We start from the raw sequence: 101587 nt of genomic DNA on the forward strand, positions 1-101587 counted from the left end.
CACCAGTACCTGCCAACCAGCAGCAGTAAGGGAATGATAAATATGATAGCCGCAGCAGCAACATTCATAACAACACTGTACCTGGTGATGCGGGAAATGCCTTGTTACGTAGCCAATCAGTAGGTCAGCGTCTGCTTCGATAGTGAACCGTTTAAGTATGAGATGATCTTCCTGAATGGTTACTGCCCAAGTTTTTTTGTGGACGTCTAAACCAATAAAGAGTTGTTTCATAACTTACCTCCGAATTTTAGAAGGGTAAGCTACTCTTTTACATGAATGCTTGGCAAAATACCGGCAGAATACCTATATTTCAACAACAAAATAAACATCAACGCCAGGCAGTAAGTGAAACTGAAGGAACACTGAATACCGCTGCTTCACCAATGCTCTCTCCGTTAGCCGCAACTTCTTAACTCAATGCAATTCACAAAGTACATACGAGGCACCCTCCCAAGCGAAGTTGCTTTACGGCTCCATCCTTTGTTCAAACAGGCTGCTAAACTTTCGTCTAACAATGAGGAAGAGGCGTATTTGTTTGGAGTTATTATAAAAAAAGCAAAACAAGAAAACAGAATAGATGATTACACAGAGGAACTTGTTCGAAAAGCGGCGGAGCGGCATACAGCTTTCTCGTTTTATGCTTTAAAAAACAAGCCACACTTTGACAATTGGTATGAATTAGCAGTGTTTTCTGCGTTCTTTGGTTTGTTAGGCATCATCATAGGGGTAAGGTCAGTTTTTTCTGAATTTGGTGATTTCATTGTAAGTGGAAGTCCAAACTATTTGAAGCCACACATTACGGGTGGAGGTTATTGGATAATCCTCGGATTGGTAATGTTTATAGGAGGGACTTCAAAAACGATACAAGAACGTAAGAGAAAGAGATTACTGGCTTCTTTCCAATGCAATGGCGGTTAACACTGTATTTGTAAAATGACTGCTTCGGAGCTATCTTTCAGCAACAAAACGCAATCAATAAGGCAAAGTAAATGAAGCGGCAGGAACACAGAAAGCAGTCACTTCACATTATAAGGCGGATGATAAAATAAAACCACAACTGCTTTATCCTTCTATGAAATATATTCAGAAATATTGGATACTTATTGTTATCGTCTTTTTCTTTTCCATGTTCATCAATCCAGCTATTTGTATGCTAATAGTAGGTTCATTAGTTTTTTACATGGGCATTATGGCTGTTGGACTTCTGAAAAAGCTACAAGAGAAGGGCATCGAAAGCGTAGGCAGAATTTTATCTTATCAAGTTGGAAACAGGGGCTACAAAACACCAGTCATCGAATTTAAACCACTTACCGGCGAGCCTGTAACTGCAAAACCCTTTCTTTATGCTTCAACCGATTTGAGTAAAATCCGTTCTTATAGGAGCTTAATAAACACTGAGGTACTTGTGCGGTATGACCCAGACGACCCGAAGAAGTTTGTACTCGCCGGTGAAGAGATTTTCAACTATATTGTTTTTACAATTTTCATATTGGCTGGTTTGTTCTTTATTGTACTGAGTATTTGCAACTTTCTTGGTTATGTGAAGTTTGGACGACAATGACATGTCGGTAACGGCGGTTTGGTGTCAGTGGGGTTGGACAATAAATTCGCATCCGCAAATCGCTACAGCATTAGTTCTGGCAGACGAAAGTCTAATCATCATAAGTTCTTAATTTCATCATCAAAAATTCTCATCAGCTTCGCTTATCGGCTGGACGAATAACAATTCCCCACCGAACGCCAAGCCGATGGACGTTGGCCGAATCTAAATATGCATTTCCGATTAATTTTAGTGATAACAACTTGCATTTTCTTCTCATGTAAGGAGAGAAAAACTCCATTTCCAGAAAGTGAAGAGTTAACCGATGATAGCAGCTTTACATATAAAACGCTCATTGCTGACTCCTTTATTGACACCCTTAGTTCAAATGATCTACCAAAGTTGTTTGGCAATTGGAAAATAACAGCTATTGGTAAAACAGGAGGAAGTGGCCAGAAAGAGACCGTTATACAAAGTCAGATAGGAAAACATCTACGAATTGACAGCGACAAAGTGAAATTTGCATTATTCGATGATACTGCAGCCATTCTAAAGCCTTCGTTCAGTATTGATCATTTAATTAGGAATGAGAGTAGCAGCCGTCAATCGCTAGAAGGAACCACCTTGTTTTATGGCTACGGTGGTTCTTGTCGGAAAACAGCTCCGCAACTCATTGTTTCAGATAAGCTATTTTTCGAGGTTCTTAATTTTTCTGAAATGACCACCTATGCTGATGGTCGGATCTATTTTTTGACGAAACAGTGAAATACCAATTTGGCTAACATAGGCTTGCCAAAACAGGTGGCTTAGGAACATAAGCCAAGCTTATTATCTTTAATGAACATTAGAAATAAGGCCAAGAAGAAGGATCACAGACTGCCCCTGCTTCGGTAAGCCTCTCTCCGTTGGCTGCAATTGGTCAGACATAAAAACTGTATTATGAGAAAAGTTTACTTGGTTGCAAGTTTTGTTTTTTTATTTAATCTGTCTTTTGCACAAAGCTGGCAGGATACAATCATACAAATTGAAAAGGTAGTCAGCCAATACTATCAGCTGCAAAGCCCAGGGGTTCAGTTGTCCATTTCAAGAAACGGAGAAATCATTTTTTCGAAAGCATGGGGAATGGCAGATCTGGAACATGGGGTACCCCTCACAACTAACTCCATTTTGGAAGCGGGTTCAGTATCGAAACAATTTACAGCTGCAGCAATCCTTTTGCTGGAACAGCAAGGCAAACTTTCTGTAAACGATGATGTACGTAAATATGTCCCTGAACTACCTGATTATGGTCACACTATCCGACTGCGACATCTCTTGCATCATACCAGCGGGTTGAGAGACTGGGGAAGTGTTGCTGATCTTACCGGTTGGGGTAGAACGACAAAGTTTTACACCAATAACGATGCACTTGAAATTATTGCTCGCCAAAAGCGTTTAAATAATAAGCCGGGTGATGAATACATCTACAGTAACTCCAATTACAACTTGCAAGCCATCATTGTACAACGGGTCAGTGGATTGTCTTTAGCTGACTTTACCAGGAAGTACATTTTTGAACCGGCTCAGATGCTCCATACATCTTGGAGGGACAATCCTAATCGTATTGTACCCAACCGCGCCATAGCCTATTCCAGTACCGGGAATGATTTTCAAATCAACATGCCTAATGAATACGTATATGGCAATGGTGGCTTGCTCACCACGACAGAAGACCTTTTGAAGTGGAACTCGTTTTATTTAAATGGGAAATTGGCAGGTGCTTCCTTCCTTGAAAAACAACTGCAAACTGAACCATTTAATAATGGTGCAGCCGCTGAATATGCTGCTGGTTTGGTGGTGCAAAAGATGGGTGGCTGGAACACAATCAGTCATGGTGGAGCTACGGCAGGTTACCGGGCTCACATCATATTCTATCCTGAATTGAAGCTTTCAATTGCTATTCTAAGCAATACACCACAAAACTTTACAACAGTGACGGATGCCATTCGAAAACTGTTTGTAACCGACCGCTCAGAGCAGCAAAATGTACAGGTCGCTTCCTATAAACCCTCCGAAGCCTCTCTAAAGAACTACAAAGGGTGGTACAAAAATGAAAGGGATGGGACCGGATTTAAGTTGACAGTGAAAAAAGATAGCTTGTTTATTTATGAGACACCACTTCAGGCAGTGGCAGAAAATAAATTCCGCGTAGGAAGTCAAGAGTTTTTAATGAATAGAAACAAAGGGCTCTACTTTATTATTCCTGGTAGAGACACCATCAGTTATACAAGGACAGAAACAGCTTCACTGACCACCAATCGACTTCGTGAATATGAGGGAACTTTTTTTTCAGAAGAGACGATTTCATCCGTCATCATTTCAATTGTAAAAGATAGCCTCAGCATGCGATTGAAACCTGATGAGGTGTACTCGCTATTGCCTTTGTACAAAGATGGTTTTGCATCGCCTGAGGGAGACTTTAACCTCTACTTTATCAGAGATAGAAACGGCAAGGTTCAGAAATTAAAAATCAGTGTTGACCGAGCAAGAAATGTAGAATTCGAAAAGATGAAATAAAAATCAGGTTGTTCAAAGTACAGGCACAATCGTAATAGAAACAAGGAAGTAGTACTGTTTACCGTGCAGCCAACAACGGCTTTCCGCTATGCTGGCAGACGGAATAAACATCGGCAATAAATTGCATATCGGCTACATATCGGTCAGACGCAATACTATTTAACTGTTGAATAAAAGGTCTGCGTTGCGATTCTATTCGACTTCTGTATTCAAGCAATGGTGGCTACCGTGCATGTTATCAGCTTCCGATTTTCAATTCAGCTTTATATCTTTAAACAAAACTGACGCAACACAGAGGTTACCACTGCACAAATACCCGTTCCGTTAGCCGCTTTATGGAAACTTTCTTAAAATGAATCTTATTCAGATCATTTACGTTTTCCAATTTAATTCAACTTTGTTTGTATGGCTCCAAAAATTTTCCTGACCCTCTTTTTCTTCCCCTTATTTCTGCAGGCCCAAAAGCCTAAACCGTTTAAAATTACCGGGACGTCGGCTTATTACAAAGACTCCAACCTGATTATACAAGTCGGTGGTTTCCCTGTGACCTTTAACGATTACACCTTGTCCGGTATAAAAAAAGATTCGCTTCATTTACCCGGGAAAATGGTAAAAAACGGCGAAATTGACCTAAGGGGCACAATGCTTTATCCGCACCCGTTTTTTGCGTCCTATTATGATGTCCAAAACAATGTTGTCCATAATTCTTCTTTCTATTTTTTAAACGGCGGAGATGACGTGACCTTCACCGTTGACAACCTTTCAAAAAGCCACTCTCTGGGCAACAAGATCAACACCCAATCAAACCGGGAATACGAGCGGCTGAAACGATTTTACAGCAAAGCCGTGGATTCGGTGACGGGCCGGGTAATGGATATGCAAGCCAAACAAAAATTAATGAAAGCCTACATTGGCCTGCATCCCAATTCTTATGTAGCGTTGTGGGATTTGTTCTTTGATTTAGCTTACATCCAAAATAACGATGACAATCAAAGACTTCTGGCCAATACAAAATTATTTTCGCCACAGCTCAAACGGTCAAACACCTACCTACATTTGATTGAGATCGTGTCGAAAAGACTGATATTGTCGGCAGGAACAACCTTTCCCAATTTGGACATAAAGCCTACCCTGCCTGTACAGGAGGTAGTAAAGAAAAACAAGTTTACCCTCATTGATTTTTGGTATTCGCACTGTCAGCCGTGCCTTCAACAACTACCCGATTTAAAAAGAGTATATGCAAACCATAATGCAAATGGATTCTTTATTGTGGGCATATCGGTTGATAAAAAAGAACACCAAGGGGACTGGCAACGAGTGATTCAACGAACCGGACTTCCGTGGCCGCAGTACCTGGATTTAGCCGGCAAAGAAGCCAAAAACTTAGGCATTGACAGTTATCCAACGAACTTTCTTGTGGACGACAAAGGCGTCATTGTGAAAAAGGACATTTCACCGAAAGAACTCAATGATTTCTTGCAAAAGAATTTATGTAGATGAAAACAATTTAATTGCTGCTTCCAACGGGGTTCGGATTTTGCACGGCTAACACTGATTCATCTACGTATACAATGGGAGTTATTTGGGGAAGACGCTAAAGCGGCTAACAAGACCTTTGTAAAAGTTGGGCTGAATAACTATATTTCAACAGGCGAAACTAAACCAACGAAAAAGCCGAAATGAAAGCTGAAGCAAAAGCAAATTCCCAACCTTCGCAAAGCTTCGCTCCGTAGGCATCAAGCAGTAGTGACACCAAAACTTTGACAAATGAGTAAAGAGCAGACAAAAGACCTCTTAAAATTTCTCAAGCCATTTGGTAACGACACAATAGACTTAGTTATGTGGCTAAGGGACTTTGCTTGGGATTTATGTCCAAAAGCCAATGAATTAATATATGACAACTATAATGCTGTTGCTTTTGGCTGGAGCCCGACAGACAAAGTTGGACACACCATTTGTTCCATAGCAGTTGGAAGGTCAAGTAAAAACGTTCACTTCGGATTTTATTGGGGCAACGAAATTTCAGACCCAGACAAAATACTCTTGGGACAGGGCAACCAGTATCGCTACATCCTTGTGACAGCAAAAAAAACCTTTCCTAAAGCATATATGAAGAAACTTGTTAAAGAAGCATATGCAAACTCGCTATCGAAAGTTAAAGACCCAAAACAATTAATTAGCGGATAGACCATTGTCAAATCAATTTCAGACAGAAAACGACCTGACAAGGTGAAGAAAGCATCAAAACCAATAAAGAAATAGTTTGACAGTTGCAATGACAGAAGCCTGCTGCCAACAGTGCATTTGCAATAGCATGGCTGGATATTGAAGCATCGGCTCCAAATCATTTTTCACCTTCAGTTTCGGCAGACATTACGCTGTTGGTCATTAGTTCTTAACTTGAGCACCAGTTTTTCAATTTAGCATTTGTACCAGGCAGGCAGTTCGCTATAGCCATACCATCGCAAATGTTTCAACATTAGCGGCAATTTGATTGCTTACTACTGCCATTCTTGAAATGACTTCACTATCTAAATACTACAAGTTAACAGCATTACTGCCCTTCGGACTAACAACAGTTTCAGGAATATTACTTTCTATAGCTCATGACGGTAGTAAGTACAAGATTTAATGGTTTACAGACGATGGATTTGTATTGACAGTTTTTTTGACAATTCTACTATCTGGATTTATTGCAATTATGTCTTTAACCCTTTTTTTAAATAAGAACTCCGCAAAAAAGATTAATGCTTTTTTCTCCTTTCTCTCATGGATTATAGTGCCAGGGGCTGTATGTGTATTTGTCATTTATCAAGAGTTTCTAAACTTTGCAGGGCATTCGGATATAGATGGTGTTTATGAGGGCAATAGGCTGCTTGACGGGTACATAGTGTGTATGGCAACGTTACATCTGTTAGGACTTTTTGCGACCTATCTACATTTTAATTCTTCTAATAAAAACATTGACAAAATAGCCGCTAACACTGTATCGGTAAAATAGCGGCTGAAGAACTATCTTTCAACAACAAACAGTAATCAACGGAAGGAAGTAAATGAAATAGCAGTTTTCCATATACCGATACTTCAGAATACTCTATCCGTTGTGCTTCATGCTATTTAGATACCACGTTCTTAAATAATGATTTAATAAAACTAACTTGACATCAATCAGGGAAAGCCGAAAACCAATTAAAGTAGGCAATAAAATTAAATCATTATGAAATCAGTATTAATTACAGGAACAAGTAAAGGTATTGGATTTGAAACTGCCCTTTCATTTGCACGTGGAGGTTATAAAGTTTTTGCGACCATGAGAAACCCTGATGCTGCGGCATCCTTAAAAAAATATATTGCCGACGAATCATTGGCAGTCATTATTTATAAAATGGACGTTGATTCAGATGAATCAGTTAAACATTGCATTGAAACTATTATTAAAGAGCATGGAACCATAGATGTATTGATAAACAATGCTGGCATAGAGCGTCATGGTTCAATTGAAGAATTGCCATTGGCTGATTTCAAAGCAATAATGGAGACTAATTATTTTGGTGTCATCAGATGCACTCAGGCAGTGCTGCCTCAAATGAGAAAAAATAAAAATGGCTGTATTATAAACGTTGGCTCGGTTTCAGGAAAAATTGCCTGTACACCTTTAAGTGCATATAGCGCCAGCAAGTTTGCCCTGGAGGCTCTTACAGAATCTTTAGCACAAGAAGTGAAACCATTTAATATCAGAGTATCATTAATGCAACCAGGCATTATTGATACAAAAATGGCACATGATATTAGTGTGGATAGCCATTCTGAATATCCACAGGTACTTCGTTTTGGAGCTATGTTCGAAGAAACGCTCAAACAACCAACACCTCCTTCATTAGTAGCCGATGCAATGCTTGAAATTGCAAATGGTGAAGCTTGGCAATTGAAACATCCTGTGGGACCATCTGCAATTCCATTTTTAGGATGGCGGGCATCTATGACAGACGAACAATGGGTTGATTGGAATGCGCAAACTGATGAAGAATGGTACAATGCTGTTCAAACGACTTTTGGTATGAACGTAAGACGGGGAAAATAATTTGACAGAATGTTCTCATTAGAAGCACGAACGCACAACAAAGGGTTTCCCGCAATTGTGGATGGACGGAAGTACAATCGGCAGCGGTAAAAATCCAAGCAGCAGTTCAGGCTTGACAAGCAACCTTAATCATTTAATCATAACTTCAACAAACAATTTTATTCATCAGCGGTTACGGGCACACGAATTGCTAAATAGACGATTTATAACCAAAGCATACTTCCATCTAAAACAAGATATTTTCCCTGATTACATTTAATGGTTTGATACCAATAGGCTGTTTATAGAAGAGGAGCAGAACTACTGGAAATTAACCATCAAAAGTTAGAGCGTAACAGTGTACAACATGCGGCTTTTTGCAAGTGCGGTTAAGAAATAAAAATTATACTTTATATTGCTCATCGGTTAAGTGCTGAAATTTGGGAGACGAATTATTAAAACCGCACCTGACAAAAAGCCATTTCCGTTATAAGCCATTCTAAGAGCGAGAAACCGAAACTTACTATGAAAGCAACTTTATTGATAAGCCTTACTTTTTGCCTCTTATCGAATGCTCTTTCACAGAACAAGCAAGCGTGTCTTAATAAACAAGACACGATGAAACTTTTCTGTAAGCAGTGGGTATTGACTACTATGTCGGCTCAGGGGAAGGGTTCAGATGTACCTGCCAGTGAAGCAATATATGTGACCTATAAAACCGATGGCAGCTATACCGACTGTTCAGCAAGGTTTGGTATTTCACATGGCACTTGGAGGTATGAGAGTAAAACACAGGTTTTGTACATGGATGGAAGGAACGACAAGGTAAAAACAAAAGTTGTTAAGCTGGCTCCCGGTGAACTGGTGATGGAAATTGAGTACCCAGCAGTAACAATGACTTCCACATATAAACGAGTTGATTAAGATAAACGGTTTATAACATGGTTTAACTGCAATAGGTGCTGACGAGTATATTTCAACTTATTATCTTTATTAAGCAACGGAAAGAAAGTGAAGCTGCGTTTTTTAAATGCACCTACTGACAGCAACCCCTTCTCCGTTAGCGGCTATAGTATGAAACGTCTTATAATCATAGCAGTTTCATTTGGACTATTTTCCTGCAAAGATTGGCGGATTAGCAAATATGACCAGATAGTAGATAAGGCGGACAGGATCGTAATTAATGACAAAGAACATAATGATTCGATGGTTTTGACAAACCAGCCGATGTTGGACAATATGAAAAATGTGTTAAAACGTAACATTAAACCAGAATCTCCACGAAAGTTCCTGGCCAAGCGTACAATTACACTTTTCAGTAATGGTTTAAAAAATGGTGTTCTTTTAATTTCCTATGGGAGCAAACCTTATGTAAACTTTCGTTCGGACAGTTTAAATATTACTTTCCCTTTGAATTATGGTATTGGAATGTCATTGGATGAAATGCATAATGAGAATAACCGCTAACATAGGTTTCATTTTGATTGGGTGGCAAGCTGCTTTAAAACGGTACTAAAGTGAACTGCCCTATGTTCTGTGATCTTACCTTCATCATTGAATGTAAAAATATCAACGTCTCTAAACTTAAATGATTTTCCTGTTGTTTTCATACCCATAAAATCCTTTTTGAAAGTTCCACTCCATCCTGCATATACAAAAACATGATCTCCGTCGGAGACCGCTAATTCATTATCTGATGTATAATTTTTGACTGAAGAATTCCACAATTGCATAAATAATTTTACACTATCAATACCTCTGGCAGGTGGTGTACTTTCATCTCCCAAATCAACCGTATTGGGAGCAAGATGTTTTACAATTTCATCTATGTTGCCATTACTCCAGGCCCGAATACATAAAAGTGCAGTTTGCTTATTTTGTTCTTCTTTGGTTTCTAGTGTGTTTTCCGTTGGAGCAGGTTTGCTTTTATTGGCTAAGGTGTCAGAAGAAGTTTTAGCATCGTTACAACTTATAAGGTAAAGAAGTGCGGTTGCACTAATCAATAACATTTTCATACAATTTATTTTAATTATTATCAATAAAATTTGCATTCCTTTTGTGTTCGTTTTTGTCAGCTAATTTGTTAATACAATTAGCTTTGCGTTATGGGCGGCCCAACAATTGTAAGTCCAAATGTTTCGTGTAACCCTGCAAGCTCCTCAATTGATGGCATCTCATTATAGGAACTTAATTTTTCAAAAAGCTTCTCTATTGGCCCGGTTGGATTAACCATAAAAAGCATCTTGCCTGTATCACTAATTGTGACATAAGTATGTGGCATATTCCTGGGTACAAAAATTGTATCACCGGCAGCTACTGAAATTTTCGTGTCGCCTGTTTGAAATATGAACTCTCCTTCTAAAATGTAGAAAGTTTCATCCACATCATGTAAATGAAGCGGTGGTCCTTGATTTTTACAATACTCACCATAAAACAAACTCAATTGCCCTTGCGTGTCGCCTCCACCAACTTTGAGGCAGGCCGGATGTCCTAAAAGATTGTAGGGTTCTGCGAGCCTGCTTTCTTCCCCCTTAAGGATAAATGATTTTTGCATTGTAATGTTGTTTTTAATTGTACAATACAAATATCAATTGTTATAGAACTGGTTTGGTGGTAAAAAATCGTTGTTTTCAAACTCCCCTGAAATCATTCGAAATATTAAATCTGCGTTCGGGGTTATTCAAACTTTCCTGGATTAAAGCATTTGGAGTGGTACCTGCGAATTGTTTGAAATCTTTTACAAGATGTTGATAGTCATTGTATCCTGTTTGTATTGCTACACTTAACCAGTCAAGGTTTGGTTGATATTCTTTAAGTTCATATGCCTGATAAAAGCGGCATATCCGGGCATAATATTTTGGTGTAATGCCTATATGCTGAGAGAATCTTTTTTCAAATTGCCTATGGCTAAGGCATGCCTCTTTGGCTATTTTATTTAAACTAAATTCATTTGGATTTTTCAAAATCAATTGTCCTATTTTATCAATTGGCTGGCTAATGTTCTTAAGTTGTCTAACTTTCTTTTGGAAATAATTATTCAATATGATCAGCATGGCATAGTAACTTTCAGACTCAGTTAATCGCTCCTGCACTTCTTTTATCTCTTGACCCATTATGAGTTCTGCATCAAAATTCTGATGAACAAGTTCAGTCATTGGTATTCTCAATAATTTGAATAAGCCTCCAGGTTGAAATCTTATATGAATCATTAAATATTCATGCGATACATATAAATTCTGACGGCTAATCGGTTGCCCTAAAATGGTGATAGTTGGTCTTTTTTCATACGTTCCTAAATCAGGGCATTCAGCAAAAAGAGTTCCTCTTACCAGGAATCTTATTCCTTCCTCTGGATTGACAGGATATGCTTTTGCTGGCGGTGGTATAGAAGTGTCGTCAAAAACCAGGTGCATTGTCAAATACTCCCTGATGTAGTCCCTTAGTCCAGGATCTGGAAGTATTCGTTTACAAATCATTGGTTCAATATTATGTCAAATACATTTTTGAATTCTCTGAAGCCTGCCGCGCAACTAGCAATTTACACTTCTGGAACCAGGATTGCAATTAATTTCAAAACTCCCTGTTATTTGTAGTCTTCTCAGAAAACAATAAATAAGTAACTAAGCGCTGTCCTTAGTTTGTAACTAATGACAGTTTCTTTTAACTTAATGTCTCATGTCAGATACTGGCTATAAAATACGTAATGAAGAAAAAACTATCCGTAGTTGCAAACTACGGATAGGGTTTCTGAATATAGTATAGTCTATAGATAGCTGGAAAGCATATAAAAAGAATGTTATTACCGTATGTTACCGACAGAGTTTTTTGCCGTATCGTGTTTCGTTTTGAGTACATTGCTAATAGAATTATAGTGCTGTCCAAGCTTTCCTAAAGAGCCAAGCAAAACAACAAAATTTGTATCTGCATCATTTACCGCTTTTTCTACATCGCCAGAACTTTGTAGACTATTTTCCAGTTTTTGGTAAGAACTTCTTAATACGCGGCTATTTTCTTTTATTGACTGGATAGCGGAAAGGGATGTCGTTTTATCTGCGTTTAATAATTCATCCAGTTCATCCAACGATACCAGGAAATCTTTGGTATTACTTTTTGTAGTGTTAACTATTGATTTTGCTGTAGTTCCATCACCCGGGTTATTTTCTACAATGATTTCTGCTTTATTGGAACTCGATGAATTATGATCCTGTTCGGCAGATTGTTTTGCGGATGAATTATTGTCCTCAATTGCATTTATTTTCGATCCACCTTTTACCGTTCCATCCCATCCTTTTCTCGCTGCAATTCCATCATCAATTTTTACAACTGTTTTGGATCCCCCTTTTGCCGTTCCATCCCATCCTTTTCTTTCTGCTGTTTCTTCACCGTCAACATACTCCTCATCTCCAACAGTTACTATTGTTTCATCATCCAAATAATAGGTTACTTCCGCAGAAATGGAGTAGGTCCCTTTTTCCATTGCGGTAAATTCAAATTCACCGTGTTCATTCGTTTGTGTTGTACGTAAACTACCGCCAGGATTTTTACCACCTTTTACTATGATACCGCCAATAGGATTGCCAGGCATTGCAAAAGCAGAAATAACAGCCCCTCCGGGCAATGCTCCTCCAAGAAGGGAAGCGCCCTGGTTAATTGTGCGGTTTGAAGCAGCGAATGTATTGCCGGTTAAAATTTCTGAAATACCATCGCCATCAACATCACCAATAAAACTGAGTAATGTTTTTGTGTATGATCTGGAATTGTCATTGCCACCATTCGCAACATCAACCATGCGGTCATTAGATTGATTTGATTTTGTTTTGGTTTTAATAACGGCCGCATCAGCATTCGTATCATTAACAGGAATTATCCATTGAATTACATTGGGGTGATAACTTACTTTTGAAATAACCCGTGCTTCTTTTTTTGTTCCATTTTCGTATTGGCTGGTAATCGTTATTTCGTTATCGCTGTCAATGCTTATAGCATATTCTGTAGTTGGGTTGGTGTTGTTTGTTTTTTGTTCTTTTTTCTTAGGATCCCAACCACGTACCACTACTTTTTTATTGCCGAAAGCTGAAGTGATCTTTGAATTGCCCGTAACATCCATTGAAGAACCATCATCAAACTCCATTATTATTTTGGCTGGCTCAAATTCACCATTGCCATCTATGTCGGTTTCTATGATATTTATAGAGCGGGGCCTGTTGTTTGAACGGGATGTGCTTATACCGGCTTTTTGCATATTGTTATTTTCGGTATTGAGCTGCATAACCCAATGGTCACCAGATGCCGTTATTTCGCCGGCCATATCCACCTTCCCTTTGCCGTTGACAGTTGCCTCGTAAATTTTTGTTCTGCTAACACCACCCTTTACTCTTACCAGGTAGCTTGCAGAAGGTACATTGGCAAAAAAGAAATCGCCATAGGTAGTAGTTTTTGTATTGGCTACAACGGCACCGTTATTTATATCTATCAAATAAATGTTTAACCCCGCAACACCATCGCAATCGTTATCTGCGCCTTTTCTTAAATTGCCGTTGTCTTCATACAGCGGGTTTGTTCCCTGGTGGCCATTGTCATTATATAATGGGTTGTTTTGTGCCTGTGTTTGTTGCACCACATGTGTTGCTTCATGTGCAACAAGTTTTATGGCAACCACGCAGCCGGTGCATGTATTTGTTTCCCCTTCTTTATATACAGGCGTATATTGTCTTTTCCCGGTAGCCATGCCACTGCCATTTTCCCTGGCTGATCGTTTACCTGTTGCCATACCACTCCCTGCTTCCCTGGTATAAATAGTAGTTGCAATACCTGTTGGTGATGTTGAATATGACATCATTTTACCGGTTGCGGCATAGGAAGCTGATCCTGAACCACTACCACCGCCAGAAATACTGCCAACAGAGCTTACGGCATTTTGGTTGGTTATTATTCCAGCAGAATTGTTGGCACTCCAGCTCACTCTGCCAGATATAACCCCTCTTGAAGCTCCCTGCGATAGTGCACTACCCGCGGCATGTAATCCTGCATTTACTTTTTCTCCAAAAGTAGTTCCCTGTGTTTGTTTGGGTACGGTAACCGTCTTATTTGTCCGTTCATTATAGATTGCTGCATCACCCAGGCAAACAAATGATAATTCTTCTGACGTTCCATCGGGGTAGGTGATCTTTTGTGTAACTGGTCCACAATTTTCATTATTCGTAATGCGGCCATTAGCAGCTGCAGTTCCAATTGTATTGATGGCATATCGTTGTGTAGCTGATATTATTCTTTCACCGGTGGCCTCACTTTCTCTTATTATCCTGTTCCCATATTTTACATTGCCCACATGTTTTTTTTCTGCAGTCATTTCACTTCCAGCATCTCTTTTTGATCCAAATGATTTTGTAATTCCTATACCCATTGCAAATAATCTTAAAGGACGCTCCTGTTCAACAGGTATATCAATACCCTGTTGCGGATCATACACTCGGATAGAAGATTTTGAATGCAGGTATTCCGAATTAATAACGAAACGGGTAGAATGATTAATAGGATAAGCCAGGCTAATATTTCCTGAAAAACCCGGGAACAAATTTTTTGCCGCTCCCTCAAAACGATATAGTTGGCGAGCTGCACCTGCTTGTGCAACTGATACAGAACCGGGATTGTTTATAAACATACCGCCTTGTATATCAGCAATTACCATTACCCTGTTGCCAAAGCGAAATGAAGGACCAAACAGTAAATAACTATTGGAGGGGTTTGATTTATTAATTTGTGCCTGCTGCAATTTTCGGTCAACCATAAACTTATTCAATGCATCGCCACTGATGGCGCCGGTAATGTTTCCGCCTGAAAAGCCAAGACCGATATTCCCAAAATGATAACGGCTGAATATTTTGGCTGCCATACTATTGCCCCTGAACAGACTGCTTTCGTTGCTACGAACAGTAAAGGAGGCACCACCGTTTACACCAAAAGTCCAATCATCCAGTTTTGCCTTACTGGCAGTAAAATTACTCATTGATGCATTGTGATCCTGTGCACGATCCTGTGCCTGTGAATGTATAAGCAAGGAAAGAAGCAGTATCGTACCACACTGCTTTTTGATGATGGTGGTCATGGTATTGGATTTAAGGATTAGAAAAGTACAAATAAGTTTTTCTAAATCCAATGTGCCTTAAAATGGTACTGGTTTTGGCTTACAGAAATGGAGCCTCGGAAAGAATGCAAGCCTGGTAAATGATTTTAGAGATTATAAACATTCAAGTGCATCATTTATGAAAATGGAGTAGAGGGATATAATGTAATGCACATAAACGATGCTTTACTTGCAGTACTCCCGGGGTCTCCCATGGCGCAAATCCAGGAAGGGAAGAGCCCGGGTGGACTGCAAGCTTGGTAAATGATTTTATAGATAATAAACATTCAAGTGCATCATTTATGAAAATGGAGTAGAAGGATATAATGTAGTGCACATAAACGATGCTTTAACTGGAGTGCTCCCGGGGTCTCCCATGGCACAAATCCAGGAAGGGAAGACCCCGGATGGACCGTAAGCTTGTTAAATGATTTTAGAGATTATAAACATTCAAGTGTATCATTTATGAAAATGGAGTAGAAGGATTTAATGTAGTGCACTTAAACGATGCTTTGCCTGGAGTGCTCCCGGGGTCTCCCATGGCACAAATCCAGGAAGGGAAGACCCCGGGTGGACCGTAAGCTTGTTAAATGATTTTAGAGATTATAAACATTCAAGTGTATCATTTATGAAAATGGAGTAGAAGGATTTAATGTAGTGCACTTAAACGATGCTTTGCCTGGAGTGCTCCCGGGGTCTCCCATGGCACAAATCCAGGAAGGGAAGACCCCGGATGGACCGTAATTATTCTTCCCTGGAAATAAAGTTTTTGGTTGTGGTCCATGAAAGGCAATGCTATTGTAATAAGCAATTATATTCTGTAGATTTAATGATAACTTCTGAGCATGAAAACTGCCTTGAGAATTTTCATAACATTTTTTGCCTTTATTGCCTGTTATTATTTTATTTATTTAATGTCTTTTGCTTTGAATCGAAATGTTAGCGAATCTTCAATACTACGGATACTCTTTTCACTATTGATTGCTTCAGGTGTTGCCATCTTCGTATGGAAAAAATCCGGGTTTCAATCGTTGGGACTGGAATCATCCATATTATTGGGAGGTTTCATTGTTGGAACTTTCGGGTTTATTGCTGGATTTTTAGGTCCTATTATTTTTCATATTGGGGGAAACCAGGGCCGTTGGCTGGAATCTTTATTACCGGTCCTTTAGGCTTTATACTTGGATTAATAGGAGGGGGTATTTATTGGAAAGTAAAGGCCAATAAAAAAATGGCTAAGGTTTGAATCTGAAACCAGAGCCTTTAGGTAAAAACCAAAGTGAAATGACCTAAACTTTTATATGAGCGTACAAGAACAAATCCAGGAGTATATTACAAGTCAACCAGAACCAAAACGTAGTGACTTGCAAGAGCTGCACCGCATCATACCTGAAATAATGCCCGGAGCTAAATTATGGTTCCTGGATGGTAAAAACAGTGAAAATAAGGTTGTTTCTAATCCTAATATAGGGTATGGATTTCAAACCATTACAAATGCTGATGGGAAAACACGGGAGTTTTATCAAATTGGCATTAGTGCCAATAAAAGCGGGATCTCTGTCTATATCCTTGGCATCGATGATAAGACATTCTTAGCTACAACATATGGGGAAACAATTGGCAAGGCGAGTGTGACAGGCTATTGCATTAAGTTCAAAACCCTGAAAGATATAAATATTGAAATACTTAAAGCGGCAGTGCGATATGGTTTTGAAGCGCAGAATGAAAAGCCGGGTTAACCAAATAATCAAGCTATTGCATGCAGTTGGCTATCGCTGTGAATAGCCCAGGCAAGCCAGCAGATATTTTAGTTGATTTGAAGTTCACTTTTGCCCATACGGAACTAATACCTCAACTTAGTGCACACGTACATTTCAAATTGTAGAAATGATCAGGAAGCCATTCATTACCACAGTTCTTTTAGTCCAGTTTTTTTTATTACATACATTACCAGGATTTGCGCAGGAAGACTTTACTCCCCAGTGGAGCAAGGGGATTGTATGGTACCAGATCTTTCCCGAAAGATTTAACAATGGTGACCCGGGCAATGACCCGAAACTGAATGATCAAAATGGCGCATATCCATTTGATGACACATCAGCCTTCCAGATACACCCCTGGACCAGCGACTGGTACCAGTTGCAACCTTACGAACAGGAAAATGGTAAAGGGATTTACTTCAATATACAGCGAAGAAGGTATGGCGGTGATTTGCAAGGGATAATCAATAAACTGGATTACATACGATCATTGGGTGTTAATGCTATCTACCTGACGCCGATTTTTTGGTCTCCTTCCTCTCACAAATACGATGCACTATGTTATCATCATGTAGATCCAACTTTTGGACCAGACCCCGCAGGGGATAAAATAATGATGGAGCATGAGGATCCCTTGAAACCGGAAAGCTGGGTATGGACAAAGGCTGATTTGCTTGCATTGAAGCTGATAGAAGAAGTGCATAAACGAAAGATGTACATCATCTTTGATGGTGTATTCAACCACATGGGCGTAAAGAATTTTGCCTTCCAGGATGTAATTAAAAACCAGCAGGCATCTGTATATAAAGATTGGTTCGAGGTAGACAGCTGGCGGGATAGTGCCAAAGGCACCAGGTTCGAATACAAGGGATGGTTTGGGGTAAAGACTTTACCTGAATTAAAAGAAGATAGTAGTGGCATCGTTGCAGGTCCTAAGCAATACATTTTTAATTCCACCAGCCGCTGGATGAACCCTATGAACAAGGGCACTTCTTTTGGTATTGATGGCTGGCGACTTGATGTGGCTTATGATGTTGGTCATCCTTTCTGGAAAGACTGGCGCAAATGGGTACGTAGTATCAACCCCAATGCTTATTTAACTGCAGAATTGGTTTATCCTATTGATCAAACCAGGCCTTATTTAAAGGGCGATGAGTTTGACGCTACCATGAATTACAATTTTGCTTTTATCGTGCACGATTTCTTTGTGCAGGATACAAGCGCTTCAACTGTTACTGAATTCGATAGCAGGCTGAAAGAATTAAGAGAGGCTTTTGGAGAAAACGTGGCTTTGAATATGCAAAACCTTATGAACAGCCATGATGCCACCCGCCTGGCTAGCGCCGTGGCTAACCCGGATGGTAGAAAGTTTGGCGACTGGGGTAAGTATTTCAACTGGAGTCAAAAGAGTAATAATAAAAATTACAACGCCCGCAAACCTACCCCGGAGCAAAGAAAAAAGCAGAAACTGATCATAGCCTTCCAAATGCTATACTTAGGATCACCGATGTTTTTTTATGGCGATGAAGCCGGAATGTGGGGAGCCAATGACCCTGATTGCCGCAAACCTATGGTATGGCCGGAAAAGAAATATGATGCGGAAACTTTTAATCCTGATCAAACAAAGCATAGCCCCGATGAAGTGAGATTCGACCAGGATTTATTTAATTGGTACAGGAAATATATCGGGCTACGCCAACAATATAAATCTGTAAGGATTGGAAATTATACCACCCTGGCAACAAATGATCAACAGAAGGTATATGCATTTAGCCGGAAATTGGGAAACGAAGAAGTAATTGTTATTGTTAACCGAAGTAATAAACCTGTATTATTCAAACATCAGGCTTTGCAAACGGGTAAATTTAAAAATGTATTTACGAAAGGATCATTCGTTAAACAAGTTATGGTAAACCCAATGGACCTGGTGGTGTTGAGCAATAAATAATTCGAACGCTGAACCAGGATCCGGTAAAGCTTATGAGCATAAAAGCAATAAGTGTAAGTCCCAGTAATCCTTTCAAAATATTATCAACAAAAAGCCCCATTCCATTGGGAACAGGGCGATATTGGTTTTCTCATGTTCATACTATGGGAAGATACCTAACTCGGCGTAGCTGGTGCCCACTTTGTTGATGGCCACAACATACGCTGCTGTACGCATATCAGGTATTTGAGGATTCTTTTTCCACTCTTCCATGATCTCGCGGGTAGCAGTGATCATAGTCTCTTCCAGGCCGCTGTGAACCAGGTCCACTTCCTCCGGGCCATGCATGATAAATTGTCTTTCCCTTGCACTAACCTGCCTGTTGGTCAATTCCTCGATCTGGCCAAGAATGTGCTGGTTCATATTTTCTGTGAAACGCTTTTCCATACGTCCGTAACGAACGTGGCTAAGGTTCTTTAACCATTCGAAATAGGAGACCGTAACACCACCTGCATTCAGGTACATATCGGGTACAACCAATGTTCCTTTTGTAACAAATACTTCATCAGCTTCAGGCGTTAGAGGACCGTTGGCACCTTCACCAATGATCCTTGCTTTTACGCGTGGAGCATTTTCTCCATTGATCACGTTTTCCAAAGCTGCCGGTATCAGGATATCGCAATCGTATTCCAGCGCATCCGTGTTCTTGGCAAAATTAGATCCGCCGGGAAAGTTCAGGATAGATCCTGTTTTTTTGCGGTGCTCAAATACAGCGTCCACATCCAGGCCATTTTCACTATAAACCGCGCCTTCATATTCAGCAAGGGCAATGATCTTGGCACCTGCGTTATGGAAGAATTTGGCTGCATGGTATCCTACATTACCTAAACCCTGCACGATCACTCTCTTACCTTCCACACCTACAGGTAGTCCTAACTTCTCCATTACATCTGGCATCTGGCAAACTTCGCGGATACCGAAGAAGATTCCCATACCTGTTGCTTCCCTGCGGCCACGAACACCACCTTGTGTTACAGGCTTACCTGTTACACAACCTGCAGCATCAATCTCACCAGGACGTAAGCTGGCATAGGTATCCACGATCCAGGCCATTTCTCTTTCGCCTGTTCCATAGTCAGGAGCAGGAACATCAGTGCCCGGCCCGATGAAGTTTTTCTTTACCAGTTCGGCAGTATATCGACGGGTTACTTTTTCCAGTTCGTACACTGAATATTTTCTTGGATTGATCTTGATACCACCTTTACCACCACCAAAAGGCACATTTACGATGGCGCATTTATAGGTCATTAAGGCAGCGAGAGCCATTACTTCATCCTGGTTAACCTCCGCGGCAAAGCGAATACCACCTTTACAAGGCGTTTTGTGCTGGGAGTGCTGTACGCGGTATGCTTCGATAACCTCTATGCGGCCATCATCCATGCGTACAGGGAATTTCATACGGTACACAGCATTGCAAGCTTTTATCTGTTCCAGGATACCAGGATCCCAGTTGGTGAATTTTGCTGCTCTATCAAAGCTTTTTTCGACGGCGCCAAAAAAACTGTATTCTTCGTTAGCTGACATGAACTTCTATTTAAGATTAAGAATTATTGTTTTCCAATTTTGAGATCTTCCTGTCGAGGCGGATGAGGTAAAGTATGATACCAATGAATATGGTGATAATAACTGCTACCACAACATAGATCTTTCCGTTTTTACGCAGTTCATCTGCCATCGGGACCGTACTACTGTCCTGTGCAAAAAGTACCAGGCAAATAAAAATGGATAAAATAGAAAGAAAGGTTCGTTTTATCATTAGTGTAAGTATGTTTTTTCTTTCAGGGCCTTCAACCTTATTTTCAAACTGGTGATCCAGACACCCAATAAGGTCCAGCCAATGATAGCGGGATAAAAAACCAAACGCATTTGCGGCGAAAGCGCTTTGAAGTCAAGAGCCGGGTTATCGGTTCTGACACCTCCAGGTCCTTCACCTCCCGGGTGGAGGCTGGGTAATAACCTTGGAATGATCCAGATGGCCGGGAATAAAAATGCAAAAGCAAATATGTTATATACGGCACCAATCCTGGCCCGCTTGTCAAGGTCGCTGATGGAATCGCGTAGAACCAGGTAGGCAAAATATATAAGAAGGGCAATGGCAGCCCCGATCAGTTTTGGTTCTTTAGCGATCTGGCTGAAGGATTCATAGGCCGGGCGATTAGGATCCACCCAGGTATAGGACATCCAGATGGCGCCGGTGGCATAGCCTAGTATACCGAATATGATACCCACTGTAGCGTATTCCCTGGAACGGTTATCGTGGTGAAGGTCGTTGGTACGTAAATATTTTACTGCCTGCACAACGGAGATAATAAAGAGTATCATCATGGCAAACCACATACATACGTGGAAGTAAAGATTCCGGATCGTTTCGTTTAATTGCGGCAGCCTGGGAACATTATTCCATAATAATCCTGCTGTAAGCGTGTAGACAAGAAGGACAATACACAGTATTTTCCACCACCATTTTTTCATACACTGGGGTTATTAAAGCAGCAATCGCTTTTTAATTTGGGAGCAAAAATAAGGGAAGGATGTTAGTTGGCAAGTTGACTTTTGTGGTAAACCTTAAAAGATGACACATTCCTGAGCAATGTCATAATATAAATTAAGCCGTATTAGATTAGGAAATGGCCCGAAGCCAGCCGGTCAATCTTTCCATAGGAAAGGAAAAAGAATGATGGCAAGCAGTATGACCAAAATGTCGGAACCAAACAGTAACAATATATTGGCAGCGGGTACAGGAATATTGGTTACAAATACTGCGTTGGACACTTTCATTAAAACAAGGAGCTGGGGAACAATGATGGGAAATCCTAAAATAGCCATGATCGCAGCGTTTTGCTGTGCCTTGGCAGCAATAGCGGCCAAAAAAGTAAAAACCAGGCTCAGGCTCCAGCTGCCTAAAAAAGTGATCCCAATAAAGGGCATTGTTCTTTTAACCGGATAATTCATAAATAAAGAAAACAGCACCATGCTGAGGGCACTCATGGCCAGCATTAGCAGGGAATTGAAAAGCAGTTTAGCCAGGACAAAATTTTGCGGGCTGGCAATCGTGTGATAATAAAGCATCCGGCTGCGGTTTTCCTGCAAAAAACTTTTGGCCACTGCATTGATACTGATGAATAGCTGTATGATCCAGAAGAGTCCATTCCATGTGCTGGTCGCCGGGTTCTCGACAGCCATATATAGAACAAATATGGTAGCCCCTACGTAGAGCAACACTCCATAAAAAGCGTATTGCTGCCTTATCTCTAATAAAACATCTTTTTTAAATAAGGTCCATATTTGAGTAAATGCCCTGATAAAAGAATTTTTGCGAAAATAGCCTATTCATTTTTTTAGCTCATCCCTTAATTGGTAATTTGTCTTTAATCTATTGTATGAAAAAATTTCTCAGTCCTGGAATAGCTATGGTTTTTCTTTTAACTGCATGCGGTAATGCAGGGAGTGATACCAAAAAAGATTCAATTGTTACGGCCCGAAAGGATAGCACTATAATTTCTACTATCGATACAACCAGTGCAAGGGTTGAGGATTCTATTAATAATGCAGCAGTATTTGATCCTGGTAAGGAAGTGTTATTACGATTCAACCTGGAAAAGGGAAGGTCATATGCTTATGAGATAGCATTGGGCATTGCCCAGGAAATGCAGGAAAGGAAAATGAACACAGGAATGAACTGGAAGTATACCATCCAGGTAATAAATGATAAGGGTTCGTTGAAGACACTAAAGGTAATTTATGACCGTATTGGTATGTCTATGGATATGGGTGGGCAAAAGATGGAGTTTAGTTCTGATTCCCCTGCAGGAGATCCTTCCAATCCTTTAAATATGGTCACCAATCTTTTTTCCGCCATGAAAGGAAAAAGTTTCACCATGAAAGTTGATGCCAATGGCCAGATCAAAGAGGTTAACGGAATTGATCAATTGGGGGAAGAACTTGTGACAGGATTAAATTTACCGGCCGCATCCAAAGACAGGATGCTTCAAAGCTTCAGATCTAAATTCAATGAAAATGATGTGAAGGAGACTTTCTCCCAAACTTTTTCCATGTTACCCAATAAGAAGGTAAAACCGGGTGATAGCTGGGAAAGGGAATCTATGACAAGGGTTGGTCCGACAAAAGGTAAATTGCTAACAGTTTATACGGTGCGGTCTATCAAGGGAAATATTGTTAAGCTTTCGGGCAAAGGCAGGCTACAATCTGAAAATGGAAATGTTACAGGCACTCAAAATTCCAGCCTGGTCATAGATGCTGACAATGGACTGGTCTTAGAAAATGTGTTTGATATGAACACTGAAGGCCGGCAAAAATTGAGCACCCATGGCAAGATCACCGGTAAAAAATTATAAGCTTAGGCTGTAAAGAGACAACAAGCCTGGATGTGACCTCTTTACAGCTTCTTACTTAGAAGGATAAGTATGTAATGTTCAGTCCAATGCCCCGTCAAGGGTAAAACAGTTGCGGCAACGTGGCTCATATGCATTTTTGGCTCCCAGCATGATCTGTTCCTCGTTGGGGATGATCCGGTAAGAGTAATTGGCGATATTCCCGCATTTGACACAAATTGCATGGAGCTTGGTAATATAATCTGCCTTAGCCAGGAGAAATGGGATCTGTCCAAAGGGTTTGGCCATATAATCCATATCAAGGCCAGCTACAATGACCCTTACCCCACGAAGTGCCAGTTCATCGCAGACGTTTGCGATCTCATCATCAAAAAATTGAGCCTCGTCAATACCCACAACATCAGCCTCCTGCGCCAATAATAAAAGAGTTTGGGAGCTATCAATAGGAGTGGAGTGGATCGCATTCTCATCGTGGGAAACGATTTTGATCTCATCATACCGCACATCTATGGCTGGCTTGAAGATCTCCACTTTTAAATTGGCGATCTTGGCCCGTTTGAGTCTTCTGATCAATTCTTCAGTTTTTCCGGAGAACATTGAGCCGCAGATCACTTCAATCCACCCACGCCGTTCCCCTTTAATGTTTGGTTCGATGAACATCCAGGATAAATTATGGCTTGTTTATTAATCTATTTGCAATCTGTTAGTACTTTTAGGCACGTCTTTTCGTTTAAGACCTAAACATCCTATTGTTAAAAACAGCGAAAGTACCATAAACAATGGAAAGAATTAATGCTCTTATTGACAAGATATACCAACAAAAAGAACAAGGTTTATCTCCTGCTCAAATTTTACCAACCGTTCAATTGCTTCAGACAGAAATAGTAAAGCTGCAACAAAAAAATAGCATGCTTGGTACGTCGAAAGTTGCTGTTATCATGCCGGTTCAATCAAATTATCATGCAGAAATGGCTGAAACGCCAGTGGCTGATTTACCAAAGGTTGATAAAATGGAAAGTCCTGTTATTGAAATCAAAACAGAACAACCCAAACAAGAGTCCCGGGAAATAAAAGTTCCTGAAGTTCCGGTAGCCAAACCGGAACCTGAAAACAATAATGGTTATTTCTTACGTAAGCCTTCTTTTGAGCCCGTGCAATCACAGGAGTTATTATATAAAGAGGAACCTGTTAAAGAGGAATTTGCCAGGCCTGCAGTAACGCAAAGTAATTTTTACCATGCTTTTGATGCTGTGGAAGAGACACCTACGCTTATGCAGCACCAGCCCCGAAAGGAAGTGCATGAGTTGATTGGTGAGCAGGTAGAATCACTGAATGACCGGTTGAAGCAGGAAAAGAAAGAAGTAGTGCATGCCCTGAAGGATACTCCTATAAAGGATCTTCGGAAAGGCATAGGCATCAATGACCGTTTTACCTTCGTCAGTGAATTGTTTCGCGGTGATGATGCCATGTATGAAAGGAGCATTAAGACCATCAATGGATTTAATATTTTGTCCGAAGCTGAATACTGGATCAACAGGGAGCTGAAATTCAAATTAGGCTGGAATGATAATAAAGAAGAAGTTCAGCATTTTTATCACCTGGTAAGAAGGCGGTTTGCCTGAATGTAGTGAAGTATTTCGGCTGTTCCTCCTGTGTTTTTGGTAATGTAATGCAAGGCATGTAATCCTGCACTTTGCAGGTTGGTCTCATTTTCCACTAAACCATCAACTCTTTTTTGCCATTGTTCCTGGTCACGCACGCTAAATGCTCCCCCGGAAGCTATTAGTTCCTTTGCTTCCCTGTATTTCTGGTAGTTAGGTCCAAAAACAACAGCTTTCCCATATACAGCAGCTTCAAGGATGTTGTGAATGCCGTCCTTTGTAAAACCTCCACCTACATAGGCTAAAGTTGCATATTTGTATAACCTTGAAAGCATTCCAACATTATCAATTATCAGGACCTTTTCCTTTCCGGTTCTTTTTTCCCAATTGGAATAACGCACAGAATTGGGAAATTGCTGTTCTATCTGCGTAATGTGATCTTCATTGATCTCATGAGGTGCCAGTATCAGTTTGGCAGGCATATACTGGCTCAGCATTTTTTCGTCTTCTTTCCAGGTGCTTCCAGCCACGACCACCTTCTCTGTACCCACAAAATGTTCAATGACCGATAGTTCTGTGAAATTGGCAGCAATTTCCCTGACGCGGTCAAACCTTGTATCACCGCTGATGGAGCAATGTGTGATGCTATTTTCTTTTAGTAATTGAAATGAAGCCTTATCCTGGACAAAAAGATGGCGGAACAGCAATAAAACCTTCCTGTAAAATTGGCCATACCATTTAAAAAAGGCCTGGTCCTTTCTAAAAACAGCTGATACCAGCAGTATGGGAATATGCCTGAAGGCAGCTTCGGAAAGATGGTGAAACCAGAATTCATATTTGACAAAAATGATCAGCTCCGGGTGGAGGATTTGAATGAATCGCTTTGCATTTTCCCTGGTATCAAGGGGAAGGTAGGTTATATAGTCAACATCTGTCTTTTTTGCCAGATTGTAGCCGGAGGGAGAGAAAAAGCTTACGACGATCTTATGATCCGGATATTGTTTTTTTATTCCAGCTATGATTGGTTTACCCTGTTCGAATTCACCTGCCGAAGAACAATGCATCCAGATAATCTTATCGGCCTTACTAATATTTTGTTCTAAATCCCGGAAAAGATTTTTTCTTCCCTGGAGCCATTCTTTTGCTTTTTTACTGCGTAAAGAAGCAAACCGGATAGCCAAAACATAGAGGCGGATAAATGTATTGTACAATAATATCAATCTGGGGCTGAGTTTATGGTGGGCAAAAATAGAACTCTATCGGCGGCCACCCATATTTTCCTATTTTTGCGCGCCTGTTTCCTGGTACCCATTAATAATATTGTGTATGAATGGACAGGCTTTAAATTTTTAAGGATGCGCCCAATACAAATGGTTGATCTGAAGCTACAATACCAGAAGATCAAACCTCAAATTGATGAAGCCGTTTTACAAGTTGTGGAAAGTTGTGCATTTATCAATGGTCCACAGGTTCAAAGTTTTGCTAGCAAATTATCGAATTATACAGGCTCAAGGCATGTAATTCCCTGTGCCAATGGTACTGATGCCTTACAAATAGCCATGATGGCATTGGGTTTGCAAGAAGGGGACGAAGTGATCACACCCTCATTCACCTATATAGCCACTACGGAGGTCATAGCTTTGTTAAAGCTGACACCTGTGTTTGTAGATGTTGACCCGCAAACTTTTTGTATTGATCCATCTTCCATTGAAAAAGCTATTACTCCCAAAACAAAAGCGATAGTCCCGGTTCATTTATATGGCCAGGCTGCCAACATGGAGGAGATCATGAAAATAGCGGATGCACATAAATTATATGTCATTGAGGACAATGCCCAGGCTATAGGTTGTGAATATTATTATTCCGATGGCTCAGTAAAAAAGACGGGTTCTATAGGAACTATTGGCACCACTTCTTTTTTTCCTTCCAAAAACCTGGGATGCTTTGGTGATGGTGGAGCGATAATGACCGAAGACAATGTATTGGCAGATCAACTGAAAATGGTGGCCAACCATGGTCAAAGCAAGCGTTATTACCATGATGTGGTTGGATGTAACAGCCGGCTGGATACGATACAGGCTGCAGTGCTGGAAGTGAAGCTGGAACACCTTGATGAATACATTTATGCGCGCAGGGCAGTTGCGGATTATTATGATGCTGCTTTTTCAGGTCATCCTGCCATTACAACTCCTTACAGGTCAGGCAATTGCAAGCATGTTTTTCACCAGTACACCCTCATTTTAAATGGGGTTGATAGAAACAAATTACATGATTATCTTGCAGAGAATAAGATTCCTTCCATGATCTATTACCCTGTGCCTGCACATCGTCAGAAGATGTTCTCACATTTTAATTCTTCCAGTACAGAACTACCTGTGACAGATTGGTTGACTGAACGTGTTATCTCGCTTCCCATGCATACGGAAATGGACCAGGAGCAATTACAATATATAACCACTAAAGTTTTAGAATTTATAACCCTTAATCATACAGTATGAAAATTACAGTTGTTGGAACCGGATACGTTGGTTTAGTAACCGGAACCTGCCTAGCAGAAACCGGTAACCATGTTTGCTGCGTAGATATTGACGAGAGAAAAGTGAACAAATTAAGAAATGGCCAGATCACTATTTATGAGCCAGGACTGGAGAAATTGTTTGAAAGAAACCTAAAGGAAGAACGTTTAAGTTTTACTACAGACCTGAAAGAAGGGCTTGAAGATTCTGAGATCGTATTCCTGGCGCTACCTACACCTCCGGGAGAAGATGGATCGGCTGACCTGAAATATGTTTTGGGTGTAGCAGATCATATTGGGAAGCTTCTAACAGACTATAAGATCATCATTGATAAAAGTACCGTACCAGTTGGTACTGCTGAAAAAGTTCATGCAGCCATTGCAAAAAACTACAATGGTGAGTTTGACGTGGTTTCCAACCCTGAATTTTTAAGGGAAGGCGTAGCTGTTGAGGATTTTATGAAACCAGACAGGATCGTTATTGGAACTACATCAGATAGGGCAAAGGCTTTATTAACTGAATTATATGGTCCTTATGTTCGCCAGGGTAACCCGATCATATTCATGGATGAACGTTCTGCAGAATTGACCAAGTATGCGGCTAATGCATTTCTTGCCACCAAAATCTCTTTCATGAACGAGATTGCGCAAATGTGTGAGCGTCTTGGTGCAGATGTGGATATGGTACGTAAAGGAATAGGAAGTGATGAACGAATTGGAAAGCGTTTTCTTTTCCCGGGCATAGGATATGGAGGAAGTTGTTTTCCTAAAGACGTAAAAGCATTGGTGTATTCTGCCAAAGAAGTGGCTTATGATTTTGCTATACTGGATGCAGTTACTGAGGTAAATGAAAGGCAAAAAGTACACCTGGTATCTAAGATCAGGCGTTATTACAATAATGACCTGGCAGGTAAGAAGTTTGCTGTATGGGGACTGGCATTCAAACCAAATACCGATGATATCCGTGAAGCTCCGGCATTGGAGATCATTTCAGCCTTGTTGGATAGTGGGGCATCAGTATGTGCATTTGACCCTGAAGCCGTTAATAATGTAAAACAAATTTTTGGTGACAGGATCAATTTTGCAGAGACACAATATGAATGTATTGAGCATGCAGATGCGCTGATCGTAGCCACTGAATGGAATGAGTTCAGAACTCCGGATTTTGATAAAATATTATCTCTTTTAAAAGACCCGGTAATATTTGACGGTCGTAATGTATTTGATGTCCAGGTGATGGAGAAAAAAGGATTCCATTATGAAAGCATAGGCCGTTCTTCGGTAAACCAACCCAAATTCGTTTAATGAAAAAAAGAATATTGATCACCGGTGGCGCAGGTTTTCTCGGATCTCACCTGTGCGACCGGTTTATTGCTGAAGGTTATCACGTGATCGCCATGGACAACCTGATCACAGGCGATCTTAAAAATATAGAACACCTATTTAAACTGGAACACTTTGAGTTCTACCACCATGATGTAACCAAGTTCATTCATGTACCAGGTGAACTGGATTATATCCTTCATTTTGCTTCACCAGCTAGTCCCATCGATTATTTGAAGATACCAATTCAAACATTGAAGGTTGGTGCTATGGGCACACATAATTGCCTGGGTTTGGCAAAAGCTAAAAGCGCAAGGATACTGGTAGCTTCTACAAGCGAGGTATATGGTGATCCTCTTGTGCATCCTCAAACCGAGGAGTATTGGGGGAATGTCAATCCTGTTGGACCCAGGGGAGTATATGATGAGGCAAAAAGGTACATGGAATCTATTACCATGGCTTATCACACTTTCCATGGCGTTGATACCAGGATCATCCGCATCTTCAATACTTACGGTCCCCGTATGCGTCTCAATGACGGTCGGGCACTCCCTGCATTTATAGGACAGGCATTACGCGGTGAGGATATGACAGTATTTGGGGATGGCTCACAGACGAGGTCTTTCTGTTATGTCAGTGACCTTGTTGAAGGTATTTACCGATTGTTGTTAAGTGATTATTCCCTGCCGGTAAATATTGGTAACCCTGACGAGATCTCTTTAAAGGATTTTGCTGAGGAAGTATTGCATTTAACAGGGGGCAAGGTGAATATCATTTATAAACCATTGCCGGCTGATGATCCAAAACAGCGCAAGCCGGATATTACCAAAGCGAAAGAAATTTTGGGATGGGCTCCCCTGGTAGGGCGAAAGGAAGGTTTGGCTAAAACTTACGAGTATTTTAAAGCACTTCCTTCAGAGGAGTGGTCTAAGCTCCCAAAAGAATTCCAAAGCAGGCGATGATCTTCTAAAATTTATCCCTGATTACTTAAAGGAAAAGCCTGGAACCTGCCATTGACAAAACCGGCAGGTTCCAGGGTAATTCTGCATTAAAGTCCGGGTAACATTTCCTTATTGACTGATCACAGATATATTTGCACCCATTACAAGTAACCACCTATGTTCCAGGAACTCATTGACAAAAAGGAAAAGCTGGCGGTAATAGGCCTCGGCTATGTTGGCTTGCCTATCGCTTTGGAATTTGCACGCAAGGTATCTGTGATCGGTTTCGATATCAATGCGAAGCGTATTGATATGATGAAAGAGGGTATAGACCCAAGTAATGAACTGGACAAAAAAGCATTCGAGGGATGTGATATTGAATTCACCAATTCTCTTGATGTATTACGTGAAGCCCGGTTCTTTATTGTGGCTGTTCCAACTCCTGTTGATGAACATAATGTTCCGGATCTCACTCCCGTTAAGAAAGCATCAGAAACAATAGGCAGGGTGATAAAGAAGGGAGATTACGTGGTTTTCGAATCTACTGTTTATCCAGGTTGTACAGAGGAAGATTGCCTGCCGATAATAGAAAAGCTATCAGGACTGAAAGACAAACAAGATTTTAAATCAGGTTATTCCCCTGAAAGGATTAACCCGGGTGATAAGAAACATACTTTATCTTCTATAGTAAAAGTGGTTTCCGGATGTGATGAGGAATCTCTAGATACAATAGCCAGGGTTTATGAACTGGTAGTGAAAGCGGGTGTTCATAGAGCTTCCTCTATTAAGGTAGCAGAAGCTGCCAAGATCATAGAGAATACACAACGTGACCTGAATATTGCACTGATGAACGAGCTATCTATCATCTTTGACAAAATGGGTATCAATACTTATGAAGTGCTGGAAGCTGCAGGTACAAAGTGGAACTTTCTGAAGTTCAGCCCTGGGCTTGTGGGAGGCCATTGCATTGGTGTGGATCCTTATTACCTGACTTATAAAGCCAGTGAACTTGGTTATAACTCCAGGGTAATATTAGCAGGACGGTACATTAATGATAACATGTCACTGTACGTGGCAAAGAAAGTAGTCCGCCATATTATCAGCAACGTGAGTGATGTTAAGGCTGCCAGGGTGTTGGTAATGGGCGCTACATTTAAAGAGAATGTAAGTGATATCCGCAATTCCAAAGTGGCAGACGTGGTAAAAGAATTAAAGGAATTCTTTTTAAATGTTGATGTTGTTGACCCTCATGCAGACAGTGAAGAATTGAAACATGAATATGGCTTTGGCCTGGCAGATGGAGTAGCTAACGATTATGATGCAGTTATCATAACTGTATGTCATGATTCCTATGCCGATTTTGATGATGCTTACTTTGCATCTATTACCAAACCCAACGCCCTGGTTGCAGACCTTAAAGGAGCATACAGGGGTAAAGTAAAGAACAGAAATTACTGGAGTTTTTAATTATGCCTTTTATTCAAACACCTATACAAGATCTGCTGATTTTTGAACCCAGGGTTTTCGAAGATCATCGTGGCTATTTTTATGAGGCTTATAATGAGCAGGTCTTTACAGAAGGGGGCATTGATATACAATTCGTACAGGATAATCAGTCCAAATCTTCCTTTGGAGTTATAAGGGGTCTGCACTATCAGCAAGATCCGTTTGCACAGACCAAACTGGTTCGGGTGCTGGAAGGGAAGATCCTTGATGTGGCCATAGATATCAGAAAAGGTTCACCGCATTTTGGAAAGAGTTACTCCATTGAACTTTCGGGTGATAATAAAAAACAGCTTTTAATACCCGCTGGATTTGCCCATGGATTTTCAGTACTCTCTGAAACGGCGGTAGTGCTGTATAAATGTGACCGTTTTTATAATAAACAAAGTGAAGCAGGGATCCGGTATGATGATCCTTTCCTGGGAATAGACTGGGGCATTCCACCAGGGCAGGAAATTGTTTCTGAAAAAGACCTGCAATTGCCTTTATTCAAGGAATGCAATAACAATTTCCAATTTAGAAAATGAGTAGTGCTGTCAAAATAGTAGTTTCCGGAAGTAACGGGCAGTTGGGCAGTGAACTACAGGAATTAGCAAGCCAATACAAAGACCTTCAGTTTATATTTCTATCCAGGGCTGACCTCTCAATCACAGATAGCGCTGCATTGAATAATATATTTTCTATACATAAGCCTTCCTATTTCATCAATTGTGCGGCTTATACAGCTGTTGATAAGGCTGAGATAGAAACGGATCTTGCCGGGGAGATCAATGGTAAAGCAGTTGGTGCTATAGCTACATTATGCAGGGAAAATGGTTGCAGGTTGATTCATATTTCTACAGACTACGTATTTAATGGCGAGTCAGGCAGGCCGTTAAAAGAAGATGATCATGTAGATCCGGTAAATGCTTACGGTGAAACGAAGTTGATGGGTGAAAGGCTGGCATTGCAAAATACAGATGCCTTGATCATACGCACATCATGGGTTTATTCCAGGTATGGTAACAACTTCGTGAAAACCATGAAGCGACTAATGGCAGAGAAAGAAAGTATCAATGTTGTACATGACCAGGTAGGGTCTCCAACGTATGCTGCAGATCTTGCGGAAGCTATTCTTGTAATAATCAATTCAGGAAAATGGGTGCCTGGAATTTATCATTACAGTAACTCTGGAGTGATCAGTTGGTTTGAATTTGCAAGTGAAATAATAAAGCAGTTACATTCAAATTGCGTGGTAAGTCCCATAACTACTGAACAGTTTCCCACACCAGCCAAAAGGCCTGCTTATTCTGTACTCGACAAAACCAAAATTCAGACAGATTATCCTATCGTTATTAAGGACTGGAAAGACAGTCTAAAGGTTTGCATCAATAAATTGATGGCTAATTAAACTTCTTCAGTACTATTTCCATTTGGCTTTTAATGGCAGGGGTGGAAAGATTACCTATGCTGCCTTCATGCGTATGTTGCAATCCTTTTGACAAGTCAAATTTAAAGTTGCCTTTTTCAATATCGTTACCTACCTGTTGGTATGCTTCACGGAATGGAATACCCTGGTTCACTAATTCATTGACTGCCTCGACACTGAACAGGTATTTGTATTTTGGATCTTCAAGAATATGATCCTTTATTTCAATGTTGGACAACATGAGCCTTGTCATTTGAAAGCAGGCTTTTAGTTCCTCTATGGCGGGAAACAGGATCTCTTTAGTCAATTGCAGATCACGGTGGTAACCTGATGGCAGGTTATTCAATAATAGAATTAATTCATTGGGGATTGACTGGATGCGATTGCATTTGGCCCTGATCAATTCAAAAACGTCCGGGTTCTTTTTATGCGGCATAATACTGCTGCCTGTAGTTAATTCAGGGGGAAATGAAATGAAAGCAAAATTCTGGTTCAGGTAAAGGCAGCAATCCATGGAAAATTTGCTGAGGGTAGCCGCCAGGCAGGCAAGACCCATTGAGACGATCTTCTCAGTTTTACCCCGGCTCATTTGGGCATATACAGAATTATGATTCAGTGAAGCAAACTGCAACAGATCTGTAGTTCTCTGCCTGTTCAGCGGAAAAGAAGAACCATAACCTGCTCCACTACCCAGTGGGTTTTTGTTGGTCACCTGGTAAGAAGCAGCAAGGACCTCCAAATCATCAACGAGACTTTCAGCGTAAGCTCCTAACCATAAACCGAATGATGAGGGCATAGCAATCTGTAAATGGGTGTAGCCAGGCAATAATTTATCTTTAAACTTTTCGCTTTGAGATACTAAAAGTTCAAATAATTCTTTGACCTCTTGCTTAATGTTTAATACCTCGGCGCGCAGGTATAATTTAATATCTACTGCAACCTGGTCATTGCGGCTTCTGCCACTATGTATCTTTTTGCCAATATCACCAATACGTTTGGTTAACAGGAATTCAACCTGCGAATGGACGTCTTCCGCATCATCTTCTATAACAAAATGGCCATCAATGATTTCTTTTTGAATATCCTTTAGTGCTTCAACAGCCTTTGCCGCTTCCTCTTTGCCCATTAATCCAACTTCGCCCAGCATGGTAACATGAGCAATAGAGCCTTGTACATCATAAGCAGCTAAGGCCATATCAAATTCCTTATCCCGACCAACCGTAAACTTTTCCACTAATTCAGAAACAGATGTCGATTCTTTTTGCCAGAGCTTCATATAATTTCTTTTTTGAACGTAGACTACGTTGTAAAATAATGCCTTCTTAAGCCTGTAAAATTACTAAGCAATGGATGAACTTCATTACACTGCATCTTACAATCTATTTTTGAAAATATATTCAAATATGCTCATCAATTCAAAGTAGTTATTAATACGTTTTGTAGCTGTCTTACAAAACAATACATTGCTCTTTGCAACAAGGTATTGATTTATGCATCTTTTTCCTGATACGTACACTTATGCTCCAGCCATCTATTGAGTGAAAAGAGTCCTGTATGTTTCCAGCAAAGTCCACTATGTTTACCATAGGTTTACATTGGCGGACAATTTTTATAATAAGAAATTATTGCTATTATCCATTGTTTATAACGAATCAAGTAGTTTATGAAAGTGAGGAACCCCAAGGGCAGGGAGGATTTAACAATTCAAAGAAAATTCAAAGTACTTGAAGTAGGGGGAGGACAAAATCCTTGCCCCAGGTCGAATGTAATAGTCGATAAGTATATGTATGATAATTACCATAGAAGCGGTGATTTAAAAATATATAACAACCAGGAATTTGTTTGTGCAGATGGAGAGTGTTTGCCTTTTGGAGAGAAATCTTTTGATTATGTTATTTGTTGCCAGGTATTAGAACATGTAAATGATCCCATAAAGTTTGTTGGTGAACAACAACGTGTTGCCCGGGCAGGGTATATGGAAACACCTTCTTTAATAGGAGAATATCTAATGCCCAAGGAATCTCATAAATGGGTGTCACTTGAAATAGATGGCAAAATAGTTTTGTATGAGAAGGAGAAAGTACAATTTAAAGCAGTGCGGGATTTTGGGTATATTTTTTTGGATTTTTTACCAAAACAATCCATTGGCTATAAAGTAATGCAAAAAACACATTTCAATTTGTTCAGCATTAATTATGAATGGAAAGATACTATTGAGATAATTGTTAACCCGGAAAGTTCCTATTATTTTGATTTTTTTACAAAACCGTGGGATGAAAAAGTATGCAATAAACTACTTAGATACAAAAGTAGTAATGAAGAATTTTTTTCTTCCTTTAGTGCATTTATGGAAGTCTGTAAAAATGTGTTCAGGAATAAAATATTAAAGGCCTGAGGACTATGATTCAATAACTATAATATTCCTCCCAAAAGGTGGATGTAAGTGTCTATACCTTTTTTAATTTCATCAACAAAAATATATTCATCAGCCATATGGCTTCTTGCCGAATCTCCGGGTCCTATTTTTAACGCTGGAAAGGCCATCAAAGCTTTATCTGATGTTGTTGGAGATCCATAATACGTCAACCCTAAAGAAAGGCCAGATTTAACCAACGGATGTTGAAGGGAAATAGAAGAAGACCTTATCCGGAGACTCCTTGGGGTTACTTCACTATTGATATTTTTTTTAATGGTTTCAACAATTGCTTCCAAAGTATATAGTTCATTAACCCGTACATCGATAACAAATTTGCATTGGGCAGGAACTACATTGTGTGCTTTATTATCTGTTTCAATTACGGTTACACTCATCTTTACAGGTCCTAAGAGATCTGAAACATTTTCAAAACGGAAGCTGTTGATCCATTCAATATCTTTTATCGCATTGTAAATGGCATTTTCACCTTCATTGCGGGCTGCATGACCAGCTTTGCCCTTTGCTATGCAATCCAAAACGATCAAACCTTTCTCTGCTACAGCCATTTGCATCAGGGTGGGTTCACCTACCAAAGCACAGTCAATGGGAGGAAGAAATGCAAGTGCATTTTCTATTCCTCCAGTTCCGGATATCTCTTCTTCTGCAGTTGCCGCGTAAGCTACATTATATGAAAGACCTTCCATTTCATGGAAGTATAGAAATGTCATCATTAGAGCCACAAGGCAACCTCCTGCATCATTACTACCAAGGCCATATAATTTGTCATCAACTAATGCAGGATCAAATGGGTCGCGGGTATAATTGCTATTGGGTTTTACAGTATCATGATGTGAATTGAGAAGGATAGTTGGCTTTGAACTATCAAAATTTTTGTTCAATGCAAGGACATTGTTTCCCACCCTGGTTACCTGGACGCCCTTAGCTGCAAGGAACCTGGTTATTTCACTTGCTGTTTGCCATTCTTCTTTACTGAAAGAAGGTAATCTTATAAGCTCCTGGAGAAGATATATAGCTTCCTGTTTTAGTATTTCAGTATCCTTATTCATTGACTATCGTTGTTCCGGAGTTTCCAGAGACTAATTGGTCTAAATTCTCAGCCTGGCCTATGATCACCTTTTTGACGCCATTATTCAATGCTGCAAAAGCATTGTCAAGTTTCGGGAGCATGCCTGCAAAAACAAGGTTTTTATGTTTCAGCTCACTGTAATAGCCAGGGTTTAAAGATTTGATAACCGTTTCATCGTTGCTGGCATCTAAAAGTACACCTGGTTTTTCGAAAGAATAGATCAGTGATACTTGGTAGTGGCCAGCCAGGCCTTTTGCTATTTCCTGGGCTATTGTATCTGCATTTGTATTTAGTAATTGACCATTTTTGTCATGTGTAATAGGGGCTACTACAATGGTAAGATCCTGGCCCAGCAAATTTTTAAATAAAGAGACATTAATAGCATCAATCTGACCAACAAAGCCATAGTCTATCTGGGGATGATTTCTTTTATGTGCCTGGATGGCATTACCATCAGCCCCGCTTATACCTATTGCATTGCAGTTTTGTGATTGTAATTGAGCGACGATATTTTTATTAATATACCCCGCATAGACCATTGTCACCACCTTTAGTGTTTCGGCATCTGTTATTCTCCGGCCATCAACCAATTGTTGCGGAATTTCTAATTGTGAAGCCAATTTTGTAGCTAGTTTACCACCACCATGCACTAATATTTTCTGGCCTTTTATGGATGCAAAAGTTTTTATAAAAGAGGATAATTTAGTTTCATCATCAATGATGTTTCCCCCAATCTTTATTATAATTAAGGTTTCCAATGCTATTAATTTGATCTGAGGATCTCGTTTAAAACTGCCTGCGCTGCCCAAACCCTGTTTGAAGCTTCCCTTGTGATGATACTGTTAGGGCCATCAAGTATTTCATCACTTAATTCCACATTTCGCCTTACCGGCAAACAATGCATCACCCTGGCATTATTTGTCTGCCTGAGTTTATCATTGGTAAGCATCCAGGAAGTATCTGTTGACAAGATCTGGCCATAGGCTTCGTAAGAGCTCCAATTCTTTACATAAATATAATCGGCATCTTTTAAAGCTTCATCCTGGTTATAAACAATATTAGCTCCTTTGCTAAATTGTTCGGCCAGTTCATATCCTTTGGGATGTGTGATAACAAATTCAGCTTCACCCCATGCATTGATCCATTGAGCAAAACTATTGGCTACGCACTGGGGCAAAGGCTTTACATGAGGTGCCCAGGATAGAACAACCTTTGGCTTCCTGTTTTCCTGGAGAGTTTCTTTGATCGTAATGACATCTGTCAGGCTTTGTAATGGATGCAGGGTGGCGCTTTCCAAACTAACTATTGGTATGCCAGCATATTTTATAAACTGCTGGATGTATTGTTCACTGTAATCTTCCTCCCGGCTCTTAAGGGTAGGGAAGGTGCGGATGGCAAGAATATCAAAATAATTCCCCATGATGGGAGCTGCATCTTTTACGTGTTCAACAGAACTGCCATTCATGATAGCGCCTTCTTCAAATTCAAGAGACCAGCCTTCTGACCCTACGTTAAAAACTATAGCTTCCATTCCCAGGTTTTGTGCAGCTATCTGGGTGCTAAGCCGCGTGCGCATGCTTGGATTTAAAAACAGGCAACCAATCCTTTTATTAATGCCCAGCGTTTTATCCTTAAATGGGTCAGCTTTATAGACCAATGCTTTTTCTACAAGCGCATTAATATCATTTACATCATGTGCGGAAATGAACTGTTTCAATTTTGATTAAGATTAATATTTGTAGTCTTAAATTCTTCCTTATTTCTATTCTATTCTTCAGGCCGACACTTCATCAACCGGTATATTTTGTTCACTCCGTAATTCATTGATCGCTTCCTGGAGTGCGTCCAAAAATTCATCCATTTGCTTACGCGTTATTGTCAGTGCTGGTAATAACCGGATGACATTTGGTTTAGCCTCACCTGTAAAAACATTATGGTGTAATAATAAGTTCTTTCGGAGATCTTTTAAATCAGTTGGTACGTCAAAACCTATCATGAGCCCCAGGCCCCGGATATTTTCTATACCATCTATTTTTTTCAATTTATTGATAAGGTACTGACCACGTTGTTTTGATTTCTCTACCAAATCCTCTTCTTCCATTACTTCCAGTACAGCCAGGCCAGCTGCACATGCAAGATGATTTCCGCCGAAGGTTGTTCCTAACATGCCGTGTTTAGGCTTTATATGAGGCGCGATCAATATGCCGCCGATAGGAAATCCATTGCCCATTCCTTTTGCCATAGTGTATATGTCAGCATTAATCCCGGCATGATCAAAAGCGAAAAACTTTCCACTTCTGCCATATCCACACTGAACTTCATCAGCAATGAGCACCGCACCATTTTCATCGCATAAGCGGCGGAGAAGTTGTAGAAAAGCCGGTGAGGCTAAAGTGATTCCACCTACACCCTGTATTGCTTCAATGATTACTGCTGCAACTTCTGATCCGTTAGTTTGAAAATATTCATTTACTGCGGCTTCATCATTGAATGGCAGAAAAACTACATTATCCGTTTCATTGACAGGGGCAACAATTGATGGATTATCTGTTGCAGCCACTGCTAAAGATGTTCTGCCATGAAAAGCTTTTTTAAAAGCAACGATCTTTTTACGTCCTGTGTGGAATGAAGCCAATTTCAATGCATTTTCATTTGCCTCAGCGCCACTATTAACAAGGAAAAGCTGGTAATCATGCTTTCCGCTAAGCCTGGCCAGTTTTTCAGCGAGTTCTTTTTGAATGGGAATTTGTACTGAATTGGAATAAAAGGCAATTTTATTGAGTTGGTCTTCAATTCTTTTTACCCAATGGGTATTAGTATGTCCAATACTGATGACGGCATGACCACCATACATATCTAAATATTGCACCCCATTTTCATCCCATACATAAGAATCTTTTGCTCTTTCTATGGTAATATTATTTATTGGGTAAACGTCGAAAAGTTTCATGATTGTTTGTATAAATTATTGGCAATATTGGAAGAAAGTTTAATTCCCTTGATAAATGCTGAACTTAACCCCTGGTGCTCCATTTCATTTAATCCGGCAATAGTACAGCCCTTGGGTGAAGTAACTTTATCAATTTCTTCTTCGGGATGTGTTTTGTTGGCTATCAGGAGCTTTGCTGCTCCATAGGCTGTCTGAGCGGCTATTTTAAGCGCATCATGAGCATGAAATCCAATTTCTACACCTCCCTGGGAAGCTGCACGTATGGTGCGCAGGAAAAATGCTATTCCACATGCGCACAGCGCTGTGGCTGCACTCATAAGGTCCTCATTAATGATTATACACTGACCCATGGTGTTAAACAGATCCTGCACAAGCGATATATCTTTTTCAGTAGCATTCACGGCTGAAAGACAGGTCATGCTTTCACGAACCTTCATAGCAGTATTGGGCATGGCCCTGACAATGCGAAGGGTATCACCGAGTTTATCCCGAAATACCTGCGTATGCGCACCGGTAACTACTGAAACAACTAATTGCTTCTCTAAATTAATGGCAGGTTGAATTTGTAATAAAGCTTCATCTAGTTGCTGTGGCAAAACGCAAATGAATATGGCATCAGCATTCCGAATCGCTAAGGCATTGTCAGATCCGGCATTAAAGCCTTTGTCAGCAATATTCCCCAAAGCAGTAATGTTTCTGCGGGTTATGGTAATATCGGAGGGCTTACAAGCCGAAGAACTGATTAATCCTTCTGCAAGTGCCATTCCTATATTACCGCCTCCAATGATGGTTGCTTTCATATAATAGTATTAAAATGCTGTAGCTTTTAATGATAGCCCTTCTTTCTCATCGAGCCCAAACATGAGGTTGAGATTCTGAATGGCCTGTCCGGATGCTCCCTTCAATAAATTATCAATTGCCGAATGCACAACTAATTTAGTCCCCACTTTTTCTAATTGGAGCACACATTTATTGGTATTAACAACCTGCTTCAAAAAGATCTCCTGCTGGCTCACAATCGTAAAAGGGTGATCTTTATAAAAGGCATTGTAAAGTTCCAAAAGTTGTTGGTAATCCCATTTGCAGGTAATCGTTGAGCTGATGAAAATACCTCTTGTAAAATCACCACGCCATGGCACAAAATTGACTTCTTGATTTTGAGAGCCTAATTGGGATAAGGATTGATTAATCTCTTTTAAATGCTGATGTGTCAGTGTTTTATAAGCCTGGACATTATTAGCTCTCCAGCTAAAATGAGACGTAGGCGCAAAACCCTGCCCGGCACCCGTGGACCCTGTTATGCCGGTAGTATGTACCTCATTGAGTAATCCTGCCTGGGCTAAAGGAAGTAGTCCCAACTGAATGGCTGTTGCGAAACAACCAGGATTGGCGATGTTATTTGCCAACCTGATTTTATCTCTGTTGATCTCTGGCAGGCCGTACATAAAGTTCCTGGATTGGAAATTGGAATTTGATTCAAGGCGGAAATCTTGCGACAGGTCGATTATTTTTATTTGGTCGGATATATCATTGGCCTCAAGAAACTTCCTGGCTTCACCATGGCCGACGCATAAAAAAATCACATCCACATCATTTGATAACTGGCTGGAAAAAACAAGATCTGTATCACCTATGAGGTCATGATGAACTGATGCAACAGGCTTACCGGCATTACTGCGACTATGTATGTAAGAAACAGCAACACCAGGATGATTTATAAGTAGGCGAATTAGTTCACCACCTGTGTAACCTGCTCCTCCTATTATACCTACGTTTATTTTTTTCATCTTCAAATGCAATTTATCCTATCCATAGTTGTTGAGGGGTTGGAACAAAGTAAAAACTCAACATCTTCAGTCCCATTATTTTTTATGAAATGTTTTTTGCCTGGTTCAATGTGTATCCCTTCTCCAATAGTTACATCGACTATATGATCCTCAAAATGAAATTGAGCCTGGCCCTTCAGGATATAAAAAAATTGTTGTGCCTGCACATGATAATGCAACTGTTCAGAAGCCCCTGGAGGCATGCGCTCCTGCTTTATGGATAGATCATTATTATCTACTAAATTCCAGCCATCACAATCAATCCCCCATTTATAATGTTTTAAAGGATGGTATTTAGAAATGGGCGGCATCATTGATTAGCTTCCTGGACCTGGTGGTAAATGGAAGTTTGATTTCCGAAAATTTTACTAAAACCTCTCACATCTTCTCCCGTGAAGCCGGTATTCATTTCTCCGTATTTACCGAATTTGCTGCTCATCAGGTCATACTTTGATTCAATACCTATAACCTGGAACCTATAGGGTAGAAGCTGTACAAATACATCACCGGTGACATTTTCCTGGGAGCTTTGGAAAAAGGCTTCTATATCCCGCATCACAGGGTCAAGTATCTGTCCCTCGTGTAACCAATTACCATAAAATAATGCTAACTGGTCTTTCCAATTCAATTGCCATTTGGTCAATACATGCTTTTCAAGCGCATGATGTGATTTTAAAATGATCATAGGTGCAGCAGCTTCAAAACCAACCCGACCTTTGATCCCTATAATAGTGTCACCCACATGAATATCTCTTCCAATACCATAAGCACCGGCCATGGATTGAAGGTGTTGAATCGCGGCTGCAGGGTGATCAAATGCCTGTTCATTAACTGCTGTTAATTCTCCTTTTTCAAAATGCAATTTGATCTCATCGCTGCCCGTTTTCGAAACCTGTGTTGGCCAGGCTTCTTCAGGCAATATCCCTTTAGATGAAAGGGTTTCTTTTCCTCCGACACTGGTGCCCCACAGTCCTTTATTAATAGAATAAACTGCTTTGGCAAAATTCATTTCAACGCCTTTGCGCTTCAGATAATCTATCTCCTGTTCGCGGCTTAATTTAAGATCACGAATGGGTGTTATGATCTCTACACCTGGGATCATGATATGAAAGATCATATCAAAACGCACCTGGTCGTTCCCTGCACCGGTACTTCCATGTGCAACAGCTTTAGCGCCCATGGCTTTTGCATGTTCTGCTATATGCAGTGCCTGAACCAATCTTTCAGCACTTACGCTTAAAGGGTAAGTGTTATTCTTAAGAACATTACCAAAAACAAGGTATTTAATGATCCTGTCATAATAACTTTTAACAGCATCAATGGTAGTATGTGATGTAACACCTAATGCATAAGCATGGCTCTCTATGTCCTTTAATTCATTTGCTGTAAATCCACCTGTATTGACAATGATACTATGAACTTCGTATCCTTTTTCATCGGTTAAATACTTAACACAAAACGAAGTATCCAGTCCTCCGCTGAAACCAAGTATTATCTTTTCACCTTTTTTTTCCTGGGAACCTGTTAAAGAATCATATTCTGAAGCCATTGCTAATGAAAGAATTTTAGAAGTTGAAGAAGTGAAACAGGCTCATTTTGAGCTTTCTGTTCGTATTACGATCATTATTGTTCTTTTCTATTCCTCTTAATCTTTTGAGGAATTTGCTTTGTTTGATTTTTAGCAGGCGCTCATAAACCTTGCTCTTTTTTTCAAAATGCTCGCTTGTCTCCTGTGGCTGGTAATGATCTTTCGGATCATATAGCATAGCTGTGCAAAGACAGTTCTTTCGTTCCTTGCTCATTAAAATGTCATAATTGACACAGCTTTTACATCCTGCCCAAAATTTTTCATCCTGAGTGAGCTCTGAATAAGTAACAGGTTCGTAACCAAGGTCACTATTGATCTTCATAACTGCCAGGCCGGTTGTCAATCCGAAGATCTTAGCTTCAGGATATTTTTCACGGCTGAGTTTGAAGATGCATTCCTTAATAGCTTTGGCTACACCGCTTTTGCGAAATGCCGGTGAAACTATCAACCCTGAATTAGCAACATATTCGCCCTCCCAGGTTTCTATATAACAAAAACCCACCCAAGTGCCATCTTGAGATACAGCTATGACAGCCTTACCTTCCTCAATTTTCTGGGAGATGTATTCGGGCGATCTTTTAGCTATACCAGTGCCACGGGCTTTTGCCGAAGATTCCATTTCATTTGTAATGGTTTCAGCATATTTTTTATCTTCCGGTGTTGCCACCCTAATGACAATATTCTGTTCCAATTTGTAAAAAGAATTGTTGTAAGTAGTTGGATAACCAATCCTGTACCAATAAACTTGGGAGAGTTCACTGATAGGGGCCATGGTTAAGGGCTCGTCCTATCAGCAACCAGGTCGTCGTCTAGAGAGATAGCGAAAAATATCAAAACAAACATCATACATGCGGGTAGATATTTGCGCATGAAAGATATAATGCTTGTTATGTGTGTTGTTGCTCATTTCCTTTGGAATTGCAAATTTATATTTAATTCAGGTTTAATTCCAATAAATAATCATTAAATAAAGCACATTTTTCAGTTAGAAATTGTACCTGATCCTCTTTGGTGAATTATCTAAAAATCACCTAAACCCGTGATGCACCTATAAAAGCCATATTATTTTTCGGTTTTAAAGATAACCGGGCATGATATTTTCAATTAAGATTTTATGAATCTTTTATTATAATTCCCCATTTTATGATCAATTACCAGGAATATTTGTCCTTACATGAAGATTTGCAGACACAACTTTTATCCGTAGATGGAGTATGCCTGGACCTGGTTAGAAATTGCCGGAATATTAGCGTGGAATTGTATTCGCTTTACCAGTTTTATGTAGAAATCTTTTTTGATAAAACAACGGAAGAACCATTGTATTTAAAAGCATTCAATAAATTGGAATTACTTGATCCCTACCTGGAGCAGGTGGATATTGCCGAACTTAAGGAAATAAGGGAAGGGGGTTATTGATAAAATAGAAAAAACCGGTCTAAGACCGGTTTTTTGTTGAGCTACTAGGATTCGAACCTAGACAGACAGAACCAAAATCTGTAGTGCTACCGTTACACCATAGCTCAAACTCAACCTGTATTGATCCTGCGATCAAAAAGGAGTGCAAAAATAAAGGCACAGGCAAGATGAACCAAATTTTTTAAGAGATTCCTGTAATTTACCCTGGATTTGATTCAAAAACTCAAATAGATAATCACCTCTGCTAACCAACACCTTTACAGAAGAGAAAATACCTACATTTATAAAAAACCTTTATGCCTTTTGACCGCCGCAATTTTTTACAAAAAGCTGGTATGGCATCTGCCACCGCTTTTTTCAGTAGCCTGGTACAGCCATCATGGAGTAGAAACCTGGAAAGAGCATTGAAAGACAGTGAGCATTTATCTGCAGACGAACTGGCTGATGAGGAGGAGTTCTGGTATTATATACAGCAATCCTTTACAGTTTCTCCCTCCATAATTAATTTAAACAATGGGGGCGTATCTCCCGCACCAAAGACAGTGCAGGATGCTATGAAGAGGTATTATGATTACTGTAATGAAGCTCCAAGTTATTATATGTGGCGCGTGCTGGACCAGGGAAGAGAAACTTTACGAGGTAACCTGGCAAAGATGGCCGGATGTTCGCCCGATGAAATTGCTATTAACCGTAATTCCTCAGAAGGTTTGGAAACAGTAATATTCGGGTTACCCTTAAAGCAGGGAGATGAAGTAGTGGTGGCTAAACAGGATTATCCAAACGTAGTAAATGCATGGAAACAAAGGGAATTAAGGGATGGTATTAAGATCAATTGGATCAACCTGGAATTACCTACTGAGGATAAGAATTACCTGATCCGGCAATATGTTTCGGCTTTTACACCAAGAACCAGGGTTGTGAATGTTACACATATCATTAATTGGAACGGACAAATTATTCCGGTTAAGGAAATAGCTGAAGAAGCTCACAAAAGAAATATTGAAGTTTTGGTGGATGGAGCTCACAGCTTTGCTCATTTTGATTTTAAGATTCCTGATCTCAATGCAGATTATTTTGCAACAAGCTTGCATAAATGGCTATATGCTCCAATAGGAAGTGGCATGTTGTACGTAAAAAAAGAAAAGATCAGGAACATTTATCCCATGTTTGCGGGTGATAATCCATTAAAGGAGGATATAAGAAAATTTGAAAACCTTGGTACCCGTCCATTTTATATTGAGCAAGCTATTGGAAAAGCTCTTGAGTTTCATGATATGATAGGTAGCGAGCGGAAAGAAAAAAGATTACACTTTCTTAAAAACTATTGGATGGAAAAGGCGAAGGATATTCCTAAAGTGAAAATTCATACTTCTCTCAATTCTAAATGGGGCTGTGCCATAGGGCTGGTTTCAGTAGAGGGTAAAAAACCTTCCGAGCTGGATAATTTTCTATTTAACAATTATAAAATTCATACAACGTCAATTGAATGGGAAAACATTAAGGGAGTTCGAATAACCCCTAATGTTTATACAACCACCAAAAACCTGGATGTCCTGGTTAATGGTATAGCCAATTTTGCAAAGGCTTAGGTGATAAAATATACATGTCCCATAATTTAAAAAGAAGGATTACACTATTGCAGGCCACTTCAATCAATATGATTGACATGGTGGGTATAGGGCCATTTGTTGTAATCCCTTTGGTAATTGGTTATTTCAACAGCCCTTTATTTTTATGGGCCTGGATATTTGGGGCTTTAATAGCATACCTGGATGGAATGATTTGGAGTGAATTAGGCGCTTCTTATCCATTAGCCGGAGGGAGTTACAATTTTTTAAGAGAGGCTTATGGTAAGAGAGGGGGGAAGCTAATGAGCTTTTTATTTGTCTGGCAAACTTCAATCCAGGCACCCCTGGTGGTAGCTTCGGGTTCCATAGGTTTTGCACAATATGTAAAATATTTAGTACCTCTGAATTTCTACGAGGAAAAGCTAGTTTCAGTAGGAGTCATTGTTTGCCTTGTTTTACTATTATACAGGAAAATTGAAACTATTGGAAAGCTATCAGTTTTACTTTGGGCAGGAGTAATGATTACTATAATTTGGATCATTGCAGGTGGGTTTACACATAAACATATCCCATATAATTTCTGGCCTGCTGATTCAAGCCAGTTTTTTAAAGCAGCTTTCTGGGTCGCGCTTGGGCAGGGGAGTGTGAAAACTATTTATAGTTACCTAGGATACTATAATGTTTGCCATTTGGGCGGTGAGATATTAAAACCGGAAAGGAATATCCCGAAAAGTATATTTATTTCCATTACAGGCATTGCTATATTATATCTTTCAATGAACATTAGCATTGCTGGTGTAATTCCATGGCAGGAAGCACAACAATATTCTTTTATAGTTAGTGTTTTTATTGAAAGGATCTATGGAATGGGAGCGGCCAGAATTGCTACAGGCCTGGTATTATGGGTTGCCTTTGCCTCTCTGTTTGCCGTATTGTTAGGATACTCCAGGGTGCCATATGCAGCGGCCCTGGATAATAATTTTTTTAAACCTTTCGCCAGGCTACACCCTACAAAGGAATTTCCATACATTTCCTTATTATATATAGCAGGATTGGGAATCATTTTTTCTCTAAGCTTTTCCCTGAAAGGAGTGATCAGTGCAATCCTGGCAATGAGAATCCTGGTGCAGTTTATTGCCCAATCAGTAGGAGTGGTTCTTCTTAGAAAGAGAAACAAAGGCAAGGTCTTACCTTTCAGCATGTGGTTTTATCCCCTTCCAGTGATCACCTCGATTTTGATATGGCTGTTCGTATTTTTTTCAACCGGTTGGCTTGCTGTCTGGGGGGTCTTTATAGCCATTGCGGGAGTGATTGCTTTTTTTATAAAGGAACATTTTGAAAAAAAGGCCATTTTATTAAAAACAATGGAAGAGAAAAGTCCCACTACTTTTTACTGAACTACCAGCAGGTAATAATTCTTTTTCCCCTTTTGGATCAACAGGTATTTATCATGAAGTAACTGTGATGCATTAATCATATCTGTAACACCGGAAACTTTGAGGCGATTTATACTAACTCCCCCATTCTGGATCATTTTCCTGGCTTCGCCTTTACTCGGAAATACATTTGTCTCTGATAAAAGGGAAATTACATCTATACCATTACCTAATTTCTCTTTGCCATATGAAATATGGACTATGCCCTCCATTCCTTCAAGATCTTCTGCACTTAGTGATTCGGCAGATGCATTTTGTTGGGTAAATAGTTTTTGTGTTGTTTCAACAGCTTTTTTATATTCATCATTACCATGTACCAATATGGTAAGTTCCTCAGCGAGTTTTCTCTGCAAAACCCTGGCAGAAGGGTTCGATTGATGTTCGTTTATGAGAGCATCTATTTCTTCCTTTGGCAAAAATGTAAATATTTTAATCCATTTTTCTGCATCACTATCTGCTGCATTTAACCAAAACTGATAGAATTGGTAGGGGGAGGTTTTGTTGCCATCCAGCCAGATATTGCCCTGTTCAGTCTTTCCAAATTTTCCGCCATCTGCTTTTGTAATAAGCGGGCAGGTAAAGGCAAATGCTTCGCCACCAGTCTTGCGACGTATCAATTCAGTACCCGTCGTAATATTACCCCATTGATCGCTGCCACCCATCTGAAGCTTACAGTTTTTATTAGTATAAAGCCAGTAAAAATCATAACCCTGTATCAACTGATAAGTGAATTCTGTAAAACTGATGCCTGATTCATTTTCTATTCTTTTTCTAACACTATCCTTACTCATCATATAATTTACTGTAATGTGTTTTCCCACATCCCTGATAAACTGTAGAAAATTCATTTCCCTGAACCAATCATAATTATTAACCATTTCCGCAGCATTGGGCCTGCCAGGGGTAAAATCCAGAAACTTCATTAACTGGTTTTTTACACCCTCCTGGTTTCTTTGCAATTCTTCTTCACTTAAAAGGTTTCTTTCCTGGCTTTTTCCACTAGGATCACCCACCATGCCAGTGGCGCCACCTACTAATGCAAATGGTTTATGCCCAGACCTTTGCATATGCACTAATATTAAAATGGGAACAAGGCTTCCAATATGGAGGGAATCGGCCGTGGGGTCGAAGCCAATATATCCAGAAGTCATTTCCTTATTTAGTTGTTCTTCAGTTCCCGGGACAATATCCTGTATGAGGCCGCGCCAGCGCAATTCCTGGATCAAATTCATTTTTCTATGGCTTTGAGGGACAAAAGTAGGTACCAAAAGGCAATTTCGTCTTAAGTGCCTCGTTTTCAGTAAGTATTTCTACCTGCCATATTATGAATTTGGTGATTTGTAGTTTACATTTGTTTTGCAACCAGACTAGTTAAAATCCAATACTAATCCATTGCTTATTGAAAATTGACGAAATGAAAATCAACCACCTGGTTTTAATGCTGGTTTTCCTTGCCAGTATAGCCACTGCTTCTGCTCAATTCAGAAAGTATTCCAATGAATTTTTAAATATCGGTGCAGGTGCACGCGGATTAGCTATGGGAAGTGCCCAGGTAGCTTCAGTAATGGATGGCACTGCAGGTTATTGGAACCCGGCAGGACTTGTAGGTGTAAAAGATCATCCAAATGTGAATATCATGCATGCGGAATATTTTGCGGGCATAGGTAAGTATGATTTTGCCAGTATAGCCTTACCTGTTTCCGGAAATAAAAGAACCATAGGCTTTTCAGCATTACGCTTTGCCGTGGATGATATCATGAACACACTTTTTTTGGTTGAACCTGATGGTTCTGTCAATTACAATAATATCCAGGCTTTTTCCTCAGCTGATTATGCATTTCTTTTCTCTTTTGCTCAAAAATTAAAAGAAACCACTAATAAGAATGTCAATTTTGGTTTGAATGCCAAAGTAATTCATAGGAGTGTGGGAAAGTTTGCAAAAGCCTGGGGATTTGGTTTAGACGCAGGATTGCAAATAAAGGCTGATAAATGGCGTTTTGGATTTGCAGGGCGGGATATCACCACTACATTCAATGCCTGGTCCTTCAGTTTTACAGAAAAAGAAAAGGAAGCATTATACCTTACTAATAACGAAATACCTGTAAAATCAACTGAAATGACAGCTCCAAGGCTTGTACTGGGAGTTGCAAGAGATTTCAGGTTAGGAAAGAAATCATCTCTCATGGCAGAAGCCAATTTTGATCTCACTTTTGATGGTAAAAGAAATACCCTGATCAGTGCCGATCCTGTGAGTGCTGATCCTAAACTGGGACTGGAGTTTAATGTGAATAACGTTTTCTTTCTGCGGGGAGGGATCAATAATTTCCAAAAAGGTTTAGCAGACGGAGACACCTTAAACATAAAAAAGGTGTGGATCTACCAGCCGAGTGCCGGTGCAGGTTTCAAAATACAAAATGTAAAGATCGACTACGCCTTTACAAATCTTGCCAACCAATCAAATCCCTTGTTCACCCATGTCTTTTCTCTCCAGGTTGACCTTGTGAATGATAAAAAGAAAAAGAATAAATAATCCTACTCTTCAAAACTATATTTCATGAAAAAATTTCTATTTGGTTTATTGGTAATCTGCAGCTTTATGGCTAAGGCTCAGGTATACAATAACGAATGGATTCAAGACTTTTCAAAGTCTTACTATAAATTTAAAGTTGGAAAAGACGGCCTTTTTCGAATATCCAAAACCTTGTTGGATAGTGCGGGTTTGGGTGCAGTTCCTGCCGAGCAATTTCAGCTATGGCGAAATGGTGTCCAGGTACCCATATATACTTCTGTTGCTTCAGGGGCATTTCCTGTAGGTGCATACATTGAGTTTTGGGGACAAATGAACGATGGAATACCAGATAAGCAATTATACAGGCGACCGGAATACCAGGTTGATGATAAGTGGAGCTTATCCACTGACACTTCTACCTATTTTTTAACATCAAATACATCAATAACCAATAACCGTAGAATAGTTAATGATAATAATGATGTATCCGGAACAACATTACCTGTAGAACCCTACTTTATTTACACAGCTGCCAAACATTTTAAGGATAAAATCAATAATGGAAAGGCCGTTAATGTAGGCGAAAACTTATATTCATCTTCCTATGATAAAGGTGAAGGCTGGTCATCTGCAGATATAGTGACCTCTGCTTCTACAAGCGGCATATCTTATGGTAGCAATGCTTCAACTTTAAACAATTTATTTGTTTATACAGGTGCTGGTGCACCATCACCTTCATTCAAAATAGCAATCTCTGGAAATGCTAATTATTTAAGACGTTATACAGCATCTATAAATGGCGATTCCATAGTGGGAAATCAATTTATTGAATATAACTCTGTAATTGATTCGGCTACTTTTAATTTATCAAGTATATCATCTAGTTCAGCTACTATAAGCATTAAAAACATTGCTTATGTTGAGTGCCCTACAGATCTGCCATGTCAAACAGATAGAATTGTAATTCATAAATATGAATTGAATTATCCAAGGATGTTTAATTTCGGCGGAAGCAGCAATTTTGAGTTTATTCTTCCTGCAAACAGTACTGGTTATAATCTTGAAATTTCTAATTTCCTTTTTGGAAATACTGCACCCATTCTCTATGATCTTTCAAATGATAAAAGGTATGTAGCGGATATATCAGCTGCACCGTTATTAAAATTTGTTTTGCCCTCTTCAGATATTATACACAGATTAATATTAGTAAGTGAGGATGCGTCAAATATCAACACCGTTTCCCGACTTCAAAATATTTTATTTAAGGATTATAGTAAGCCAGACCAGGTGGGAGATTACCTGATTATTTCACACCCATATTTATTTAATGGACCTAATGGGAATCCTGTTGAAGATTATAGGGCTTACAGAAGTTCAGCAGCAGGAGGATCATTTGATGCTAAAATATACCTGTCCGATGAATTGATAGACCAGTTTGCATTTGGAATAAAAAAACATCCTTTAGGTATCAGGAACTTTATTCGATTTGCCAGGAAGACCTATACAGTATTACCTAAGCACGTATTTATTATTGGCAGTGGCGTTTATTATCTGCATCAAAAGGCATTTGAAAACAGTACAGACCCAACTGTAAAGTCCAACCTGGACCGGTTAAATCTTGTACCCACATTTGGATGGCCTGCATCGGATATTTTATTGACAGCGGAGCCGGGAAGTTCTATTCCTGAAATACCTATAGGTCGAATATCTGTTGTTTATCCCCAGGAAGTATCTGTATACCTGAATAAAGTAAAGGAATACGAACAGGCTCAAGCCAATCAATCGCCTTCTTCAGATAGAAAATGGATGAAGAATGTGATCCATATTGTTGGTGCCAGTGACGATAACCTTGGAAATATATTATCCCAGTCAATGGAAGGGTTCCGAAAAATTATTATTGACACGCTCTATGGTGCTAACGTTTCAACTTTTTCCAAAAGTTCTGCAGATGCCGTGCAACAATTAAATAGCCAGGATCTCACAGATTTAATAAATAATGGAACAAGTTTAATAACCTATTTTGGGCATTCATCTGCCAGTACTTTGGAGTTTAACTTGGACAATCCAGAAAACTATTCCAACCAGGGTAAATATCCATTATTTATAGGTTTAGGATGTAATGCCGGTAATTTCTTCAGTTATAATCCTACTCGTTTTATAACGAAAGAAACTCTATCAGAAAAGTATGTATTATATCCAAATCGTGGAACTATCGGGTTTATTTCCAGTACGCATTTTGGCATTGTTCAATACCTGGACATATGGAATTCCCGGGCATATAAAAGGATCAGTAATACCAGCTACGGAAAAAGTATCGGGGAGATCATGAAGAAAACAGCTGAAGATGTATTTAGTGCTCAATCCCAGGAAGATTTTTATGCCAGGGCTAATGTTGAAGAAAGCGAGCTTCATGGTGATCCAGCGATAACTATAAATTCTCCTTCTAAGGCTGATTATGTAATCGAAGATCAAATGGTAAAAGTCACACCAGGATTTGTATCGGTGGCAGATGCCTCTTTCAAAGTAGATATAAAATCTTTAAACCTGGGGAAGGCTGTAAAGGATAATATAATTGTTGAAGTAAAACGCCAATATCCAGATCAATCTATAGTAGAAATTAAAAGGGATACAATTTTTAAAACTTCGGAAAGGACATTTTCAAACTTTTCCAGGTTTCAGGATTCTGTATCTCTAACGATTCCAATCGATCCAATCCATGATAAAGGATTGAATAAAATTATAGTAACAGTAGATCCGGATAATGAAGTGGACGAATTATTTGAAACAAATAATAGTGTTACAAAGGATATAATGATTTATGAGGATGAAGCCCGACCCATTTATCCTTATAACTATGCCATCCTTAATAAGAACAATATCAAAATGTTCGCTTCTACAGCTAATGCATTCAGTCCAAGTAAGGAATACAAAATGGAAATGGATACAACAGAGCTGTTTAATTCGCCTTTTAAAATAACAAAATCCATTACGCAGGCTGGCGGCGTTATGGAGTTTGATCCGGGAATTAGCTTTACTGACAGCACCGTATATTACTGGAGGGTAGCACCAGTCCCCACATCAGGGCCTTTTGCCTGGAATACAGCCTCTTTTATTTATTTACCTAACAGTGGACCAGGGTTCAATCAATCTCATTTTTACCAGCATTTAAAATCCGGCACAGAAAATATTAGCCTGGATTCCAGTTCTAGAAGCTGGAGTTATAATAATAGTACAAGTGATGTATTTGTCAGGAATGGAGTATTCCCGACTGCTGCAAATTTTGCTGTAGACTTTTCGGTAGCTATAAACGGGGATGCATATATGAGAAGTGTTTGTGGGATAGGAAATATTATTGTGAATGTAATAGATTCCCGCACCTTTCAGCCCTGGTTAAATTCAACTGCAGGTTCAAGCAGGTATGGAAGTGACCCTGTTTGTGCAGACGATAGGAAATATAATTTTCAATTTAATATTCTTGATACAAATAAACGAAGGAAGCTTGTTGAGTTTTTAGATTTAATTCCCAAAGGATTTTTTGTGATAGTTAGAAACACTTCTGGTACAGAAATGTCAAGTAATACCTATCCTGCAACCTGGAGGAATGATACCAGTTATTTAGGTGCAGGAAATAGTATTTATCATAGGTTATATAACCAGGGATTTACCGATATTGATTCATTTAACAGGCCAAGAGCATGGATATTTATCTATAAGAAAGATAATGGTACAGAATTTCAATCCAAGTATTCATTTAGCCAGGGTTTATATGATAAAATCACATTGGCTGCTACATGCAATACAAAGGATACAATCGGATTTATCACATCTCCGCAATTTGGCCCCGCTAAAGCATGGAAGCAATTAATTTGGGCAGGAAAGACAACAGATTCAACTGCAGGTGATGATCCTGTTATTAACATTATAGGACTTACATTAAGCGGGAAGTCAGAAACATTATTCAAGGATATACATTTAAATCAGCAAACATTTGATATTTCTACAATCAATGCCAGGCAATATCCTTTCCTGGAATTGCACATGCGCAATATAGATACGACCAATTATACTCCTTTTCAATTGGGTTATTGGAGAATATTAAATGACCCTGCTCCTGAGGGGGCAGTTGCACCAAATATTTATTATAGCATGTCTGATACTTTGGATATTGCTGAACCTTTAAATTTTAAAATAGCTTTTAAAAATGTGAGTGATGTTGATTTTTCTGATAGTATCAAAATAAAAGCTACAATAACTGATAAAAATAATGTCATACATACGATGCCTGTCTGGAAACAGAAGGCATTAATTAAAAATGACACATTACTTATTAATAATCCACTGGATACCAGAAAATTAGCAGGTAACAACTCTGTTTTGGTTGAGGTAAACCCCAATAATGATCAGCCGGAACAATATCATTTCAATAATGTATTTTATAAAGCATTCTATGTGCGCCCGGATACAATAAATCCGGTTATGGATGTAACATTTGATAATGTTCATATTTTAAATCATGACATTGTATCTGCACGTCCTGATATAATAATCAAATTAAAGGATGAGGCTAAATGGTTTCTTTTGAATGATACATCAACCATGAAGGTTCAGGTGCGTTTCCCTGATGGTCATTTACAAGACTACAGTTTTGATGGAACAACGATGCAATATACCCCGGCGCAACAAGCTCCAAGTTTTAATAATACAGCCACACTAACTGTAAAACCATTCTTTGACCAGGATGGAGATTACGAGCTTCTGGTAACAGGTAAAGATATGAGCCAAAACCAGGCAGGTGCCTTGCAATACAGAGTATCGTTCCAGGTTTTTAATAAGGCGATGATATCAAATATGTTGAATTACCCAAATCCATTTACCACATCAACGGCATTTGTATTTACGATAACTGGAAGTGAAGTACCTCAGAATATAAAAATTCAAATATTAACTGTTACGGGTAAAATTGTCAGGGAGATCACAAAAGACGAATTAGGTCCGCTTCGGGTTGGTCGAAACATTACAGAATTCAAATGGGATGGAACGGATCAATATGGGCAGAAATTGGGCAATGGAATTTATTTGTACAGAGTGGTAACTAATTTAAATGGTAAATCATTAGATAAGTTCAATCAATTGGATACTAATGGAAAGGCTTATGACCTGGATAAATACTTCAATAAGGGATATGGCAAAATGTACCTAATGAGATAATTATTATTGAAACTTTTGTATAGTTAGTACAATAGCTTTCCTTCTTAAAGGAAAGCTATTGTTTTTTAAGTTTGAAGGTAATTAGTAAGATGGCGATTAATTCTTACATGGTATTTTCATTGATACATTACTGGACATCAATAAAAAAAATGGTAGTAAACTTAAGATAAATCTGTTATGCCATTCATCACAAGAAAGTATGACTGTAACCGTAACGAGAAAGATAAGACAAATAAAGTAGATTGTTTGAGGTAGAAAATATCTTATTTGATTTTTTAAATTCAAAATACCTAAAACGTAGGTTGTATAAAATAAGATTGCTATAAAAATGTTGTGGGGTAAGGCATAGTAATTTCGAATTACACCATAAAAAGTTATTAGTCTTTTAAATGCCAAACTTATAAATAGTGTTGTATGGTTTGTTATGATGAACCATAGCTTCCCGATTTCATTATTACCAATATTATTTGCAATGTTATTAGGGATTTTTATTGTTGGAATGCCACAAATAATCATTTCATAATTGTAAGGCTTCAGAAAATCTAATTCTCCGCCTGAGTTTAGTGTTATATTAATTAAAAAAAAGAACAATAAAATTCCTATGACTAAGAAAAGAGATAAAAGATAAAATGCTTTTTTTTTATAAAATTGGAAAACAATATAAATGAGTGTGGCTGGTAAAAAAAATACCCCTGTTGGTCTGGTAAAATATAATAAGCTAAGTCCAATAAATAACACACAGATATTTTTTAAGGATAGCTTAGTAATGGTGAAAAGTATATAAGTGTAAATGATCCCAAGGCTAAAATACAATGACTCTGTAAAAAGATATAGATTATATACCTGGTAATAGATCATGCATAATAATATGGCAGTTATGAGAAAGGATCTAAAGTGATTTTTAGTAAAAAATACACTTAGTTTATAGAACAATAACATGGACAGGCCATTTAGCACCAATTGTATTAGTACTACCAACCAGGGGAAAGTATTTGTTGATTTGCTTATGACAATAAGCAGGATTTGAATCGAATAGAAGATAAAATTTTTAGATGTAAAACCTCCGTTCTCTAATAATGAGTTTGCCTGTTCGATATATTTTGTTGCTTCGAATTGAGTTTCAATCCCAAAACGCCAGAATAAAAATAAATGAATTAGTAACCATAATATTCCAAGTAATATTAAACTCTTTTTTAAATTAAACCACCTGGAGATGTATAAAAGTTCCATTATGAAATGCGTAATGTGAATTATTACTAATAATTTTTTACTAAATATTTTTTAAGATCTAACACAGGTTTTTCCAATAGATAAAAACTGGCGAGGCTTAAGACAAAAGTTGCCAATAGGCTTAATATAGAGATTGATAATGATGATTTTAATATTAATGGCAAGAATGTGATCGAATAATGTGAAAGTAAATAGGCAATAACTAGATAAACAGGTAAATGGAAAACATAAAGGCCATAAGATATTTTCCCTAAGTAATTCAATATATAGAGATTTTTGATCCAAAAGTTTAATTTGGATTCATTGGTTATAAGTAGATAAATAATACATCCAAAAAAAGCAGCAGTTATACTATAGCCAATGGTGGGAAAGAGAAAATTGTCTTGTTTAACATTTCCATAGATGGAAACGCTGCATATTATTAATGTAAAAAAGCTTGAAAAAATTAATTTGATTATTGATTTTGGAATTACTTTTTCCTGCCATAATTGAATTGATATTAAACTTCCTATTAGCAAATTATCCATTCTTGTAAAAGTATTATAATAATATGCTTCCACTGCGTGAGGATTTATCATCCAAATACAAACCCGAAACAATATTGCTAGTCCAATTAATACTCCAATAATTTTTTTTAGTGTTTTAATTTTGTTGATAATCAATATTATAATTGGCCATATAATATAGAATTGTTCTTCAATGGCAAGAGACCATAAATGGGTTAAATAGGGTTCAGGTGGAGAACCTTTAAAAATCATTAACCAGTTTTGCATAAATAGCCAAAACCAACTCTGATTCTGACTGTAATAAGTAAATGTAGAATCGAGTGATTTGTTTAAAAAAAATATAGGTGAAAGGGTGAAAAATATTAATAACGTTAGATAGTAGAGAGGTAAAATTCTTAAAATCCTTTTTATATAAAAATCAGAAAAATAAAATTTATTTTCTCTTGTACGCAAGAGGATGTCTGTAATGAGATAACCTGAAAGCACGAAAAATAAATCTACTCCTATCCAACCAAATCGAAAAAAGCTGGAATACCAAAATAAGTGATATAAAAGGACAATAGAAATAGCGAAACCCCTTGCGATATTGAGTGTAGGGTAATACACCCTTGAAGCAGTTTGTATTTGCATGGAGTAAATTCTGGTGGAATGAGGAAAACTTAAATTCTAAAGTATAATGTTATTTTAATTTTTCAGTATCATTTTTCTAAGAATATACTTCCCAATCATATCAAATTCCAGGTTGACTTTACCTTTTTCCTTTAAATTCCGAAGATTGGTATGTTCGTAAGTATATGGTATAATGGCAACTTTAAATGAACCTTTTTTCACCTCAAAAGCGGTCAAGCTAATACCATTTATACAAATGGATCCTTTTTCAATAATCAATGGAGCAAACTTTTTTGGAAAGGCAAATTCAAATTCAAAGCTCCCTGATTTGTCTTTAATATTTTTGCAGGTACCCGTTGTGTCCACATGACCCTGGACGAAATGACCATCCATCCTGCCCGAAAGTAACAGGCTTCTTTCCAGGTTAATAATGCTTCCGGGAGCCCAGTAATTTAATTCTGTTTTATTTAATGTTTCAGCAACAGCTGTTACTTTATGACGGTCGGATTCAATTTCCTCCACAGTAAGGCAGACTCCATTGTGTGCAACACTTTGATCGACCCTAAGTTCTGACGAAATAGTAGATTTTATCCAAAAACTCTTATTGGTGCCTGAAATAGTAATATCTGTAATTATGCCTGTACTTTCAATAATGCCTGTAAACATGAGGTAAAATTCGGTAGTTTTTACATTTTATTTTGGATTAAAACCTTTTAGAACCTTATCTTTGCCCACCCTAAAACAATTTAAAGGAGGTATATAGCATGCTTATTATTGATTCAAAGGACTGCGAAAACATAGATAAAGCTTTAAAGAAATATAAAAAGAAATTCGAAAAAGCTAAGATCTTATTGCAGTTGCGTGAAAGGCAATCATTCACCAAGCCTTCTGTTCAGCGCAGAAACCAAGTGTTGAAGGCTGTTTACAAGCAAAAAATAGCAAGCGGTAAGATCGAAGCTTAAAATAAGCTTTTACCTCTTCAATATATAGTATAGCTGCAAGGTATTTTGTACTTTGCAGCTATTGTTTTATGCAGATACCTCATCCAATTATCCAACCTTTTATTGATTACCTGAAATTTGAAAAACGGTACTCGCAGCATACTATAATTTCTTACCAGGGAGATCTGATTTCTTTTTTTGATTATATACTCCATCAATATGGAGATACTCCGTTGAACTCTTTATCACATTTGTATATAAGGAGCTGGCTGGCTTCTTTAAAAGATGAAGGATTAACGGCAAGGTCAATAAACAGGAAAATTTCAAGTTTAAAGTCTTTTTTTAAATATAATCTCAAAAGAGGGGAGATTAGCCAGAGTCCAATGGGGAAGGTAATTGCCCCTAAAAACCAACAGCGGTTACCTGAATTTATTAAGCAAAAGGATCTTGAAACTTTAATCAAACATGTTGAATTTTCTGATGACTGGGCAGGAAAAACGGACAAACTCCTTATTATTTTATTTTACAATACCGGGATGCGGTTAAGTGAGCTGATCAACCTTAAAAGAAACCAGGTCAATTTTGCTAACCAGTCCATTAAAGTTTTAGGAAAGGGGAATAAGGAACGTATTATTCCAATAAGTCCGGATTTGAAAAGTTCTTTGCAAGAATACATACTTGGTTCAGACCAGGAATTTCCAAATTTCGAAAAGGAATATGTGCTGCACACAGATACCGGACGACAACTGGGTGCCCGGAAAGTTTATACAATTGTAACCAGGTATTTAAGCCTGGTTACTACAGCAGAGAAACGTAGCCCACACGTATTGAGACATAGTTTTGCCACCCACCTGATGAATAACGGTGCTGATCTGAATGCCGTAAAGGAACTATTAGGACATAGCAGTTTAGCCGCTACCCAGGTTTATACCCACAACACTATTGAGAAATTGAAAGAGATATATAAAAAATCACATCCTAAAGCATAAAATTGACCAGGATCCTTAAATAAATGCTTAATCTTCTTGGTAAAAAATGGGTTATGGTTTAACTTCATATCGGACACAAAACCCAAATGAAGTAGTTCTTTGAATCATTTTTTCACAGCTTAAATCAATTTCTATGATTGTTCATGTTCAAGCAATTCATTTTGATGCAGACAGCAAACTGATAGATTATGTAACTAAGAAAATTGAGAAGTTACAGCAATACCATGACCGGATCATCAAAGTGGATGTCTTTCTGATCTTAGATAATGTAGTTCATACAATTAAAGATAAGATTGCAGAAATCAGGGTACATGTTCCGAAATCAGATTTTTTTGTAAAAACAACAAGCAAGTCATTTGAGGCTTCTTTTGATGAAGCACTGGAAGCCATTGTACAACAAATAAAAAAGAAAAAAGAAAAGCAAGCAGCTTAGTTAATTATAGACCCCGGCACCCCGGGGTCTTTTTATTTTCAGGATAATAGAATTTTTTTCTCATCAATATTTTTTCAATTGTCATTTTCCTTTACCTTTGCCTTCCCAAAAAAAGGGGTAGTTCTTTGTTGATTATTAAAAACTTGCCACTTTAGCTCAGCTGGTAGAGCAACTGATTTGTAATCAGTAGGTCGTTGGTTCGATTCCGACAAGTGGCTCAGGAATAATTTCTCAGAGGGGCAGGTTCCAGAGCGGCCAAATGGGGCGGACTGTAAATCCGCTGTCTTTCGACTTCAGTGGTTCGAATCCACTCCTGCCCACCGAATCAAAAATGCAATCAGTCATTTTATTATGTACTTATTGTTTTTTTGAATTAAGTTCTTTTAAATCGCGTGCATTTTTGCATTACAGTTGATTGTTGCATCTTGACGCATTTGCATTTTGATAAGCGGAAGTAGCTCATTTGGTAGAGCGATAGCCTTCCAAGCTATAGGTGGCCGGTTCGAGCCCGGTCTTCCGCTCCAGGTAAGATGACAGACTTGCTACATGCAAGCGGTGATAGTGACAGTTGATGATTGCTCTTCACTGATTGCTAACAATGGTCAACTGTCAACCGACAAAAGCCGTTGTAGCTCAGGGGCAGAGCACTTCCTTGGTAAGGAAGAGGTCGTGAGTTCAATTCTCATCAACGGCTCTTCTTTTCGTATTTGAAATGCTTGCATTCAGATGCGTAATGAAAACATAAATGTAATAAGTGATGGAAGGTTTGGAGTTTCCATTGCTGAAAACATAAAGTATCCTTCGATTCATTGAAAAATGATAGGAGGTTTTTCAATTTAATAAATTTGTAACTCCACAACTAAAAACCGATAAAAATGTCTAAAGAGACCTTTAAGAGGGAGAAACCTCACGTTAACGTTGGTACCATCGGTCACGTAGACCACGGTAAAACAACATTGACTGCCGCTATTACTGAGATCCTTTCTAAAAAGGGATTAGCGACAGCAAAAAAATATGATGAAATTGACGGTGCACCTGAAGAAAAAGAAAGGGGTATCACCATCAATACCGCTCACGTTGAATATCAAACAGCAAACCGTCACTATGCGCACGTTGACTGTCCTGGTCACGCTGACTATGTGAAGAACATGATTACAGGTGCTGCCCAGATGGATGGTGCTATTTTAGTTGTGGCTGCCACAGACGGTCCTATGCCTCAAACAAAGGAACACATCCTTCTTGCCCGCCAGGTAGGTGTACCTCGTATTGTGGTATTTATGAATAAAGTTGACCTTGTTGATGATCCTGAATTATTGGAGCTTGTGGAAATGGAAATCCGTGAATTATTGAGCTCTTATGGTTTTGATGGAGATAATACTCCAATTATCAAAGGTTCTGCAACCGGTGCTTTAGCTGGTGAAGAAAAATGGGTTAAAGGTGTTGAAGAATTGATGGATGCTGTAGATAGCTACATTCCATTGCCTCCACGCCCGGTTGATCAACCATTCCTGATGTCAGTTGAAGACGTATTCTCCATTACTGGTCGTGGTACTGTTGCTACTGGTCGTATTGAGAGAGGTCGCATCAAAGTTGGTGAAAGTGTTGAGATCGTTGGTTTACAGGAAACTCCACTTACCTCCACTTGTACAGGTGTTGAAATGTTCCGCAAGTTATTGGATGAAGGTGAAGCTGGTGATAATGCAGGTTTATTGTTACGTGGAATTGAGAAAACTCAGATCCGCCGTGGTATGGTTATCTGTAAGCCAGGTTCTATCACTCCTCACACTGAGTTCAAAGGTGAAGTTTACGTATTAAGCAAAGAAGAAGGTGGACGTCATACTCCATTCTTCCAAAAATATCGTCCTCAGTTCTATTTCAGAACTACAGACGTTACGGGTGAAGTAGAATTGCCAGCAGGTACGGAAATGATCATGCCTGGTGATAATACCTCATTAACTGTTAGACTGATCCAGCCTATCGCGATGGAGAAAGGTTTGAAGTTTGCGATTCGTGAAGGTGGTCGTACAGTTGGTGCCGGTCAGGTTACCGAAATCTTAAAATAAGCTTTAAGCCACAAGCTTTTAGCTTTATCCGCCAAGGCGGATTGCAAATGATCACTATATTTGCAATATAATTCTAAAAGCTGTTAGCCTTTGCTAATAGCTTTTAGCTTTCTACGGGCATAGTTCAATGGCAGAATAGCGGTCTCCAAAACCGTTGATGGGAGTTCGAATCTCTCTGCCCGTGCTAATTTTGATTTGAAAATGAATGATTTGGTTCGTAAGATGCCAGGTTGATCATTTCAGATTTCCAAATTGCAACCATGAATAAAGTATCTAATTATTTCCGTGATTCTTATAAAGAATTAATGGAAAAGGTAACCTGGCCTAACTGGACACAGTTACAGCAGTCCACTATGATCGTTTTAGCGGCAACTTTGCTGATAACAGCAGTGGTAGGAGCTATGGACTTTGTAGCCGCAGGCGGGTTGAATCTTATCTATAAAATGTTCAAATAAATGGAAGCTACAGCACAAAATACGCAACAGCCGCAACAACAGGAAACCAAGTGGTATGTTCTGCGTGTTGTAAGTGGCAAGGAGCGAAAAGTAAAAGAATACCTTGACAAGGAAGTATCAAGAGGTGGATGGAGCGACGTGGTTAAGCAGGTTTTTTTACCGGTTGAGAAAGTATATAAGGTTCAGAATGGAAAGAAAGTAATGCGGGAGCGTAACTATTATCCCGGTTATGTAATGATTGAAATTGCTGATGGTAAATTAAGCGATGACCTTAGAGATGTAATCAAAAATACTTCTAATGTTATCCATTTTCTAGGCAAGGAAAATCCAATTGCTTTACGCAAAGCCGAGGTAAATAAAATGCTCGGTAAAATGGATGAAATGGCCGAAGCGGGTGGTGTAAGCATGAGCGAGCCATTTATTGTTGGTGAGACAATTAAGATTATAGAAGGTCCTTTCAATGATTTTAATGGTGTGATTGAAGAGGTAAATGATGAAAAGAAAAAATTAAAAGTAACAGTAAAGATCTTCGGGCGTTCTACACCTGTCGAATTGAATTATATGCAGGTAGAAAAGATCAGCTAATAAAATAAGCTTATAATATAAAGCCATCCTCATTCAGGATGGCTTTTCTTTTTATTGCTCTTTATCTATTCTGTTTTAAGCCTCTTTAACAAAAAAAGTCACACAGATTGCTGCTTTTTAAAGCTAAATAATCTACTTTTGCGTCCCCAATTAGTTCTTTTTTGTCCCGCAAGACGGGTTATGAGGAATTTGGGAGACCTGGTAGTCGCTGAGATGAAGGGTCGCTTGAACCAATAAATCGAAGAAAATGGCAAAAGAAATCACTGGCTATGTAAAGCTTCAGTGCAAAGGTGGCCAGGCTAATCCTGCACCTCCAATTGGTCCGGCATTAGGTTCCAAAGGTGTTAACATCATGGAATTCTGTAAGCAATTCAATGCAAGGACTCAAGACAAAATGGGAAAAGTTCTCCCTGTATTACTTACTGTTTATTCTGATAAGTCTTTTGACTTCGTCATTAAAACTCCACCAGCAGCAGTTCAACTGAAGGATGCCGCAAAAATTCAAAGTGGTTCAAAAGAGCCTAATCGTCAAAAAGTAGGAAAGGTAACCTGGTCACAGGTTGAAGAGATCGCAAAAGATAAAATGGCCGATCTTAACGCCTTTACATTGGAAAGCGCCATGAGCATGGTAGCTGGTACTGCCCGCAGTATGGGTTTGACGGTTGAAGGAACTGCTCCATGGCAAAAATAATTTTGAACTAATTAAAAAGAATTAAAATGGCATTCATTCCTAAAAAAAGAAAAGCAATCAACTCCAAGGTTGATGCAAATAAAGCTTATTCTTTGAAAGATGCTTCTGCATTGGTTAAAGAGGTGAATACAACGAAGTTTGATGCTTCTGTTGACTTACATATACGTTTAGGTGTAGATCCTAAAAAAGCTGACCAGGCTATCCGCGGAACGGTTACTTTACCTCACGGTACTGGTAAAACAAAAAAAGTACTGGTGCTTTGTGGTCCTGACCAGGAAGCTGCAGCAAAAGGTGCTGGTGCTGATTTCGTTGGTTTAGATGAATTTGTACAAAAAATTGAAGGTGGATGGACAGATGTAGATGTTATTGTGGCTACACCTGCTGTAATGCCTAAAATAGGTAGGTTAGGTAAAATTTTAGGTCCTCGTAACCTGATGCCAAACCCTAAAACAGGTACTGTTACAAATGATGTTGCTGCTGCAGTAAATGAAGTTAAAGGTGGTAAAATTGCCTTTAAAGTTGATAAGGCAGGTATAATCCATGCTTCAATTGGACGTGTGTCTTTCAGTCCTGATAAAATTGCTGCCAACAGCCAGGAATTAATTAATGCAATCATCAAGGCTAAGCCTGCAACAGCTAAGGGAACTTATCTAAAGGGTTTAACTATGGCCAGTACAATGAGCCCTGGTATTGCTATAGACACTAAAACTTTTGTTCACTAATCCTAACCACGGATAAAACGTATTATAATGACTAAAGAACAAAAAAATGAAGTAATAGAAGCGTTGAAAGAGAAATTTTCTCAATACAACAACTTCTATGTTACAAATACTGAATCTTTAAGCGTAGAACAGGTATCTAAGCTTCGCCGCGTATGTTTCAACAAGAATGTTGAAATGAAAGTGGCTAAAAATACACTGATCAGGAAAGCCCTGGAATCATTAGGCAATGAGAACTATGCTGGTATGTTTGATTCATTGAACAACGTAACAGCCTTAATGTTTTCAGAGAACCCAAAAGAGCCTGCTTTGATCATTTCTTCTTTCCGTTCCGAAAGTAAAGGAGAAAAACCAGAGTTGAAAGCAGCTTTTATTAATGGAGACATTTATAGCGGTGACAGTAACCTGAAAACTCTGACACAGATCAAGACCAAGAATGAATTGATCGGTGAAGTGATCGGTTTGTTGCAATCTCCTGCAAAAAGAGTGTTGGCTGCTTTATTGCACCACCACGAAAAACAAGCAGAAGGTGTTTCTACTGAAGCTCCTGCAGCTGAATAATCTAAACCAGAAATGGTGGAACTATTCAGGATAAAGCAAAATTAGATTTGGCATTCCTGAATAGCTAACATACAACCCAGGCCTGAGGGTCAATAAAGGCAAATTTTTTTAAACCCTCCGTCGGAGCAATAGCTGTGAAGTCGGAAAAAATTTAAATCAAATGGCAGACGTTAAAAATCTTGCAGAACAATTAGTAGGCCTTACTGTTAAAGAAGTACAGGAATTGGCTGATTTCTTAAAATCAGAATATGGCATCGAGCCAGCTGCCGCTACAGTTGTAGCAGGTCCTGCTGCAGGTGGTGCTGCTCCTGCTGCTGAAGAAAAAACTACTTTCAATGTAATTCTGAAAAGCGCAGGTGCTTCTAAACTGAATGTGGTTAAAATCGTTAAAGATTTAACCGGATTAGGTTTGAAAGAGGCAAAAGACCTGGTAGATGGCGCTCCAAAACCAATCAAAGAAGGTGTGGACAAAGCTACCGCTGAAGAATTGGCTGCTAAGCTTAAAGAAGCTGGCGCTGATGTTGAAATTGCATAATATCTTTTTATTATGATAAAAAGGCTCCCAATTGGGAGCCTTTTTCATAATAGATTGAATCTGAATAGTATAAAAGCCTTTGTCATTTAGGTCATCAGATAATTTCTTACTATCTGTATTTTGAAGTAAAAAGCGGCTTTTATAATCATGCTTGGTATGGTAATTTTATTGTGAAAAGTTATACTGAGCCCTATATTTGCTAGTAACCTTATGTAAAATGTTATCACCCCTTACACCCAAACCAAGAGTTTCTGTTATTACACTTAATTGGAATAACCAGGAGATTACTTGCGATCTTCTTCGTTCTATAAAACAATTTTGCACCTATCCAAATCTGGAAGTCATAGTTGTAGATAATGCTTCCACAGAGGACCCGACAAAAGCATTTTTATCAGTTTTACCTGCTGCTAAAGTAATACGCAATAATAGCAATCTTGGTTTTAGTGCTGGTAATAATGTAGGCATACGTCAGGCTAGCGGCGATTATTTATTCCTGGTAAACAACGATACTGAATTTACTCCTGACCTCATTGAAGGCCTGGTAGATACTTTTAATCGTTTTCCTGATGCCGGTGTTGTCTGCCCAAAGTTTCATTATTTTTTTGCCAAAGGAACCATTGAATATGCAGGTTATAACCCGGTAAATATTTTTACTGGCAGAAATTCAATGGTTGGCTGCAGGGAAAAGGATGAGGGACAATATAATGCAGTAAAAGAAACTAATTATGCACATGGTGGAGGAATGATGGTAAGTAGAAAAGTCATTGAAGAAGTTGGACTGATGCCGGAAGACTTTTTTCTGTATTATGAAGAACTTGACTGGTCTGTAAAGATCAAAAAAAGGGGATTCAAAATTTACTACCAACCCGCCGCACTTATTTACCATAAGGAATCAATGACCACTGGGAAAATGAGTCCTCTGAAAACATTCTATCTTACCAGGAATCGAATATTATTTATGAGGAGAAATATTCCCATTCCTGGATTAAGTGTGTTCGTTCTATATTTTATATTTTTTACTATACCAAAGAATACGTTTAGCTACCTGGTAAAAAGACAGGGAGAACATTTAAAATGGTTCTGGAAGGGAATTCTTTGGCATTTCAACTCGAAAATTAAATTTAACTGAAGCCATGTGTGGGATCGCCGGATTTATAGATTTTCAAAAGACATCTGATATTGAGATAGTAAGAAGAATGACTGACGCAATGGATCATAGAGGTCCTGACGATGCGGGTTATGAAGTCTACGAAGCAAAGGAGGCGTTGATTGGTTTTGGTCAACGACGTCTTTCAATACTTGACCTTTCGCCTCTTGGCCATCAGCCAATGCACTTTGATGACTTCATTGTAAATTTCAATGGTGAGATATATAATTTTAAAGAGGTAAGACAGGAACTGATTGATAAAGGCTATAATTTCAATTCATGGTCTGATACGGAGGTCATTTTAAAAGGATATCATTGTTGGGGTCTTGATGTAGTACATAAATTTATTGGAATGTTTGCCATAGCCTTATATGACAAACAAAAAGAGCAGGTCATTTTTATAAGGGACAGGGCGGGAGTGAAACCATTATATTATTATTGGAAGAATAACGTTCTGCTTTTTGGTTCAGAATTAAAAGGGCTTTTTGAACATCCCCGCTTTGAAAAAAGCATAGACACCAATAGCCTGGCCTTATTTCTTCAATTTAGTTACATCCCTGCTCCTCACTGTATTTTTAATAGTACGTATAAATTACTCCCGGGGCATTTCTTGATAGTTGATCTTAGAACAAAAGAAATGCAGCTTAAAAAATACTGGGATGTGTTTGATCAGTATAATAAGCCAGAGATCAATATCTCTGATGCAGAAGCCATTGAGGAGACTGATAAGCTTCTGAAAAATGCCTATGAATATCGTATGGTTGCAGATGTTCCTGTGGGTATATTTTTAAGTGGAGGTTATGATAGCAGCAGTGTTGCTGCATTATTACAAACTGGTCGGACAGAAAGATTAAAAACGTTTACAATCGGGTTTCATGAAGCTGAATTCAATGAGGCTCCTGAAGCAAAAAAAATAGCTAATTACCTGGGAACAGATCATACTGAATGGTATTTATCTGCAAAGGAAGCTGGGGCAGTATTAAGTAAGCTTCCCGAAATTTATGATGAACCATTTGCAGATAACAGCACGGTTCCTACAGTTCTGGTTAGCCAGTTGGCAAGAGAGCAAGTAACTGTAGCATTAAGTGCTGATGGGGGAGATGAAATATTTGGTGGATATCACAAATTCAGCCAGGCTGAAAAATATACATCCCGCATACCATTGCCCCTGCAGACTTTTTTAAGCGGGACCATGTCTTTAATAAATCCTGAAAGCATTTATTATTTCAATAAGAAATATAATTTCCCTACACGCTATGAAAAAATGAAGTTGATCTGGCAAAAGAAGGACCCGGTTTCCGCTATGAAGTATATTGGCCAGTACATTACCGAGACTGAGGTGGAAACTTTCCTTGGAAAGCCTTTTGAGAGATATAACACCTTTTTTGAAGAAGGGGATAAACTTCAAAAAAATGCCGGCATTACCAATAAATTGTTGGCAGTTGATTATAAGACTTTTTTAGTTGATAATAACCTTGTTAAGGTAGACAGGGCCACAATGTCTGTAAGCCTTGAAGGCAGGGAACCAATGCTTGATCACAGGATCATTGAATACCTTGCTCAATTGCCTTCCAACTTTAAGATACGTAATGGTGTTACCAAGTGGTTATTAAAAGAAGTAGTACATAAATATATTCCTAAAGAATTGATGGAAAGGCCAAAGCGTCCTTTTATTGCGCCTTTGACTATATGGTTTAAGGAAGATCTCCAGGAACAATTGAAATATTTCTTAAGTGAAAGCAGCCTTTCTAAAACAGGAGTATTTGATCCAAAGCCTATAGTACATTTAAGAGATGAATACCTTGCTGGCAGGAAGGTCAACTATCAAAAGCTATGGCAGGTGTTGATGTTCCAGTTATGGTACAACAGATGGGTAAATAAATTATAACGCTTTAAATTATTATAAAAACAAAAAAGGGTACTGATTATTCAGTACCCTGGTTGTATAATGTATTACTTACTTCAGTTTTAGTATGCACCGTATGAATAAATGTTTTATTGGCATTTTTCATTTGGAACGCTGTCATAATCATCGCTACAACAGCTTCAGGCATTTTTAATATAGCATTAAACAATCTTTTATTCACTAACTCGGAAGGCAGAGCAACCGCAAGTGTAACAAAATATAAAAGACCGGCAATGAGAAAATAAATAAACCAGCCAGAATTTAAAAATAATGTTACAAGTGTCAGTAGCGGTAAAAGTAATATGAGGTAGGCTCTTGGAAGCACCAGGTTATTAGCAATTGCAAGGTTGAAGTAACTTACATTTCCTTTTAATAGTTGTTTGAAGCCAGGGAAAAAGAATTGCTTCAAATACACAAACTGGCTGGATAACCATCTCTTTCTTTGTTGTTGGAAGGCATGTAAAGAATCAACTTTTTCATCAAAAACAAGAGCGTCTTCCAGGTACTCAATTTTTATTTTTTGTTCTACAATTTTAATTTGCAGGGGCCTGTCAAATCCTCCAACTGCATGGATTTCGCTTAATACCTTTTTAACTATGTTGTATTCAAATGCCATTCCAGAACCAATTACTGCAGACGAGAGACCAACAGCATTAGTGCCCTTACGGAAAATATGGTTATTTATGCCCTCACTGCATGAATCCAAAATGGCATAGGATGTATCCATATTCTTTGCTACCCTTTGGCCCTGAACCGCCCTGGCATTTGCATTAAATGCATTGTTTACTTTCTTAAGGAAGTTTTTTGCAAGCACATTATCAGCATCACAAATAAGTGCGATGTCATAGTCCTTGCTGATCTTGTTAAAGCCTACATTCAATGCTTTAGCCTTTGTACTTTTTTCAAACTTCACCTCGATGATTTCTATTGGGAGTTTCCTCAATTCAATTAATGTTTTTTCTTGAAAAGAATCAGCCAGGATATAAACATCATATAATTCTTTTGGATAATCCAGCCTTAGCATACTTTGGACTGTTGATACTATAATACCATCCTCTTTATAAGCAGGAACAAAAACAGCAATTCTTTTTGATGGTGCAGTTGCAGGAAACTTGTTTTTTTTATAAAAAAATTTCCCTGAGATAGAAAGAATGAACAAATAAAGTACAGATAGAAAAAAATACACAAAAATGATCCCGAAAATAATATTCAATAAGGTACTCAACATGATTAGGTTGTTTATGGAAAGGGGGCTTTTAAATGACAGAATTCAATTTAATTATAAAAAATTAATGCCAACTATTTACAATACCTGCCAATTATTTTTGATACTTTATATTTCTGCAGACTTGCATGGATAATTGCATGCCTTCCGAAATTATAAACTAAGATAAGGTGCTATTTTAGAAAAGGTAGAATCATTTATCAGGACAATATTTTTAAGTTCTTCCACTTTTTTGTAGGGTCCATGACGATCCCTGTATTCAATAATTGCATTTGCCAGGTTCCACCTTATATAGGGATGAACTTTTAATTGTTCTTTAGTACATTCATTAAGTGGAATTTTTTTTACACCTGTTTCATATTTCAGGTAGTTTCTTATTTTTTTGAAAGTAGAATCCGGAAGACCATAGGTTTCCGCTATTTGATCTATTGAATAAAAGCCTCCAAGTTTATTTCGGAAATTAATAATACGTTGTGCGAGTCGGGTACCAATTCCAGGCAATTGAATATAGGCAGTAGAGTCAGCCTGGTTAATTTCTACTACAGATATCTCTTTTTTCCAGGCTGTATTAACCCTTACAAAATTAGCCTGATCATATTTTGCCCTTACAGATTCACAATTCATAAAATCCTTAACCCGTTCATAAAAACCCTGGGGCAGTGACCATATACGGGTAAGATCTTCAGGCCTGTAAAATTTGCCGCCTTTACTTCTGTATTTGATAATTGTTTTAGCGGTTTTTTCATTCAAGCCTAACTTTTTCCATCCTTCAAGACTTATGGTATTTGGATCAAATTGGAAAAGTTCAGCTTCGATGAATCCTGGTTGCTTCTCAAATTTTCGATTAATAACATAGCCTTTATTGGATTCAGGAGCATTCTCCTCATTTTTTTCCAGGCTGTCGATTCCTTTTACCATCACAGGTAATACTTTGACAAAGTTTGGGTCAGGTTTAGGTTTAAAAATTCGTGGAAGAGCATAAATTACTGCGACAATAACTAAAACTGCAATTGCACCAACCCGGTCTTTTTTTCCAAAAATGAGGTAATCTTTTACAAAATCTTTCCAAAACATGCCAAAAAGTTACAATGTATTAAAGCTATCCCAAAATACAAAATGGCTTAATCTTTGAGAGGAAAAAAACCTTGTTGGTGTAGCTTAAATCCTTACTTTTGCAGTCCTTTAGTTTTGGCCAAAAACATTTTGACGTCGCAATTCATGCTTAAATAGTTCAGTTTCAAAGCGTTTACATCTTAGGAAGTAAAGGCCTGAAATCGATTTGCCCGTCAATAAACATTAAACCGGTTTTTAATCATATGCCTACAACATTGAATCAAAGGGTCAACTTCGGTAAAATTGGAAATATAGCCGATACACCTGACCTTCTTGCTGTTCAGATCCAGTCTTTCAAAGAGTTCTTCCAGTTAGAAACCACTCCCGACAAAAGAAACGTTGAAGGTTTGTTCCGTGTATTTAAGGAAAACTTTCCTATCACTGACACCCGAAACATCTTTGTTCTTGAGTTCCTGGATTACTTTATTGATCCTCCCCGTTACACGATTGAAGAGTGTATGGAGCGTGGATTAACGTACGCTGTACCTCTGAAGGCTAAGCTTCGCCTGAGCTGTAACGACGAAGAGCATATTGACTTCCAGACAATCGTTCAGGATGTTTTCCTTGGAAACATCCCTTACATGACACCTCGTGGTACATTCGTTATCAATGGTGCCGAGCGTGTAGTTGTTTCACAACTTCACCGTTCTCCTGGAGTATTCTTTGGTCAGTCAGTTCACCCGAACGGTACAAAGATCTATTCCGCAAGGGTTATTCCTTTCAAAGGTGCCTGGATGGAATTTGCTACCGATATCAACAATGTAATGTATGCCTACATTGACCGTAAGAAAAAGTTCCCTGTAACAACATTGTTACGTTCAATTGGATATGAAACAGATAAAGATATTCTTGAGCTTTTCGGAATGGCCGATGAGGTGAAAGGAGACAAGAAATCTCTTCAGAAATATGAAGGCCGCCGTCTGGCTGCCCGTGTTTTAAGAAGCTGGGTTGAAGATTTCGTTGATGAAGATACCGGTGAGGTTGTTTCTATCGAAAGAAACGAAGTGATCCTCGAGCGTGATTCTATTCTTGATGAAGAAGCAATTGATACCATTTCTGAAATGGATATCAAATCTGTATTTGTTCAGAAAGAAGACGTTGGTGGAGATTATGCTATTATATATAACACCTTAAATAAAGATACCTCTAACTCTGAACTGGAAGCGGTTCAGGTTATCTATCGCCAGTTACGTGGTGCTGACGCTCCCGATAATGAAACGGCAAGAGGTATAATCGATAAATTATTCTTCTCAGACAAGCGTTATGACCTGGGCGAAGTGGGTCGTTATAAGATCAACCGCAAATTAGGCCTCAATGCTTCTATTGAGCAAAAGACCCTAACCAAGGAAGATATCATTCTGATCATCAAATACCTGGTACGCCTCACCAATGGTAAGGCTGAAATAGACGATATTGATCACCTGTCCAACCGTCGTGTTCGTACTGTGGGTGAGCAATTATATGCTCAGTTCGGTGTTGGTTTGGCTCGTATGGCTCGTACCATCCGTGAAAGAATGAACGTAAGGGACAACGAGGTGTTTACGCCGGTTGACCTTATCAATGCAAGAACGCTTTCATCAGTTATTAATTCATTTTTTGGTACATCCCAGTTGTCACAGTTTCTTGATCAGACCAACCCGTTGTCAGAGATCACGCATAAGCGTCGTATCTCAGCTCTCGGGCCAGGTGGTTTAAGTCGTGAAAGAGCTGGTTTCGAGGTTCGTGACGTACACTACAGCCACTATGGCCGTTTGTGTACTATTGAAACTCCGGAAGGTCCAAACATCGGTTTGATCTCTACTTTATGCGTTCACGCCAAGATCAACGAGATGGGCTTTATTGAAACACCTTACCGTAAAGTTGAAAACGGAAAGGTGAACATGAAGCAGCTTACTTTCCTTAGCGCAGAAGAAGAAGACCTGGCTAAGATCGCACAGGCAAACGTTCCGCTCGATGACAAAGGAAACTTTGTTGAAGACAGGATCGTAAGCCGTGAAACAGGTGATTTCCCAATTTTAGATAAAGGCGAAGTTCAGTATATGGACGTTGCACCCAACCAGATCGTAGGTTTGAGTGCTTCATTAATTCCATTCCTTGAGCATGATGATGCCAACCGTGCGCTGATGGGATCAAACATGCAACGCCAGGCAGTTCCATTGTTACGTCCAGATGTACCTATTGTAGGTACTGGTCTGGAAGGCAAAGCTGCACGTGATGCGCGTATCCAGATCCACTCAGAAGGTAATGGTGTGGTTGAGTTTGTAGATGCCAACGAAATTCATGTTCGTTACAATCGTAATGAAGAACAGCGACTGGTATCTTTTGAAGATGATCTGAAGGTGTATAAACTAACCAAGTTCATTAAAACCAACCAGGAAACCTCTATCAACCTGAAGCCTGCTGTAAAGAAAGGCCAGGTAGTAAAAGAAGGTGATTTCTTAACGGAAGGTTACGCTACTAAAGATGGTGAACTGGCGTTGGGTAAAAACCTGAAAGTGGCCTTCATGCCATGGAAAGGGTACAACTTCGAGGATGCTATCGTTATCTCTGAAAGAGTAGTAAAAGAAGATATGTTTACTTTTGTTCATATCTCTGAATATGAACTGGAGGTACGTGATACTAAACTGGGAGAAGAGGAATTAACTCCGGATATTCCAAACGTTTCTGAGGAAGCAACGAAGGACTTAGATGAAAATGGTATCATCCGCATTGGTGCACAGATTAAGGAAGGTGATATCCTTATTGGTAAGATCACTCCTAAAGGTGAATCTGATCCAACTCCGGAAGAGAAGTTATTGCGTGCCATCTTTGGTGACAAGGCTGGTGATGCAAAGGATGCATCTCTGAAAGCTCCAAATGGTGTAGAAGGTGTGGTGATCTCTAAGAAGTTATTCCAGAGAGCCAAGAAAGATAAGAACGCCAAGGTTCGTGAAAAAGCAGCATTGGAGAAACTGGATAAGATCCATGAGAAGAATGTATCTGACCTGATGGAAGTTTTGCTTGATAAACTGCAAATGCTTTTAAGAGAAAAGGCTTCTGCAGGTGTTAGCAACAACTTTGGTGAAGTATTGATTGGCAAGGGAGCCAAATTCACACAAAAGAATTTAGCCCAGATCGACTATATGAATGTCAACCCATTGGGTTGGACCAGCGATGCTAAGGTTGATGACCAGATCAATATTTTATTGCACAATTATAGCATCAAATACAACGAAGAATTAGGTAGATATAAAAGAGAGAAGTTCAATATCTCAATTGGTGATGAATTACCAGCAGGTGTATTGAAACTGGCTAAGGTTTATATCGCAGTTAAGCGTAAGCTGAAAGTGGGTGATAAGATGGCAGGACGTCACGGAAACAAAGGTATTGTTGCCAAGATCGTTCGCCAGGAAGACATGCCATTCCTTGAAGACGGAACTCCGGTTGATATTGTATTGAACCCACTTGGGGTACCAAGCCGTATGAACCTTGGACAGATCTATGAAACTGTTCTTGGATGGGCAGGAGAGAAATTAGGTCTTCGCTTTGCTACACCAATCTTCGATGGTGCTTCTGTTGAAGACATAGCTAAAAACATTGAAGAGGCAGGATTACCAACCTTCGGTCATACCTACCTGTATGATGGTGAAACGGGTGATCGTTTCCACCAGAAAGCTACGGTTGGTATCATCTATATCATCAAGCTGCACCACATGGTGGATGATAAGATGCACGCAAGGAGTATCGGGCCATACAGCTTGATCACTCAGCAGCCTTTAGGTGGTAAAGCACAATTTGGTGGTCAGCGTTTTGGTGAGATGGAAGTATGGGCATTGGAAGCATATGGTGCGTCCAACATCCTGCAGGAACTGTTAACCATCAAATCAGATGATATCATCGGTCGTGCCAAAACATACGAGGCAATTGTAAAAGGTGAGAACGTGCCTCGTGCCGGTATCCCTGAGTCATTCAATGTATTGGTGCATGAGTTGAGAGGATTAGGATTAGATCTTAAGTTCCACGATTAATATAATAAAGACATTCCGTACCATGGGGTCGGAATGTCTTTCTTCTTATATCGGTCACAACCTTGTTCAAAATTTTAAACATTACATCTTAAATATTAAATAAAGATGGCTTTTAATAAAAGAGATAATCGTCCGAGACCACAATTTTCAAAAATTACCATCGGATTAGCTTCTCCTGATAGTATTTTGGAAAAAAGCTTTGGTGAAGTGCTAAAGCCTGAAACCATTAACTATCGTACTTACAAACCTGAAAGAGATGGTTTGTTTTGCGAAAGGATTTTTGGACCAGTAAAAGATTACGAATGTGCTTGTGGAAAATATAAGCGTATTCGTTACAAAGGCATTGTTTGCGACCGTTGCGGAGTAGAGGTTACTGAAAAGAAAGTTCGTCGTGAGCGTATGGGACACATCAAACTGGTGGTTCCCGTAGTGCACATCTGGTATTTCAAATCCCTGCCTAATAAAATTGGTTACCTGCTCGGAATGAGCTCCAAGAAATTGGAGACCATCGTCTATTACGAGCGTTTCGTGGTCATTCAATCAGGTATTCGTGCTGACAAAGGCCAGAATTATGGTGATCTTTTAACGGAAGAAGAGTACCTGGATATCCTGGACACACTTCCAAAAGATAACCAATACCTGCCTGATGAAGATCCAAATAAGTTCATTGCTAAAATGGGTGCTGAAGCAGTTCATGACCTGTTGGCAAGAATCGATCTTGACCAGTTATCATTTGACCTGCGTAATGCAGCTGCCACTGAAACATCTCAGCAACGTAAGGCCGACGCGTTAAAGCGTTTGTCAGTAGTTGAATCTTTCCGTGATGCACAAACAAGAATTTCTAACCGTCCTGAGTGGATGGTTATGCAATACATACCGGTTATTCCACCGGAATTACGTCCATTAGTTCCGCTTGATGGCGGTCGTTTTGCATCTTCTGACCTGAACGATTTGTACCGTCGTGTGATCATCCGTAACAACCGTTTGAAACGTTTGCTGGAGATCAAAGCTCCTGAGGTGATCCTGCGAAATGAAAAGCGTATGTTACAGGAAGCTGTTGACAGCTTGTTTGATAACAGCCGTAAATCAAACGCTGTGAAAGCTGAAGGTGGACGTGCACTGAAGTCTCTTTCCGATGTTTTAAAAGGAAAGCAAGGCCGTTTCCGTCAGAACTTGTTAGGTAAACGTGTTGACTACTCTGGTCGTTCCGTAATTGTGGTAGGACCTGAGCTGAAATTGTATGAGTGTGGTTTGCCAAAGGATATGGCTGCAGAATTATTCAAGCCATTTATCATTCGTAAATTAATTGAAAGAGGTATCGTAAAAACAGTGAAATCTGCCCGTAAACTGGTAGATAAGAAGGAAGCTGTTGTTTGGGATATCCTTGAAAATATTCTGAAAGGACACCCTGTAATGTTAAACCGTGCTCCAACACTGCACCGTTTATCTATTCAGGCCTTCCAGCCTAAACTGGTAGAAGGTAAAGCTATCCAGCTTCACCCTTTAGTTACCACGGCCTTCAACGCCGACTTTGATGGTGACCAGATGGCGGTTCACGTTCCCTTGAGCCACGCTGCTATCCTGGAAGCCCAATTGTTGATGTTGGCTTCTCATAACATTCTAAATCCTCAGAATGGTACGCCAATCACGCTTCCTTCTCAGGACATGGTATTGGGTCTGTATTACATTTCAAAAGGTAAAAAGACCACTGAGACAGAAAAGGTTCGCGGAGAAGGAAAGGCATTTTACAGTGAGGAAGAAGTGATCATTGCCTACAATGAAAAAACCATTGACCTGCATGCATGGATCAAGGTGAAAACAAATGTTCGTTCTGATGATGGCGTTCTTTCCCATAAACTGATCGATACTACCGTTGGTCGTGTGTTGTTCAACCAGTTTGTTCCAAAAGAGGTTGGATTTGTAAATGCACTCTTAACAAAGAAGAATCTCCGTGAGATCATCGGTGACATCATTACTATTACAAATATTCCAAAGACTGCTAAGTTTTTGGATGATATCAAACAATTAGGATTCCGCACAGCCTTCCAGGGTGGTTTGTCATTCTCTATCAATGACCTGATCATCCCCGAGATCAAGCAGGAACTTTTGGATAATGCCAAAGGAGAAGTTGAAGAAGTGTGGGAGAACTATAACATGGGTCTTATTACCAACAACGAACGTTACAACCAGATCGTTGACATTTGGTCCCGTGTTGATACACGTATCACGGAAACATTGATCCGTGAGCTGGCATCAGACAAGCAGGGCTTCAACTCTGTGTTCATGATGCTGGATTCTGGAGCCCGTGGTTCCAAACAGCAGATCAAGCAGTTGGCTGGTATGAGAGGATTGATGGCTAAGCCGAGAAAATCCGGATCTACTGGTTCTGAGATCATTGAAAACCCAATCCTTTCCAACTTTAAAGGTGGATTGAATGTATTGGATTACTTTATCTCTACACACGGTGCCCGTAAAGGTCTTGCCGATACGGCTCTTAAAACAGCCGATGCCGGTTACCTTACCCGTCGTCTGGTTGACGTTTCACAAGACGTAGTAATTACAGAAGAAGATTGTGGTACACTGCGAGGTATTGCTACTTCAGCATTAAAAGATAATGAGGATGTCATAGAACCATTGTCAGACCGTATTGAAGGACGTATGTCCCTTCATGATGTGTATGATCCTATTACCGATCAATTACTGGTTGGTGCTGGTGAAGAAATTACCAACAACATTGCTAACCGAATTGAGGAAGCTGGAATTGAAACTGTTGAGATCCGCTCCGTTCTTACTTGCGAAAGCAAGCGTGGAACCTGTGTGAAATGCTACGGTAAGAACCTGGCAACAGGTTACCTGGCACAGCGTGGTGATGCCGTTGGTATCATTGCAGCCCAGTCCATTGGTGAGCCGGGTACACAGTTGACACTTCGTACCTTCCACGTGGGTGGTGTGGCTGGTTCAGCAGCAGTTGAATCTACCATGACAGCGAAGTTTGATGGTACTATCCAGTTTGATGGTGTGCGTTCTGTTACTACTACCAACAATGATGGAGATAAGATCCAGGTTGTTATTGGTCGTACAGGTGAAGCACGTATCATGGATACAAAGAATGACCGTTTATTAATTACCAATAACATTCCTTACGGTGCTACACTATCTGTAAAAGATGGTCAGCAGGTGAAGAAAGGTGAGATCATTTGCACATGGGATCCATTCAACAATGTGATCATTGCCGAGATCAATGGTACATTGAAGTTTGAAAACGTGTTGGAAGGTATCACCTTCCGTGAAGAAGCCGATGAGCAAACAGGTCACCGTGAGAAAGTGGTTATTGAAACCCGTGATAAAACAAAGATCCCTTCCATTATCGTAGAAGGTAAAGAAAGGAAATCATACAACCTGCCAACCGGTTCTCATATCATCCCTGAAGATGGTGAAGAGGTAAGAGCCGGCCAGGTGTTAGTGAAGATCCCACGTGTCCTGGGTAAATTAAGAGATATCACCGGTGGTCTTCCACGTGTAACAGAATTGTTTGAAGCACGTAATCCATCTAACCCTGCCATCGTTTCTGAAATTGATGGTGTTGTTACAATGGGTGCAGTTAAACGTGGTAACCGTGAGATCATTATTGAAGCGAAAGATGGTGTGACCAAAAAATACCTGGTTCCATTAACGCGCCAGATCCTGGCTCAGGATGGTGACTTCGTTAAAGCTGGTTCTCCATTATCAGACGGACAGATATCTCCACAGGATATCCTGGCCATCCAGGGACCATTCGCAGTACAACAGTATGTTGTGAATGAGATCCAGGAAGTATATCGTTTACAGGGTGTGCGTATCAATGATAAGCACATTGAAGTGATTGTACGTCAAATGATGCGTAAAGTATCTATCGTCGATCCGGGTGATACTAAATTCCTTGAAGAAGATCTAACAGATAAGTTTGAGTTCTTAGAGGAAAACGATTACATCTTTGATAAGAAAGTTGTTACTGAACCAGGTGATTCAACTAAGTTGAGAGCAGGCCAGATCGTTAGCCTTCGTGAATTGCGTGAAGAAAACTCCATCCTTCGTCGTAACGACAAGAAACTGGTAGAATACCGTGACGCATCACCGGCAACATCTGCTCCAACACTGTTAGGTATTACCAAGGCTTCCCTGGGTGTTCAAAGCTGGATATCTGCAGCATCATTCCAGGAAACAACCAAAGTATTGTCTTCTGCCGCTATTCAAGGTAAGACAGATGATATGCTTGGATTGAAGGAAAATGTGATCACAGGTCACCTGATACCTGCAGGTACTGGTCTTCGTGAATTTGAAAATATCATAGTAGGTAGCAAGGAAGAATATGAATTGCTGCAAACCGCTAAGGAAGCTATGGCATTTGACGAAGAAGAATAACTTATACCTCTTAGTAAAATAGACTAAGGAGTGAGATTTTCTCACTCCTTTTTTTTATTCATTACCTATTGTACTTTTTAGTTTGCTTGTATGTAATCATGGCACTTCATCAGTATCTGTTGCCTGATAAATTAAGGTTGCAACAACGATGCTTGCATTGGTTAATTATCTGAAAACCACATTAGTTAAGTGTTTCACAAATCACCTTCCTTTTTCTGCGTTCACATCGTATCATATGTTATTTTGCAAAAAAATAAGCATGAAGAACGGTTTACTCATTTTCAATGTTATTCTTTTGGTCCTGGTGGGTGTTCTTTTTTATCTGCATTTCTCTTCAAATGGTAAATCGGAAAAAAGAGTATTGAGCCAGTCCACAGTTAAGGGTGACCCTGCTGGAAATGATTTTCGTATTGCTTATTTTGAACTGGATTCTATTACCAATTCTTTTTCCATGGTCAAGGATATTAAATCTGACTTAAACCGCGAGGAAGAAAAAATGAATGGAGAAATGAACCAGTGGCAGAAAAGATATAATGATAAGTTGCAACAGTACCAGAGCCAGGCGCAACAAATGAACCAGGTGCAGTCTGAAAATGCTAACCGGGATATGTTGCAGATGCAGGAAACGATCCGCAATAAAAAGCAGGAGCTGGATCAGAAATATCAGAATCTGTACATGCAGAAAATGCAGGATGTAAAGGTGAAAATTGAAAACTTTCTGAAAGAATACAATAAATCCAAAGGTTACTCTTACATCTTCGCTTACGAACCTGGATTTATATACTACCGGGATACTATGTTTAATATAACCGCAGACCTGGTAAAAGGTTTGAACGAGCAATATTCAAAGAAGAAATAATTCCCTATTAATTTATAAAAAGCCCCGGAATTCCGGGGCTTTTGCATTAAAGACACAAGGGGCTGATCCCACCAGTGCAGTGCATTAAATGGAGAGGTGGTATTTTCATTTCCAATCTGATTTCAAATACTTATCTTGGAAAAAATTGCTGTTAATGGAAGTACAATTGGAGACTGCTAAAAACATTGTTGTTGAAGAGAAGTCTTTTAAAAGATCATTGGGATTGCTGGATGCTACAATGATCGTGGCAGGTTCTATGATAGGTTCCGGGATATTCATTGTAAGTGCTGATATTACACGGAATGTGGGAAGTGCAGGCTGGTTAGTAGCTGTATGGCTGATAACGGGCTTCATGACCATCACGGCAGCCTTGAGTTATGGTGAGTTAAGTGGAATGTTCCCTAAGGCTGGAGGTCAATATGTGTACCTTAAAGAAGCTTATAATCCACTTGTGGGATTTTTATATGGATGGAGTTTCTTTGCTGTCATTCAAACGGCTACTATTGCGGCTGTAGGAGTGGCCTTTGCCAAGTTTACTGCCTATTTGATTCCTCAATTAAGCGAGAACCTTGTAGCCATTGACCTCGGCTTCCGAACTATTTCTCCTGCCCAATTACTTTCAATTGTAGTTATTGTTTTACTGACTTTTATTAATACAAAAGGCGTCAGGAATGGTAAGCTCATTCAAACAACTTTTACGCTCACCAAGCTATTGAGCCTTTTTGGTTTGATCGCCTTTGGACTTATCATGGCAAAAGGTGATATCTGGAAGGCCAACTGGACTGATGCCTGGAATCTTCATAAGCTGGGCACTGATGGGGCCATAGGATCATATACCACTGCTGCAGCGTTGGGTGCCATTGCTGCTGCCATGGTTGGCTCTATATTCAGTAGTGATGCCTGGAACAATGTAACCTTTATTGCCGGTGAAATAAAGAAGCCTTCAAGAAATATTGGCTTGAGCCTGTTCCTGGGAACTCTCGTAGTTACCATTATTTATGTAACAGCAAATATTATGTACACAGCTGTTTTGCCTTTGCAGGAAATTGCTTCTGCGGATAAAGACAGGGTAGCTGTGGCTGCTTCTCATGCCATATTTGGAAATGCCGGGACAATTGTGATCGCACTGATGATCATGATCTCCACTTTTGGTTGCAATAACGGACTTATTCTCGCAGGTGCCCGGGTATATTATACAATGGCACAGGATGGACTTTTCTTTAAACAGGCAGGGCATCTAAACAGGAATTCAGTTCCGGCTATCGGCTTGTGGATTCAATGTATTGCAGCCTGTTTGTGGAGCCTGAGTGGAAGTTATGGCCAGTTACTTGATATGATCTCTTTCGTGGTAGTGGTATTTTATATGCTTACTATCCTTGGTATTTTTATACTGCGTAAAAAAAGACCTGATATTGAACGGCCATATAAGGCATTTGGATATCCTGTGATGCCAATACTTTACATAATCATGGGGTTGGCGTTTTGCATCCTCCTGATCATTTATAAACCTGAGTTCACCTGGCCAGGTTTAATCATAGTGCTTCTCGGAATTCCTATTTATTTCGTTGCTTTGGCACGCCAAAATAAGGCCGTATAAAAAGTACATGGAAAACTTCAAGGAACTATTTCAGCAATTTGCTTCGCTTAAGATCGGTGTAATTGGAGATGTTATGCTTGACACCTATATGTGGGGTGAAGTGGATCGTATCTCTCCTGAAGCTCCTGTTCCTATAGTTGCCATGAAAAAAAAGGAATACAGGATCGGGGGTGCAGGTAACGTAGCGCTGAATATCCAGTCCCTGGGAGCTACTCCTTTTGTACTGTCTGTAACAGGTGATGATGAAGATGCACAAATGTTAAACAGGTTATTTGATGAGCACCACATCAGCACACGATATTGCATCAAAAGCAGTGACCGGATTACTACTAATAAGACACGTGTAATAAGTCGTAATCAGCAAATGATGCGATTAGATGCCGAGATCACACGGGATCTGTGCAGGGAAGATGAAATTAAGCTGGTTGAGTTATTCGAGGCTTTTGTCAGTGACGAAAAGCCTCATGTTGTCATATTGGAAGATTATAATAAGGGTGTGCTGTCTGAGGCTGTTATAAAGGTTATCATATCAATATGTAAAAAGGAAGGTATAATCACGGCTGTTGATCCTAAGAGGAAGAACTTTTTCGATTACAAGGGCGTTACCATTTTCAAACCCAATCTCAAAGAAGCTAAAGAAGCGCTCAATTTTTTATTTACAGATGTCAACTTTGAATTGTTGAAGGATATACATGCTGAATTATTTCACCTGCTGCATCATAAAATTTCCTTTATCACACTTTCCGAAAAAGGTGTGTTTTATAGCGATGAAATAATCTCAGAGATTATCCCATCTCATATCAGGGCTGTCGCTGATGTTTCAGGAGCTGGTGATACCGTCATTGCTGTTGCTGCTCTCGTATATGCTGCTACAGGCAATGTGCGTTTGATGGCCGAGGTGGCTAACATTGCCGGTGGCCTGGTTTGCGAGGAAGTGGGTACTGTTGCCATCAATAAGGATCGGCTAATGCATGAATGCGAACTGCTGTTAACCAATTAAATCTTCTCTCTTCCAAATTCTACAGAAAGGTCTGAAATTTGTTGATGCTCTCTTGCCTTTTATAAAACTGATCTCATATGCCTAAATATGCTATTGCGCTTCATGGTGGTGCCGGTACTATTATAAGGGAGCATATGATTGAGGAACTGGAGCAGGCCTATCTCCGTGGCCTGGAAGAGGCATTGAATGCCGGTTATGCTATTCTTGATAAAGGCGGTTCAGCAATTGATGCCGTTGCAGAAGGGTGTGAACTGCTGGAAAACAACCTGCTTTTCAATGCCGGTCGTGGATCTGTATTTACAAGATCTGGTTCTCATGAAATGGATGCCTGCATCATGGATGGAAGCACATTACGGGCAGGTGCAGTGACCTGTGTGCGCAGCATCAAAAACCCCATACGACTGGCAGCAGAGATCATGAGCCACAGTGAGCATGTTTTTTTAAGTGGGGAAGGTGCTGTAGATTTTGCATTGAGCCGCGGACTTGAGATAGAACCCGAAGATTATTTTTTTTCCCAGTTTCGATATGATCAATGGAAGCTGGCAAGGGACCAGGAAGTAACCTCCCTGGATCACAATGACCCGCGTATAGAAAAACTGATGAAGGATAAAAAGTTTGGAACCGTAGGTGTTGTAGCGCGTGATGCCTCAGGAAATGTAGCTGCGGCAACAAGTACCGGGGGCATGACCAATAAAAATTATAACAGGATAGGAGATACACCTGTTATTGGTAGTGGCAACTATGCCAACAATAAAACCTGTGCTATTAGCTGTACCGGCCATGGCGAGATCTTTTTGCTGGCCGTGGCAGCATACGATGTGAGTTGTTTAATGGAATACAGGAATTGTTCCCTTCAGCAAGCCATGGATATAGTTGTAAATGATAAACTGGTGAAAATGAGAGGAGAGGGAGGAATGATAGGTGTGGATGCTTTTGGTAATATAAGCATGCAGTTTAATTCATTGGGAATGTACCGGGCAGCCCGCAATAATGAAGGATATAAAGAACTGGCTATTTACAGGTAAGTAAAGAGTTGATTGACAGGAAGTAAATCTTTAATAACTGCCGCCGAATTCGTTTTTCCCGGGAATTGGACATCTTAAACCAAAAAATGCAAATTTTTCCTGTTTACCTATTTTCTTTCAAAATGTCGCTCCCTTTTCCTTCTTTTGCGGGTAGAACAGGGGCCATTTGTGAATAGAAATCGTGGCCTCTTATAAAGAAAGCTCATGAAAAAATATGCCGTTATCGTTGCTGGTGGAACAGGGAAAAGAATGGGCAGTTCAGTTCCAAAACAATTTTTATTACTTAATGATAAACCAGTTCTCTATTATACAATCAAGACCTTCCTTGAAACTTATGATGATCTCCGGATAATCCTTGTATTACCCGAAGAATATGCAGATATGGGTAAAGAGATCATTGATGCCTATTTTGATTATGACAGGATATTGATCGGGTTGGGTGGCGAAACACGTTTTCATTCCGTTCAGAATGGTTTAAGAATGGTGGAGGGCGAAGCAATAGTTTTTGTGCATGACGCAGTGCGTTGCCTTGTTAGCCCGGATCTTATCCAACGTTGTTATGAACATGCTTTAAAAATGGGTAGTGCCGTGCCTGTAATTCATGCCCGTGACAGTATCCGCATTTTAAATGAAGAAAAAAATGATAATGAAGTGTTGGACCGCAATCGTATAGTTATGGTTCAGACACCGCAGACCTTTCATAGCAAAATTTTGCTGCCAGCCTTTGGTATAGACTATAAGGAAAGATTTACAGATGAGGCCACGGTGGTTGAAGCTTATGGGTTAAAAATATCACTGGTGGAAGGAGAAGAAAATAATATTAAGATCACCCGGCCGGTAGACCTGCTTATTGCTGAAAGGATCATAGAAGAAGAAGCTCCGTTATAAGTTATACTGCTGAACTCCGGGTGCATTCCTCACCTGGCAGATCCATCAACAGGTTTGCAATAGCTTAGCATCCATAATACGCAGGTTGATCACAGCCTGTAATTTTAGTACACTTAACGGTTACATGTTAGCGTCTCCGGGATCTGCAGAATATTGTATTCTTTATAAGAATTCATTTTCGCATGCTACGGCTATCTTTGCCTGAATGAATCATTTTGATAAAATTGTAGAAGCCGCCAGCTTTCTACAACAATACAATACAAATAAGCCCACGTCAGCCGTAATTCTGGGTAGTGGCCTTGGAGATTTCGTTCAGGAATTAAAAGTAGATAAGGAAATAGAATACAAGGACATACCGCATTTTCCGGTATCCACTGTAAAGGGTCACCATGGGAAATTAATTTTTGGATCTATTGCAGGCAAACCGGTTATTGCAATGGCCGGAAGATTTCATTTTTATGAAGGTTATGATGCTTTGGATGTAGTATTCCCAATCCGTGTATTAAAACAATTGGGGGTACAGACGCTTTTTATATCCAATGCAGCCGGGGGTGTAAATCCATCTTTTAAAGTGGGTGACCTGATGATCATTACGGATCATATAAGTTTTGCCGCCAGGAATCCATTGATAGGTGAAAATGACGATAGGCTGGGACCCCGTTTCCCGGATATGAGTGAACCCTATAAAAGATCCCTTGTTTCAAAAGCTAAGCAACTGGCTGAGCAACTGAACATCAAAGTGCAGGAAGGTGTGTACTTTGGGGTGACCGGCCCTACCTTTGAAACACGTTCTGAATATAAAATGATCCATGTATTGGGTGGCGATGCTGTAGGTATGAGCACGGTCCAGGAAGTGATCGCAGCTGTACATGCTGGTATGGATGTATTTGCCATGAGTGTTATAACGGACATAGGTATCCGGGAAGAAGACAATGTCATAACGCATGAGGAAGTACTGCATGCTGCCAAAGAGGCTGAACCAAAGTTTTCTGCGCTGTTTAAAGCATTGATCACTTCTATAGCATAATAATACAACTTGAAAAAAGCTGTCGCTTATAAAGGTTTCTTCTTTTTCATGATTTCCCTGTCATGTACTTTTTTACATGCACAAAGGCCAGGTGCCCTGGAAGGTATCACCAGGCGCATAGGAAACCTTGGAGGAACCGGGTCTTCCGGTGGTCCCGGTGGTGACAGTCTTCGCAGCAGGAGTAAAGATGAAGAGCATCTTACACTTAGTTATTATTATCTCGATTCCAGCCGTGCACACCGCCTCGATTCTTCCATCCTTGATTACAGTAATTATTATCCTGTGCCGGCCACCCATATTTATCTGGGTAATACCGGTACCGCTACACGTTCCATTTTATATGCGCCGAATTTGCGGGCAGGGTGGGACCCCGGCTTTCATGCATTCGATGTTTATAAATACAAGGTGGAAACAGCCAGTTTGTTTAATACAACGAAACCTTATACCCAGCTTTCCTATAATATCGCCACAAGGGCAGAACAGATCATTGAACTGCTACTCGCTCAAAACCTGAAGCCTTACTGGAGTGCCAGCTTTCAATACCGGATGATCGGTGCACCGGGCACATTTCGTAATCAAAAGACCAGCCATAACAGTTACCAGTTCACCTCCTGGTACCAGGCGCCATCCAAGAGATACAATAACTATTTCGTTATAGTATCTAATAAATTACAATCCCAGGAAAGCGGGGGTATTCAACGCACCAGTGATCTGCATGATCCTGTGTATTCTGCTGACAGGTACACCATCCCAACATTCCTTGGTGGAGATCCACGCTTTGCCACCAATTTTTTTAATACAACTATTTATACTGGCAACAGGTATAACGAAACCAACTTCTTATTAAGACAACAATACGATTTTGGAAAGAAGGATTCACTGGTCACCGATTCCACGGTTATTCCATTGTTCTTCCCCCGTGTGCGTTTTGAACACACCATAAACTATGGTAAGTACCGGTATATCTTCCAGGACCTCCCTGTGTCTTCAGCCGATCAGCGGAATAGCCCAGACTCCGCCTATTATGCAAGCAGGTATAATATCATTTTTCCTACCACCGACAGTTTTATTAAGTTCCAGGATCAGTGGCGGGAAATAACCAATGATTTTTCCATTTACCAATTCCCGGATGTCAAAAATCTGCAGCAATTCATTAAGGTCGGCGCAGAATTACAACTATTGAATGGGGAGCTTAAAAGATCAAGATCGCTTTATAATGTGATGGGCCATGGTGAATACCGCAACACCACAAAAAACCTGAAATGGGATATTGCCGCCTTTGGCAAGCTATGGTTCAATGGTTATAATGCCGGTGATTACCATGCTTACATTAGCCTGCAGCGGTTAATCAGTCCCAACGTAGGAAGTTTGCAGGTGGGCTTTGAAAACGTTAACCGTACGCCACCCTTTATCTACAATGGCTCCAGTAATTTTTACCTCGATGATCCTGCAAAATCATTTACAAAGGAAAATACGCTGCATTTCTTTGGCTCCGTATTTCAGCCCAGGCTTCGCATCCAGTTGAGTGCTGATTATTACCTTATCAGTAATTACCTGTACATCACTGATTTTTATAAGCTGCAACAGGAAGCCACGCTTTTCAACGTGCTTCGCATCAATGCACTTAAAACTTTTAATATAGGCCGTCGCTGGAAATGGCATACACAAGTGTATGTTCAACAAAAAACCGGTGCTGCTGATATTCATTTCCCAACTGTTTACACCCGTAACTTGTTTGGTTATGAAGGTAACCTCGGTTTTCCACACCTTAATATTGCTTTTGGTACAGAGGTGCGGTACCATACCCCGTATAAGGCGGATAATTATTCACCCATACTGGGCCAGTTCTTTTACCAGGATTCCATTACCATAGATAATAACCCCAGGATTGATCTATATCTCAATTTCCGCATCAGGAGCTTTAAAGCTTTTTTGCGTTTTGAGAACCTGAATACAGCATCCACAGTCAATGGCTTTGGTTTTACCAATAATGATTTTGCCGCTCCTGGCTATCCCACACCTGGAATGATCACCCGCTTTGGCATTTACTGGAGCTTTATTAACTGATTACCAGTTGATTATTATTTTGATAAAGTAGTATAGCCTAAACCCAGATTTAACCTTTCCGGGTTTCGGGTTTTCAAAAGGCTAATTATCTTTACTACAGTAATGAAAAACTTGCTGGCCACCATAATGCTTGTTGTATATGCTGTAATGAGTACTGGCTTTGTTGTAAGCCTTCATTACTGTATGGACCAGTTGAATTCAGCGCAGCTCGGAGAAACCACATCAGATACATGTGACCGGTGTGGTATGCATAAAGAAGGTCATTGCTGTTGGGATGATGTCAAAATTGTGAAAATTCAAACATCACATGTAACTCCAAACACCACCATTGAAATTCCTTCTCTGCCACCAGCCATTGTAACGCTATTTACTTATGTAATGGTCCCTGTAAGTAAAACAGGTCAAACCAATTATCCCATTGCTCATAGTCCTCCTATAAATAAACAGGATACTTATCTTACCAATTGCGTTTTCCGTATTTAAGACGGACTTGTTTGAACCCCAGGCTAAATTATCTATCACAAAACAAAACTTATTACACTATCAAAATCAATCAAAATGAAAACGCATAAATTCCTATTACTTTCTTTCCTTTTCCTTTGTTTTTCTTTTATGGCTGTAGCCCAAACCAAATCAGAGAAATTTTCTGTTTCGGGTGAATGTGGCACTTGCAAAAAGAAAATTGAAAAAGCTGCAAAAGCTGCCGGTGCCAGCTATGCTATGTGGGACGTTGATTCCAAAGTGTTGACTGTAAAATATAACAGTTCATCTTCCAATACAGCTAAGATCCAGCAGGCTGTGGCTAAAGCCGGGTATGATACCCCAAACTTCAAAGCAACTGAGGAAGATTATAATAAACTTGATGGATGTTGCCAGTATGAAAGAACAGCTGCTACTGCTGCTACTTCTTGTTGTGATGATAAAAAATGCGAGGATGCCAAATGCATGAAAGATGGCAAGTGCGAAAAAGATATGAGCTGTTGCAAGGACAGCAGTTGCGACACAAAAGCTTGTTGTAAAAAATCCTGATAAATTTAAAAGCCCCGCAGTTGCGGGGTTTTTTATTTAATGGCTCAATATTCATTTCTTTTCTGATCGGCCAACAGGCAACCGGAAGGAAAAACCAATGGCGATATAGTTTTTAAGTGAAGTGTTTTTTGTTATCCCAAAGCCACCGGATATGTCCGCCTTAACATTATTTGAAAAATTGTACGCAATGCCTCCATCGGCGCTATGCTGCGGATGATTGTCCGCATTAAGAAAGCCAAATAATTCTATATAAGCATACCATTTTTCACCCAGGTTGAAACCTGGAGCCAGTGTATAAATATAACTGGGTGAGCCATCTTCTTCACCATCCCATTCCATACCGATATTATAACCCAATGAAACATTATCAGATAAACTGTTCTGCATGGTAAACCTGAAGTTGGGCCCCCATTTAGGTTGCCTGAACTCTTTATAAGCTGCTTTGGGAATGGAAGTATGGGCTATTAGGGAGGTTTTTGGTATCAAACCTTTTTCTTCCCAAAGAGCGATCTTGCCACCCACCTGTATCGGTTGCAAGCCGGTTACAGTGCGGTTGCCAAAAGGAATGATAAGGGGAGATTGCTCGGTTACATATTCTGTGATCAGCCGGAGTTCAATCCTGTTACTGATGCCATACTTATTCAGCATGGTAGGATGGATAAAGGTCTTGCTGCCATCCTTTTCATTCTCTATATTAAACCCGGTTTCAGATTGAAACCATCTTTTGGGAACCAGGTAGGGACTTTCTGTCTGGTCTGGCCGGTCCGTTTCTATCTTTTTGGTTAACTGTGCATGCGCAGCAGTGTAAAACAGTAAACATCCAACTAACAATATTTTTCTCATTGTCTGCAGCTATTTGATCTGGTTAACCAATAATATGGACCCACTTATAGTAACCTGTTACTTTTCAAACAGGCAAAAACTTCCGCCCACCCAATTCTTATCCTGGTTATACCTTACACCTACCATCTTGCCCTTGCTCAGTCGCGCCAGGTTACTGGCAGCAACGGGTCTATCAGCTCCAGGCTCCCAAAAGTAAAAAAGGCGGATCTCTGCTTTCGCGTTTTCACCGGGTGTTTCTATAACCGGGGCATAATTTACCTTTCGCTGAATGATCCAGTTTCCAGGGTCTTTGATGTTTTGAATATCTTGTTCTGTCACATCAATGATCACACCCTGTCCCGCAAAGGAGAACAGCGGCTTCACCACATAGTTTTCAAGGTCAACAGGCAGGTCTGAAAGCTTATCCAGGAACTGGGTATGTGGAACGTAGGGATGATCAATAAAGGGTAAGGTGTACTTACTTAGCCTGTAAAACCAGTTGGGATGCGGCACCCATGTTACATCAAGTTCTTCCTGGAATATTTTCCCTTTATCCTGTATTTCGGCAGACTGTTGAAAAAGGTCATCAAAGATCACCCGGTTATAGATTCGTTTGACAGGTGTTTTTTCACCATTGCGTAAATAAAATAATTGTCTTCCTTCTTTGATCAGCTCTGTAATGCACACCGTTTCTATTCCCAACAATTCTTTCGTTGCGTAAAAATCAACACGGGTTTTCTGTTGGTGCGGTAAGATCTCCAGCAGTATCACATTTTCCACCGGGGTATCTTCTATGATGATCTTTTGTAACAGGGCCAAATAACTTTCCCTGTCCAGTCCATTGAGATAGGGACTGAAATCCTTTGGCCATTCGAAATGTTTTTGGTGTGTGTCCGCAACAAATACCTGCCAGGCAAACAGGGAAGGGAAACCCTGCATTTCTATGAGTTGCGGTTCCAGTTCCCCTTGTTCATTATAACAAATACCAAAATCAAATGCGATGAATTGCGGGTGAGAATCCTCGTTAGGAACATACAGACTTGCAGGTATGGCATTTTCGCTTTGGTCCCGGTAAGAAGGCTTTGATATAATATCGATGATGCTTTCACAGGCTGAATGCATTTTTTGGGTAAATTCCTTTGGTATGAATACAGGGGTTTCAGCAATTCTGAATTCCAGGTGGCCGGGGTAGATATTTGAAAGATCTTCTATAAAGGCTTCATACTTTTCGTTGGTGAACCGTTCATTATACTCTTTTCTTAAACCCGGTATCATGTGGTTAATTTGCGATCAAGTTAAGCAATACTGTCCAATAGAAATGTATCGCTGACCTGGAACAATTTCTTTTAATGCAGGTAGGCCCGTCACATGACCAGGTGCTATAATTTACCGGTAAATACATTTTGTTACCGAATTTTAAGAGGTATAACCGGCCCGGCATTTTACCGTTAAAACAAAAAAGCCAACTTTGCACCTGTTTAAGCCAACTGTATGAACCAACCCCGTAAGGCCGCAATGAGTTTTATTTTTATAACGTTACTGATCGATGTAACGGGCCTTGGATTGATCATTCCCGTTTTGCCCAAGCTGATTGAACAACTTACAGGCGGCACCATCAGCCAGGCATCACAATGGGGTGGTTGGCTCACCTTCGCTTATGCCATCATGCAATTTGTTTGTGCCCCTATCATTGGTAACCTGAGTGATAAATATGGCCGCAGGCCTGTGTTGCTGCTGTCACTTATGGGATTTGGTATAGACTACCTTTTCCTTGCCTTTGCACCCACTATCTGGTGGCTCTTCCTGGGCCGCATCATTGCCGGGATAACTGGCGCCAGCTTTACTACAGCCTCTGCTTACATTGCAGATGTGAGCACCCCTGAAAACAGGGCGCAAAACTTTGGACTGTTAGGCGCCGCCTTTGGTTTGGGCTTTATCATCGGCCCTTCCATGGGTGGATTACTGGCGCATTATGGTATCCGTGTTCCATTTTTTGTAGCTGCCGGTTTCTCCCTGCTCAATGCCGCCTATGGTTATTTCGTTCTTCCTGAATCGCTTTCCAAAGAGAACCGGCGGGGCTTTGACTGGAAGCGGGCAAACCCTTTAGGTTCCTTATTGCATCTAAAAAAATATCCCTCGGTAATAGGACTGATATGGTCCATGGTATTGGTATATATCGCTGCACATGCGCTTCAAAGCACATGGACCTTTATTAACCTGGAGCGTTTTAACTGGTCGGAGCAAATGTTGGGTTTGTCACTGGGAGTGGTGGGTATCATGACCATGATTGTGCAGGGAGGATTGATTCGTTATATCAATCCAAAATTGGGTAATGAAAAAAGTGTGTACATAGGCCTTGCCATTTATTCCATTGGGATGCTGGCATTTGCTTTTGCCGATAAAAGCTGGATGATGTTTGTCTTTATGGTGCCCTATTGCCTGGGTGGCATTGCCGGACCGGCATTGCAGGCCATCCTGGCGGGGCATGTGCCTCCTACGGAACAGGGCGAGCTCCAGGGTGCCCTTACCAGTATGATCAGCGCAACATCTATTGTAGGACCCCTGGTGATGACCAACCTGTTTGCCTACTTTACTAAACCCGGCGCCCCCATACATTTTTCAGGTGCTCCATTTTTATTGGGCTCTATATTGTTGATGGGAAGTGCTATAGTTGCTTATAGTGTACTTAGAAAAGAAAAGGTAGTTGAGGTATCATAAGTTTTAAATCTTGAAGGATTAGTATTGTGGAAAGTTGTATTTGCGCTATAAAGGATAATCCGCGTTTATTATTCTATCTGACTCATTTACAAGAGATATCGCATATTGTCGTGGGTAAAAAAACAGCGTATATTAGCGCAAATACTAACTGTTGTACGTAACCTTCTTGACATCTACACAATTTGAACTTCCTTGAAAAAGAAACATCTGAAAAAACATCTCAGCCCTGAATATCAAGTTGACTTTCCATTATTATCAATCATTGCTTATGAGGTTTGGCCGAAGGACAAATTCAATACTCTTGAAACTACGGAAGATTGCAAACACTTTTATAATCTTGCTTATAACAGACTACATGAAGAGCTAATACAGACACTTAACAAATATCATCCTGCAGCTTGGGTAAGGGTAGCATATATTGAACTCGAAATATGGTCGTTAGTACTTTTTAATAATGAAACTAAAAGAAACGTTGGCAATGTAAAAGGACCAGAAATATTTGCACCAATCGGAAGGTACGGCTGGAGATACGTAATAGAGATTTCTTTAGAAAAATCAAAGAACACTTCTGTAAACCATTCGTCCAGACCCGACCGAAAAGAAGTTGCCAAAGTTTTTACTATATTGTTAGCCCTCAGTCATTGTTCAGAATATTCAAACTACTTACACTATTTCAAATCAAACCTTTCATCTGCGAGAGTAAAATTAAACCCTTATGTTTTCACAAAGGGGTTACAGTTTAACAGCAAAGAAACTGCATTCTACAAGGGCATAATAAATTACATGAAGGAAAAGCCAAATTGGGAAAAGTACAAAGACTTTGCTGTCGATAACGATGAAAGGTTAATGGGAATGATTAATGCTACGCTTGAAAAGTATTTTGGATTCAATTTAAAACAAGTTCGCACCCTTGCAGAAGTGTTTATAAGTAAAATAAGCCCTAGAATTGGAGCATCTATTTTAGTGACTACGTATGATGAAGCAATAAGCATATTTTCAAAGTTTTCGGAGTTTCCACCTCATCTTAGTAAATCAATTATAGATTTCATACTATTGGATAATCAGTCAGCGACGTATCATAATAGGGATTTTTTAAGCAGGAGTCAACAAGAAAGAATGCTTAATTTTTCAGGAGCTATTATTTACTTGGAAGAGCATTTAGAGACTATTTATGATCCTAGAGCTGCTAGGTTTGATTTTGTAATGGCTTCAAAAAAGCATATAATTCTGACAGGCACTCTTATTGCGGAGTGGTTAGACGTTTTTGTTTCAAGACTAGTATATGGCCAAAGACAGGATTTAAAAAATCTAAACATCGATATAAATCAGGCAATCTCCCATATCGAAGAATATTTTCACAAAAATCTTTTTGAAACAAAACTAAAACAGTTAATTACCAATAAAGGTTACTACTGTATTTCAATAGACAAGATTAATGGAACAACAATTCCTTGCGGAGAGATTGATATAATTGCATATCAGCCAACTAGTAATACCTTACTGGTTATCGAAGCCAAATATCATGCACCTGCTAAAGACGCAAGGTCTATGGGCAAGGTTATTAGTGACCATTTTAAACAGAAAAAGTATCATCAGAAGTTCCTTACTAAGATTAATTGGGTAAGTGGCAACTTAGATATTATAAAAGACATTTACAATAAGCAGTTTAATATTCAAACGGATTCGTCATGTAGAATAGAACCTTATTTTATTACTGGCAGCTCAAATGCTGTTAAGTTTCTTGTTGATAATTACAAAGTGTATACATTTTATGAATTTGATAAAGTGCTAGATGAAAAAAGGTAACCCCAACCCAAAGAAATATGGAATGATGATTTTGAGTATTTCCAGGAAGGAAATCGAAACCTTTGACCATATTGGCGTTCTAAACTATCTTGATGGAGTAAAAATGAAAGCCAGAAAGTATGAGGGTAAGTTCAATATTTTAGTTACGGGTTTCGATAATGACGAACGAGAATTACATGAAATTGAAGAAGTGAGGAGGTACTTTGACTTTTTAGACCGTTGTTTCCCCTATTGGTTTTATTTCCTTATAAAAACACTACCGCCAAAATATTCCCCAATTAACATGTTAATCAGCCTATTAGTTCCGATAGAAAGCGTTATCAGCAAAGACTCACAATTACAAACTATACAACTTAATATTCCAAGATTGCAACAGTTCATTAAAATACATTTCGATTTTTTAAATGAACTTACCGACGAATTGGGACTACCGGACTCAGAGAATTTAAGGATTTCCCAAGAGGTAATGAGCAATATATCTGTGATTTAACGGTCAATAGTCTAAATGACATTGAAAGGCTACGTACAACATTGCATCCTATGTAAAGAGATAGCTGGTTGGTCTCATGAAGTTACGTTGACTTTCAAGGGTTTTCCAAATATTCTGGTGTTGCTGGCTTTCGTTGCTGCACAGTAGTTTTCCTTGCAGCTGATAATACCTTTAATCCGTTTCCCGTTTGATTACTTTCTCTCTCAGCTGTTACTTATTTTATGATCTTACTACCTTTGTCTCAGCATCCTATAAGCAGTTCCCGCATACTATGGGACTGCAGGCATTTGTAAAAGAAAAGGAAGTGGCGCTGTATGCTTTGCGAAGCAATATACTTTTACGCATCTGCAACCGATGTTTTACAGTCGCCACTTTTGTAAAAACTTTTTCTCTCTGCATAGTATTAAGATCCTCAGGTAAATAAGATTATGCACCAGGTCTACGGCTTCAGTAGCTCATATGGTTCTCCTGTTTTGATCACATGATAGATCCTGCTTAAAGTCTTTGCAGCCAGCTTTATGATTAATTTTTTGTGATCACATCCTTTTCTCTCTTCGTAATAGACCATCAGGGAAGGATCCTGTTTGGCGGCCACCCAGGCTCCTTCCATAAGGTAGCTTCTAAGGAGGCGCTTGCTTCTGTAGGTAATGCCACGGCTGTAGGTTTTTTCTCCACTGCTATGCACGGAAGGCACCAGTCCAATATAGCTGCTCAGGTGGTCAATGTTTCTAAACCTCCTGATGTCACCTACTTCTGCCAGCATTCCAATGGCTGTCAAAGGACCAATGCCTGGAACGCTTCTGAGCAGGTAATAATCTTTTTTAAAGTGCTTGCGTGCATAGCTCCTTAATTCATTTCCTACATGCAGGTACTGTTTGCGAAGGAAAAGGTATTCTTCCAACCTGCTTTTCATGGCTTCGGTGGCAGTAGCATAAGACCATCTTTGTTTGTACACCCACTGGATCATGTCCTTACTCCAGTTGATGTTGTCATACTTTTCAGGCAATACAATTCCATAGTAGAGCAGCATCGACTTGATATGACATTTAATTCGCCTAAGGCTTTTGACCAGGTCATTACGCCTGCGAAAAAGGCTACGGAACTGCTCCTGCTTATGATTGGGGATGTAAATGCCTTTCAGTCTTCCTGCCTGAAGTTCCCGTGCCAGGTAAGCACTGTCTACCTTATCTGTTTTTGTGTTTACTTGTTTATTACCCCTTGCGATGTCACCTGGATTGACCACCAGCACTTCCCAACCTGCAGCTGTGAGTGAATGATAGATATGATAGCCACAGCAACAGCATTCATAGCAACACTGCACCTGGTGTTGTGGAAAATGTCTTGTTACGTAGCCAATCAGTAGATCAGCGTCTGCTTCGATAGTGAACCGTTTAAGTATGAGATGATCTTCCTGAATGGTTACTGCCCAAGTTTTTTTGTGGACGTCTAAACCAATAAAGAGTTGTTTCATAACTTACCTCCGAATTTTAAAAGGGTAAGCTACTCTTTTACATGAATGCTTTGCGATAGCATGGCTTTGCGATAGCATGGCTGGACGTCGAAACAATCGTCGACAAATCATTTCTAAGCTTTGGTTTAAGCAGACATTACGCCGTTGGTCATTAGTTCTTAACTTCAACATCAGTTTTTTAATTTAACTTTTGTACCAGGCTGACAATTCACTATTGCCATGCCATCGCAAATGCTTTTACGTTGTGTGTAACCTTATGAGAAAGCTGCTTCTAATTTTAAGTGTGACATTTTCTCCCCCGTTATCCTTAGTCTTCAAGGAAAACCTTAAATAAGAAACGAAAAGCTGTCCTTAGTTTGCAACTAAGGACAGTTTCTGAAATTTACGATAGATACAGGTTCGGCAGTTGTAATACTATTGACTAATACCTAAATTTAGGCTGACAAATCATTGATGAACTTCACTGCGTTAAGCCGGTAAACGTTTGTTGTAACAGATTCCTTAGATATGATAAAAGTAAAAGGTTGGATATTTCCTGAGATCAGAAGAGTGTATGAGTATAACCAATCTATTGAAGACATTAAGGCAGCTATAGAGGTTATTTTCTCTACATCAGGAGGGTTGCTGGAGGGATCTGACTTTTCTGGATACTACTCCTCAGAGCATAATTTTGTTATGGCTTCTGTAATTAGGGGGACACCTATTTTACCCTTCAATGTGACTACCTTATGGGGAAAGCTTTTGCAAATGGATACCAATACAACAAAGATCGAAGTCAAAATAAAGCCTCCTGGAAAGTTCCCTGTTATCTTATTTATATTTCTTCTGATAGCCACAATTGGCTTGGTTAAAGGCATATGGATTCATTCTTTTGGGAGCATGCTTGCACCAGTGCTAATGATGATTGGTACACCTTATTTTATTGCCGTGTCATCCAAAGTAAAGGGTGAGAGGATGGTTAGCAGATATGAACAAAACATAGATAAGATATTGCATATTGCCCCCGTTATCCGTAGTCTTCCAGAAAAACCTTAAATAAGAAACGAAACGCTTTACGAAGTTTGCAACTAAAGACAGTTTCTTTTAACTTGATGCCTCATGTCAGAAAAACATGACTGAGAAGATAATATCCAGAGATATTTTGCAATCAAAGCTGGATGCTTTGAAATCTACTAGAGAAAGAAATCAGTGGAAATATTACCACATTGAAAGTGTACAGAATTTTATTTTCCATCTTAATAATATCCCCTCTGAAAGAACTCAAAATAGAATGGCTGGCAAGATAAAGGCTTATTTATCCTTGCTGGAAGAAAGAACGGAAAAAGAACATGACATTCATGAATTAGCAAAGGAGTTGCTTTGGGGCATGGATTGCTTTTGGAATAGTTGCGGCAATGGGAACTGTTACGATTGTACGCACCCAGATGAAAATAAAAGAAAGGAAATACTACTGAAATAAGATTGCACGCAAGAGACCTTTTTACAATAGAAGCTTTTGAATAAAAGGCAAACTGAATACCATCATGCATCTCAGACTCAATCATAAATAACGATTGTATGAACAACCTGAATGTTAAGCTAGCCGTTCCATTTTTCATGGTAACCCATATGGATAACTCGCTCCATTTTTATGTTGAAAGACTGGGCTTTTCCATAAAAAATCAATGGGAGCCAGGAGGAAGGATTGAATGGTGCTGGCTTCAACTGGACAATGCCTCTGTCATGCTCCAGGAATATCGGCAAAGTCCACCTGCTGAAAAATTAGGTATAGGAGTAAGCGTTTATTTTATTTGTGATGATGCTTTGGCAATGTATAAACATATCATATCTAATGGACTTCTAATAGCTGAACCATTTGTCGGCAACAATATGTGGGTGGTCAGGCTTACAGATCCTGATGGATATAATATTTTCTTTGAAAGTCCTACAGATGTGCCGGAAGAAACCATGTATGCAAATTGGTTAAAAACATCAACTGCAAAAGGTAAGTAAACAGGTAAACGCTAATGTATCGGTTCTGAATAATAGAAACACACAGGAAGCCTCTTTCATGCTGTGTAGTAAAAGAGGCGTTCCCAATGTGTGTTCTTTTGCCGCTGGTTAATTGCCGGTTATAATGCAACCTGGGATCTTCCAACGGCGGTTCTCATTTTTGGCTGCGCCCGTGTGCTATCCTGTAGAGACAGGATAGCGACAGGGCAGCCGGGTCATTACAAAGCTTTATCAACGGCCTCGCCCAGTTTGGCATGAGCAGCTGCTAATCTTGCTACAGGCACCCTTGGACCAGAGCAGGATACATAATTCAAACCCAGTTCATGACAAAATTTAATGGAGTCTGGCTGTCCACCGTGTTCTCCGCAAATACCGATCTTCAAACCTGGCTTGGTCTTGCGGCCCCATTCTACTGCTATCTTCATCAGTTTGCCAACACCATTCCTGTCTATGATCTCAAATGGATTGTCATGTAGGATGTTTTTCTCTGCATAGAAAGGCAGGAATTTGTTTTCCGCATCTTCCCTTGAGAAAGAGAAGGCTGCCTGAGTCAGGTCATTGGTACCAAAGGAAAAGAAATCGGCTTCTTTAGCCAGTTCATCTGCTTCCATACATGCCCTTACCACCTCTATCATAGTTCCAAATTCAAACCTTGGCCTGATGCCATAGGATGCTTCAACGGTTTTGGCTACTTCATCCACATACACTTTCACCTGTTTCAGTTCTTCGGCTGTGCATACCTGTGGAACCATAATCTCCGGATGAACATCTATGCCTTCTTTCTGGCATTCTGCTGCTGCTTCCAGGATAGCCTGTATCTGCATCTTATAGATCTCCGGATAGGTAAGTCCCAATCTTACACCGCGGTGACCCAGCATTGGATTCACTTCGTGTAGTTCATGGGCTTTCTTCAATATGCTTTCTTTTTTGGAAATGGCCAGTTCTATCAGTTCAACACCCTTGCCATTAAAAGGAAGTACATTCTTCAGTTCCAGGTTTTCTGCATGCAGCAGGTGAAGGCTGCTAAACAAATTGCTTACACCACTGGCGGTCTCTTTTAAATGACGCAGGTGCTGCAATTCTTCTTTCAGTTCTTCTTCAGAAGGAAGGAATTCATGAATAGGAGGATCAAGCAAACGAATGGTTACCGGGTGAGGCGCCATCGTAGTCAATATTTCCTTGAAGTCCTGTTTCTGGATAGGTAATAATTGATTCAATGCTTCTTCTCTTTCATGATCCGTATTGGCAATGATCATTTCAACAACTATTGGCAAACGGTCACTTGCATTAAACATTCTTTCTGTGCGGCAAAGCCCGATACCAACGGCACCAAATTGAATGGCTTTGGCTGCTCCATCAGGTGTATCAGCATTGGCCATCACCTTTAGTGTAGAGGCTTCATCTGCCCATGTCAAAAGGGTCTTCAGTTCATTGCTGAATTCAGATTCAACCGTAGGGATAACTCCCTTGTAAACATAACCTGTTCCACCATCTATTGTAATAAAATCACCTTCATACAGGGTTTTATCACCAATAGTTGCCTGTCTTAGTTTGACATCAACTTTAATTCCTTCGGCACCGGCTACACATGGTTTACCCATGCCTCTTGCCACAACAGCAGCATGAGAGGTCTTGCCACCACGGCTTGTTAATATGCCCTGTGCGGCAAAGAATCCATGAATGTCCTCCGGTTTTGTTTCCTCACGAACCAGTATCACTTTCTGGCCTGTATGGCCCAGGAATTCGGCCCTGTCAGCATCAAATACGCATTGCCCTGAAGCTGCGCCCGGAGAGGCTGGCAGACCCTGTGCCAATGGCTCCTGGTCGTGTGCGCCCAGGCGTGGGTGCAACAGTTGCTCAATAGTAGAAGGTTTGATCCTGAATAAGGCTTCTTCTTTGGTCAATAAACCTTGCTGTACCATTTCAACAGAAGTACGTACCATGGCAGCTGCATTCATCTTACCGTTGCGGGTTTGCAGGCAGTAAAGAATACCCTTCTCTATGGTGAATTCAAAATCCTGTACTTCTTTGTAGTGGCTTTCCAGTTTGTCACGCAAATCTTCCAGTTGCCTGTGCAGGTCAGGCATTTCTTCTGCCAGCAGGTGTACAGCTTTTGGAGTGCGTATACCGGCTACTACATCTTCACCCTGGGCGTTTACCAGGTATTCGCCGAACATGACGTTTTCACCAGTGCCAGGGTCTCTGGTAAAGCCCACACCTGTGGCACTGTCATTACCCATATTGCCAAATACCATGGCCACAATATTCACTGCGGTACCATTAGCAAGATCAGGAGTGATGTTGAATTCACGGCGATAGTCAACAGCCCTTTTGCCTGTCCATGAGTTAAAGACAGCCTTAATGGCGATCTCCAGTTGTTCATAAACATTCTCAGGGAAAGGTTTCTGCGTGTAATCTTTCACTGCTTGCAGGAAGCGTTCACTGATCTCTTTCAGGTTATCTGCACTGAGTCCAATATCTATTTTTACACCTGCCTTATGTTTTACTTCTTCGAATATCTTATCAAATACTTCATCTGGTATGCCTAAGGCCACCTTTCCAAACAGTTGGATGAAACGGCGGTACGCATCATAGCCAAAGCGCTCGTTCCTTGTTTGCTGGATCAGGCCATGAAGCGTTTCTTTATTAAGGCCAAGGTTCAGGATGGTATCCATCATTCCAGGCATGGAAAGGGCTGATCCTGACCGTACTGATACCAGCAGGGGATCTTCGGGGTCACCGAATTTTTTGCCGGTTGATGCTTCCACTTCCTTCATGTGTTCCAACACCTGCTCCATAGTATCTGCAGGCAGTTGTTTGTTGCCTGACAAATAACTCATACAGGCTTCAGTGGAGATCACAAAGCCGGGAGGGACATTCAACCCGATCTGGGTCATTTCGCAAAGGTTGGCTCCTTTGCCACCTAATAATTGTTTGTTTTTACCATCTCCTTCATGAAAGGAGAATACATATTTCTGTTTCGTTTTGGGGGCTTCGACAATACTTTGTCTTGTTACTTCTTTGAATGTTGTTTCCATAAAAAAACTTTTAAAAGAACAATTCAAGGTAGGACAGCCAACAATCGGGGATAATGATGATGGTCAGACAAAACACCGCTATCCGTCAGTTTTTACATTCCAATAAATAATATATAATTAGGAGAGGTTGATACATTAATGGGTACACAAGGGATGAGTGTGGTTGTTGTCATGTAGCGCGTGTATTCGATCCTCTTGTTTCCTAGAAGGAAGTCTAATTTAAAAATTGGGGGTTAAAGGTTGGGAGTTAACCAGTTAATATGTTGGAGTTGATTATGTCTTCTTGTGTTCCATTGTAACACTTTGTCGGTAGCATATTGTGTGAAACCTTCCATAGCGTTCCATCGGAACGCCTTGTGGTATTATGGTTAATCAAACCTCTTGGTTCATTACAACCTGGTAGCAGCTTGGGAACTGTCTATTCCCGGGCTGGAGCATAGCTACCCCCTATCTACTCCCTACCTGCGGTATAGATACTGCGTGGTGATCACGCAGTATCTATACCTTAGCTATACTGCAGCCAGGACGTTGCTATACTGTAGATAGGGAGAAGGAGGGGAATATCAAACAGATGAACAAGGAATGTCGAATGATGAAGGGGGTTAGGTCGGTGAGGCATGGTTTATAGCGGTCTTGCTTAGGTGGAAGGAGGAATAATGCTCAATGAGCAATGCTCAATGTTCAATGTTAATGAGGGAAAAAGAAGTAAGGATCAATTGGTTAGAAAGGAAAACGGACAAAACCGGCCAATACGGTCAAAAGCGGTCAATACCGGTCAAATCGGTCAAAAACGGCCAAAACGGACATACGGGTTTTGAACTGAGAGGGATTTTTAAAAACTTGCAGCTATAAAATCTAATATCATATGGCAAGGCAAGTAGGATACATTACAGCAACAGGCACCGTGGATGGTGACATCAACTTTTATAAGGATGTGGAATGGGGATTTTTGGTAAGGATGCTTCCGGG

84 protein-coding genes and 6 tRNA genes are annotated in these 101587 nt (G+C 39.7%); 60 read left to right on the forward strand and 30 right to left on the reverse strand.

Features of this window, described 5'->3' with window-relative positions; translation table 11 throughout:
* Window positions 1-417: 417 nt before the first annotated feature.
* The 9 genes from BP74_RS13230 (at window position 418) to BP74_RS13270 (ending at window position 9623) form a co-directional block, all read left to right on the forward strand.
* Window positions 418-918: a hypothetical protein gene (locus BP74_RS13230; protein WP_496374831.1), complete on the forward strand. Its 501-nt coding sequence runs from the start codon at window positions 418-420 to the stop codon at window positions 916-918.
* A gap of 154 nt (window positions 919-1072) precedes the next feature.
* On the forward strand, window positions 1073-1561 hold the full coding sequence (locus BP74_RS13235) for a DUF3592 domain-containing protein (RefSeq protein ID WP_496374832.1): 489 nt from the start codon (window positions 1073-1075) through the stop codon (window positions 1559-1561).
* Between the two features lie 210 nt (window positions 1562-1771).
* Window positions 1772-2305: a hypothetical protein gene (locus BP74_RS13240; protein ID WP_496374833.1), complete on the forward strand. Its 534-nt coding sequence runs from the start codon at window positions 1772-1774 to the stop codon at window positions 2303-2305.
* 189 nt (window positions 2306-2494) lie between these two features.
* Window positions 2495-4096, forward strand: coding sequence for a serine hydrolase domain-containing protein (locus BP74_RS13245; protein WP_496374834.1), 1602 nt, complete (start codon window positions 2495-2497; stop codon window positions 4094-4096).
* 405 nt (window positions 4097-4501) lie between these two features.
* Window positions 4502-5596: a TlpA family protein disulfide reductase gene (locus BP74_RS13250; RefSeq protein WP_496374835.1), complete on the forward strand. Its 1095-nt coding sequence runs from the start codon at window positions 4502-4504 to the stop codon at window positions 5594-5596.
* A 267-nt stretch (window positions 5597-5863) separates the two neighbouring features.
* On the forward strand, window positions 5864-6283 hold the full coding sequence (locus BP74_RS13255; protein ID WP_496374836.1) for a hypothetical protein: 420 nt from the start codon (window positions 5864-5866) through the stop codon (window positions 6281-6283).
* A gap of 1030 nt (window positions 6284-7313) precedes the next feature.
* Window positions 7314-8177 carry an SDR family oxidoreductase gene (locus BP74_RS13260; protein ID WP_496374837.1) on the forward strand — a complete coding sequence of 288 codons (864 nt, stop codon included), beginning with the start codon at window positions 7314-7316 and terminating at the stop codon, window positions 8175-8177.
* Between the two features lie 597 nt (window positions 8178-8774).
* On the forward strand, window positions 8775-9080 hold the full coding sequence (locus BP74_RS13265) for a hypothetical protein (RefSeq protein WP_496374838.1): 306 nt from the start codon (window positions 8775-8777) through the stop codon (window positions 9078-9080).
* Window positions 9081-9230: 150 nt separating this feature from the next.
* The gene (locus tag BP74_RS13270; RefSeq protein ID WP_496374839.1) at window positions 9231-9623 is read left to right on the forward strand and encodes a hypothetical protein; all 393 of its coding nucleotides are present in this window, start codon (window positions 9231-9233) and stop codon (window positions 9621-9623) included.
* 8 nt (window positions 9624-9631) lie between these two features.
* Here BP74_RS13270 and BP74_RS13275 read toward each other — a convergent pair whose 3' ends face one another.
* The 4 genes from BP74_RS13275 to BP74_RS13290 all read right to left on the reverse strand — a co-directional run bounded on the left by BP74_RS13275 (window position 9632) and on the right by BP74_RS13290 (window position 15261).
* Window positions 9632-10171, reverse strand: a complete 540-nt coding sequence (locus BP74_RS13275; RefSeq protein ID WP_496374840.1) for an ester cyclase — start codon at window positions 10169-10171, stop codon at window positions 9632-9634.
* 77 nt (window positions 10172-10248) lie between these two features.
* Entirely contained in the window at window positions 10249-10710 is a 462-nt protein-coding gene (locus BP74_RS13280) for a cupin domain-containing protein (RefSeq protein WP_496374841.1), read from the reverse strand.
* A gap of 76 nt (window positions 10711-10786) precedes the next feature.
* Window positions 10787-11632, reverse strand: a complete 846-nt coding sequence (locus tag BP74_RS13285) for a helix-turn-helix domain-containing protein (protein ID WP_496374842.1) — start codon at window positions 11630-11632, stop codon at window positions 10787-10789.
* A gap of 323 nt (window positions 11633-11955) precedes the next feature.
* On the reverse strand, window positions 11956-15261 hold the full coding sequence (locus BP74_RS13290; protein WP_496374843.1) for a carboxypeptidase-like regulatory domain-containing protein: 3306 nt from the start codon (window positions 15259-15261) through the stop codon (window positions 11956-11958).
* A gap of 863 nt (window positions 15262-16124) precedes the next feature.
* On the opposite strand from BP74_RS13290, the gene BP74_RS13295 reads away from it, so the two are divergent.
* From BP74_RS13295 to BP74_RS13305, 3 genes are all read left to right on the forward strand, one after another.
* Window positions 16125-16451, forward strand: coding sequence for a hypothetical protein (locus BP74_RS13295; protein WP_496374844.1), 327 nt, complete (start codon window positions 16125-16127; stop codon window positions 16449-16451).
* A 129-nt stretch (window positions 16452-16580) separates the two neighbouring features.
* Window positions 16581-17018: a DUF1801 domain-containing protein gene (locus BP74_RS13300; RefSeq protein ID WP_496374845.1), complete on the forward strand. Its 438-nt coding sequence runs from the start codon at window positions 16581-16583 to the stop codon at window positions 17016-17018.
* Between the two features lie 148 nt (window positions 17019-17166).
* Window positions 17167-18987, forward strand: coding sequence for a glycoside hydrolase family 13 protein (locus BP74_RS13305; RefSeq protein WP_496374846.1), 1821 nt, complete (start codon window positions 17167-17169; stop codon window positions 18985-18987).
* A gap of 141 nt (window positions 18988-19128) precedes the next feature.
* On the opposite strand, the gene BP74_RS13310 is transcribed toward BP74_RS13305, so the two are convergent.
* The 4 genes from BP74_RS13310 to BP74_RS13325 all read right to left on the reverse strand — a co-directional run bounded on the left by BP74_RS13310 (window position 19129) and on the right by BP74_RS13325 (window position 22356).
* The gene (locus tag BP74_RS13310) at window positions 19129-20550 is read right to left on the reverse strand and encodes a Glu/Leu/Phe/Val family dehydrogenase (RefSeq protein WP_496374847.1); all 1422 of its coding nucleotides are present in this window, start codon (window positions 20548-20550) and stop codon (window positions 19129-19131) included.
* A 16-nt stretch (window positions 20551-20566) separates the two neighbouring features.
* Window positions 20567-20782, reverse strand: coding sequence for a CcmD family protein (locus BP74_RS13315; protein ID WP_496374848.1), 216 nt, complete (start codon window positions 20780-20782; stop codon window positions 20567-20569).
* On the reverse strand, window positions 20782-21498 hold the full coding sequence (locus BP74_RS13320; protein WP_496374849.1) for an ABC transporter permease: 717 nt from the start codon (window positions 21496-21498) through the stop codon (window positions 20782-20784). Before BP74_RS13320 ends, BP74_RS13315 begins: the two co-directional genes overlap by 1 nt.
* Window positions 21499-21672: 174 nt before the next feature.
* The gene (locus tag BP74_RS13325) at window positions 21673-22356 is read right to left on the reverse strand and encodes a heme exporter protein CcmB (RefSeq protein ID WP_496374973.1); all 684 of its coding nucleotides are present in this window, start codon (window positions 22354-22356) and stop codon (window positions 21673-21675) included.
* A gap of 50 nt (window positions 22357-22406) precedes the next feature.
* On the opposite strand from BP74_RS13325, the gene BP74_RS13330 reads away from it, so the two are divergent.
* A complete protein-coding gene (locus tag BP74_RS13330) occupies window positions 22407-23381 on the forward strand; it encodes a DUF6263 family protein (protein WP_496374850.1) in 975 nt (324 codons plus the stop codon).
* A 78-nt stretch (window positions 23382-23459) separates the two neighbouring features.
* Here BP74_RS13330 and BP74_RS13335 read toward each other — a convergent pair whose 3' ends face one another.
* Complete coding sequence (locus BP74_RS13335) at window positions 23460-24038, reverse strand: thymidine kinase (protein ID WP_496374851.1); 579 nt, start codon at window positions 24036-24038, stop codon at window positions 23460-23462.
* A gap of 119 nt (window positions 24039-24157) precedes the next feature.
* Between BP74_RS13335 and BP74_RS13340 the strand changes: the two genes are divergently transcribed.
* Window positions 24158-25000, forward strand: a complete 843-nt coding sequence (locus BP74_RS13340; RefSeq protein ID WP_496374852.1) for a DUF8457 domain-containing protein — start codon at window positions 24158-24160, stop codon at window positions 24998-25000.
* On the opposite strand, the gene BP74_RS13345 is transcribed toward BP74_RS13340, so the two are convergent.
* On the reverse strand, window positions 24973-26199 hold the full coding sequence (locus BP74_RS13345; protein WP_496374853.1) for a 3-deoxy-D-manno-octulosonic acid transferase: 1227 nt from the start codon (window positions 26197-26199) through the stop codon (window positions 24973-24975). The two genes, BP74_RS13340 and BP74_RS13345, sit on opposite strands and share 28 nt — an antisense overlap.
* A 135-nt stretch (window positions 26200-26334) precedes the next feature.
* Here BP74_RS13345 and BP74_RS13350 point away from each other — a divergent pair, with 135 nt between their 5' ends.
* From BP74_RS13350 to rfbD, 6 genes are all read left to right on the forward strand, one after another.
* Window positions 26335-27477, forward strand: a complete 1143-nt coding sequence (locus BP74_RS13350; protein ID WP_496374854.1) for a DegT/DnrJ/EryC1/StrS family aminotransferase — start codon at window positions 26335-26337, stop codon at window positions 27475-27477.
* Window positions 27474-28799, forward strand: coding sequence for a UDP-glucose dehydrogenase family protein (locus BP74_RS13355; RefSeq protein ID WP_496374855.1), 1326 nt, complete (start codon window positions 27474-27476; stop codon window positions 28797-28799). The genes BP74_RS13350 and BP74_RS13355 overlap by 4 nt, the downstream gene beginning before the upstream one ends.
* Window positions 28799-29779: a UDP-glucuronic acid decarboxylase family protein gene (locus BP74_RS13360; RefSeq protein WP_496374856.1), complete on the forward strand. Its 981-nt coding sequence runs from the start codon at window positions 28799-28801 to the stop codon at window positions 29777-29779. The genes BP74_RS13355 and BP74_RS13360 overlap by 1 nt, the downstream gene beginning before the upstream one ends.
* Window positions 29780-29935: 156 nt before the next feature.
* The gene (locus BP74_RS13365) at window positions 29936-31225 is read left to right on the forward strand and encodes a nucleotide sugar dehydrogenase (RefSeq protein WP_496374857.1); all 1290 of its coding nucleotides are present in this window, start codon (window positions 29936-29938) and stop codon (window positions 31223-31225) included.
* Window positions 31226-31227: 2 nt separating this feature from the next.
* A complete protein-coding gene (gene rfbC / locus BP74_RS13370) occupies window positions 31228-31788 on the forward strand; it encodes a dTDP-4-dehydrorhamnose 3,5-epimerase (protein ID WP_496374858.1) in 561 nt (186 codons plus the stop codon).
* Window positions 31785-32651 (forward strand): dTDP-4-dehydrorhamnose reductase, encoded by an 867-nt coding sequence (rfbD, locus tag BP74_RS13375; RefSeq protein WP_496374859.1) that lies wholly within the window; start codon window positions 31785-31787, stop codon window positions 32649-32651. The genes rfbC and rfbD overlap by 4 nt, the downstream gene beginning before the upstream one ends.
* Here the strand turns inward: rfbD and argH are convergent.
* The gene (gene argH / locus BP74_RS13380; protein WP_496374860.1) at window positions 32644-33945 is read right to left on the reverse strand and encodes an argininosuccinate lyase; all 1302 of its coding nucleotides are present in this window, start codon (window positions 33943-33945) and stop codon (window positions 32644-32646) included. The two genes, rfbD and argH, sit on opposite strands and share 8 nt — an antisense overlap.
* 387 nt (window positions 33946-34332) lie before the next feature.
* Between argH and BP74_RS13385 the strand changes: the two genes are divergently transcribed.
* A complete protein-coding gene (locus tag BP74_RS13385) occupies window positions 34333-35064 on the forward strand; it encodes a methyltransferase domain-containing protein (RefSeq protein WP_496374861.1) in 732 nt (243 codons plus the stop codon).
* A 17-nt stretch (window positions 35065-35081) separates the two neighbouring features.
* On the opposite strand, the gene BP74_RS13390 is transcribed toward BP74_RS13385, so the two are convergent.
* The 9 genes from BP74_RS13390 to BP74_RS13430 are packed head-to-tail and all read right to left on the reverse strand — an operon-like array spanning window position 35082 to window position 43308.
* Window positions 35082-36152 carry a M20 family metallo-hydrolase gene (locus tag BP74_RS13390; RefSeq protein ID WP_496374862.1) on the reverse strand — a complete coding sequence of 357 codons (1071 nt, stop codon included), beginning with the start codon at window positions 36150-36152 and terminating at the stop codon, window positions 35082-35084.
* Window positions 36145-36930 carry an acetylglutamate kinase gene (gene argB, locus BP74_RS13395; RefSeq protein WP_496374863.1) on the reverse strand — a complete coding sequence of 262 codons (786 nt, stop codon included), beginning with the start codon at window positions 36928-36930 and terminating at the stop codon, window positions 36145-36147. Before argB ends, BP74_RS13390 begins: the two co-directional genes overlap by 8 nt.
* Before the next feature lie 5 nt (window positions 36931-36935).
* A complete protein-coding gene (locus tag BP74_RS13400) occupies window positions 36936-37889 on the reverse strand; it encodes a Rossmann-fold NAD(P)-binding domain-containing protein (protein WP_496374864.1) in 954 nt (317 codons plus the stop codon).
* 57 nt (window positions 37890-37946) lie between these two features.
* Entirely contained in the window at window positions 37947-39122 is a 1176-nt protein-coding gene (locus BP74_RS13405) for an aspartate aminotransferase family protein (RefSeq protein ID WP_496374865.1), read from the reverse strand.
* On the reverse strand, window positions 39119-39922 hold the full coding sequence (gene proC, locus BP74_RS13410) for a pyrroline-5-carboxylate reductase (RefSeq protein WP_496374866.1): 804 nt from the start codon (window positions 39920-39922) through the stop codon (window positions 39119-39121). Before proC ends, BP74_RS13405 begins: the two co-directional genes overlap by 4 nt.
* 9 nt (window positions 39923-39931) lie before the next feature.
* On the reverse strand, window positions 39932-40909 hold the full coding sequence (argC, locus tag BP74_RS13415; RefSeq protein WP_496374867.1) for an N-acetyl-gamma-glutamyl-phosphate reductase: 978 nt from the start codon (window positions 40907-40909) through the stop codon (window positions 39932-39934).
* A 2-nt stretch (window positions 40910-40911) separates the two neighbouring features.
* A complete protein-coding gene (locus BP74_RS13420) occupies window positions 40912-41262 on the reverse strand; it encodes a cupin domain-containing protein (RefSeq protein ID WP_496374868.1) in 351 nt (116 codons plus the stop codon).
* A complete protein-coding gene (gene argG / locus BP74_RS13425; protein WP_496374869.1) occupies window positions 41259-42497 on the reverse strand; it encodes an argininosuccinate synthase in 1239 nt (412 codons plus the stop codon). Before argG ends, BP74_RS13420 begins: the two co-directional genes overlap by 4 nt.
* Window positions 42498-42513: 16 nt before the next feature.
* Window positions 42514-43308, reverse strand: a complete 795-nt coding sequence (locus BP74_RS13430) for a GNAT family N-acetyltransferase (protein WP_496374870.1) — start codon at window positions 43306-43308, stop codon at window positions 42514-42516.
* Between the two features lie 371 nt (window positions 43309-43679).
* Here BP74_RS13430 and BP74_RS13435 point away from each other — a divergent pair, with 371 nt between their 5' ends.
* On the forward strand, window positions 43680-43952 hold the full coding sequence (locus BP74_RS13435) for a hypothetical protein (protein ID WP_496374871.1): 273 nt from the start codon (window positions 43680-43682) through the stop codon (window positions 43950-43952).
* 36 nt (window positions 43953-43988) lie between these two features.
* On the opposite strand, the gene BP74_RS13440 is transcribed toward BP74_RS13435, so the two are convergent.
* Window positions 43989-44059, reverse strand: a tRNA-Gln gene (locus tag BP74_RS13440).
* Between the two features lie 189 nt (window positions 44060-44248).
* On the opposite strand from BP74_RS13440, the gene BP74_RS13445 reads away from it, so the two are divergent.
* Window positions 44249-45541: an aminotransferase class V-fold PLP-dependent enzyme gene (locus BP74_RS13445; RefSeq protein ID WP_496374872.1), complete on the forward strand. Its 1293-nt coding sequence runs from the start codon at window positions 44249-44251 to the stop codon at window positions 45539-45541.
* A gap of 14 nt (window positions 45542-45555) precedes the next feature.
* Window positions 45556-46917 carry an APC family permease gene (locus BP74_RS13450; RefSeq protein WP_496374873.1) on the forward strand — a complete coding sequence of 454 codons (1362 nt, stop codon included), beginning with the start codon at window positions 45556-45558 and terminating at the stop codon, window positions 46915-46917.
* On the opposite strand, the gene tyrS is transcribed toward BP74_RS13450, so the two are convergent.
* A complete protein-coding gene (gene tyrS / locus BP74_RS13455) occupies window positions 46911-48188 on the reverse strand; it encodes a tyrosine--tRNA ligase (RefSeq protein ID WP_496374874.1) in 1278 nt (425 codons plus the stop codon). The genes BP74_RS13450 and tyrS overlap by 7 nt on opposite strands.
* Before the next feature lie 182 nt (window positions 48189-48370).
* Here tyrS and BP74_RS13460 point away from each other — a divergent pair, with 182 nt between their 5' ends.
* Together BP74_RS13460 and porU2 are read left to right on the forward strand one after the other, a co-directional pair.
* Window positions 48371-49486, forward strand: a complete 1116-nt coding sequence (locus tag BP74_RS13460; RefSeq protein WP_496374875.1) for a putative type IX sorting system protein PorV2 — start codon at window positions 48371-48373, stop codon at window positions 49484-49486.
* Between the two features lie 24 nt (window positions 49487-49510).
* Entirely contained in the window at window positions 49511-54673 is a 5163-nt protein-coding gene (porU2, locus tag BP74_RS13465; protein ID WP_496374876.1) for a putative type IX secretion system sortase PorU2, read from the forward strand.
* 1256 nt (window positions 54674-55929) lie between these two features.
* Here porU2 and BP74_RS13470 read toward each other — a convergent pair.
* Window positions 55930-57039 carry an acyltransferase family protein gene (locus tag BP74_RS13470; RefSeq protein WP_496374877.1) on the reverse strand — a complete coding sequence of 370 codons (1110 nt, stop codon included), beginning with the start codon at window positions 57037-57039 and terminating at the stop codon, window positions 55930-55932.
* Between the two features lie 54 nt (window positions 57040-57093).
* Window positions 57094-57684 (reverse strand): riboflavin synthase, encoded by a 591-nt coding sequence (locus BP74_RS13475; RefSeq protein ID WP_496374878.1) that lies wholly within the window; start codon window positions 57682-57684, stop codon window positions 57094-57096.
* Between the two features lie 98 nt (window positions 57685-57782).
* On the opposite strand from BP74_RS13475, the gene rpsU reads away from it, so the two are divergent.
* The 17 genes from rpsU (at window position 57783) to asnB (ending at window position 68025) form a co-directional block, all read left to right on the forward strand.
* Window positions 57783-57980, forward strand: coding sequence for a 30S ribosomal protein S21 (gene rpsU / locus BP74_RS13480; RefSeq protein ID WP_496374879.1), 198 nt, complete (start codon window positions 57783-57785; stop codon window positions 57978-57980).
* 68 nt (window positions 57981-58048) lie between these two features.
* Window positions 58049-58948 (forward strand): tyrosine-type recombinase/integrase, encoded by a 900-nt coding sequence (locus tag BP74_RS13485; RefSeq protein WP_496374880.1) that lies wholly within the window; start codon window positions 58049-58051, stop codon window positions 58946-58948.
* Between the two features lie 133 nt (window positions 58949-59081).
* Complete coding sequence (locus BP74_RS13490; RefSeq protein WP_072836474.1) at window positions 59082-59381, forward strand: HPF/RaiA family ribosome-associated protein; 300 nt, start codon at window positions 59082-59084, stop codon at window positions 59379-59381.
* A gap of 145 nt (window positions 59382-59526) precedes the next feature.
* Window positions 59527-59599: transfer RNA gene (locus tag BP74_RS13495), tRNA-Thr, on the forward strand.
* 19 nt (window positions 59600-59618) lie between these two features.
* A tRNA-Tyr gene (locus tag BP74_RS13500) sits at window positions 59619-59701 on the forward strand.
* 128 nt (window positions 59702-59829) lie between these two features.
* Window positions 59830-59905 (forward strand) — tRNA-Gly (locus BP74_RS13505).
* A gap of 98 nt (window positions 59906-60003) precedes the next feature.
* Window positions 60004-60075: transfer RNA gene (locus tag BP74_RS13510), tRNA-Thr, on the forward strand.
* Between the two features lie 181 nt (window positions 60076-60256).
* Window positions 60257-61444 carry an elongation factor Tu gene (gene tuf / locus BP74_RS13515; RefSeq protein ID WP_496374881.1) on the forward strand — a complete coding sequence of 396 codons (1188 nt, stop codon included), beginning with the start codon at window positions 60257-60259 and terminating at the stop codon, window positions 61442-61444.
* Window positions 61445-61557: 113 nt separating this feature from the next.
* A tRNA-Trp gene (locus BP74_RS13520) sits at window positions 61558-61628 on the forward strand.
* Window positions 61629-61704: 76 nt separating this feature from the next.
* Entirely contained in the window at window positions 61705-61899 is a 195-nt protein-coding gene (gene secE, locus BP74_RS13525; protein WP_072836476.1) for a preprotein translocase subunit SecE, read from the forward strand.
* Window positions 61900-62484, forward strand: coding sequence for a transcription termination/antitermination protein NusG (gene nusG / locus BP74_RS13530; protein WP_496374882.1), 585 nt, complete (start codon window positions 61900-61902; stop codon window positions 62482-62484). It abuts the gene before it with no gap.
* 247 nt (window positions 62485-62731) lie between these two features.
* Window positions 62732-63175 carry a 50S ribosomal protein L11 gene (gene rplK / locus BP74_RS13535; protein WP_496374883.1) on the forward strand — a complete coding sequence of 148 codons (444 nt, stop codon included), beginning with the start codon at window positions 62732-62734 and terminating at the stop codon, window positions 63173-63175.
* A gap of 26 nt (window positions 63176-63201) precedes the next feature.
* Window positions 63202-63897, forward strand: a complete 696-nt coding sequence (gene rplA, locus BP74_RS13540) for a 50S ribosomal protein L1 (RefSeq protein ID WP_496374884.1) — start codon at window positions 63202-63204, stop codon at window positions 63895-63897.
* Between the two features lie 27 nt (window positions 63898-63924).
* Window positions 63925-64455 carry a 50S ribosomal protein L10 gene (gene rplJ, locus BP74_RS13545; protein WP_496374885.1) on the forward strand — a complete coding sequence of 177 codons (531 nt, stop codon included), beginning with the start codon at window positions 63925-63927 and terminating at the stop codon, window positions 64453-64455.
* Between the two features lie 160 nt (window positions 64456-64615).
* Window positions 64616-64990, forward strand: coding sequence for a 50S ribosomal protein L7/L12 (rplL, locus tag BP74_RS13550; RefSeq protein WP_072836481.1), 375 nt, complete (start codon window positions 64616-64618; stop codon window positions 64988-64990).
* Between the two features lie 217 nt (window positions 64991-65207).
* Complete coding sequence (locus BP74_RS13555; RefSeq protein WP_496374886.1) at window positions 65208-66119, forward strand: glycosyltransferase family 2 protein; 912 nt, start codon at window positions 65208-65210, stop codon at window positions 66117-66119.
* A 4-nt stretch (window positions 66120-66123) separates the two neighbouring features.
* The gene (asnB, locus tag BP74_RS13560; RefSeq protein ID WP_496374887.1) at window positions 66124-68025 is read left to right on the forward strand and encodes an asparagine synthase (glutamine-hydrolyzing); all 1902 of its coding nucleotides are present in this window, start codon (window positions 66124-66126) and stop codon (window positions 68023-68025) included.
* A 37-nt stretch (window positions 68026-68062) separates the two neighbouring features.
* On the opposite strand, the gene BP74_RS13565 is transcribed toward asnB, so the two are convergent.
* Both BP74_RS13565 and BP74_RS13570 read right to left on the reverse strand, forming a co-directional pair.
* Window positions 68063-69271 (reverse strand): glycosyltransferase family 2 protein, encoded by a 1209-nt coding sequence (locus BP74_RS13565; RefSeq protein ID WP_496374888.1) that lies wholly within the window; start codon window positions 69269-69271, stop codon window positions 68063-68065.
* 150 nt (window positions 69272-69421) lie between these two features.
* A complete protein-coding gene (locus BP74_RS13570; protein ID WP_496374889.1) occupies window positions 69422-70342 on the reverse strand; it encodes a ComEA family DNA-binding protein in 921 nt (306 codons plus the stop codon).
* A gap of 242 nt (window positions 70343-70584) precedes the next feature.
* Between BP74_RS13570 and rpoB the strand changes: the two genes are divergently transcribed.
* The 11 genes from rpoB (at window position 70585) to BP74_RS13625 (ending at window position 88281) form a co-directional block, all read left to right on the forward strand.
* A complete protein-coding gene (gene rpoB, locus BP74_RS13575) occupies window positions 70585-74388 on the forward strand; it encodes a DNA-directed RNA polymerase subunit beta (RefSeq protein ID WP_496374890.1) in 3804 nt (1267 codons plus the stop codon).
* Window positions 74389-74493: 105 nt separating this feature from the next.
* Entirely contained in the window at window positions 74494-78789 is a 4296-nt protein-coding gene (gene rpoC / locus BP74_RS13580; protein WP_496374891.1) for a DNA-directed RNA polymerase subunit beta', read from the forward strand.
* A gap of 259 nt (window positions 78790-79048) precedes the next feature.
* Complete coding sequence (locus tag BP74_RS13585; protein WP_496374892.1) at window positions 79049-79648, forward strand: OmpH/Skp family outer membrane protein; 600 nt, start codon at window positions 79049-79051, stop codon at window positions 79646-79648.
* A gap of 154 nt (window positions 79649-79802) precedes the next feature.
* The gene (locus BP74_RS13590; protein WP_496374893.1) at window positions 79803-81245 is read left to right on the forward strand and encodes an APC family permease; all 1443 of its coding nucleotides are present in this window, start codon (window positions 79803-79805) and stop codon (window positions 81243-81245) included.
* A gap of 7 nt (window positions 81246-81252) precedes the next feature.
* Window positions 81253-82245: a bifunctional heptose 7-phosphate kinase/heptose 1-phosphate adenyltransferase gene (locus BP74_RS13595; protein WP_496374894.1), complete on the forward strand. Its 993-nt coding sequence runs from the start codon at window positions 81253-81255 to the stop codon at window positions 82243-82245.
* A gap of 77 nt (window positions 82246-82322) precedes the next feature.
* Window positions 82323-83270, forward strand: coding sequence for an isoaspartyl peptidase/L-asparaginase family protein (locus BP74_RS13600; protein WP_496374895.1), 948 nt, complete (start codon window positions 82323-82325; stop codon window positions 83268-83270).
* Between the two features lie 204 nt (window positions 83271-83474).
* Window positions 83475-84158: a 2-C-methyl-D-erythritol 4-phosphate cytidylyltransferase gene (locus BP74_RS13605; protein WP_496374896.1), complete on the forward strand. Its 684-nt coding sequence runs from the start codon at window positions 83475-83477 to the stop codon at window positions 84156-84158.
* Between the two features lie 205 nt (window positions 84159-84363).
* The gene (locus tag BP74_RS13610) at window positions 84364-85185 is read left to right on the forward strand and encodes a purine-nucleoside phosphorylase (RefSeq protein ID WP_496374897.1); all 822 of its coding nucleotides are present in this window, start codon (window positions 84364-84366) and stop codon (window positions 85183-85185) included.
* A 9-nt stretch (window positions 85186-85194) separates the two neighbouring features.
* Window positions 85195-87252 (forward strand): putative porin, encoded by a 2058-nt coding sequence (locus BP74_RS13615; RefSeq protein WP_496374898.1) that lies wholly within the window; start codon window positions 85195-85197, stop codon window positions 87250-87252.
* Window positions 87253-87354: 102 nt separating this feature from the next.
* Window positions 87355-87735 carry an HYC_CC_PP family protein gene (locus BP74_RS13620; RefSeq protein ID WP_496374899.1) on the forward strand — a complete coding sequence of 127 codons (381 nt, stop codon included), beginning with the start codon at window positions 87355-87357 and terminating at the stop codon, window positions 87733-87735.
* Window positions 87736-87810: 75 nt separating this feature from the next.
* The gene (locus BP74_RS13625; protein ID WP_496374900.1) at window positions 87811-88281 is read left to right on the forward strand and encodes a cation transporter; all 471 of its coding nucleotides are present in this window, start codon (window positions 87811-87813) and stop codon (window positions 88279-88281) included.
* 51 nt (window positions 88282-88332) lie between these two features.
* On the opposite strand, the gene BP74_RS13630 is transcribed toward BP74_RS13625, so the two are convergent.
* The gene (locus BP74_RS13630; protein ID WP_496374901.1) at window positions 88333-89124 is read right to left on the reverse strand and encodes a transporter; all 792 of its coding nucleotides are present in this window, start codon (window positions 89122-89124) and stop codon (window positions 88333-88335) included.
* A 57-nt stretch (window positions 89125-89181) separates the two neighbouring features.
* Window positions 89182-90378 (reverse strand): hypothetical protein, encoded by a 1197-nt coding sequence (locus tag BP74_RS13635; protein ID WP_496374902.1) that lies wholly within the window; start codon window positions 90376-90378, stop codon window positions 89182-89184.
* 216 nt (window positions 90379-90594) lie between these two features.
* Between BP74_RS13635 and BP74_RS13640 the strand changes: the two genes are divergently transcribed.
* The 3 genes from BP74_RS13640 (at window position 90595) to BP74_RS13650 (ending at window position 94117) form a co-directional block, all read left to right on the forward strand.
* Window positions 90595-91821 (forward strand): TCR/Tet family MFS transporter, encoded by a 1227-nt coding sequence (locus BP74_RS13640; protein WP_496374903.1) that lies wholly within the window; start codon window positions 90595-90597, stop codon window positions 91819-91821.
* 192 nt (window positions 91822-92013) lie between these two features.
* Entirely contained in the window at window positions 92014-93627 is a 1614-nt protein-coding gene (locus BP74_RS13645; protein WP_496374904.1) for a hypothetical protein, read from the forward strand.
* Entirely contained in the window at window positions 93614-94117 is a 504-nt protein-coding gene (locus BP74_RS13650) for a hypothetical protein (RefSeq protein WP_496374905.1), read from the forward strand. Before BP74_RS13645 ends, BP74_RS13650 begins: the two co-directional genes overlap by 14 nt.
* 439 nt (window positions 94118-94556) lie before the next feature.
* Here BP74_RS13650 and BP74_RS13655 read toward each other — a convergent pair whose 3' ends face one another.
* A complete protein-coding gene (locus BP74_RS13655) occupies window positions 94557-95588 on the reverse strand; it encodes an IS110 family RNA-guided transposase (protein ID WP_496374906.1) in 1032 nt (343 codons plus the stop codon).
* A gap of 507 nt (window positions 95589-96095) precedes the next feature.
* Here BP74_RS13655 and BP74_RS13660 point away from each other — a divergent pair.
* The 3 genes from BP74_RS13660 (at window position 96096) to BP74_RS13670 (ending at window position 97580) form a co-directional block, all read left to right on the forward strand.
* Window positions 96096-96623 carry a hypothetical protein gene (locus tag BP74_RS13660; protein WP_496374907.1) on the forward strand — a complete coding sequence of 176 codons (528 nt, stop codon included), beginning with the start codon at window positions 96096-96098 and terminating at the stop codon, window positions 96621-96623.
* 76 nt (window positions 96624-96699) lie between these two features.
* Window positions 96700-97047 carry a hypothetical protein gene (locus BP74_RS13665; protein WP_496374908.1) on the forward strand — a complete coding sequence of 116 codons (348 nt, stop codon included), beginning with the start codon at window positions 96700-96702 and terminating at the stop codon, window positions 97045-97047.
* Window positions 97048-97145: 98 nt separating this feature from the next.
* Window positions 97146-97580, forward strand: a complete 435-nt coding sequence (locus BP74_RS13670) for a VOC family protein (protein WP_496374909.1) — start codon at window positions 97146-97148, stop codon at window positions 97578-97580.
* 218 nt (window positions 97581-97798) lie between these two features.
* Here BP74_RS13670 and ppdK read toward each other — a convergent pair whose 3' ends face one another.
* Window positions 97799-100618: a pyruvate, phosphate dikinase gene (gene ppdK / locus BP74_RS13675; RefSeq protein WP_496374910.1), complete on the reverse strand. Its 2820-nt coding sequence runs from the start codon at window positions 100616-100618 to the stop codon at window positions 97799-97801.
* Window positions 100619-101587 lie beyond the last annotated feature (969 nt).

It is taken from the genome of Flavisolibacter ginsengiterrae DSM 18136 (assembly GCF_059568575.1).

Excerpts from the sequence above, each read along its gene's own strand:
- BP74_RS13230 (WP_496374831.1), top strand. The coding sequence starts at position 418 with ATGCAATTCACAAAGTACATACGAGGCACCCTCCCAAGCGAAGTTGCT.
- BP74_RS13235 (WP_496374832.1), top strand. The coding sequence starts at position 1,073 with ATGAAATATATTCAGAAATATTGGATACTTATTGTTATCGTCTTTTTC.
- BP74_RS13240 (WP_496374833.1), top strand. The coding sequence starts at position 1,772 with ATGCATTTCCGATTAATTTTAGTGATAACAACTTGCATTTTCTTCTCA.
- BP74_RS13250 (WP_496374835.1), top strand. The coding sequence starts at position 4,502 with ATGGCTCCAAAAATTTTCCTGACCCTCTTTTTCTTCCCCTTATTTCTG.
- BP74_RS13255 (WP_496374836.1), top strand. The coding sequence starts at position 5,864 with ATGAGTAAAGAGCAGACAAAAGACCTCTTAAAATTTCTCAAGCCATTT.
- BP74_RS13260 (WP_496374837.1), top strand. The coding sequence starts at position 7,314 with ATGAAATCAGTATTAATTACAGGAACAAGTAAAGGTATTGGATTTGAA.
- BP74_RS13265 (WP_496374838.1), top strand. The coding sequence starts at position 8,775 with ATGAAACTTTTCTGTAAGCAGTGGGTATTGACTACTATGTCGGCTCAG.
- BP74_RS13270 (WP_496374839.1), top strand. The coding sequence starts at position 9,231 with ATGAAACGTCTTATAATCATAGCAGTTTCATTTGGACTATTTTCCTGC.
- BP74_RS13275 (WP_496374840.1), bottom strand. The coding sequence starts at position 10,171 with ATGAAAATGTTATTGATTAGTGCAACCGCACTTCTTTACCTTATAAGT.
- BP74_RS13280 (WP_496374841.1), bottom strand. The coding sequence starts at position 10,710 with ATGCAAAAATCATTTATCCTTAAGGGGGAAGAAAGCAGGCTCGCAGAA.
- BP74_RS13285 (WP_496374842.1), bottom strand. The coding sequence starts at position 11,632 with ATGATTTGTAAACGAATACTTCCAGATCCTGGACTAAGGGACTACATC.
- BP74_RS13290 (WP_496374843.1), bottom strand. The coding sequence starts at position 15,261 with ATGACCACCATCATCAAAAAGCAGTGTGGTACGATACTGCTTCTTTCC.
- BP74_RS13295 (WP_496374844.1), top strand. The coding sequence starts at position 16,125 with ATGAAAACTGCCTTGAGAATTTTCATAACATTTTTTGCCTTTATTGCC.
- BP74_RS13300 (WP_496374845.1), top strand. The coding sequence starts at position 16,581 with ATGAGCGTACAAGAACAAATCCAGGAGTATATTACAAGTCAACCAGAA.
- BP74_RS13305 (WP_496374846.1), top strand. The coding sequence starts at position 17,167 with ATGATCAGGAAGCCATTCATTACCACAGTTCTTTTAGTCCAGTTTTTT.
- BP74_RS13310 (WP_496374847.1), bottom strand. The coding sequence starts at position 20,550 with ATGTCAGCTAACGAAGAATACAGTTTTTTTGGCGCCGTCGAAAAAAGC.
- BP74_RS13315 (WP_496374848.1), bottom strand. The coding sequence starts at position 20,782 with ATGATAAAACGAACCTTTCTTTCTATTTTATCCATTTTTATTTGCCTG.
- BP74_RS13320 (WP_496374849.1), bottom strand. The coding sequence starts at position 21,498 with ATGAAAAAATGGTGGTGGAAAATACTGTGTATTGTCCTTCTTGTCTAC.
- BP74_RS13330 (WP_496374850.1), top strand. The coding sequence starts at position 22,407 with ATGAAAAAATTTCTCAGTCCTGGAATAGCTATGGTTTTTCTTTTAACT.
- BP74_RS13335 (WP_496374851.1), bottom strand. The coding sequence starts at position 24,038 with ATGTTCATCGAACCAAACATTAAAGGGGAACGGCGTGGGTGGATTGAA.
- BP74_RS13340 (WP_496374852.1), top strand. The coding sequence starts at position 24,158 with ATGGAAAGAATTAATGCTCTTATTGACAAGATATACCAACAAAAAGAA.
- BP74_RS13350 (WP_496374854.1), top strand. The coding sequence starts at position 26,335 with ATGCGCCCAATACAAATGGTTGATCTGAAGCTACAATACCAGAAGATC.
- BP74_RS13355 (WP_496374855.1), top strand. The coding sequence starts at position 27,474 with ATGAAAATTACAGTTGTTGGAACCGGATACGTTGGTTTAGTAACCGGA.
- BP74_RS13360 (WP_496374856.1), top strand. The coding sequence starts at position 28,799 with ATGAAAAAAAGAATATTGATCACCGGTGGCGCAGGTTTTCTCGGATCT.
- BP74_RS13365 (WP_496374857.1), top strand. The coding sequence starts at position 29,936 with ATGTTCCAGGAACTCATTGACAAAAAGGAAAAGCTGGCGGTAATAGGC.
- rfbC (WP_496374858.1), top strand. The coding sequence starts at position 31,228 with ATGCCTTTTATTCAAACACCTATACAAGATCTGCTGATTTTTGAACCC.
- rfbD (WP_496374859.1), top strand. The coding sequence starts at position 31,785 with ATGAGTAGTGCTGTCAAAATAGTAGTTTCCGGAAGTAACGGGCAGTTG.
- argH (WP_496374860.1), bottom strand. The coding sequence starts at position 33,945 with ATGAAGCTCTGGCAAAAAGAATCGACATCTGTTTCTGAATTAGTGGAA.
- BP74_RS13385 (WP_496374861.1), top strand. The coding sequence starts at position 34,333 with ATGAAAGTGAGGAACCCCAAGGGCAGGGAGGATTTAACAATTCAAAGA.
- BP74_RS13390 (WP_496374862.1), bottom strand. The coding sequence starts at position 36,152 with ATGAATAAGGATACTGAAATACTAAAACAGGAAGCTATATATCTTCTC.
- BP74_RS13405 (WP_496374865.1), bottom strand. The coding sequence starts at position 39,122 with ATGAAACTTTTCGACGTTTACCCAATAAATAATATTACCATAGAAAGA.
- proC (WP_496374866.1), bottom strand. The coding sequence starts at position 39,922 with ATGAAAGCAACCATCATTGGAGGCGGTAATATAGGAATGGCACTTGCA.
- argC (WP_496374867.1), bottom strand. The coding sequence starts at position 40,909 with ATGAAAAAAATAAACGTAGGTATAATAGGAGGAGCAGGTTACACAGGT.
- BP74_RS13420 (WP_496374868.1), bottom strand. The coding sequence starts at position 41,262 with ATGATGCCGCCCATTTCTAAATACCATCCTTTAAAACATTATAAATGG.
- argG (WP_496374869.1), bottom strand. The coding sequence starts at position 42,497 with ATGGCTTCAGAATATGATTCTTTAACAGGTTCCCAGGAAAAAAAAGGT.
- BP74_RS13430 (WP_496374870.1), bottom strand. The coding sequence starts at position 43,308 with ATGGCCCCTATCAGTGAACTCTCCCAAGTTTATTGGTACAGGATTGGT.
- BP74_RS13435 (WP_496374871.1), top strand. The coding sequence starts at position 43,680 with ATGATCAATTACCAGGAATATTTGTCCTTACATGAAGATTTGCAGACA.
- BP74_RS13445 (WP_496374872.1), top strand. The coding sequence starts at position 44,249 with ATGCCTTTTGACCGCCGCAATTTTTTACAAAAAGCTGGTATGGCATCT.
- BP74_RS13450 (WP_496374873.1), top strand. The coding sequence starts at position 45,556 with ATGTCCCATAATTTAAAAAGAAGGATTACACTATTGCAGGCCACTTCA.
- tyrS (WP_496374874.1), bottom strand. The coding sequence starts at position 48,188 with ATGAATTTGATCCAGGAATTGCGCTGGCGCGGCCTCATACAGGATATT.
- BP74_RS13460 (WP_496374875.1), top strand. The coding sequence starts at position 48,371 with ATGAAAATCAACCACCTGGTTTTAATGCTGGTTTTCCTTGCCAGTATA.
- porU2 (WP_496374876.1), top strand. The coding sequence starts at position 49,511 with ATGAAAAAATTTCTATTTGGTTTATTGGTAATCTGCAGCTTTATGGCT.
- BP74_RS13470 (WP_496374877.1), bottom strand. The coding sequence starts at position 57,039 with ATGCAAATACAAACTGCTTCAAGGGTGTATTACCCTACACTCAATATC.
- BP74_RS13475 (WP_496374878.1), bottom strand. The coding sequence starts at position 57,684 with ATGTTTACAGGCATTATTGAAAGTACAGGCATAATTACAGATATTACT.
- rpsU (WP_496374879.1), top strand. The coding sequence starts at position 57,783 with ATGCTTATTATTGATTCAAAGGACTGCGAAAACATAGATAAAGCTTTA.
- BP74_RS13485 (WP_496374880.1), top strand. The coding sequence starts at position 58,049 with ATGCAGATACCTCATCCAATTATCCAACCTTTTATTGATTACCTGAAA.
- BP74_RS13490 (WP_072836474.1), top strand. The coding sequence starts at position 59,082 with ATGATTGTTCATGTTCAAGCAATTCATTTTGATGCAGACAGCAAACTG.
- tuf (WP_496374881.1), top strand. The coding sequence starts at position 60,257 with ATGTCTAAAGAGACCTTTAAGAGGGAGAAACCTCACGTTAACGTTGGT.
- secE (WP_072836476.1), top strand. The coding sequence starts at position 61,705 with ATGAATAAAGTATCTAATTATTTCCGTGATTCTTATAAAGAATTAATG.
- nusG (WP_496374882.1), top strand. The coding sequence starts at position 61,900 with ATGGAAGCTACAGCACAAAATACGCAACAGCCGCAACAACAGGAAACC.
- rplK (WP_496374883.1), top strand. The coding sequence starts at position 62,732 with ATGGCAAAAGAAATCACTGGCTATGTAAAGCTTCAGTGCAAAGGTGGC.
- rplA (WP_496374884.1), top strand. The coding sequence starts at position 63,202 with ATGGCATTCATTCCTAAAAAAAGAAAAGCAATCAACTCCAAGGTTGAT.
- rplJ (WP_496374885.1), top strand. The coding sequence starts at position 63,925 with ATGACTAAAGAACAAAAAAATGAAGTAATAGAAGCGTTGAAAGAGAAA.
- rplL (WP_072836481.1), top strand. The coding sequence starts at position 64,616 with ATGGCAGACGTTAAAAATCTTGCAGAACAATTAGTAGGCCTTACTGTT.
- BP74_RS13555 (WP_496374886.1), top strand. The coding sequence starts at position 65,208 with ATGTTATCACCCCTTACACCCAAACCAAGAGTTTCTGTTATTACACTT.
- asnB (WP_496374887.1), top strand. The coding sequence starts at position 66,124 with ATGTGTGGGATCGCCGGATTTATAGATTTTCAAAAGACATCTGATATT.
- BP74_RS13565 (WP_496374888.1), bottom strand. The coding sequence starts at position 69,271 with ATGTTGAGTACCTTATTGAATATTATTTTCGGGATCATTTTTGTGTAT.
- BP74_RS13570 (WP_496374889.1), bottom strand. The coding sequence starts at position 70,342 with ATGTTTTGGAAAGATTTTGTAAAAGATTACCTCATTTTTGGAAAAAAA.
- rpoB (WP_496374890.1), top strand. The coding sequence starts at position 70,585 with ATGCCTACAACATTGAATCAAAGGGTCAACTTCGGTAAAATTGGAAAT.
- rpoC (WP_496374891.1), top strand. The coding sequence starts at position 74,494 with ATGGCTTTTAATAAAAGAGATAATCGTCCGAGACCACAATTTTCAAAA.
- BP74_RS13585 (WP_496374892.1), top strand. The coding sequence starts at position 79,049 with ATGAAGAACGGTTTACTCATTTTCAATGTTATTCTTTTGGTCCTGGTG.
- BP74_RS13590 (WP_496374893.1), top strand. The coding sequence starts at position 79,803 with ATGGAAGTACAATTGGAGACTGCTAAAAACATTGTTGTTGAAGAGAAG.
- BP74_RS13595 (WP_496374894.1), top strand. The coding sequence starts at position 81,253 with ATGGAAAACTTCAAGGAACTATTTCAGCAATTTGCTTCGCTTAAGATC.
- BP74_RS13600 (WP_496374895.1), top strand. The coding sequence starts at position 82,323 with ATGCCTAAATATGCTATTGCGCTTCATGGTGGTGCCGGTACTATTATA.
- BP74_RS13605 (WP_496374896.1), top strand. The coding sequence starts at position 83,475 with ATGAAAAAATATGCCGTTATCGTTGCTGGTGGAACAGGGAAAAGAATG.
- BP74_RS13610 (WP_496374897.1), top strand. The coding sequence starts at position 84,364 with ATGAATCATTTTGATAAAATTGTAGAAGCCGCCAGCTTTCTACAACAA.
- BP74_RS13620 (WP_496374899.1), top strand. The coding sequence starts at position 87,355 with ATGAAAAACTTGCTGGCCACCATAATGCTTGTTGTATATGCTGTAATG.
- BP74_RS13625 (WP_496374900.1), top strand. The coding sequence starts at position 87,811 with ATGAAAACGCATAAATTCCTATTACTTTCTTTCCTTTTCCTTTGTTTT.
- BP74_RS13630 (WP_496374901.1), bottom strand. The coding sequence starts at position 89,124 with ATGAGAAAAATATTGTTAGTTGGATGTTTACTGTTTTACACTGCTGCG.
- BP74_RS13635 (WP_496374902.1), bottom strand. The coding sequence starts at position 90,378 with ATGATACCGGGTTTAAGAAAAGAGTATAATGAACGGTTCACCAACGAA.
- BP74_RS13640 (WP_496374903.1), top strand. The coding sequence starts at position 90,595 with ATGAACCAACCCCGTAAGGCCGCAATGAGTTTTATTTTTATAACGTTA.
- BP74_RS13650 (WP_496374905.1), top strand. The coding sequence starts at position 93,614 with ATGAAAAAAGGTAACCCCAACCCAAAGAAATATGGAATGATGATTTTG.
- BP74_RS13655 (WP_496374906.1), bottom strand. The coding sequence starts at position 95,588 with ATGAAACAACTCTTTATTGGTTTAGACGTCCACAAAAAAACTTGGGCA.
- BP74_RS13660 (WP_496374907.1), top strand. The coding sequence starts at position 96,096 with ATGATAAAAGTAAAAGGTTGGATATTTCCTGAGATCAGAAGAGTGTAT.
- BP74_RS13665 (WP_496374908.1), top strand. The coding sequence starts at position 96,700 with ATGACTGAGAAGATAATATCCAGAGATATTTTGCAATCAAAGCTGGAT.
- BP74_RS13670 (WP_496374909.1), top strand. The coding sequence starts at position 97,146 with ATGAACAACCTGAATGTTAAGCTAGCCGTTCCATTTTTCATGGTAACC.
- ppdK (WP_496374910.1), bottom strand. The coding sequence starts at position 100,618 with ATGGAAACAACATTCAAAGAAGTAACAAGACAAAGTATTGTCGAAGCC.